61 protein-coding genes (2 of these 61 only partly in view) are annotated in these 115343 nt (G+C 40.5%); 40 read left to right on the forward strand and 21 right to left on the reverse strand.

Annotation, left to right across the window (positions count from 1 at the left end; genetic code table 11):
* The 15 genes from DXB58_RS00840 to DXB58_RS00910 all read left to right on the forward strand — a co-directional run.
* Positions 1-2670, forward strand: the 3' portion of a protein-coding gene (locus tag DXB58_RS00840; RefSeq protein WP_122135591.1) for a family 78 glycoside hydrolase catalytic domain. Its footprint begins 9 nt before the window's first position; 2670 of the gene's 2679 nt are visible here — the last part of the coding sequence; its start codon lies beyond the left edge, outside the window; its stop codon occupies positions 2668-2670.
* A gap of 582 nt (positions 2671-3252) precedes the next feature.
* Entirely contained in the window at positions 3253-6402 is a 3150-nt protein-coding gene (locus DXB58_RS00845; protein WP_122135688.1) for a glycosyl hydrolase, read from the forward strand.
* 172 nt (positions 6403-6574) lie between these two features.
* Entirely contained in the window at positions 6575-8431 is a 1857-nt protein-coding gene (locus DXB58_RS00850; protein WP_233527203.1) for a RagB/SusD family nutrient uptake outer membrane protein, read from the forward strand.
* Positions 8432-8447: 16 nt separating this feature from the next.
* The gene (locus DXB58_RS00855; protein WP_233527204.1) at positions 8448-8903 is read left to right on the forward strand and encodes a DUF5004 domain-containing protein; all 456 of its coding nucleotides are present in this window, start codon (positions 8448-8450) and stop codon (positions 8901-8903) included.
* A gap of 17 nt (positions 8904-8920) precedes the next feature.
* Positions 8921-9982 (forward strand): DUF4961 domain-containing protein, encoded by a 1062-nt coding sequence (locus tag DXB58_RS00860; protein WP_122135593.1) that lies wholly within the window; start codon positions 8921-8923, stop codon positions 9980-9982.
* A gap of 49 nt (positions 9983-10031) precedes the next feature.
* On the forward strand, positions 10032-13160 hold the full coding sequence (locus DXB58_RS00865; protein WP_122135690.1) for a SusC/RagA family TonB-linked outer membrane protein: 3129 nt from the start codon (positions 10032-10034) through the stop codon (positions 13158-13160).
* Positions 13161-13171: 11 nt separating this feature from the next.
* Positions 13172-14947, forward strand: a complete 1776-nt coding sequence (locus DXB58_RS00870; RefSeq protein ID WP_199487906.1) for a RagB/SusD family nutrient uptake outer membrane protein — start codon at positions 13172-13174, stop codon at positions 14945-14947.
* Between the two features lie 6 nt (positions 14948-14953).
* Positions 14954-18040 carry a TonB-dependent receptor gene (locus DXB58_RS00875; RefSeq protein ID WP_122135595.1) on the forward strand — a complete coding sequence of 1029 codons (3087 nt, stop codon included), beginning with the start codon at positions 14954-14956 and terminating at the stop codon, positions 18038-18040.
* Positions 18041-18064: 24 nt separating this feature from the next.
* Positions 18065-19381, forward strand: a complete 1317-nt coding sequence (locus DXB58_RS00880; RefSeq protein ID WP_233527205.1) for a DUF5005 domain-containing protein — start codon at positions 18065-18067, stop codon at positions 19379-19381.
* Positions 19382-19536: 155 nt separating this feature from the next.
* A complete protein-coding gene (locus DXB58_RS00885) occupies positions 19537-21525 on the forward strand; it encodes a sialate O-acetylesterase (RefSeq protein ID WP_122135597.1) in 1989 nt (662 codons plus the stop codon).
* A 49-nt stretch (positions 21526-21574) separates the two neighbouring features.
* Complete coding sequence (locus DXB58_RS00890; protein ID WP_122135598.1) at positions 21575-23848, forward strand: GH92 family glycosyl hydrolase; 2274 nt, start codon at positions 21575-21577, stop codon at positions 23846-23848.
* A gap of 17 nt (positions 23849-23865) precedes the next feature.
* The gene (locus DXB58_RS00895; protein ID WP_122135599.1) at positions 23866-26022 is read left to right on the forward strand and encodes a GH92 family glycosyl hydrolase; all 2157 of its coding nucleotides are present in this window, start codon (positions 23866-23868) and stop codon (positions 26020-26022) included.
* Between the two features lie 39 nt (positions 26023-26061).
* Entirely contained in the window at positions 26062-27195 is a 1134-nt protein-coding gene (locus DXB58_RS00900; protein ID WP_122135600.1) for a glycoside hydrolase family 130 protein, read from the forward strand.
* 11 nt (positions 27196-27206) lie between these two features.
* Positions 27207-28748 carry a family 43 glycosylhydrolase gene (locus DXB58_RS00905; RefSeq protein WP_122135691.1) on the forward strand — a complete coding sequence of 514 codons (1542 nt, stop codon included), beginning with the start codon at positions 27207-27209 and terminating at the stop codon, positions 28746-28748.
* Between the two features lie 89 nt (positions 28749-28837).
* A complete protein-coding gene (locus tag DXB58_RS00910; RefSeq protein ID WP_122135601.1) occupies positions 28838-30220 on the forward strand; it encodes an SGNH/GDSL hydrolase family protein in 1383 nt (460 codons plus the stop codon).
* Between the two features lie 370 nt (positions 30221-30590).
* On the opposite strand, the gene DXB58_RS00915 is transcribed toward DXB58_RS00910, so the two are convergent.
* From DXB58_RS00915 to dxs, 3 genes are all read right to left on the reverse strand, one after another.
* Positions 30591-32042 carry a TrkH family potassium uptake protein gene (locus DXB58_RS00915; RefSeq protein WP_122135602.1) on the reverse strand — a complete coding sequence of 484 codons (1452 nt, stop codon included), beginning with the start codon at positions 32040-32042 and terminating at the stop codon, positions 30591-30593.
* Positions 32043-32155: 113 nt separating this feature from the next.
* Positions 32156-33496 (reverse strand): Trk system potassium transporter TrkA, encoded by a 1341-nt coding sequence (gene trkA / locus DXB58_RS00920; RefSeq protein WP_009000401.1) that lies wholly within the window; start codon positions 33494-33496, stop codon positions 32156-32158.
* Between the two features lies 1 nt (position 33497).
* Positions 33498-35402, reverse strand: a complete 1905-nt coding sequence (gene dxs / locus DXB58_RS00925) for a 1-deoxy-D-xylulose-5-phosphate synthase (protein ID WP_009000402.1) — start codon at positions 35400-35402, stop codon at positions 33498-33500.
* 167 nt (positions 35403-35569) lie between these two features.
* On the opposite strand from dxs, the gene DXB58_RS00930 reads away from it, so the two are divergent.
* The 5 genes from DXB58_RS00930 (at position 35570) to DXB58_RS00950 (ending at position 43767) form a co-directional block, all read left to right on the forward strand.
* On the forward strand, positions 35570-36589 hold the full coding sequence (locus DXB58_RS00930; RefSeq protein WP_233527206.1) for a GSCFA domain-containing protein: 1020 nt from the start codon (positions 35570-35572) through the stop codon (positions 36587-36589).
* Entirely contained in the window at positions 36565-39105 is a 2541-nt protein-coding gene (locus DXB58_RS00935) for a bifunctional UDP-N-acetylmuramoyl-tripeptide:D-alanyl-D-alanine ligase/alanine racemase (protein WP_122135603.1), read from the forward strand. The genes DXB58_RS00930 and DXB58_RS00935 overlap by 25 nt, the downstream gene beginning before the upstream one ends.
* A gap of 135 nt (positions 39106-39240) precedes the next feature.
* Positions 39241-39459 (forward strand): twin-arginine translocase TatA/TatE family subunit, encoded by a 219-nt coding sequence (locus DXB58_RS00940; protein ID WP_117934729.1) that lies wholly within the window; start codon positions 39241-39243, stop codon positions 39457-39459.
* Between the two features lie 11 nt (positions 39460-39470).
* Complete coding sequence (gene tatC / locus DXB58_RS00945; protein ID WP_187343971.1) at positions 39471-40313, forward strand: twin-arginine translocase subunit TatC; 843 nt, start codon at positions 39471-39473, stop codon at positions 40311-40313.
* Positions 40276-43767 (forward strand): AAA domain-containing protein, encoded by a 3492-nt coding sequence (locus DXB58_RS00950; protein WP_122135604.1) that lies wholly within the window; start codon positions 40276-40278, stop codon positions 43765-43767. The genes tatC and DXB58_RS00950 overlap by 38 nt, the downstream gene beginning before the upstream one ends.
* A 394-nt stretch (positions 43768-44161) precedes the next feature.
* Here the strand turns inward: DXB58_RS00950 and DXB58_RS00955 are convergent, their stop codons facing one another.
* The 3 genes from DXB58_RS00955 to DXB58_RS00965 form a co-directional block, all read right to left on the reverse strand.
* The gene (locus DXB58_RS00955) at positions 44162-45679 is read right to left on the reverse strand and encodes an MFS transporter (protein ID WP_199487904.1); all 1518 of its coding nucleotides are present in this window, start codon (positions 45677-45679) and stop codon (positions 44162-44164) included.
* 266 nt (positions 45680-45945) lie between these two features.
* Complete coding sequence (gene kduI / locus DXB58_RS00960) at positions 45946-46866, reverse strand: 5-dehydro-4-deoxy-D-glucuronate isomerase (protein ID WP_122135694.1); 921 nt, start codon at positions 46864-46866, stop codon at positions 45946-45948.
* A gap of 24 nt (positions 46867-46890) precedes the next feature.
* On the reverse strand, positions 46891-48297 hold the full coding sequence (locus tag DXB58_RS00965; protein WP_122135605.1) for a PTS galactitol transporter subunit IIC: 1407 nt from the start codon (positions 48295-48297) through the stop codon (positions 46891-46893).
* Positions 48298-48598: 301 nt separating this feature from the next.
* Between DXB58_RS00965 and DXB58_RS00970 the strand changes: the two genes are divergently transcribed.
* The 4 genes from DXB58_RS00970 to DXB58_RS00985 all read left to right on the forward strand — a co-directional run bounded on the left by DXB58_RS00970 (position 48599) and on the right by DXB58_RS00985 (position 57308).
* Positions 48599-49798, forward strand: a complete 1200-nt coding sequence (locus DXB58_RS00970; RefSeq protein WP_122135606.1) for a glycoside hydrolase family 88 protein — start codon at positions 48599-48601, stop codon at positions 49796-49798.
* A 9-nt stretch (positions 49799-49807) separates the two neighbouring features.
* Positions 49808-50779: a pectinesterase family protein gene (locus DXB58_RS00975; RefSeq protein ID WP_122135607.1), complete on the forward strand. Its 972-nt coding sequence runs from the start codon at positions 49808-49810 to the stop codon at positions 50777-50779.
* A gap of 88 nt (positions 50780-50867) precedes the next feature.
* Positions 50868-52607 (forward strand): pectinesterase family protein, encoded by a 1740-nt coding sequence (locus DXB58_RS00980; RefSeq protein WP_199487903.1) that lies wholly within the window; start codon positions 50868-50870, stop codon positions 52605-52607.
* 165 nt (positions 52608-52772) lie between these two features.
* Positions 52773-57308, forward strand: coding sequence for a two-component regulator propeller domain-containing protein (locus tag DXB58_RS00985; RefSeq protein ID WP_122135608.1), 4536 nt, complete (start codon positions 52773-52775; stop codon positions 57306-57308).
* A 144-nt stretch (positions 57309-57452) separates the two neighbouring features.
* On the opposite strand, the gene DXB58_RS00995 is transcribed toward DXB58_RS00985, so the two are convergent.
* The 7 genes from DXB58_RS00995 to DXB58_RS01025 all read right to left on the reverse strand — a co-directional run bounded on the left by DXB58_RS00995 (position 57453) and on the right by DXB58_RS01025 (position 71145).
* The gene (locus DXB58_RS00995) at positions 57453-58949 is read right to left on the reverse strand and encodes a pectate lyase (protein ID WP_122135610.1); all 1497 of its coding nucleotides are present in this window, start codon (positions 58947-58949) and stop codon (positions 57453-57455) included.
* Between the two features lie 35 nt (positions 58950-58984).
* Positions 58985-60646 carry a pectate lyase gene (locus tag DXB58_RS01000; RefSeq protein WP_122135611.1) on the reverse strand — a complete coding sequence of 554 codons (1662 nt, stop codon included), beginning with the start codon at positions 60644-60646 and terminating at the stop codon, positions 58985-58987.
* Positions 60647-60677: 31 nt separating this feature from the next.
* Entirely contained in the window at positions 60678-62255 is a 1578-nt protein-coding gene (locus DXB58_RS01005) for a pectate lyase (protein ID WP_122135612.1), read from the reverse strand.
* A gap of 93 nt (positions 62256-62348) precedes the next feature.
* Complete coding sequence (locus tag DXB58_RS01010) at positions 62349-63977, reverse strand: pectinesterase family protein (protein ID WP_122135613.1); 1629 nt, start codon at positions 63975-63977, stop codon at positions 62349-62351.
* An 84-nt stretch (positions 63978-64061) separates the two neighbouring features.
* Positions 64062-65939, reverse strand: a complete 1878-nt coding sequence (locus tag DXB58_RS01015; RefSeq protein ID WP_122135614.1) for a DUF5123 domain-containing protein — start codon at positions 65937-65939, stop codon at positions 64062-64064.
* 15 nt (positions 65940-65954) lie between these two features.
* On the reverse strand, positions 65955-67862 hold the full coding sequence (locus tag DXB58_RS01020) for a RagB/SusD family nutrient uptake outer membrane protein (protein WP_117512691.1): 1908 nt from the start codon (positions 67860-67862) through the stop codon (positions 65955-65957).
* Positions 67863-67887: 25 nt separating this feature from the next.
* The gene (locus tag DXB58_RS01025) at positions 67888-71145 is read right to left on the reverse strand and encodes a TonB-dependent receptor (protein ID WP_122135615.1); all 3258 of its coding nucleotides are present in this window, start codon (positions 71143-71145) and stop codon (positions 67888-67890) included.
* Between the two features lie 346 nt (positions 71146-71491).
* Here DXB58_RS01025 and DXB58_RS01030 point away from each other — a divergent pair, with 346 nt between their 5' ends.
* The 12 genes from DXB58_RS01030 (at position 71492) to DXB58_RS01085 (ending at position 93123) form a co-directional block, all read left to right on the forward strand.
* Positions 71492-72286, forward strand: a complete 795-nt coding sequence (locus tag DXB58_RS01030; RefSeq protein WP_122135616.1) for a LiaF domain-containing protein — start codon at positions 71492-71494, stop codon at positions 72284-72286.
* A 3-nt stretch (positions 72287-72289) separates the two neighbouring features.
* On the forward strand, positions 72290-73108 hold the full coding sequence (locus DXB58_RS01035; RefSeq protein WP_122135617.1) for a LytTR family DNA-binding domain-containing protein: 819 nt from the start codon (positions 72290-72292) through the stop codon (positions 73106-73108).
* A gap of 118 nt (positions 73109-73226) precedes the next feature.
* Positions 73227-74756: a pectate lyase gene (locus DXB58_RS01040; protein WP_122135696.1), complete on the forward strand. Its 1530-nt coding sequence runs from the start codon at positions 73227-73229 to the stop codon at positions 74754-74756.
* 397 nt (positions 74757-75153) lie between these two features.
* A complete protein-coding gene (locus DXB58_RS01045; RefSeq protein WP_122135697.1) occupies positions 75154-76038 on the forward strand; it encodes a hypothetical protein in 885 nt (294 codons plus the stop codon).
* A 12-nt stretch (positions 76039-76050) separates the two neighbouring features.
* The gene (locus DXB58_RS01050; protein ID WP_122135618.1) at positions 76051-77895 is read left to right on the forward strand and encodes a DUF5123 domain-containing protein; all 1845 of its coding nucleotides are present in this window, start codon (positions 76051-76053) and stop codon (positions 77893-77895) included.
* Between the two features lie 29 nt (positions 77896-77924).
* Entirely contained in the window at positions 77925-80303 is a 2379-nt protein-coding gene (locus tag DXB58_RS01055) for a BACON domain-containing protein (protein WP_122135698.1), read from the forward strand.
* Positions 80304-80340: 37 nt separating this feature from the next.
* The gene (locus DXB58_RS01060) at positions 80341-83550 is read left to right on the forward strand and encodes a TonB-dependent receptor (protein WP_122135619.1); all 3210 of its coding nucleotides are present in this window, start codon (positions 80341-80343) and stop codon (positions 83548-83550) included.
* Between the two features lie 63 nt (positions 83551-83613).
* The gene (locus DXB58_RS01065; RefSeq protein ID WP_233527208.1) at positions 83614-85476 is read left to right on the forward strand and encodes a RagB/SusD family nutrient uptake outer membrane protein; all 1863 of its coding nucleotides are present in this window, start codon (positions 83614-83616) and stop codon (positions 85474-85476) included.
* 18 nt (positions 85477-85494) lie between these two features.
* Positions 85495-87129, forward strand: a complete 1635-nt coding sequence (locus tag DXB58_RS01070) for a DUF5123 domain-containing protein (RefSeq protein ID WP_122135699.1) — start codon at positions 85495-85497, stop codon at positions 87127-87129.
* A 112-nt stretch (positions 87130-87241) separates the two neighbouring features.
* Positions 87242-89059 (forward strand): fimbrillin family protein, encoded by a 1818-nt coding sequence (locus DXB58_RS01075; RefSeq protein WP_158571539.1) that lies wholly within the window; start codon positions 87242-87244, stop codon positions 89057-89059.
* 40 nt (positions 89060-89099) lie between these two features.
* Positions 89100-91481 (forward strand): pectinesterase family protein, encoded by a 2382-nt coding sequence (locus tag DXB58_RS01080; RefSeq protein ID WP_122135622.1) that lies wholly within the window; start codon positions 89100-89102, stop codon positions 91479-91481.
* Positions 91482-91545: 64 nt separating this feature from the next.
* Positions 91546-93123, forward strand: a complete 1578-nt coding sequence (locus DXB58_RS01085) for a glycoside hydrolase family 28 protein (RefSeq protein ID WP_122135623.1) — start codon at positions 91546-91548, stop codon at positions 93121-93123.
* Positions 93124-93821: 698 nt separating this feature from the next.
* On the opposite strand, the gene xyl3A is transcribed toward DXB58_RS01085, so the two are convergent.
* Positions 93822-96413 (reverse strand): xylan 1,4-beta-xylosidase, encoded by a 2592-nt coding sequence (xyl3A, locus tag DXB58_RS01090; RefSeq protein WP_122135624.1) that lies wholly within the window; start codon positions 96411-96413, stop codon positions 93822-93824.
* A 413-nt stretch (positions 96414-96826) separates the two neighbouring features.
* Here xyl3A and DXB58_RS01095 point away from each other — a divergent pair, with 413 nt between their 5' ends.
* On the forward strand, positions 96827-97594 hold the full coding sequence (locus DXB58_RS01095; RefSeq protein WP_122135625.1) for a class I SAM-dependent methyltransferase: 768 nt from the start codon (positions 96827-96829) through the stop codon (positions 97592-97594).
* Between the two features lie 133 nt (positions 97595-97727).
* On the opposite strand, the gene DXB58_RS01100 is transcribed toward DXB58_RS01095, so the two are convergent.
* A complete protein-coding gene (locus tag DXB58_RS01100) occupies positions 97728-102068 on the reverse strand; it encodes a hybrid sensor histidine kinase/response regulator transcription factor (RefSeq protein ID WP_122135626.1) in 4341 nt (1446 codons plus the stop codon).
* Between the two features lie 477 nt (positions 102069-102545).
* Between DXB58_RS01100 and DXB58_RS01105 the strand changes: the two genes are divergently transcribed.
* The 3 genes from DXB58_RS01105 to nagB are packed head-to-tail and all read left to right on the forward strand — an operon-like array spanning position 102546 to position 105638.
* Positions 102546-103523: a TIGR01212 family radical SAM protein gene (locus DXB58_RS01105; protein ID WP_199487902.1), complete on the forward strand. Its 978-nt coding sequence runs from the start codon at positions 102546-102548 to the stop codon at positions 103521-103523.
* A gap of 57 nt (positions 103524-103580) precedes the next feature.
* Positions 103581-104777 (forward strand): FprA family A-type flavoprotein, encoded by a 1197-nt coding sequence (locus DXB58_RS01110; protein WP_122135627.1) that lies wholly within the window; start codon positions 103581-103583, stop codon positions 104775-104777.
* A gap of 48 nt (positions 104778-104825) precedes the next feature.
* Positions 104826-105638, forward strand: coding sequence for a glucosamine-6-phosphate deaminase (gene nagB / locus DXB58_RS01115; RefSeq protein ID WP_004301540.1), 813 nt, complete (start codon positions 104826-104828; stop codon positions 105636-105638).
* A 102-nt stretch (positions 105639-105740) separates the two neighbouring features.
* Here the strand turns inward: nagB and DXB58_RS01120 are convergent, their stop codons facing one another.
* From DXB58_RS01120 to DXB58_RS01145, 6 genes are all read right to left on the reverse strand, one after another.
* Complete coding sequence (locus DXB58_RS01120) at positions 105741-107867, reverse strand: GDSL-type esterase/lipase family protein (RefSeq protein WP_122135628.1); 2127 nt, start codon at positions 107865-107867, stop codon at positions 105741-105743.
* Positions 107868-108012: 145 nt separating this feature from the next.
* Entirely contained in the window at positions 108013-108627 is a 615-nt protein-coding gene (locus DXB58_RS01125; protein ID WP_004301542.1) for an L-threonylcarbamoyladenylate synthase, read from the reverse strand.
* 19 nt (positions 108628-108646) lie between these two features.
* Entirely contained in the window at positions 108647-111175 is a 2529-nt protein-coding gene (locus DXB58_RS01130) for an AsmA-like C-terminal region-containing protein (protein WP_122135629.1), read from the reverse strand.
* Between the two features lie 341 nt (positions 111176-111516).
* On the reverse strand, positions 111517-113511 hold the full coding sequence (locus tag DXB58_RS01135; RefSeq protein ID WP_117934770.1) for a tetratricopeptide repeat protein: 1995 nt from the start codon (positions 113509-113511) through the stop codon (positions 111517-111519).
* A gap of 2 nt (positions 113512-113513) precedes the next feature.
* On the reverse strand, positions 113514-114299 hold the full coding sequence (locus DXB58_RS01140; protein ID WP_122135630.1) for a Cof-type HAD-IIB family hydrolase: 786 nt from the start codon (positions 114297-114299) through the stop codon (positions 113514-113516).
* An 87-nt stretch (positions 114300-114386) separates the two neighbouring features.
* Positions 114387-115343, reverse strand: the 3' portion of a protein-coding gene (locus tag DXB58_RS01145) for an HPP family protein (protein ID WP_199487901.1). Its footprint extends 72 nt past the window's final position; the window shows 957 of its 1029 coding nt (coding positions 73-1029); its start codon lies beyond the right edge, outside the window; the stop codon is at positions 114387-114389.

Here is a 115343-nt window from a genome sequence, read left to right on the forward strand (position 1 = left end):
ATGAAACGATTGTTGTGTTTAGTTTGCTGTTTCTGTTGTCTATCAGTGATAGTATATGGAAATAAAAAAACGCCGTCTTTTTATTTGGCGGAGTTAAAATGTGAAAATCTGATTGATCCTTTGGGGATCGATAATGTAACTCCTCACTTTAGTTGGAAATTAAAGGGTGATGGCTGGAAAGGTGGACAAACTTATTATGAAATTCAAGTAGCTTCGGACAGTGTTTTGTTGGCACAGGGTAAAGCTGATTTATGGAATACCGGGAAATTGAAATCTGACGCTTCTGTAATGGTTCCTTACCAAGGGAAAACGTTAACTTCTCGTTCTTTATGTTATTGGCGAGTGCGTGTTTGGGATTCTAAAAAACAAGTGTCACCATGGAGTCCTGTCGCTCGTTTTGGAGTTGGCATTTTGGATAAGTCGCAGATGCAGGGTGATTATATAGGGTCTTCTGCCGAAGGTGGCAAGATTTGTGCTCCAATTCTGCGTAAAAAAGTGAGATTGACCCGAGGAGAAATTGCTTTCTTGCATGTAAATACGTTGGGTTATCACGAAATCTATGTCAATGGAAGAAAGGTAGGTGAAGATGTACTTACGCCTGCTGTTTCACATCTGACCAAACGTTCATTGATTGTTACCTATGATATTACTCCTTATTTGAGAGAAGGAGAAAATGATTTGTTAATCTGGTTGGGACAAGGATGGTATAAGACAACTACTTTTGGAGCTGCTTATGAGGGGCCGTTGGTGAAAGCAGAATTAGATGTTTTGAAAAACGGTCGATGGGAAGCCGTGGCTAAAACAGACCATACATGGACTGGGCGTGAAAGTGGTTATTCGGATACGGGTACTTGGCGAGCATTGCAGTTTGGTGGTGAGAGGGTAGATGGCAGGATTCTTCTTCGGGATCTTTCATCAGAGGCTTTGGATAAGATGAAATGGACACCTGTGGTAATAGTGAAAGTTCCTGATCATATTACTTCACCTCAAATGTGTGAGGTGAATAAAATTCATCAGATACTACAGGCTGTTTCCGTGAAGAAATTAGGTGAAGGAATGTGGCTGGTAGATATGGGAAAGGTCCAGACAGGATGGTTTGAGATGCAGATGCCTATATTACCTTCAGGTCATGAGGTTACTATGGAGTATAGTGATAATCTGACGAAAGACGGTGAGTTTGACAAACAAGGTGAAAGTGATATTTATGTATCTGGTGGTACACAAGGCGAATATTTCAGAAATAAATTCAATCATCATGCTTTTCGATATGTGCGTATTTCTAATCTTCCGCAAAAACCGGAAACTGAATGGATGAAATCCTTGCAGATTTATGGAGACTATAAGCAGGCTACTACTTTTGAGTGTTCGGATGCCGACTTGAACGCTATTCATAATATGATCCAGTACACAATGAAATGCCTGACTTTTAGCGGCTATATGGTAGACTGTCCACATTTGGAACGTGCAGGATATGGTGGTGATGGAAATTCGTCTACTATGTCTTTGCAAACTATGTATGATGTAGCTCCAACGTTCGAAAACTGGATACAGACATGGGGAGATTCCATGCGTGAAGGAGGAAGTTTACCGCATGTTGGTCCTAATCCTGGTGCTGGTGGCGGTGGTCCATATTGGTGTGGATTCTTTGTACAGGCTCCTTGGAGAACGTATATCAACTACAACGATCCTCGACTGATTGAGAAATATTATTCTCAAATGAAAGAGTGGTTTAAATATGTTGATAAATATACGGTGGATGGTTTGTTGAAACGTTGGCCTGATACAAAATATCGTGACTGGTATTTAGGTGATTGGTTGGCACCAATGGGAGTGGATGCTGGTAATCAAGCTTCTGTGGATCTGGTAAGTAACTGTTTCATCAGTGAATGTCTGGGTACTATGTATAATACTGCTTTGAAATTAGGTAAAAAAGAAGAAGCGGAGGAATTTGCTTTACGTAGGGAAAAACTCAACAAACTGATTCATCTGACTTTCTATCGTGCGGATGAAGGTATTTATTCTACTGGTTCACAATTGGATATGTGTTATCCTATGTTGGTAGGTGTTGTTCCGGATTCTTTATATAACAAAGTGAAAGATAACATGATAGCTATCACCGAAGAAAAGCATAAAGGGCATATTGCAGTCGGTTTGGTGGGAGTTCCTATCCTGACAGAGTGGGCTATTCAGAATAAAAAAGTGGATTTTTTCTATCAAATGTTGAAAAAACGTGATTATCCGGGGTATTTGTATATGATTGACCACGGTGCAACGGCAACTTGGGAATACTGGAGTGGAGAGAGAAGTCGTGTACACAACTGTTATAATGGTATCGGTACTTGGTTCTATCAAGCGGTAGGAGGAATACGTCTTGATGAAGCTGAACCGGGTTATCGTCATTTCTATGTTGATCCTCAAATTCCAAATGGAGTGACTTGGTCGAAAGTGACAAAAGAGTCACCTTATGGAACGATTACCATTAATTGGAATTTGAAAGATGACCAGTTGCGTCTTCGATTAATAGTTCCTGTTGGAACAACTGCTACAGTTTGTATTCCCGATAATGCTGTTTCATGTAAAATGAATAAAAAGAAAGTAAGCGTTAAAAAGCAAACTGTTGCCATAGAAGCTGGAGATTACGATTTTGTTTTTGGTCTGAAGAAACTATAAATAAACTCATATTTGGGGAAGATTTCTATATCTTCCCTTCCATTATAAAATTAAATTTTTCTTTCATTTATTTTCGTTCCGAAACTTGCTTTGATCAGAATACAAAGATAATGTCGGGAGGAGGTAGGAACAATTTGTCTGTTTTATATCAGTCACTACTTAATTTGTAGATAAATAAGTTTTGTTTCATTAGAGATAAATATCTAATCTCCTGTTACCAAACTTCTTTTGGATTATTTGTAATCTATAATTGCAATTATAGTTTATACACAGGTAATGAGAACTTTACTTTTAGCGGACAGAAATTTTTGTATCTAGGAACAATAACTTTATAGTTAATAGATTAGATTCTTACTACCTCTATTCTTTTTTTTATGCGATATATTTTTTGTTTTCTTTTAGTGGTTTTACGCTTCTTAGGTGTTCTTAGTATAAGTTTCAATAGATAATAGATGTAGGTAAAAAGTTAGGATTGGCGTTTGAATTTCCACAATAATCCTCCGGCCTGTTTATTCTCTTTTTATCATTGGGTCAGAGGAGTTGTTGGGAATATTGTTTGATGAAAGTGAATATTTTAATGTCATGAGAAATGTTTTAGTAATAGTAGCGAGTGCCATGATTTGCTTGTTATCAGGGTGCTCGAATGGGAAAGATACCCCTTCTATAGTAGCTATAGAGAAAGGTTTCCGAGAAATTCCGGATAGTATCCGAGTAGGATGTTATTGGTATTGGATTTCAGATAATATTTCAAAAGAAGGAGTGGTTAAGGATTTGCATGCCATGAAAAAGGCAGGGATTACTCGTGCTTACATCGGAAATATTGATATAGGAGGAAATGCTTATGGAGACGTAAAGATCTTTACGCCAGATTGGTGGGATGCTGTACATGCAGCACTGAAAACTGCAACAGAATTGGATATAGAAATAGGAATGTTTAATAGTCCGGGATGGAGTCAGTCAGGGGGACCATGGGTGAAGCCAGAACAGAGTATGCGTTATTTAGCTGCTACTGATATGGAGGTAAAAGGTCCGCAGACACTTTCATATACGATACCTGAGTACTCGGACTCTATGCAATTGGTTCGTGTTATAGCTCATCCTACACAATGTGGCGTGTTTAAAAAAGAATGGAAAGTACAGCAGAAAGGATATGAACCTGTTGTTTTTGATATGCATATTGATGAAATACAGACTATTCGTAGTTTTACTTTTACAACAAACAATTATGTATGGACGAAAGCGGAACTACAAGCTAAAGTAGGTGATACTTATAAAACGATTCGGACATTTGAGATAGATCGTACCAATGGAATGCGTTCTGTTGGCTTTTTTACAAATGCTCCGATTGTTATTTCTCTTCCTGCAACGCAATCTGCTGATTTTCGTTTGTTGTTGGATAAACCTATTAATTCTTATGGAGACATTGAGGCTATTATCTCTCTTTCTTCTGCAAAAATGGTAGAACGGTATCCTGAACAATCTTTGGCAAAAATGTATCAGCGTCCTGATCCCAAATGGGATTCATATATGTGGCCTAACCAAGATTGGTATAATGATTCGGAGGGATTTGTGATACCGGAAGATAAAGTGATGGATTTAACAGCTTTTCTGTCGTCCGACGGAATGTTGACTTGGAATGTGCCTGAAGGAAATTGGATTATTTCTTGTTTAGAAATGAAAACGACAGGCGTGACAAATACACCTGCCACACCTGAAGCTACCGGGCTTGAGGTAGACAAGATGAGTAGAAAGCATATTAGTTCACATTTTGATGCTTATATGGGTGAAATCCTCCGTCGTATCCCCGAAGCTGATCGGAAGAGCTTGAAGATAGCTGTACAGGATAGTTATGAAACAGGTAGTCAGAATTGGACAGATGATATGCTGGAGCGTTTTAAGAAGGTTTATGGGTACGATCCGGTACCTTATTTACCAACTCTATATGGTAAGGTTGTTGGTAATGAGGATATATCTTCGCGTTTTCTTTGGGATTTACGTCGTTTGATTGCTGATGCTGTTTCATATGATTATGTAGGTGGATTGAGGGATATTTGTCATCAACATGGACTCACAACTTGGTTAGAAAATTATGGGCATTGGGGATTTCCGGGAGAGTTTTTGCAATATGGTGGCCAATCTGATGAGATTAGTGGTGAATTTTGGAGCTTTGGTGATTTGGGGTTAATTGAAAACCGTTGTGCTTCCTCTTGCGGACATATTTATGGAAAAAAGCGTATTTGGGCAGAATCGTGTACAAGTGGAGGACCAAATTTTACCCATTATCCGGGTAATATGAAAGCACGTATTGATCGTTTTTTCACAGAAGGTATCAATGCTTCATTACTCCATTTGTATATTCATCAACCATATGAAGATCGTAATCCCGGTGTGAGTGCTTGGTTTGGAAATGATTTTCATCGTAAAAACACTTGGTTTAGTCAGATGGATTTATTTACAGACTATTTGCGGAGATCGAACTTCCTTTTACAGCAAGGTACTTATGTGGCGGATGTTGCTTATTTCATCGGTGAAGATGCTCCAAAAATGACAGGTTCAATGGACCCCCAATTACCAAAAGGGTATTCTTTTGACTTTATTAATGCTGAAGTTCTTTTAACGAGAGCTGTCGTTAAGGATGGTTATTTAACCTTGCCTGATGGAATGAGGTATCGTTTATTGGTATTGCCAAATCAAAAATCAATGCGCCCCGAGGTACTGAAAAAGATTAGAGAATTGGTACGTAATGGCTTGGCTGTTTATGGTGATGCTCCTGAATATTCTCCAAGCCTATCTGGCTATCCTGAGGTAGATAAGGAAGTTTCACATATTGGTACAGAACTGTTTGCTAACGATCATTATGGAAAAGGACGACTATTCCAACGAGGACTTGCTTTACAAGATGTATTGGATACACTGAATATACGTCCTGATTTTATGTGTGAAAAGGATATGCCAGTTCTGTTTATACATCGAACTCTACCGGATGCGGAAATTTATTTTGTGTCCAATCAGCATAATGAGAAAGTGATTTTTAACGGAGAGTTTCGCGTATCTCAGGATTTCTCTCCGGAACTTTGGAATCCTGTAACGGGGGAGATCCGCTATTTACCAGATTTTAGAAGTGAAGAAGATAATATATCTTTACCGATTGAGTTGGAAGGAAATGAAAGTGCCTTTATTGTTTTTCGCAAGAATAATAAGGTAACAGAAAAGAAAGATAATTTTCCACAGAAAACAACTGTTTATAAGATAGATACCCCTTGGAAGATCACATTTGAAGCAGGTAAACGTGGACCGGAGGTACCGGTAATTTGGTCTCATTTGAAAGATTGGACAAATGCAGATGATAATAAAATTAAGTATTTCTCAGGACAAGCTGTCTATGAAACAGAATTTGTATTAAAAGAACTTCCACAGAAGAATTTGTATCTTGAATTGGGTAGTGTGATGGTAATGGCTAAAGTTACTTTGAATGGACACTATGTAGGCGGTGTGTGGACTTATCCATATCGTTTGAATGTGACAGATTATTTAAAGGAAGGTGAGAATAAATTAGAAATAACAGTTGTCAATAATTGGCAAAATCGTCTAATTGGTGACCAGTCTCTTCCAGAAGACCAACGTCCGACATGGACAACTATTAATCCGTGGAAAGCAGATTCTCCATTACAGTCCTCAGGTTTGCTTGGACCTGTAGAAATTCAGACAATTGATTATAAATTAGTAAATTAAATAATGTTAAACAAGAAAATATCGTTATGAAATTACTTCAAGGGGTTACTATAATTGAATTTTCATTATGAGACTATGATCAATCTTTTTAGTGGTATATATATGAATAATCGTCATAATATAAATATGTATTAAAGACTTATTAATAATTTCTAGTAATATGAAAAAAGTTGTGTTTTTGTGCTTATTTGTTACAGGTACATTTTCGCTTTCTTCTTGTACCTCCAATTTGGAACAAGTGGAAACGACAGATCTTGATCGGGAGACGGTATTCGCTGATAGTGCGTATACAGCAAGATTTCTTTCACAAATTTATACAGATGTGGGGTATGATGTTAAACCTAATCGCTACAAAACGGAGTATATGGGTTGGGTTACTCAGCATGGAGGCTTGCAAACGGCATGTGATGAGGCTGCATACAAAGTTGTTACCGATGTGACTAATGACGTAATGTTTGCTACGGGTACGATTAATCCGGTAAATGCAAAAGAGGATGATGTGTGGAAGATTGCCTATGTTAATATTCGTCGCGCAAATGTGTTTATGAAGTATGTTGATGGGAGTCCGATAACCGAATCTGTGAAACAACAGTATAAGGCGGAAGCTCGTTTTCTGCGGGCATGGTATTATGCTATGCTATTACGACATTATGGTGGAGTTCCTCTAATTGGTGATAATATATATGAGGTAGATGATGAGATGAAAACAAGTCGTGATACGTATGCTGACTGTGTAGAATATATTGTTAATGAATGTAAACAGGCCGCTCGCGATTTACCAAATAAATTTCGAGGAATAAATACTGGACGTGCTACTGCTGGTTCATGTAATGGGCTAATTTCACGTGTTCGTTTGTATGAAGCTAGTGAACTGTTCAATGGTAGTGATTTTGGAAATTCAGCAGGTTTTCCTAAAGAAATAATAGGCCACCCGGAATATAATAAAGAACGTTGGAAAAATGCTGTTGATGCTGCTCTTGATGTAATTAGGATGAATACTTTTGCAATTTATTCTAATCATATATGTAATGATGAGACAGATAGAAAAGGAAGTTCTGAACCGGGGTGGGGATTTTATGCAATTTTCCATAATAATGACTTCTATAAAGTTCCTGATGCGGGAAATGGAGTTACTTATCCTGATGGCACATATTGTGAAATGTTGTTTGAGTATAGACCTGCAGGGTCTAGCAATGAACGTGAGGCTTTGTTTGGAGCTCCAAGTTGTGGAGGAAATGGTAATGGTGGCTATGTTTATCATGATTTGGTTGAGCAATTTCCGATGAAAGACGGGAAAGCTATCAATGACCCTAGTAGTAAATATTCTTATAATCCGTTGAAGCCAGATGAGGGAAGAGATCCGCGTTTTGCTAATACAGTAGTATGGAATGGTTCAAAATTAACCAGTGGTGGTGATCTGAATCATATTGTTTATACTCATGTAGGTGCGGGAAGTACCTCTGATACTTTTGGTTCAGGTACACCGACAGGATATTATATTCGTAAATTTGGCCATCGTCAACTAGCTGGTAATCATTGGCTTGCAACTTCTCAAGCATTTGATTTGATTCGCTATGCTGAAATCTTATTAAATTATGCAGAAGCTGCTAATGAATATTATGGACCAGATCACGAAGATATTTTGGATGGGCATATTGTAAGTCCATATGAGGTGTTGAAGACACTTCGGGAACGTGCTGGAATTGAACCTGGAGATGATGGAATGTATGGACTGAAGAAAGGTATGGATTATAAAGAGATGCGGGAAGCTATTCGTTTAGAACGTCGTATTGAATTAGCTTTTGAAGGACATCGTTTTTTTGATGTACGTCGTTGGATGATCGCAGAAACAACACAGAATCAACAGATGTATGGATATAAAATCACGAGAAGTACTAATGGAGTTGAGAAAGGTGAAAAAATAGCAGTACGTAAGCATACTTTCCGTGAGGCTATGTATTTCTTTCCTATTCCTTATAAAGAGACTGTAAAGAGTGACGATTTGCTTCAGAATCCTTATTACGAATAATTAAAAAAATAGAAATATGAGACTAAATATGCATTTTGTAGTCGGCTCATTTCTAGCATTAACTGCCATGGTTAGTTCGTGTGATACGTTTAAAGATGAAATGACGCCTGAAAGTTATTCGGAGACGATTAAACATGTAGATGGTAATTGGCAATTATCTGCGGTTGTCCGAAATGGGATAGATATTACGAAGTATATGGATTTTACTCGTTTTCATATTGTATTGAATAAAGATAGTACATATGAAATAAGAAATTATTTACCATTCATTGTAGAAAATAATGGGACATGGAGTGTAGATGATCCACAGTTTCCGTTTCATCTTGTTTTTAGGGAAGAAGGGAAAAATGAAGAAGTAAAGACTGAAATAGGATTTTTGACAGTGGATGGGGAACGCCAGTTGACTATAAAGTTGAGTCCAGGATGTCATACTAATACATATGTTTATACTTTTAAACAAGTAATAGAATAACGCTTTAATGTAACCTTATGAGAACAAATAATAAACAAAAAAATAGAAGTTATGGTTTGGGAGCTCTTCTATTATTGATAACAATTATAATGGTCGGGTGTGTTTATCTTGACTATGTGAGCATCAATCAAGGTACGGAAGAAGAACCTGTTTATTGGGTGAAGGCTGGAGAAGTTGCCACTTTTACTGTGAAAGGGCACATTGAAGCTGCCGAGGATCAAACGAGGAGATTCCTTGTTGCTGTATTGGTTCCTAAAAGTTGGAATGCACGCGAAAATACTACGGTAACTTATATAGCTGATGGTGTAGAAGATGGAGTTACTCCATTACCAATGTCCCCCGTAGATACTAAATTGGTACCCAAAAATGCGACCGTACCTTGGGCAGATCTATTGATGGCAGAATATGGAGTTAGTACGAATGTGTTAAATGATATGGAATGGGTAGCTTTTCGTACAGATAAGTTGTATGCCATAAAAAATCATGATTATGCAAATATTACTATTACTTTGAAATGTAAAGCTGGGCCTAAAAATTTGCGTTTTAAACCAGCTTTCTTTATCAATTTTGCAGAAGATGATTTTCCTGGAGATGAGAAGTATAAAAAGTATAGTCCTGGTGATCAGTGTTTTGAAGTAGTAGAGGGAGATGGTGGAGTAGTTGATTTTTGTTCTTTCCATTTTAACAAAGTAGAGCCATTGGCTGCGTTACAAGATGATTATGTGACATTCTCTTTTTTAGGTGATATTTATGTTAATGAGCTTGTGAATGCTGATGCTATTTATATGGAAGCTACGGCATATACCAGTAGCGGTAATACTTATTCAGTAAATGAAAAGAGTGAAAAAACATTGATGATTAAAGAAGATCGTGCATTTAGTAATATTTACAACTTGACTATTTGGCCAACGGGATTTTTTGGTATTCCTGAGGGTGAGATTATCACACGGATTGAGTATATATTCACAAATGCAGATGGTACAATTAATATTACTAGTACCGATGATAAAATAGCTGCTGAAGGAGGTGAAGTAGAAGGAGAAGAAGAACCATTTTACAGCGAACTTATTTGTGAATAAAGCTGTCGGTACTTATGCTTTTTATTAATATTAAATGATAGTAAATTGTATGTATAATATGGCAATTAAAAAAAATGACCGGTTTTATTTCATGTTGCTTGCAGTGTGTATGCTTCTTGGAATGCTGAGTCCAAATGTGTCGGCACAAAAAACGAGTAAGTATGCTGATATAACTGGAAAGGTGGTCGACCAATATGGTAATCCGGTTTCGGATGTAACGGTAACGATGAAAAATAGTGATTTTAAAGTAATGACGGGTGTTGATGGTGTTTTTAAATTCCAACTAAAAAAGGGGGATGTATTGCGTTTATCGCATCCGGGATTTACTTATAAAGAAATAAAAGTAAATAAATTGAAGAACACTGAACGTATCTTTAAAGTGACATTGGATGAACACTTTATTAAGGATAAAGAGGTTATTAATGGTCCTTACGAGGAAAAAGACAAAAATAGTTTTTTAGGTTCAGCTTCTACTGTTTATACAGATAAACTGTCATCTATGATGGGAACGACTATTCTTCCAGCTTTAGAAGGGCGTTTGTCGGGCTTAAATATTACTCAATACAGAGGAGCACGTGTTCATCAAACTTCTGCTAATTCAACAAGTGATATTATAGGAAATGTTCCTGTGTTTGGAGAAGGATTTTATAGTGATAATACAGAGTTTAATGTTGGTTCACGTGGTATAGCTCCTGTGGTGGTTATTGATGGAATACAACGGGAGCTTTATTCAATAGACCCGGATGCAATAGAGTCTGTATCTATCCAGAAAGATGCTTTGTCATCAATGTTCTTAGGAATGCGTAGTTCGAGAGGGGCATTAGTAATTACTACTAAAGAACCAATAAAACAAGGTTTTCAATTGTCATTTACCGGACGTTTTGGTGTACAGAGTGCTCTTAAAACACCTAATCCTTTGTCTGCATATCAATATGCTTATTTGTTGAATGAGGCATTACAGAATGATGGCAAGGATCCGTTTTACACATATGATGATTTTGATAAGTTCCGTACACAATCAAGTCCGTACACGCATCCTAATGTAAATTGGTTTGATGAGATTTTAAATAAAACCTCTACTACCCAATCATATAACTTGAATGTGACTGGGGGAAACAAATTCGCACAATATTTTGTCAGTATAGGTTACATGGATGAAAATGGATTATTTTCTAATCCAACAGAAAGTGATGCACATGATACTAATTTATCTTATTCTCGTTATATGATTTCTTCAAAAGTTAATATCAATATAACTGATGATTTTACTGCTAAAGTTACATTGTTAGGACGCGTAGAAGATGGAAATCAGCCAGGAGTGAATTATAGTAATTTGCTAAATACAATTTATACGACTCCCAATAATGCGTATCCAATTAAAAACCCGAATGGAACGTGGGGTGGTAATGTGACTTTTGATAATAACTTGATGTCACAAGCTATCAATTCTGGTTACATTATGGATACTGCTCGTGATATGGTGGGAGGTATTAATTTGAAGTATAATTTTGATAAGTTAGTAAAAGGATTGTCGGCACGTTTGGTTGGAAATGTTTCTATTCAGAATCGTTCGTATACTGAACGTAGTAAACGTGCTCCGGTGTATTCTTATGGTTTTGATAAAGAAGGGAAAGAAACTTATACCCAGTATGGATCAAGTAATTCACAAATTAATAAATTTTATTCGGTGACTAGCTATCAACAAATGTATGGTCAGTTTGCTGTGGATTATAATCGTCGTTTTGGAGTACATGGAGTGAAAGCTACTTTAATGGGGGACACTCGTCATACTCTGGTAAATTATGATTTACCTCAATTACCTTCTAATATTATAACAGATGTAGCTTATGATTATGCAGAGAAATATTTTGTTCAAGCTGCTTTAAGTGAAAGTTATTACAATCGTTATGCTCCCGGTAAACGGTGGGGAACTTTTTATGCATTTGGTTTAGGATGGGATATCAGCAAAGAAAATTTTATGGAGAATGTTGATTGGTTGAATAAATTGAAAATACGTGGCGTGTTTGGTAAAACGGGTAATGGCATAGATAACTCCGGTTATTATATGTACCAGCAAACGTTCTCACATATTGGAACTGCAGGGTATCCGTTAGGAACGGAGATGTCAGCTATGGGAAATGTGACTATGGAAAACACCCCATTGGCAAATCCTTTCTTGACTTGGGAAAAGGCGTATAAGGTGAATGTAGGAGTTGATTTGGCTATGTTTAATAATCGTTTAAAGTTTACGGCAGATTATTATAATGATAAGTATTTTGATTTATTACAGAATAGAGGTAAGAGTATTGAGCTGATTGGGCAGTCTTATCCAATGGAAAATATTGGAAAAGTTCGTCGTTTTGGTGGAGATTTGTCTATTACCTATCAAGATCGTGTAAATGATTTTAATTATTATGTCTCAGCTAATTGGAGTTGTGAACAAAGTAAGTTACTTTATATGGATGAGCAAGAAGTTCCGGAAGAATATTTACGTCAGACAGGACGTCCTGCAGGGGCTATTTATGGATTGGTAGCTGATGGCTTTTTTACGACTAGAGAAGAAATTAATACGAGTCCAGTAATTGAAGGTTTTGAAAATATTCAGCCTGGTGATATTAAATATAAAGATCTGAATGGTGATAAAGTAATTAATGAATTTGATCGTACTGTTATTGGAGGTGATAAACCTTATTCTTATTTTGGTATTGATTTGGGATTTGAATGGCGAGGATTGGAATTCTCTATGTTCTGGCAAGGTGCCTATAATCGTGATCTTTATTTGCAGGATTGGACTTTACTTGAAGGGTTTCAAACGAATGGTCGTTATTATGGGCAAGCATATGAAAATATGCTAGGACGTTGGACGCCAGAGAGTGCTGAGACTGCAACATTTCCGAGATTAACTGCTGGTGGAAATGAGTATAATAGAGGTAATGGCTGGAATTCTTCATTTTGGTTACGTTCAGGAAACTTTATCCGTTTAAAAAATATCAGTTTAGGATATAGCTTACCCGATTCATTCTGTAATAACTACTTGGGGGGACTACGCTTAAAAATATTTGTTAATGGACAGAATCTGTTTACAAAATCTGCATGTGATCTAGTCGATCCGGAGGTCGGTTTTACCAGCTATCCATTGCAGCGTTGCATTAGTACAGGTATTAATATCAGATTTTAATGAATTATTGTATGATACGAAATAAATATTTAACATTTTTAGGAGTAGGCTTATTGTTTATGGCATCAGCTTGTAATGATGGCTATGAAAAAGAGCCGGTAGAACAATTTACGCTTGATTATTTGTTCTCAAAAGTTGATTCGGCAGGGATACAATCTCGATATTTTTTGAATAACATCTATTTAGAACATTTATATAGTGGATATAATCGTATAAATGGAGATTTTTTGGATGCTGCTTCAGATGATGCTATCTCTATTAATAATAATGAGCCGGAAGTCTATAAATTATTTATGGGACGTTATTCTGCGGTTTCTCGTTTAACAGATATGGAATGGGGAGAATATTATCAAGGAATTCGTAAAGCGAATATTTTGATTAATAACATAGATGTGGTACCCTTTAATTTAACATATGTCAATGCGTTAGGAGAAACAAAACCATTGAACTATACAATGAAGGCAGAGGCTCGTTTTTTAAGAGCACATTTCTATTTCGAGTTAGTGAAGCGTTATGGAGGTGTTCCTTTGGTGGGAGATAATGTATATGTTTTGGGGGATGACGTACAGCTTCCGCGAAATACATTTGCTCAATGCATTGATTATATTGTCCGTGAATTGGATGAAATAAAAGACGATCTTCGGTCGTTACCAATGTCAGATGCTACAGAATTTGCACATACGCCGACTAAAGAGGCTTGTTTGGCAATGAAAGCTAGAGTGTTATTATACGCGGCTAGTCCCTTATTTAATGAAAATCCTTTAGAAGTAGGAAATGAGTTGATAGGATACGCCTCTTATAATAGTGAACGTTGGAATTTAGCTGCTAAAGCTGCTAAAGATTTGATAGATCAATATGGACCGAATGGAAAAGGTACCTTAAACTTAGCACAGGACTATCGTAATATTTTTGTGAATTTTTATGGTGGAAATAATCCTGAATTAATATTTTTCCGTCCTGTGGGTAAAAATAAGAATGTAGAGACAGCTAATGGGCCTTTAGGGTTTTCAGGTAACTCTTTAGGTAATGGAAATACTAATCCTACGCAGAATTTAGTAGAATCTTTTTTAATGAAAGATGGTAAAAAACCTGGGGAAAGTACTAAGTATATTTATAATTCAGTAGATGACCCATTTAAGGATCGTGATCCTCGGTTGGATTTTACTGTATTGCATAATGGATCTAGATGGTTGAATACAAGTCTTGATACTCAAGTAGGTGGAACGCATAATCCTTCTGGGGCACAATATAGTCGAACATGCTATTATATTGCGAAATTTATGAAAGATTATCAAGCATCAAGTAATTATGATGATGATACTCATTTATGGGTGATGTATCGTTATGGTGAAGTTTTGCTAAATTATGCAGAGGCATTGAATGAAGTAGCTTTATCTGGTGGTACTATTGATAAAAATGAAGTGATCAATAGTCTTGCACAATTACGCAAAAGGGCGGGTATTGAACCGGGAGATGATAATAATTATGGATTGCCTACTCCTGAGAATTACGATGCAACTGAAATGCGTGATATCATTCGTAATGAGCGAAGAATTGAAATGGCTTTTGAAGAGCAACGTTATTGGGATATTCGACGCTGGAGAATTGCAGAAACTATTTTCAAAAAGCCTTTGAGAGGCTTGAGTATTCAAATTGTTGGTAATAAAACCAATTATTATGAAGTGGATGTGCTTTCTGCAGGATTTGATACGAAGCGTTACTTCTATCCAATTCCGTATTCAGAAGTGATAAAGAATGGAAATATGATTCAAAACCCGAATTGGTAATATGTTATGAAAAGAATATTTTTAATATTATTGAGTATAAACCTGTTTACGTTTGCTTTTGCACAATCGTTGACAGTAAAAGGAAAGGTCTCTTCCACTGATGGTGAATTGCTTCCAGGAGTAAATGTAAAGGTGAAAAATGCTACGATTGGTACAATTACGGATTTTGATGGTAATTATCAATTGAAAGTGAATAAAGGAGATATATTGGTATTTACCTATATAGGTTTTAAGAAATATGAACTGAAAATAGCTAATCAAACTTCTTGGAACATAGAGTTGGCACCCGATCAGACGGACCTTGATGAAGTGGTGGTGGTAGCATATGGTAAGGCAAAACGTATTACAATGACGGGAGCTGTTAGTGGGATACAGGCACGTGAAATTCGAAATGTACCTACTAGTAGTTTACAAAATGCTTTAACAGGAAAATTACCGGGATTTTTTAGTCAACAGTCCTCTGGACAGCCAGGTAAAGATGCTTCAGACTTCTTTATTCGTGGTGTGAGTTCTTTAAATGCTGATGGTAACAAACCTTTGATTATTGTAGATGATGTGCAGTATACATATGAACAATTGTCACAAATTAATGTAAATGAGATTGAAAGTATTTCAATTTTGAAAGATGCTTCAACAACTGCAATTTATGGTATTAAAGGTGCTAATGGTGTACTAGTTGTAAAAACAAGAAGAGGAAAAGAAGGAAAACCACAGATCAACGTACGATTAGAAGGAGGTATACAAACACCGGTGCGTACTCCTGACTTTTTAAATTCGTATAATACAGCTATCTTAGTAAATGAAGCATATGAGAATGATGGTATGCCTAGATTATTTTCTAAAAAAGATATAATGGCATTTAGAGATCATACTGATCCGTATGGTCATCCTGATGTCAATTGGTATGATGAGATCTTTAAGAAGAGCGCTTTCCAGGAAAATGTGAATGTGGATATTTCTGGAGGATCTAAGCGATTAAGATATTTTGTCTCTGCCGGTTATTTTACTCAAGATGGTATGGTAAAAGATTTTGGAACAAAAGGTAATGATGTAAATTCTAATTATTTTTATCGTCGTTTCAATTATCGTACTAATATCGATTTTGATGTAACAGATAATTTAAATATGCGTTTGGACGTATCTTCACGGTTTATGAATATCAATGAGCCGTGTAATATGAATGCAACGGGGGAGATATATGACTTTTCCAAAATGCATCCTTATTCTGCTCCGGTATTGAATCCTAATGGTTCTTATGCTTATCTGCGGGATACGGAGGGATATAAACCAACTTTGAATGCTCGTTTGGCAAACGAAGGTTATAAACGTACTCGTCGTAATGATAATAATATTTTGTATGGAGCCACTTGGAAGATGGATTTTTTAACACAAGGACTTGCTGCTAATTTTCGTTTGGCTTATTCGAGTGTAGATGAAAATTATCGTCAGGCGCATCGCGGAGATTATCCAACATACTATTATAATTCGTCATCTAATGAATATGAGATTAATCCTAATAAGAAATATGATTATGGAACATATTCAGTGACTAGTGGTACAGAACAGGCTACGAAAGACTTGAATATTCAAGCTTCGTTAAATTATGCACGTGTTTTTAATGGTGACCATGATGTGAATGCTATGTTCTTGTATAATCGTCAGAGTACGACAAATGAAAAGGATGCGGCTGTTCCTAACAATTTTGAAGGCTATACTTTAACAATGGGATATAAATATAAAAGTAAATATTTAATTGATCTCAATATGGCTTATAACGGAACTGACCGTTTCGGTAAAAATAATCGCTTTGGATTTTTCCCTGCTGTTGGTATAGGTTATGCTATTTCAGAAGAAGATTTCTTTAAGAATGTAGATTGGTTAGAAAAAAATGTTCAGTTATTGAAAATCAGAGCTTCCTATGGATTGGTAGGATCGGATGTAGCTGCTGGTAATCGCTATTTATATGAACAAGTATATCAAGAGAATGGAAATTATCCTTTTGGTGACTATCCTAGTGATACTCCAGTGATCAAGGAAGGTGATTTAGGGGCTCCTAGTGTAACTTGGGAGAAGGCTAAGAAATTTGATGTCGGTTTAGATATGAACTTATTTAATAAGGTATCGTTTACTCTTGACTATTTCTTGGATAAACGATATGATCAATTGGTAACAAGAGCTGATGTTCCTCTAATAATAGGTATAGGATATGCTCCGAGTAATGTAGCAAGAACTACTAATCAAGGATTTGACGGACAGATTGGTTATCAGGATCGTTTTGGAGAATTTGACTTTAATACAAGTTTAGTATTTTCTTATGCAAAGAATAAAGTTGATTTTAAAGCAGAAGCTCAACAGAAATATCCATGGTTGGCAGAAACTGGGAAACCGTTAAATCAACCATTTGGATATAAATGGATAGGTTATTATACTCCAGAAGATATTGAATTGATCAATGCAGCAAAGACTGATCCTACTATTAAGGCACCGGCTGTGCCTTATACAGATATTCCAGTTCAGGCTGGTGACTTGAAATATGCTGATTTAAATGGTGATGGTTCTATTGATGATTTTGATAAAGGAGCTATTGGTAAGCCTAATTTGCCTACGACTACTTTAGGATGGTCAATTGGAGGATATTGGAAAGGATTTAGTTTTAATGTGTTATTTCAAGGTTCATTTGATTATAGTTTCGCTATCAATGGTACTGGTATAGAATCATTTAAAAGCCAGTTTCAACCTATTCATACTGGACGTTGGACATTAGAACGTTATCAAAATGGAGAAGAAATTACTTTCCCTCGTTTGACGACCAATCCTTCTACTATAAATAGTGCTAGTACTTATATGTCTGATTTTTGGTTAATAAATGCTTGGTATATTCGTTTGAAAACTATAGATTTAGGGTATCAACTTCCTAAGAAGGTATTGCCGAAATATGTGGATAATATTCGTTTCTATGTGAATGCTTATAATTTACTGACATTTACAGGTTATGATAAGTACCAACAAGATCCCGAAATCAAAACAAACACAGCAGGTGATGCTTATATGAACCAGCGTGTAGTGAATCTTGGTGTACAATTAACATTCTAGTTTAATGATTAAATGGAAATAAATATGAATAGATATAAAAGTAGAAGGATTTTTTCACTTCTTTTGATGTGTGGAATATTCGGAGCTTGCGATAAATTTGAAGCAATTCCTTTGGAGTATAAAAGTACTCCATTAGAGGAGGCGCAAGAAGCGGTTTTGAATGGTATTGATCCTGCATGGGAATTAGAATTGATGGAAACTAATGGCTATGTGATGGCTTTTAAGGATAAAAAGTATGATAAGCTGTTTACTCGAACTTTAGGTTGGAATGGCGGAGACGGTGTGTTGACGACTTTGCTACCTGATGGAAATGCATTTTGGTCATTTAATGATAGCTTTTATGGAGTAGTGGATGGAGAAACTCGTGCACGTGGAGATTGTAGCTTTCCACGTAATACTATAATGGTACAAACACCTGGAGATGAAGAGGAAAATCTTGTATGGTTAGCTGATTTTGTACAGACTACTGATCCTGATGCCCCTCGTTATTATCAGGCTCGTACTCATATTCGTCATCCGAAAGCAAGCTTAACTGAGGACAAGATTCAGGAAGGAGAGATTGATCAAGATTGGTTATATTGGGCAGGTGATGCTACTGTGTGTAACAATCAGTTACAGGTACTCTGGAATGGGGTTGATAATACAAATTCAGAAGCTTTGATGAGACATGAAGGAATTTGCTTAGCAACTTATAGTTTGGAAGGAACCCCGGGAGATGATAGTTACATGAAGCTGATTAGTGCTGATCATCATTTTAATGATGTTGATATATATGGATATGGTTCTACCTTATGGGAAGACGAGGATGGGCATATTTATTTATATGGTTCATATAATAATTATGATATGTTGGTAGCTCGTACGGCCAGACATGATCTTACCAGTCCATGGGAGTATTATGTAGGTGATGAGCAAGGTAATTTTTCTTGGCAGAGTACTTATCCTACAGAGGAAGAGGTTAAGCGTTCTAGAATCCAGGAAACAGATTGTAGTATGCCATGGGTATTTAAAAAAGGAGATACTTATTATATGTTAGCACAAGCTAAATGGTTTGGACGAGAAATGTATATTTTCCGCAGTGATAAGCCATATGGACCTTTTGTCGATTGTAAGAGATTATTTGGATTTTCGGATTTTTTGGATAAGCTAGGTGATCAAACTTATCAGAATTTATATATGATAAACTTACATCCGCATTTATCACGTAATGGTGAATTGGTCTTTTCTACAAATACAGATCCTAAAAGTTTTTGGGATAATTTCAATGCTGTAGGTAGTGCAGATTATTATCGTCCTTTTTTCTACCGTGTATATAATTGGGAAAAAGTTTATGAAGAATAACTCTTATTGATTTAGAAAAGAAAATAAAAGAACCATTTTTTATAAATATAAGAAATGGTTCTTTTTTTGATTATTTAAAGCTGATATTTGGTTGATTAATTAATGGTAAATAAAGTTTTGTTCGTCATATGTCATATAATTAATGAAGAATGGAAATGAAAAAAGTTTTAGTCTGTGTTTTATGGTATCTATTGTTTGTTACTAATGTTTATGCACAAGTAAAATTATCACCATTATTTTCTAATAATATGGTGTTACAACAGAAATCTGAAGCTCCTATATGGGGAAAGTCTAAACCTAATAAGAAAGTAGAAATTACTACCTCATGGGATCAGAGAAAGTATGTTACCCAAGCTGATGTACAAGGAGGCTGGAAAATAAAAGTGGATACTCCAGTAGCTGGAGGACCATATACGATAACTATTTCTGACGGGAAACCTGTAAAGTTGAATAATGTGATGATTGGAGAGGTATGGGTATGTTCCGGCCAATCCAATATGGAAATGCAGGTAGAAGGTTGGGGTAAAGTAATGAACTATCAACAAGAAAAAGAGGAAGCGAACAATTATCCGAATATTCGTTTCTTGTTGGTAGAGAAAGCAACAAGTCCGTTACCAATAAATGACATTAAAGCAGCTGGTAATGGTTGGCAGGTTTGTTCTTCAAAAAGTGTGGCAGACTTTTCCGCAGCCGGTTATTTTTTCGGACGTGATTTGCATAAGTATCAAAATGTGCCAATCGGACTGATAGATACTTCCTGGGGAGGTACCTATATTGAAACATGGACGAGTAAAGAGGCTTTGGCAACCATGCCGGATATGCAGAAGAAACTGGAGGTACTGGAAGGACTTCCGATTTCTTCCGAAGATCGTGAAAAGAAATTCCATTCAGATGTGGAAGACTGGAAGAAAGAAATTGAAAAGATTGACAAAGGTTTTGTGAATGGTAGGGCCGTATGGGCAGTCACGGATTTTGAAGATAGTGCATGGAAAACAATGAGAGTGCCGGGGTTAATGCAAGACCAAGGTTTGAAAGGCTTTAATGGTATTGTTTGGTTTAGAAAAACAATAGATATTCCGGCAAAATGGGAAGGTAAAGAACTGACGTTGAATGTTGGGGTAATTGATGATAATGATTTCACCTATTTTAATGGCGTACAAGTAGGACATACCGAGGGATGGATGGCCCCTAGAAGCTATAAGATACCCAAAGAGTTAGTGAAAAGCGGTAAAGCTGTGATTGCCGTGCGTGTGATGGATACTGGAGGCACAGGTGGTATAAATGGAAGCCCTGAAAGTATCTCGCTTCATCGTTCTCAATCAGATATTATGCAGTTGGCTGGTGATTGGAAATATCAGGTTTCTTTGAATATAAAGGATATTCCACAAATGCCTGTAAATACAGCTCATGAACCGAATATTCCCGGTTTCTTATTTAATGCAATGCTGCATCCGTTGATTCCTTATAGTATAAAGGGAGCCATCTGGTATCAAGGAGAGGCCAATACCGGACAAGCATATCAATATCGTGAGTTGATGCCACTGATGATTACTGACTGGCGGAATCGTTGGGGATATGATTTTCCTTTTTATATGGTACAACTTGCCAGCTTTACAGCTCAACAGACAGTCCCTGTGGATGCTACCTGGGCTGAATTGAGAGAGGCTCAAACACGTACATTGAATCTTGAAAATACAGGAATGGCTGTGACCATTGATATAGGTGATGCTTTTGATATTCATCCGAAGAATAAGCAGGAAGTCGGCAGACGTTTGGCATTGGCTGCACGGGCGCAGACTTATGGTGAGAAAATACCATATTCCGGTCCAATGTATGATACTTATCAGATTGAAGGTAATAAAATTCGTATCTATTTCAAACATACAGATGGTGGGTTGAAGACTGCAAATAATGAAGTAATTAAAGGGTTTACTATTGCTGGTGTTGATCATAAATTTTATTGGGCAGATGCTGTGATTGAGGGTAATACCATTGTTGTATCTTCACCGGAAGTTACTTTTCCGATAGCAGTTAGATATGCATGGGCCGATAATCCGATCTGTAATTTGTATAATGGAGCTAATCTTCCGGCATCTCCTTTCCGTACCGATGATTGGCCGGGAATTACTTTTGGTAATAAATGATTTATTTGATTTATCAGTAAAATACTAAGTCACACATTAAAGAATAGTCATGAGAAAACTAATCAATCTAGTAATTTTTCTTTTTATTTCGACAGGAATATATGCCCAAGCGAAAGATTTAGTGCAATATGTCAATACGTTGCAGGGCACTGATTCCCATTTCGGGTTAAGCTACGGAAATACCTACCCTACTACCGGTATGCCTTATGCTATGCATACGTGGTCGGCACAAACCGGAAAAAATGGAGAAGGATGGAAGTATCAGTATGCGGTAGATGCTATCAGAGGATTCTGCCAGTCACATCAATGTAGCCCGTGGATGAGTGATTATGCAGTATATTCCTTTATGCCGATGGTGGGAGAATTGGTTGTTAATCAAGATAAACGGGCTACGAAATTTAGTCATGACAATGAAATCGCTAAGCCACACTATTACAAAGTAACATTGAATAATGGCATTACCACCGAAATGGCACCGACTACCCGTGGCGTACATCTTCGTTTTTCTTATCCTTCTACTGGAGATGCTTATTTAGTGATCGACGGATATACAGATATGAGTGAGATCAAAATAGATCCTGCAAAGAGACAAATATCCGGCTGGGTGAACAATCAGCGTTTTGTGAATAATTCCAAGACATTCCGCAGCTACTTCGTTGTACAATTCGATAAAGCATTTGAAGATTATGGCGTATGGGAAAATCAGAAGGATGAAATATTTGCTAAAAAGCAGGAGGGAGCGGGTAAAGGTTATGGTGCTTATATCAAATTTAAAAAGGGTTCTAAAGTACAAGCAAAGGCAGCTTCTTCCTATATCAGTGCGGAACAAGCCGTGGTTACTTTGAACAATGAACTTGGTAAAGATTCTAATCTGGAAGCTACTAAAGCTCGTGGACAAAAGACTTGGAATGAGTTGTTGAACAGAATTCAAGTGGAGGGTGGCACAGAAGAACAAATGAAGACTTTTTATTCTTGCCTGTTCCGTGCCAACCTTTTCTCACGCAAATTCTACGAACGTAAAGTGAACGGAGAGCCTTATTATTATAGTCCTTATGATGGTAAAGTATATGACGGATATATGTATACGGATAATGGATTTTGGGATACTTTCCGCTCTCAATTCCCACTGACCAATATTCTCCATCCTACTATGCAGGGGCGTTATATGAATGCTTTACTTGCTGCACAGGAACAGTGTGGATGGTTGCCATCTTGGTCGGCTCCCGGAGAAACGGGAGGTATGTTGGGTAACCATTCTATTTCTTTGTTGGCAGACGCATGGGCAAAAGGTATCCGCACTTTCGATCCTGAAAAAGCATTAAAAGCATACGCACACGAAGCGATGAATAAAGGTCCCTGGGGAGGAGCCAACGGACGCGGCTTCTGGAAAGAATATTTTGAACTGGGATATGTTCCTTATCCGGAATCGATGGGCTCGAGTGCCCAGACCATGGAATATGCTTATGATGATTTCTGTGGTTATCAGCTGGCTAAGATGGTCGGAAACAAACATTATCAGGAAGTGTTTGCCCGTCAGATGTACAACTATAAGAATGTATTTGATCCGTCTATCGGTTTTATGCGTGGAAAAGGAGTCGATGGCAAATGGCAGGAACCGTTTGATCCGCTGGAATGGGGTGGACCTTTCTGTGAGGGTAATGCTTGGCATTATACCTGGTCAGTGTTCCATGATGTAGAGGGATTGATAGGTCTGTTTGGAAGTGATGAGAAGTTTACTACAAAAATAGATTCGGTGTTTACTCTGCCTAGTACTATTAAACCGGGAACTTACGGAGGAGTAATCCATGAAATGAAAGAAATGGAGATTGCAGGTATGGGACAGTATGCACATGGTAATCAGCCGATTCAGCACATGCCTTATTTGTATAGCTATGCTGGTCAGCCATGGAAAACTCAGTATTGGGTACGTCAGATTGTTGAAAGACTCTATAACTCAACTGAAAGAGGATATCCCGGTGATGAAGATCAAGGTGGTATGTCATCTTGGTATATATTAAGTTCATTAGGTATTTATGCAGTTTGTCCGGGTACAGATGAATATGTGATTGGTAGCCCGTTGTTTAAGAAGGCCACTATAACACTGGAAAATGGCAATAAGTTTGTGATTGAGGCAAACAATAACAGTAAAAAGAATGTCTATATTCAGTCTGCCACTTTGAATGGACGTGTTTTGGATAAGAATTTCATCAAATATGATGATATAGCAGACGGTGGCACACTTCGTTTTGAAATGGGAGGACAACCGAATAAAGAGAGATGCACGTCAAAGCATGCTGCTCCTTTCTCTCTGTCGAAAGAATAAAAATAACGAAATATAATATGAAAAATAAAGTTTTAATAGGTTTATTATTGGTTTTGATTGGAGGATGGGGAAACCTCTTGGCACAAAAAGCTGGGGAGAGTTATGCCCGTCAGGTAAATACGCTGATTGGGACAAAAGGTGTTGGGCTGACTTCGGGGTATCTTTATCCCGGAGCCACCTATCCTTATGGAATGGTACAGTTTACTCCTTCTTACTTTTCTAAACGTTCCGGATTTGTTATCAATCAGTTGAGTGGTGGCGGCTGTGAACATATGGGTAACTTTCCGACTTTTCCGGTAAAAGGTAAATTGAAGATGTCTCCGGATAACATACTCAATTATCGTATCAATATTTCTGAAGAAAAAGGACACGCAGGTTATTATGAGGCAATGGTGCAGGAAGATATCAAGGCCAAACTGACAGTGACTGAGAGAACTGGTATGGCAAGTTATGAATATCCGGCAGACCAACAATATGGTACAGTTATTATTGGTGGTGGTATTTCTGCTACCCCGATTGAGCAGGCAGCTGTCGTAATTACTGCACCAAATAAATGTGAGGGATATGCGGAAGGTGGTAATTTCTGTGGTTTGCGTACACCGTATAAAGTTTATTTCGTAGCTGAGTTTGATACCGATGCTCTCGAATTGGGGACTTGGAAGAGAGACGACCTGAAACCAAATACAACTTTTGCTGAAGGAGAGTATTCCGGAGTTTATTTTACTTTTGATGTCAGCAAAAAGAAGAATATACAGTATAAGATTGGTGTCTCTTATGTTTCTGTTGAAAATGCACGTGAAAATCTGAAAGCAGAGAATGCCGGATGGGATTTCTTACAGATTCAGAATCAGGCAGAATCCAAATGGAATCATTACTTGGGCAAGATTGAAGTAGAAGGTTCTAATCCGGACCGTACCACTCAATTTTATACTCATTTGTATCGCTCATTTATCCATCCGAATGTATGCAGTGATGTGAACGGAGAGTATATGGGAGCTGATTTCAAAGTACATAAGTCACGTTCGAAACACTACACCTCTTTCAGCAACTGGGACACTTATCGCACGCAGATTCAGTTATTAGCGATGCTTGATCCGGAAGTCGCTTCTGATATTGTGATTTCCCACCAACTCTTTGCTGAAGAAGCCGGCGGTGCTTATCCACGTTGGGTAATGGCTAATATTGAAACGGGAGTGATGCAAGGAGATCCAACTCCTATCTTGATCTCCAATGCTTATGCTTTTGGTGCCCGTAATTATGATCCGAAGCCGATTTTCAAAATAATGAGAAAGGGAGCTGAAGAACCGGGAGCAATGTCGCAGGATGTGGAGGCTCGTCCGGGATTGAAACAGTATTTGGATAAAGGTTATTATAATGCTTCTATCCAATTGGAATATACGTCTGCTGATTTTGCTATCGGACAGTTTGCATTACATGCGGTAGGGGATGAGTTTGCGAGTTGGCGTTATTTCCATTTTGCACGTTCATGGAAGAATTTGTATAATCCGGAAACCGGTTGGTTGCAATCGCGTAATCCGGATGGATCGTGGAAACCGCTGACTGAAGATTTTCGTGAATCAACATATAAGAATTATTTCTGGATGGTACCTTACGACATTGCCGGTTTGATTGATATAATTGGTGGAAAAGAGGCTGCAGAGAAACGTCTGGATGAGTTTTTCACTCGCCTGGATGCAGGTTACAATGATGCTTGGTTTGCGTCCGGCAATGAACCGAGTTTCCATATCCCTTGGATATACAATTGGGTGGGAACTCCCTATAAAACACAGGAAATTATTAACCGTGTATTGAATGAACAGTACTCAAGTAAAATTGACGGTCTGCCGGGTAATGATGATTTAGGTACGATGGGTGCCTGGTATGTGTTTGCTTGTATCGGCCTTTATCCTGAAATACCGGGAATAGGCGGCTTTACGGTCAATACGCCGATTTTCTCATCAGTGAAAGTTCATTTGAAGAAAGGAGATATAGTGATCAAAGGCGGTTCCGAGAAGAATATCTATATCAAATCTATGAAGTTGAACGGCAAACCGTATGATAGTACATGGATAGACTGGGAGCAACTTAATAACGGTGGTACTATTGATTTTGCTACTTCGGCCAAGCCTGATATGAAATGGGGAACTAAAGTGGTACCTCCTTCTTTCCCTTAAATACAAATTAAGTCGGAACAACTAATATCAAATGTAAAAATGAAAAGAAAACTACAAAACATAGCTTATCTACTGATGGCTGCTGCATTCGTTACTTCATGCGGCGAGAAGAAACAAACATCCGAATTTCCTGATTGGGCTTGGGTGGATTTCCAGCGTCCGGAGGGTATTAATCCAATTATCTCACCTGATACTACTACTATTTTCTATTGTCCGATGAGGCAGGATTCAGTGGCATGGGAGGCAAGTGATACATTCAATCCGGCTGCTACTGTTTATGATGGAAAAGTTGTAGTGCTTTACCGGGCTGAAGACAACTCGGCAATTGGTATTGGAACACGTACTTCTCGTTTGGGATATGCTTCTTCTTCTGACGGAATCCATTTTACACGAATGTCTGTTCCTGTATTTTATCCGTCGAATGATAGTCAAAAAGAACTTGAAAATCCGGGCGGTTGTGAAGATCCACGTGTTGCCGTAACAGAAGACGGACTTTATGTAATGCATTACACACAATGGAACCGTAAACAGGCACGTTTGGCAGTAGCCACCTCACGTGATCTCCAAACTTGGGAAAAGCATGGGCCGGCTTTTGCCAAAGCTTATGATGGAAGATTCGTGGATGAATTTTCAAAGTCTGCATCTATCCTGACTAAATTAGTTGATGGCAAACAAGTGATTGCCAAAGTAGATGGGAAATATTGGATGTACTGGGGAGAAAAGTTTGTGAATGTAGCTACTTCCACAGACCTCATCAATTGGGAACCGATGTTGGATGAAAATGGTGAATTCTTGAAAGTCATACTACCCCGTCCGGGTAAATTTGATAGTGATCTGACCGAATGTGGTCCTCCCGCTATTCTGACAGATAAAGGAATCCTGTTGTTTTATAACGGTAAGAACAAATCGGGTGTAGAGGGGGATACGCTTTATACTGCAAATTCTTATTGTGCGGGGCAAGCTCTATTTGATAGCAAAGATCCTACCAAACTGATTGATCGCTTGGATAAACCGTTCTATGTTCCTGAATCAGATTTTGAGAAAAGTGGACAATATCCTGCCGGAACAGTCTTTATTGAGGGGCTGGTGTTCCACAATCAGAAGTGGTTTCTCTATTATGGGTGTGCAGATTCTCGCGTAGCGGTCGCTATATACGATCCTTTCAAAAAATAAAGAAAATGTTCATGAAGAAGATGATAAACTTTCTGTTGGGTATGTGTCTTGCGCTGCAACTTGCAGCGCAAGAACAACAATACTTTATGAATCCGGTTATCCGGGGTGATATACCCGATCCGTCTATGATCCGGATAGATGATATATATTATGCTACAGGAACATCTTCCGAGTGGGCTCCTTTTTATCCGGTATTCACGTCCAAAGATATGGTTAATTGGAAACAGGTGGGACATATTTTTTCCAAACAACCCTCCTGGACTTCAAACTCATTCTGGGCACCGGAGTTGTATTATCACAATAATAAAGTCTATTGCTACTATACTGCCCGTCAGAAAAGTACCGGTGTTTCTTATATTGGAGTAGCTACCTCGGATTCTCCTTTACATGAGTTTACCGATCATGGTCCCATAGTAATCTATGGAACAGAGGCTATTGATGCGTTTATCTATGATGACAATGGACAGTTGTATATTAGTTGGAAGGCGTATGGATTGGACAAACGTCCGACAGAACTGCTGGGAAGTAAACTTTCTGCCGACGGATTACGTTTGGAGGGTGAACCTTTTTCTCTGTTGGTAGATGAGGAAGAGATAGGCATGGAGGGGCAGTATCATTTCAAACAAGGCGATTATTATTACATCGTCTATTCGGCTCACGGTTGCTGTGGTCCCTCTAGTAACTACGATGTATATGTGGCACGTTCCAAAAACTTCTGTGGACCGTATGAAAAATATGCCGGAAATCCCATTTTGCATGGGGGTGAGGGGGATTATATTTCATGTGGGCATGGTACAGCGGTAAAAACTCCTGATGGGAGAATGTTTTATTTGTGCCATGCCTATTTAAAGGGAGAAAACTTCTATAACGGACGCCAACCTGTTTTACAGGAAATGGAGGTGACAGCAGATCATTGGGTGCGTTTTAAAACGGGTAATATTGCCGTTGTTAAGCAGCCCATACCTTTTAAAACAACTCGGCAGAAACCTCTTGCAGACTTTGAAGATCGCTTTCAAGATAGTAAATTAAAAATTGACTGGACGTGGAACTATCCTTATTCGGATGTAAATATTGCATTAAAGAAAGGAAAACTTTCCCTGTCCGGCACTCCGAAAAAAGACAATAAACAGGGTACTGCATTATGCTTACGTCCACAATCTTCACACTATAGTTGTGAAACAAAAGTGATTCGTACGAATGAAAGTTTGCAGGGGTTAACTTTGTATGGCGATGATAAGAATTTGCTAACTTGGGGAGTCAAAGGAAATAAATTGCAGTTGAAAATGCTGAAAGACAATTCAGAATCAATACTTCATGAATCCAGTGTCACTACTGATAAAGACATTTATCTGAAGATGGAGGTAGAACAGGGTTGTATTTTTAACTTCTACGAAAGTAAGGATGGAAAAACATGGAAAGCGATATTGGATACTCCTTTGAAAGGAGAATTTCTGACGCGTTGGGATAGAGTACAACGTCCGGGATTATTTCATTGTGGTGCAGAAAGTATTCCAGCAGAATTTGCTTATTTCAAAATGAGAAACTTGAAATGAATAATAGGAAGATGAATGAGTAAGTCAGATGAAGGTGAATGAAACAATGTATATTAACTTATAGTATTTGTAAAAAAAGATATCAAGACATGAAAAAGTTTTTTGTATTGATTGCAGCAGTTTGTATGACATATACTGCTACATTTGCTCAAACTGTGAAACCTTTTAAAGAGGGTGAAAGAGCTGTATTTTTAGGAAATAGTATCACGGATGGTGGTCATTATCATTCCTACATTTGGTTGTATTATATGACTCGTTTCCCGGATATGCCTATCCGTATACTTAATGGTGGTATCGGCGGTGATACGGCATACGATATGAACAAGCGATTAGATGGTGACATTTTCCCAATGAGGCCTTCTGTATTGATGGTTACTTTTGGTATGAATGACTCCGGATATTTTGAATACAATGGCGATAATCCAAAAGAATTCGGCGAACAAAAATATCAGGAAAGTATTAAGAACTACCAGCAAATGGAGAAACGTTTCAAAGAGCTTCCTAATACTCGCATTGTGATGGTTGGAACTTCACCTTATGATGAAACTGCACAACTGAAAGAAAATGCACCGTTTAAAACAAAGAATGAAACCATCAAACGTATCGTTGAGTACCAGAAAGAATCTGCAGCAAGAAATAATTGGGAGTTTACCGATTTAAATGCTCCTATGGTTGCTCTGAATCAACAGAACCAACAGAAAGACCCGGCATTTACTCTTTGTGGTAATGACCGTATTCATCCTGATAATGATGGTCACATGGTGATGGCGTATCTTTTCTTGAAAGCACAGGGATTTGTGGGTAAAGAAGTAGCAGATATGGAGATTAATGCTAATAAAAAACAGGCTGTTAAAGCAGAGAATTGTACAATCTCAAATATTAAGAAAAACGGAAAAGATTTGAGTTTTGATTATTTGGCAAAAGCACTTCCTTATCCTCTGGATACTATTGCTCGTGGATGGGGACAGAAAAAGGGACAGGCAGAAGCTATGAAAGTTATTCCTTTTATGGATGAAATGAATCGTGAAGTTTTGAAAGTTACAGGTCTGAAAGGCGATTATAAACTGTTGATAGATGATGAGGAAATCGGAACATGGAGTGGAGATGATTTGGCAAAAGGTATCAATTTAGCTGCTGAATCAAAAACACCCCAATATCAGCAGGCATTGACAGTGATGCATTTGAATGAATATCGTTGGGAAATTGAAAGAACATTTAGAGAATATGCATGGACTCAATTTGCTTTTTTCCAACAAAAAGGCTTACTTTTTGCCAATGACAGACAAGCTATTAAGGTTATGGATGAGAATTTGGATAAAAATGGCTGGCTGAAAGGACACCGGGATGGCTATACCAAAATGATGTTTGATGCTGTTCGTGATGCTCGTGAACAGGAAATGGATGTTCTTATCAATAAGATTTATGAGGTTAATAAACCTGTAGTGAGAAAGATTCTGCTAAGAAAGATTTAAAACAAAAGCAATGATGCTAATGACTGTAATCATTATCAGGGAACAGCGATTATCATCAGGTTATTCGGATAACCATTAGCAGGGAAGTACACAGGGAAGTATATGCTCATCATAATGAGAAATTATTCTCATTATGATGAGCATTTTTTCTCATACCTTTGAGAAAAAGTTCTCATAGCGATGAGAAAAAATTCTCAAAGGCATGAGAATAGTTGAGAAATATAAGTTGATAAGTTGTTGTTAGGTAATGGATTATAATAAGGTAATACCTTTTAATAGTTTGATAATGCTCATACCTTCTCTTTCTTATCTCCGGATGCAGCCAATTATCTTCCTATTTTCTAACGAAAGCTGCCTCTCTTCCTCTTCTTTAACTCTTCTTCCAGAAATCGGAAGTGAAAAGCAATAATACTGTAAACAATTCCAAGCGTCCCAAGAGCATTAAAAAAGAAAGCAGCCATTTGGCAGCATCGGGCAATGTACTCCATGAGAAAGCCGGGCCACATGTGCCGAGGCCTGGTCCCATATTACCTATGCTTGAGATTACGGTTCCTATTGATTCCAGAAAACCGACTCCTAAGCCCATCATGACAAGCACGCTGATGATAACAATAACTACATACAAAAAGGTGAAAGCCAATACAGTAGACTGAATGGAAGGGGAAATAACTTGCTTATTTACCCGCACCGGGAGTATGGCGTTAGGGTGAAGAATATGTTTGAATTCATTTTTCACTACTTGAAACAGAATAACCATACGAATACACTTGATACCTCCTGTTGTACTGCCGGCACAAGCTCCGATAATCATCACAATGATGAGGCAGCCCCAGAGGATAGAAGGCCAGAGCATATAGTCAGCTGTGACGAATCCCGTAGAAGTTTGCAATGAAATCACTTGGAAAAGCGATTTCCGGAATGCCTCCTCTACTCCCATAGAAGAAGTCTGATGGAGCCAGATAGCAATGAATAGAGTGAAGAATGAAACACAAATAAAGTAGAACTTCAGTTCCGCATCATGTAGGAACTTCTTAATCTTCCCATTAAACATCAACAGCAGCAATGTGAAGTTAATTCCTGAAAGGAACATGAAAATGGAAATTACATAGTCTATGTAAGGTGAATGGTAATATTCAATGCTGGCCTGTTTCGTGGAGAACCCACCGGTACTGGTCGTTGCAAAAGCATGACATATACTATCGAATATACTCATGCCACCACCTATTAATAAAATAATCAGTGTTCCTGTCATTCCGGCATAAATACCCCAAATCCATTTAGCAGTGATGCCAATGCGGGGATGCACTTTATCATGAGTAGGTCCGCTGGCTTCTGCTGCGAACACCTGAATTCCGCCCACACCGAAAATCGGCAGAACAGCAATGGTGAAGAATACAATACCCAAACCACCTATCCATTGCGTCATAGCCCGCCAGAAAAGTATTCCGTGGGGCATCGACTCTATATTGTTCAGAATAGTGGCACCTGTACTGCTAAATCCGGACATCGTTTCAAAAAATGCATCCGCAACATTGGGAATATATCCTCCTATATAATAAGGTAACATTCCGAAAAGGGAAAAGGTAACCCATGCTGCGCTGACGATGACATATCCATCGCGGCGATTCAGGGATTTCACTGCGTCTTTCCCGATGGCAAGCAGCAGAAAGCCAATACAGGCTGTGACAGCAGATGAAATCAGGAAACTCTGCAAGTCATTCTCCTTATAAAAAAGAGAGACCGCTCCACAACATAACAGCATCGCTGTTTCTATCAGAAGCAGAAAGCCCAGAATCCGGAATATCATCTTTGAATTAATCATAAACTAGTATTAAGTATCAGGTATTAAGTATCAGGTATTAAGTATCAGGTATTAAGTATTAACCGTAGCAACTCGTTTTCACCGACTAATACTTAATACCTGATACTTAATACTTAATTAAAGAACTTCTCAATCTTTTTAATCATCATACTCAGACAGAATACGACTACATGGTCGCCGGGACGGATTTGTGTATCACCCGTCACCAAGATACCTTCTCCGTTGCGGATCATTCCTCCGATGGTAGTACCCTTTGGGAGTCCCAGGTCTTTAATCAGGTGTTTGGTGATTTTAGCACCTTCCGGTACAGTGAATTCAGCAACGTCCGCATTGGCAAAAGTAAGACATTTCACATTAGACACGTCGGCATCCAACATCATTTGGTAGATATGGCTGGCAGCAATCATTTTTTTATTGATAACAGTACCGATGTCAAGACTTTCCGCCATACCGATATAGTCGATATTCTCCACTTCTGCCACCGTCTTTTCCACTCCCATACGTTTAGCGGCGAGACAGGCTAGAATATTTGTTTCCGAGTTACCGGTCAGAGCAACAAATGCTTCGGTATTCTTTAGTCCCTCTTCGATGAGCAAATCCATGTCGCGACCATCTCCGTTGATAATCATTGTCTTATCATCCAGTAACTCTGTCAGGCGGTTACAACGGTTCAGGTCATTATCAACTATTTTCACCTGCATATAGTCCGGCACATATTGTGCGGTACGGACTGCGATACGGCTTCCCCCCATAATCATCACATTGCGTACGTCGGCATAATCTTCCTTGCCGGCTATCTTACGAATATAAGGAATATACTTGCGGGTAGTGGTGAAATAAACAATATCATGCAATTTAACGACATCGTCTCCGCGGGGAATAATCGTCTCCGTTCCGCGTTTGATGGCTACTACGTGATAAGGTATGTTAGGACCGCCTAGCTGATGCAGCGGTATATTCAGGATTTCAGCCTTTTCGCGCATCTTCGTACCAATCAGAACCAGAGAACCTCCACAAAACTCCCACCATTGGCGTACCCAGCTCATACGCATGGAAGATACGATTTCTTTCGCAGCCAGCATTTCCGGGTAAATCAGAGAATCGACTCCCAGCTTCTGGAAAAACTCTTTATTTTTGGGCAGAAGATATTCGTAATTGTCGATACGTGCCACTGTCTTTTTAGCTCCCAGATTGGTAGCCAGCATACAGGCAGTCATGTTACGGCTTTCGTCCGGTGTGACTGCGATAAACAGGTCGGCTTCTTTGACGCCCACTTCTTTCAATCCGGAGATGGAAGAAGGAGAAGCGGCAACAGTCAGCAAGTCAAAATTGGCACTAAGAGCACTTAGTTTCTCTTCGTCATCATCCATCAAGATGATATCTTGCTTCTCGCGCGATAACAGCTTGGCCAAATGGGTGCCTACGTTGCCGGCACCGGCAATAATAATCTTCATGTCAATTGATAAATTCTTTTATTTTAGTCAGAATCCCTTCTTCATCCATGCCGCACAGTTGATACAGTTCGGCAACTGATCCATGCTCTACAAATAGGTTGGGGATACCGATACGCTTCACGGTTGGTTTGTATTCGTTGTCTGCCATAAATTCAAGGATAGCACTACCCATCCCGCCTTTGATAATCCCGTCTTCGATAGTCAGGACACGTTGGAATTTGCGTCCTACCTCATGTAACAGCTCTTCGTCCAGCGGTTTCAGGAAACGCAAATCGTAATGGGCGATCGACAGACCGAAATCAGCTTCTGCCCGGGTGATGGCACGGGCAGCTATGTTTCCTATAGGTCCGATAGTGATAACCGCAAGGTCGTTGCCCTCTTTCAGTTTTCGTCCTTTTCCCACCGGAATCTCTTCCAATGGACACTTCCAGTCTACTAATACACCTCGTCCACGAGGGTAACGAATCACGAACGGGCCCTTGTCCGGTAATTGTGCCGTATACATCAAGCGACGTAATTCATGTTCGTCCATGGGCGAACTGATCGTCAGATTGGGGATTGGACGCAAACATGCCATATCAAAAGCTCCGTGATGAGTGGGACCGTCTTCGCCAACCAAGCCGGCACGGTCAAGGCACAAAACAACAGGGAGATTCTGAATCGCTACGTCATGAATGATATTATCATGCGCGCGTTGCATAAAAGAAGAATAGATATTGCAGAATGGTTGCAGTCCGTCTTTTGCCATTCCACCGGAGAAAGTAACCGCATGTCCTTCGGCAATGCCTACATCAAACGCGCGTTTGGGCATTTTCTCCATCAGTATATTCATCGAACAACCGCTAGGCATGGCAGGAGTGACACCGACAATCTTCGGATTGGCTTCGGCAAGCTCTACCAATGTATTTCCGAATACATCCTGGAAAAGCGGAGGCATTCCTTCAGTGTTAGCAATGAAACGTTCGCCGGTGACCGGATCGAATTTGCCGGGAGCATGCCATTCGGTAGCGTGCTTTTCTGCCGGTCCGAATCCTTTTCCTTTGATAGTATGCAGATGCAGGATTTTAGGTCCTTGCATATCTTTGATGTCGCGCAATACTCTTGCCAGATTCTTTACGTCGTGTCCGTCTATCGGACCGAAGTAACGGATATTCATCCCTTCGAAAATATTCTGTTGCTGTGCAGCCATTGATTTCAGGCTGTTCCCGAAACGTATGAGCGCTTTGCGGCGTTCTTCGTTTAGGATGCCGAGCTTGAACAACATGCGCGAGAGCTTGAAACGTAGCTGATTATAGCGGTTGGAAGTTGTCAGGTTGACGAGATACTGCTTCATACCTCCTACACTCCGGTCAATGGCCATGTCATTGTCATTCAGGATAATGAGCAGGTTGTTCGACGTGGCAGATGCATTGTTCAGTCCTTCAAAAGCCAGTCCGCCACTCATGGAACCGTCGCCGATGATGGCTACTACATGGCGTTTGGCATCTCCTTTCCTGGCGGCTGCGACAGCCATACCGAGAGCTGCAGAAATAGAATTGGAAGCATGTCCGCACGTGAAAGTATCATATTCGCTTTCTTCCGGAGACGGGAAAGGACGGATTCCTCCGAGTTTCCTGTTCGTAGAAAAGGCTTCACGGCGTCCTGTCAGTATTTTGTGACCGTATGCCTGATGTCCCACGTCCCATACAATACGGTCATAAGGTGTATTGTAGACGTAGTGTAAAGCTACGGTCAGCTCCACTGTTCCCAGACTGGCAGCAAAATGCCCCGGGTTGCAGCAGAGTTCTTTAATAATGTCTTGCCTTAATTCACTACATACCTCCGGCAGTTGCTCTACGTCTAGTCTTCGCAGGTCGTCAGGATAATTGATAGTGTTTAGCAAGTTATATATCGGTTCATTCTTCATGATTCGAGGAAATTTAGTGCAAAAATACGAAAAGAAAGTATATTCGCCCCCCTTTTTTTTATAAAATCTTATTCGGCATAGGGACGTATCTGTTTTTCCATACTCCCTAAGATTATTGAATCGTGAGGAAAAAGAGGTAGGAAATTGTTTTTTGATTACTTTTGCACATGAAACGTAATGAAATGATGGAAAATCGTATGAACTTTCAAACATCTGTAGAATTGCCTGCCGGGATGCCACCTGTCAGTCATGCAGATCGTATTCTTCTGATGGGCTCCTGTTTTGCAGAAAATATCGGGAGACAATTAATGGACGCTGGGTTTCAGCTGGATCTGAATCCTTTTGGTATCCTTTATAATCCTTTGTCCGTCTCATCCGCTTTGAGAGAGATTATGGGAAATAAAGAATATACCAGCCAGGATTTGTTTGCCTACAAAGACTTATGGCATAGTCCGATGCATCACGGCTCTTTTTCAGCTTTTATGCCCGAAGAAACGTTGCATACCATAAATGCCCGTCTTCATCACGCCCATCAAAGACTGCCGGAGTTGAACTGGCTAATGGTAACTTTGGGCACCGCTTATGTTTATAAACAAAAAGAGAGTGGGCAAGTGGTAGCCAACTGCCATCAACTGCCGGAAAACCATTTCTTACGTTACCGGCTTACTGTTGAAGAAATTGTAGAAGATTATACAGCGCTCATCACCGGAATGGCAGCCTGCAATCCGGAATTAAAATGGCTGTTTACAGTCAGCCCGATCCGTCATATACGCGACGGAATGCACGCCAATCAATTAAGTAAATCTACGTTGTTACTGGCCATCGACCGGTTGCAGCAATTGTTCCCGGAACGAGTGTTCTACTTCCCCTCTTATGAAATCATATTAGACGAATTGCGTGATTATCGCTTCTATGCTGACGATATGCTGCATCCGTCTCCTCTGGCGATTCGTTACCTGTGGGAACGCTTCTCCGAAACCTTCTTTTCCGCTGAAACAAAGCAGGTTATCATGGCAGTGCAGGACATCCGCCGGGACTTGGCACATAAACCCTTTCACCCCGAGTCAGAGGCGTATCAACGCTTTTTAGGACAAATAGTGTTAAAAATAGAACGACTTATCGGAAAATACCCGTACTTAGATTTTCAAAAAGAAACAGAACTATGTCATATGCGATTGAATCCATAGCCAAAAGTATCGGTGCCCGCCGTATGGGCAAACATAAAGCGACTATTGATTGGCTGTTAACAGACAGCCGCTCTTTGAGTTTTCCGGAAGAAACTCTCTTTTTTGCTTTAACTACCAAACGAAATAGCGGAGTCCGTTATATCCCCGAATTATACGACCGGGGCGTACGCAATTTTGTAATAACAGAAGAAGACTTTAAATTAATTGAGAATGGAGAATTGAAAATGGAGAAATCTGGGCAGGATGATGATGCGCAGCCAATTCTCAATTCTCAACTCTCAACTCTCAATTTCCTTATCGTTCCCAATCCTCTGAAGGCTTTGCAGAAGCTTGCCGAAGCGCATCGTGATAAATTTAAAATCCCTGTTATCGGTATTACCGGAAGCAATGGAAAAACCATTGTGAAAGAGTGGTTGCATCAGTTACTTAGTCCGGATCGTTGTATCGTCCGTTCTCCGCGTAGCTATAATTCGCAGATCGGAGTTCCTCTTTCTGTATGGCAACTTTCAGAAGAAGCAGAACTGGGCATCTTCGAAGCCGGCATCTCCGAAATGGGAGAGATGGGAGCCTTGAAACGAATGATAAAGCCTACCATTGGTATTCTGACCAATATCGGCGGTGCCCATCAGGAAAATTTCTTCTCATTGCAAGAGAAATGCATGGAGAAGCTGACGCTTTTCAAAGATTGCGATGTAGTGATTTACAACGGCGATAACGAATTAATCAGTAATTGTGTCGCAAAATCAATGCTGACTGCACGTGAAATAGCCTGGAGCCGTAGGGATATTGAACGTCCGTTGTATATCAGCCGTGTAATCAAGAAAGAAGATCATACCGTTATATCCTATCGTTATCTGGAAATGGATAATACATTCTGTATTCCTTTCATCGATGACGCTTCCATTGAAAATGTGCTGAATTGCCTGGCGGCTTGTCTTTACCTGATGACACCTGCCGACCAGATCACCGAACGGATGGCCCGTCTCGAACCGATTGCCATGCGTCTGGAAGTGAAAGAAGGAAAGAATAACTGCGTATTGATTAATGATAGTTATAATTCAGACCTGGCATCGTTGGATATTGCACTCGACTTTCTGGTACGTCGTTCGGAAAAGAAAGGCTTGAAACGGACACTGATCCTGTCGGATATACTGGAAACCGGACAAAGTACCGCTACGCTTTATCGACGTGTAGCACAGTTGGTGCAGAGTAAAGGAATAAATAAACTGATTGGTGTAGGGCAGGAAATATCCTCCTGTTCCGCTCGTTTTGATGACGATCTCGAACGTTACTTCTTTCCTAACACAGAAGCACTTCTAACATCCGGCATACTCAAATCACTTCATTCGGAAGTAATTCTGGTAAAAGGTTCGCGCGTGTTCAACTTTGATTTGGTATCCGAAGAACTTGAATTGAAGGTGCATGAAACCATCCTTGAAGTAAACCTCGGAGCGATGGTCGCCAATCTGAACCATTACCGTTCCATGCTTCGCCATCCGGAAACAAAGGTGATCTGTATGGTGAAAGCATCCGCTTACGGAGCCGGTTCGTACGAAATAGCCAAGAGCTTGCAGGAACACCATGTCGATTATCTGGCTGTGGCCGTGGCTGACGAAGGTTCCGAACTTCGTAAAGCAGGTATTACCACCTCTATTATAATCATGGATCCGGAGCTTACGGCATTCAAAACCATGTTCGATTATAAGCTGGAACCGGAAGTCTATAATTTTCATCTGCTCGATGCGCTCATCAAAGCGGCAGAAAAAGAAGGAATCACCAACTTCCCGATTCATGTGAAACTGGATACAGGTATGCACCGTCTGGGCTTTGCGGTAGAAGATATACCATTGCTCATTCGTCGTCTGAAGAATCAGAGTGCGGTGATCCCCCGTTCGGTATTCTCTCATTTTGTAGGAAGTGATTCGCCGCAGTTCGACGCTTTCACCCGTGAACAGATTGAATTGTTCGAGAAAGGTTCGCAGGAATTGCAGGCCGCTTTCTCTCACAAGATTCTGCGCCATATTTGCAATACGGCAGGAATCGAACGTTTCCCCGATGCACAGTTTGATATGGTACGTTTGGGAATCGGACTTTATGGCGTTAGCCCGATAGACAATTCGATTATACATAATGTGAGTACGCTCAAAACTACCATTCTTCAGATTAGGGATGTTCCCCAGGAAGATACGGTGGGATATAGCCGGATGGGACATCTGGTACGCCCTTCGCGTATTGCAGCTATTCCTATCGGCTATGCGGATGGATTAAACCGTCATTTGGGACGTGGCAATGCTTATTGCCTGGTGAACGGAAAGAAAGCTCCTTATGTGGGTAATATCTGCATGGATGTGTGCATGATAGATGTAACGGACATCGACTGCCGGGAAGGCGATCAGGCCATCATTTTCGGTGATGATCTTCCGATTACGGTTTTGTCCGATACGCTGGATACAATCCCTTACGAAGTGTTGACAAGTATATCGACACGGGTGAAGCGGGTATATTATCAGGATTAATTCACTCCGGAGTGGCATGGAGCCTCACAGAGCAAACGAAATAAAAATAAAAAACTCTGTGGAACTCTGCGTTACTCTGTGGTGAAAGTATTATATTTGCAGCAACTATTAAAAACCTCTTTATCAAATAAACTTATGACAAACTTATTATTGTTAGGCTTTTTGCCTAGTGGGTCCGAATGGATTATTATCGCTTTGGTTATCCTTCTTCTTTTTGGTGGAAAGAAAATACCTGAACTGATGCGCGGATTAGGCAAAGGCGTGAAGAGCTTCAAAGACGGTGTGAACGAAGCAAAAGATGAAATAAACAAGGCAAAAGAAGATCTGGATAAACCTGCTGACACAGGTAAGTAAAGCAAGTACGGATGGCAGAAATGACCTTTTGGGATCATTTGGATGAACTGCGTAAGGTACTTTTTCGGGTGATTGGAATTTGGTTTGTATTGGCGATAGGCTACTTCATTGCTATGCCCTATCTTTTCGATCATGTGATACTGGCACCTTGCCACAATGATTTCATATTCTACGATTTATTACGGCATATCGGGAAGACATTTGATTTGACCGATGATTTTTTTACGCAAAAATTTTACGTGAAGCTAGTCAATATTAACTTGGCTGCTCCATTCTTTATTCACATGTCGACAGCTTTTTGGATGTCGGTTGTGACAGCTATGCCTTATCTCTTCTTTGAAATATGGCGTTTCATCAATCCCGCTCTTTATCCGAATGAGAGAAAAGGAGTACGTAAAGCATTGACTATCGGAACAGTGATGTTCTTCATCGGTGTCCTGTTAGGTTACTTTATGGTATATCCATTGACGCTCCGTTTCCTGTCTACCTATCAGTTGAGCTCGGAAGTGGAGAACATCTTGTCGCTCAATTCCTATATAGATAATTTTATGATGCTGGTTCTCTGCATGGGATTGGCTTTTGAACTTCCATTGGTTACATGGCTGCTTTCTTTACTGGGAGTAGTGAACAAGTCTTTCTTGCGGAAATACCGCCGTCATGCGGTGGTTGTCATCGTGATAGCAGCTGCTATTATTACTCCGACAGGCGACCCCTTCACATTGAGTGTCGTAGCTATTCCACTTTATCTGTTGTACGAGATGAGTATTTTGATGATAAAAGACAAGAAGAAAACCGAAGAGGAAGAGGAAGTAGAAGATGAAGCTGGAGATGAAGTTGCCCTGTCCGAAGAGTGAAGCGATAGAATCTTATGAATTACTTTTAGCAGTTTGCCGGGCAGAAGATGCCTATCTTGCCGTAGGATATAAGCAAATGCGCGACTTGCTGGAACGCATTTGTCGCGCGCAAATGCAAAACGAAAGTTTACAGATGACCGACCTTTCCGCACGAATTAGTTTTGTGTCGGCTAAGGTGGGTCTTTCTGTTGCAGAGCAGAACCGGCTGCATACCTTCCGGTTAACTTCAAATGCTATCCTGAACCGTCAACAAGAGCCCAACCGGGAACAACTCTTGCGGGATGCGAAAACCCTAGCTTTCTTTATCCGTAAACTTTTGGATGAAGATATTCCTCTGGAACTATATCGACTACTTCCGCGTGCGGATGCTACCTATTTGGTTGCGCCTCCTGCCCGCGAACGGGTACAGCGGATGCGTGTCTGTTTCCAGTATGCCGATGAACAATATCTGTATGTGACTCCCTTGGATGAAGTTTCGGAGCAACCATACCTTGTCCGTTATAATGTTCCCCAAATCAATGAAGAGTTTGCAGAAACGTGCAAGCAGCTTTGGCGTCATGCGCAAGTTAACTTATTGGATGTAGCCATCGATGAAGCAGGAATCCTGACCCCTTCTTTTATCGTACTCGAACCGGATTACTTGCTCGACATCAGTTCCCTTGCCGAGTGTTTCCGTGACTACGGACACCATCCGGCCAACTATTTTCTTTCCCGTCTTCAACCAATCGAAAATGCCCGTCCTTTATTACTGGGAAATATAGCCAACCTTTTTCTGGACGAATGGATTCATGCAAAGAGCGAAGAGATAGACTATCGTACCTGTATGCAGAAAGCCTTCCGGCGTTATCCTATTGAACTGGCCGCCTGTTCTGATTTGCGAGACAAGGAGAAAGAACGCCAATTCTTTGAAGACTGCAAATTGCACTTCGATCATATTCGTGAAACAGTAAATGACACCTTTCATGCAGCCGGCTATGAGCTTGACAAAACAGATGCCGTGCTCGAACCATCTTATATTTGCGAGGCACTCGGACTTCAGGGACGTCTTGACTATATGCAGCGGGATATGTCTTCTTTCATCGAAATGAAATCCGGTAAAGCGGATGAGTATGCTATCCGGGGCAAGGTAGAACCGAAAGAGAATAATAAGGTACAGATGTTGCTTTATCAGGCGGTATTGCAATATTCGATGGGAATGGATCACCGGAAAGTGAAAGCCTATTTGCTTTATACCCGCTATCCGCTTCTTTACCCTTCCCGTCCTTCGTGGGCGATGGTACGCCGGGTAATTGATTTGCGTAACCGGATTGTAGCTGATGAATATGGCATCCAATTACGAAACAGCCTCGAATATACGTCGCAAAAACTGGAAGAAATCAATGCTTCCACCTTGAATGAACGAGGATTGAAAGGGCGTTTCTGGGAAACATACCTGCGTCCTTCTATTGATAACTTTCAATCGAAACTGAAAGCTCTTTCCGCATTGGAAAAGAATTACTTCTATGCGGTGTACAACTTTATAACAAAGGAACTTTATACCTCAAAATCCGGTGACGTGGATTATGAGGGACGTACAGGGGCAGCTTCTTTGTGGCTCTCTACATTGGCCGAGAAATGTGAGGCCGGAGAAATCATTTATGATCTGAAAATAAAGGAGAACCATGCTGCTGATGAACATAAAGCCGGACTTACTTTTACTTTCTTTCAAAGGGAAAAGGTTGGGGATGCTTTGGGAAATAAGATAACCGTAGATAAAACTACCAGAAATAACATTACTGAAAATGAAACCTCTGAAAGTAAGACTATCAGTAGTGAAGCTCTTGAAACTGAAACTTTTCTCCCTAATTTCCGTCAAGGAGACGCCATCATCCTTTATGAGCGGAATTGCGATACAGATAATGTCACCAATAAAATGGTTTTCAAGGGCAATATAGAGTACCTGACGGAAAACGAAATAGGTATTCGCTTGCGTTCTACCCAGCAGAATCCATCCGTACTTCCTGCCGAAAGTCTCTATGCGATAGAACATGATACGATGGATACGACATTCCGCTCCATGTATCAGGGCTTGTACACCTACCTTTCCGCTACACAGGAACGCCGGGACTTGTTGTTATCACAGCGTCCTCCGAGGTTTGATGAATCATTGGATTCTCTCATTTCCTGTTCGAAGGATGATTTTACACGAGTTGCCTTGAAAGCAAAAGCCGCACAGGATTATTTCCTTCTTATCGGACCTCCGGGAACGGGCAAGACTTCGTGTGCCTTAAAGAAAATGGTAGAAACTTTTCATGCAGACAAGGATGCACAGATTCTTTTGCTTTCCTATACCAACCGGGCGGTTGATGAGATATGCAAGTCGTTGGCTTCCATTGCTCCTGCAGTTGATTTTATCCGGGTAGGAAATGAATTATCTTGCGATGAAGCCTATCGGGAGCATCTGATTGAAAATGAGTTATCTTCCTGCAACCGTCGTTCAGAGGTCTACGAGCGTATCCGGAATTGCCGGATTATTGTGGGAACGGTAGCGGCTATTTCCGGTAAACCCGAACTATTCCGTCTGAAGCATTTTGATGTGGCTATCATTGATGAGGCTACTCAAATATTGGAGCCGCAGTTACTAGGTATTCTCTGTGCCCGTGGAGAAGATGGGAAAAATGCAATTGATAAGTTTGTATTGATCGGAGATCATAAGCAACTGCCTGCTGTTGTGCAGCAAAATACCGAACAGTCGGCAATCTATGATGAATCATTACTGTCTATCGGGTTGAGCAATCTGAAAGATTCTTTGTTCGAACGTCTTTATCGGAACTGTACGGCAGCCTGTTCATCGTCCGCTATTCATCGTTCCTATGATATGCTTTGTCGTCAGGGACGCATGCATCCGGAAGTTGCCTTATTCGCCAATCGTGCTTTTTACGGAGGTCGTCTGATTCCTGTCGGACTACCTCATCAAATAGAGGACTCTGACACGATTCGCCGTTTGGCCTTTTATCCGTCTGTGCCGGAGAAAGCGGGTGCATCTGCCAAAATCAACTATTCGGAAGCACGTATCGTTGCAGATTTGGCCGTTCGCATTTATGAACGCCATCAGTCGGATTTTGACGAATCCCGTACTTTAGGAATCATTACTCCTTACCGAAGTCAGATAGCATTGATTAAAAAAGAAATAGAATCAGTTGGCATTCCGGCTCTGAATCGCATTCTGGTTGACACCGTGGAACGGTTCCAGGGAAGCGAGCGTGATGTAATAATCTATTCCTTCTGTGTCAACTACCCTTATCAATTAAAATTTCTATCCAATCTGACGGAAGAAGAGGGTGTTTTGATTGACCGGAAACTGAATGTTGCCTTGACCCGTGCAAGGAAACAGATGTTCATCACAGGAGTTCCCGAACTCCTGGAACGTAATCCACTCTATAAAAGTTTATTAAATTTAATAGAAGGCTTCTGAAAAATTGCATCATTTTGCAGATGTTAGTTTTTATTCTCTCTTTATGCAATTCATTAACACCTCTATATAGAACAAACGCCTATATTTGCAACACGTTTTTTTCATAGAGATTTAGATTTAAGGTTAGAAGAATTGTGGAAGTCGTGAGACTTCCCTTTTTTTCATCTTAACGTTTACTATACTTCATTATAGGAATGCAAAAACACTGTTTTTAGTGTTACGTTTAAATATTTTGCAGGAGGATGATGCAGGATAAGTAAACCTAAAAAGCCTTCTTCGTGAGAAGAGGCTTTTTTATTTTTTCATTTTTTTGAATAATTGGTTAAAAAACAAAAGAGTAATCCGGCGCCGGATTACTCTTTTGTTTTTATTGATAGTATCTATTGAAATGGAATTAATCCAATACGATAGGTTTGTATTTCGGAACTAATGCTTTCATGATGATCCAGCCAATCAGATAAGCTACTGCACATACGCAGAAGATAATGAAATATCCGGCCGGTTTACCCTCAAAGCCCATGAATGTCATGGCAGGGTGTACAAATTGCGCTCCCTGTTCCAGCAACTCTTTCGTCATTTCCACTTCTTTGCCGTCAACCATCGTTGTTCCGGAAGCATATACGAATAAGTTACCTGCCACTTTCTGAAGAATCATGGAGCCGAAACCACCTGCCATACCACCGATACCAGTGATACTTGCGATAGCAGTTCTTGGGAACATATCACCTACGGTAGAGAAGATGTTAGCCGACCAGGACTGGTGAGCGGCCCCACCGATGCCGATCAAAATAACCGGGAACCATGGAGAAACCGTACCTAACGGCTGTGCCAACAATACAACCAATGGGAAGAAGGCGAAGATCAACATCGCTTTCATACGGGCTGCATACGGATTCATACCTGTTTTGTTGATAAAGATAGTAGGCAATTTACCACCGTAGATAGACAACATCGTCACTGCATAAAGCGTAAAGATCAATGCCATACCCAGCGGATCGGAAGTTTTGATACCGAATTGAGTATTCAGGTAAGACGGAGTCCAGAAAAGGAAGAACCACCATACACCGTCGGTGGTGAACTTACCAAAGATGAAAGCCCATGTCTGCTTGTAGCTGAAACATTGCCAGAATTTCATTCTCTTTTCATCCTTCTCGTCTGCCATCGGAGCGCTACCTGCTTCACGCTGGTCTTGCTCGATATAATCAAGCTCTGCCTGGTTAACATGTTTGCTTTTCGACGGAGCATCATACATGAATACCCAGAATCCCATCCAGATGAAACCAAGTCCACCAATTACGATAAATGCCATTTCCCAACCGAACATTTTTGCCAGGATAGGAATGGTAAGAGGAGCGATCAATGCACCGATAGAAGCACCGGCGTTGAAGATAGAAGTAGCGTAAGCACGGTCTTTCTTAGGGAAATACTCTGCAGTTACTTTAATTGCAGCGGGGAAGTTACCGGCTTCTCCTAAAGCAAGGATACAGCGGGCAGCGAGGAAACAGTACATACTGACAGTAGCAATGGTCACCACCACATCTCCTGTGGCACCTGCCAGTTCTGCTGCACTATGCAGACCTACCTGTGCTTCTGTAACGATACCGCAAACGGCATGAAGACAAGCACCTGCCGACCATACACCGATGGCCCATAAAAATCCTTTTTTAGTTCCCATCCAATCGACAAAGCGACCGGCAAACAGCATACATATAGCGTATACAATGGAGAAAACAGAAGTAATAGTACCGTAGTGAGATTCATCCCAGTGGAATTCCGGTTTGATAAACTCGTCCCACGTCAATGAGAGAACCTGACGGTCGAGATAGTTAACTGTAGTAGCAAAAAATAGCATAGCACAGATGGTCCATCTGTAGTTTGTCATCTTTTCGCCTGTTTTTTGAAATGCATTCATGATAATGGATTTAAATAGATTTTGTTTCGTTGACAAAGGTCGGTATTTCGACTGAATTTTATTTGTAAAAATTGGTCAAAATCATGTATTATTCGTTGCATTATATATGGATTTTGTTACATCTTATATATAATAGGTAACGAGGTGTTTGTTCTTTGGGGGAAGAATATGTAAAATCCGGAAAACTTCATCCCTTTCTCCCGTAAGAGAAAAGAATGAAGTTTTTCGGATCATTGATTATATATATGAGTAGGAATACGCAACGGTTAGCGCATTTCTGTATATTTGATCTTGTCCATGTCTCCGTAGTCGAGGTTTTCACCTGCCATACCCCAGATAAACATATAGTTGCTTGTTCCGGCAGCAGCGTGGATAGACCATTCCGGTGACATGATAGCCTGCTCGTTTTGCATCCATACGATACGCTCTTCTTGAGGTTCGCCCATGAAGTGGCAGATAGCATTGCCTGCCGGTACATTGAAATAGAAGTATGCTTCCACACGACGAGAGTGAGTGTGTGCCGGCATCGTATTCCATACACTACCCGGTTTCAATTCTGTCAATCCCATCTGCAATTGGCAAGGACCTTCTTCAAGCACATTGTTAACAATCAACTGGTTGATAACGCGATCGTTGCTTTCTTCCATCTTTCCGGCAGCAAATGAGTTCGCTTTCAGCGAGCCTTTGCGTCCGTCGATAGTAATCAATTGAGTTTTGTATTCTTTGTGGGCAGTAGCCGAGTTGATGTAGAACTTGGCGGGATTGTTGGAGTCTTTACTCTTGAAAGTCACTTTCTGCTTGCCTCTACCTACATACAAAGCATCTTTGAATTTCAGCACGTATTCTTTACCGTCTACAGTTACGATACCTTCGCCACCCACATTGATGACACCCAGTTCGCGACGTTCGAGGAAGAATTTAGCTTTCAGCGGGTCGATTGTTTCAAGTACCAGCTCTTTAGTTGCAGGTACTGCGCCACCGAAGATCAGGCGGTCGTACATTGAATAAGTGACATTGATTTCGTTTGGAACCATCACTTTTTCCATCAGGAAGCTACTACGCAAGCGGTTAGTATCATACGTTTTCACGTCTTGCGGATTGCAAGCCACTTGCATCTTGTAATTCACCTGGGCAGAAGCAGACATCGCTGCGATACCCAACATCATTGCAATTGCTAATTTTTTCATCATCTTTTCTTTATAGTATTTATATTATTCTTTATTATTCATTGCTGCATTTTTTGCGTCATTCCGGGTCATGCGGATACGGTTGTAGATAGCCATTCCGAGTGCCAGTGCCACAAGGATGGCAGGACCGATAATCTTCAGACTATAAGTCAGGTGGAAGATACCCCAGCAGAAGAGGCTGGAAGCGAAGTCGAGTGCTCCACCTTCAAAACCGGCGGGGATATTTACTGTCGGGTCGCCTGTTGCAGCATATACATCTTTAGCAGCCATTGTGAAGAAGCCTGCCAGTTCGGTTACGAAATACAGACCTACGATCAAAGCTACCAGACCGATAATGAATGATTTCACTACGTTACCTTTTGTAATAGGCAGAATCATCGGGAACAGATAGAACATACCTGCCAGAGAGGCCAAAGGTAAGAAACGGTTGCCCGGAAGGATAACAGCCAGGAAGATTGTAACAGGAATCAAAAGCAGGGATACCACCAACGTAGTCGGGTGACCGATAACCAGTGCAGGGCTCATGCCGATGCTCAAACCGGTGTTACTCTTATATTTTTTAGCGATCAACTCACGGGTAGCGTCAGAAATCGGTTTCAAACCTTCGATGAAAAGGCTGGTGATACGTGGAATCAATTCCATTACTGCACCCATCTTGATACCTAATCCTAAAATACCCGGAATACCATCCAATACTTCTTTCCAGCTGGCACAACCCAATGCTCCGATACCACAACCGATGACAATACCCAGGAACAACGGTTCACCCATCAGTCCGAATTTCTTTTTCATACCTTCGGAGTCGATATTCAGTTTGTCGAATCCCGGAATTTTATCAAGTAGTTTATTGATTACAATAGCAAACGGAACAAAACTTTGGCAGAAGGGTTGTGGAATAGAGATACCCTCCATTTTATCATAGAACTTTTGAAAAGCGGGAGCAGTCATATCCGCCATTACCAATGTAATGATGTAGCAGATGATTGCTGCGAAGAATCCCCAGAAGATATTGTCGGAAGCAAAATAAACGATCGCTCCGATAAAGGCGAAATGCCAGTAGTTCCAAAGGTCGATGTTGACAGTGCGGGTTGTTTTGGTAAGCAACATCAGCAAGTTAACGCCCAGACAAACCGGGATAATAAAAGCACCGACAGAGGTGTTGTAGGCAACTGCTGCTGCAGAAGGCCATCCCATGTCGAAAATTCCCAGTTCCAATCCGTAGATTTCTACCATTTTACTTAATGCAGGGCCCAGGCTGCTGGTAAGCAACGCTGTCACTACCGATAAACCAACGAAACCGACACCTACCAATAAACCGCTTTTCAGCGCTTTAGAGAATTTAATACCGATACATACTCCTAAGATTGTGAAAATGACCGGCATCATCACTGCCGCTCCAAGACCGATAATGTACTTGAATACTTCTTCCATTCTGTTCTATTTTTTCTCTGTTTTAATGATAAATTTCCAGTGTTTCCCCAGAGGGTATTAGTTGTAAACCGTGCCAAAAGTAAGACCTTTTTTGCTTTCTTCCAAAACGAAACTCTTAATTTATTAGATATTGCATCAAAAATGGACATTTTTGACGTTTGCGTGCACAAAATTAGTCGTTTCCGTGCACGAAAAACAAAAAATGCACCTACTTGACTAAAAATTCCTACCGGGTTTGGAGGAAAAGCACTACTTTCGTAGCGTGAAAAAAGACTATGTTGAATCCTTAAAATAACAAACCATGAGACAAACTCCTTTTTATAATTTTTTTATATTGGCTTTATTGGTTACAATGACTGTTTCGGTATCAGCGCAGCAGGTCGACAGCAAGTTGCCCTGGTCTGTACGATTGACTGAATCGGAAATGATCCGTTACCCGCAATCCTGGCAGCTCGATTTTCAACCGAAATTGAAGTGGGACTATTGCCACGGACTTGAATTGGGAGCCATGCTCGATGTTTACGACACTTATGGCGACAAGAAAATTCGCGATTACGCCATCGCATACGCAGATACAATGGTGCACGACGACGGAAGCATTACAGCTTATAAACTAACTGATTATAGTCTCGACCGTATCAACTCCGGAAAAATTCTTTTCCGTATCTATGAGCAAACGAAGAATCCTAAATATAAAAAAGCGCTCGATCTGCTTTATAGCCAGTTTGAAGGACAGCCGCGCAATGAAGACGGTGGTTTCTGGCACAAAAAGATTTATCCTCATCAGATGTGGCTGGACGGGATTTACATGGGAGCTCCTTTTTATGCTGAATATGCTTTCCGTAATAATCTTCCGCAGGATTATGCAGATGTAATCAACCAATTTATCACCTGTGCGCGCCATACGTATGACCCTAAGAACGGTCTTTATCGCCATGCGTGCGATGTAAGTCGTACCGAACGTTGGGCAGATCCGGTGACCGGACAGTCGAAACATACTTGGGGACGTGCTATGGGATGGTATGCGATGGCATTGGTAGATGTACTTGAATTTATTCCGCTGCATGAAGCCGGAAGAGATTCCCTGCTGGATATCCTTAATAATGTGGCTGTGCAGGTGAAGAAACTTCAAGACCCGAAGACAGGAGGGTGGTATCAGGTAATGGACAGGAGTGGGGACAAGGGAAATTATGTGGAATCTTCCTGCTCTGCTATGTTTATTTATTCGCTCTTTAAGGCAGTCCGTCTGGGATATATTGATAAATCTTATTTGGATGTAGCGCTGAAAGGTTATAAGGGATTTCTCGATAATTTTATCGAAGTGGACAAAAACGGATTGGTAACCATCACCAAAGCTTGTGCAGTGGCAGGATTGGGAGGAAAGGTGTACCGTTCCGGTGATTATGATTATTATATAAATGAAACTATCCGCAATAATGATCCTAAAGCCGTAGGACCTTTTATTATGGCTAGCTTGGAATATGAACGTTTACAAAAGTAATTTCCAGCGATGAAAAGGACTATTTTGAAAGGAATGATGTGTTTGCTTCTGCTTGGCGTGGGAGCAACATCTGTTTATTCACAGCAACAGCAACGCAAAGACACAATCATTGTGACACGTGACGGGACGGGAGACTATCGTAATATTCAGGAAGCAGTGGAAGCTGTCCGCACTTTTATGGATTATACGGTAACTATATTTATCAAGAATGGTGTCTATAAAGAAAAACTGGTCATCCCTTCTTGGGTAAAGAATGTTCAACTGGTGGGCGAAAGTGCAGAGAAAACGATTATCACTTATGACGATCATGCCAACATCAATAAGATGGGGACATTTCGTACCTATACAGTAAAAGTAGAGGGAAATGACATTACTTTTAAGGATCTGACGATTGAGAATAATGCGGCTCCATTGGGACAGGCGGTAGCCCTTCATACCGAAGGTGACAGGCTCATGTTTGTCAACTGCCGTTTCCTGGGAAATCAGGATACTATTTATACAGGTTCTGAAGGAACACGGCTCTTATTTACCAATTGTTATATCGAGGGGACTACCGATTTTATTTTTGGTCCCTCCACTGCTCTATTCGAATATTGTGAGCTTCATAGCAAACGTGATTCATATATCACGGCCGCTTCAACCCCACAAAGTGAAGAATTCGGATATGTCTTCAAGAACTGCAAGTTGACAGCTGCTCCGGACGTGAAAAAAGTATATCTGGGTCGTCCGTGGCGTCCTTATGCCGCAACGGTCTTTATTAATTGTGAGTTTGGTAATCACATCCGCCCCGAAGGATGGCACAACTGGAAGAATCCGGAGAACGAAAAAACAGCTCGTTATGCCGAATTTGGAAATACTGGTGCAGGTGCTGATACGACAGGACGTGTAACATGGGCCAAACAACTGACGAAGAAGGAAGTAGCGAAGTATACTCCGGAAAACATCTTTAAAGAAAGTAGTAACTGGTATCCTTATAAATGAGAGAAGCAAGGCGAATGATTGCCAGCCCGCTTGTGATTATCAGTTTCAAGCCTTGAAACTATTAGTTGTATTATAATTATAGATAAATATGAAGACACAAAGACATAAAATGTGGGGGCTGCTGGCAGTAGTTTTCATTCTTTTTTCTGCATTTCGTGCGGACAAACCGGTTATCACTATCTTCATGATAGGCGATTCGACCATGGCTAACAAGAAAATAGATGGAGGAAACCCCGAACGTGGTTGGGGAATGGTGCTTCCCGGATTCTTTTCTGAAGATATACGGATAGACAACCATGCTGCTAACGGACGCAGTTCCAAGAGCTTTATCAGTGAAGGACGTTGGGAAAAAGTGATTTCCAAAGTGAAAAAAGGAGATTATGTCTTTATTCAGTTCGGCCATAACGATGAGAAAGCAGACTCTACCCGTCACACTGATCCGGGGACAACTTTTGATGAGATTCTTCGCCGCTATGTAAATGAAACCCGCGCCAAGGGTGGAATACCGGTATTGTTTAACTCTATCGTCCGTCGTAACTTTGTACAACCAAAGGATGACGTCATTGCAAAAGATGTTCGTCGTACACCGGGAGAAAAGGAACAACCGAAAGAGGGAACCGTTTTATTCGATACACATGGTGCTTATCTGGATGCTCCCCGCAATGTGGCAAAAGAATTGGGAGTGACTTTCATTGATATGAATAAAATCACTCACGACCTGGTGCAAGGACTTGGACCCATAGAATCTAAGAAATTATTTATGTTTGTCGAGCCCAATCAGGTGCCTGCCTTCCCGAAAGGCCGTGAAGACAATACTCACTTGAATGTATACGGAGCACGAACCATTGCCGGATTGGCGGTGGATGCCATCGGCAAGGAAATTCCGGAACTGGCGAAATATATCCGTCATAACGATTATGTAGTGGCTCAAGATGGTAGCGGTGATTTCTTTACTGTGCAGGAAGCAATCAATGCAGTTCCTGATTTCCGCAAAGAAGTGCGTACCACGATTCTGGTTCGTAAGGGTACCTATAAAGAAAAACTGATTATCCCTGAATCCAAAATCAATATTTCTCTGATTGGAGAAGAAGGTGCGGTATTGACTTATGATGGTTTTGCCAACAAGAAAAATGTATTCGGTGAGAACATGGGAACTTCCGGTTCGTCCAGCTGTTACATCTATGCTCCCGATTTTTATGCAGAAAACATCACCTTCGAGAATTCATCAGGTCCCGTAGGACAGGCAGTTGCCTGCTTTGTGTCTGCCGATCGTGCCTATTTTAAGAACTGTCGTTTCCTGGGCTTTCAAGATACTCTCTACACATACGGTAAGCAAAGTCGTCAATATTACGAAGATTGCTACATTGAAGGAACAGTCGATTTTATTTTCGGATGGTCTACCGCTGTTTTCAATCGCTGCCACATTCATAGCAAGCGCGACGGTTATGTCACTGCTCCCTCTACCGATAAAGGGAAAAAGTACGGCTATGTCTTCTACGATTGCCGGTTGACGGCTGATGCGGAAGCTACAAAGGTCTATTTGTCACGTCCCTGGCGTCCGTATGCACAGGCTGTATTTATTCGCTGCGAACTGGGGAAACATATTCTTCCTGTTGGCTGGAATAATTGGGGTAAGAAAGAGAACGAAAAGACAGTCTTCTATGCCGAATATGAGAGCCGGGGCGAAGGAGCCAATCCGAAAGTGCGTGCCGCTTTCTCCCAACAACTGAAAAACCTCCAAGGATACGAGATCACGACTGTACTGGTAGGCGAAGATGGATGGAATCCGGTAGCGTACGGAAACAAACTGATAACGGTGAAACGTTGACTTCACGAATTTGTAAAGAAATGAATTACTAAGCAAAAAACAATGGATATATAAAAGACAATAGATCACTTGTCCTATAGAATGGCTCGATTCTGTTAAATAGCCGCTAAAGATTGCATAAAACTACAACTATTTTTCTATCTTTACGGCACAGAACCGAGTTATATGATGAAGAAAACCTTAATTTCAGTAATTCTTTTGCTAGCTATTGTGTTCTCGACACATGCGCAGCAGCACTGTTTTTTCACCCACTATTCTACTGAAGATGGATTGTCCCAAAATACGGTGATGAACATCTTGCAAGATCACAAAGACAACCTTTGGTTTGCCACTTGGGATGGAATCAACCGTTTCAACGGTTATACCTTTAAAACATATAAGGCCCGTCAGGGAAACTACATCAGTCTGACCAATAATCGCGTAGACCGTATCTATGAAGACCGTTACGGTTTTTTGTGGCTACTGACTTATGATAATCGTGTTCATCGTTTCGACCCGAAGACGGAGACTTTCGAACAAGTTCCTGCTGCCGGAGAGGAGGGGAGTGCTTTCAATGTACATACCATTGAGGTGATGCCGAACGGAACCGTCTGGCTGCTGACAGAAAATGACGGAGCCATCCGCATCCTGACTCATCCGAATGAGAATAATCGTCTGACATGGGATATTTATTCCAGTAAGACGGAACTGTTTCCCTCTTTGCATGTATTCAAAGTACATCAGGATAAAGCAGGCAATGACTGGCTGTTGACGGATAACGGCCTCGGCATGATCCGCCCCGGCAAGAAAGAACCGGATTCCTATTTTACGGAGACAAAAGGGAAGTTTGGCGGCATGAACCAAGCCTTCTATGCAGTACAGGAGCGGGATAAGGACATCTGCTTTGCCTCGGATCATGGACGTATCTGGTCTTATCAGAAAGATAGCGGAGAATTTACGTTGCTCGAGCTTCCTACAAAAGGGCAGATCACTTCCATTCACCCCGTTGCACCGGACGTTTCTGTAATTACTACCGATTCGGATGGTTTCTTTACTTATAACCTGCGGACCAAAACAAATGTGCATTACTCATTTTTGACTTGTAAGGCTTTACCCGCAAAACCAATCCTTTCTGCTTATGTAGACCGTTCTTCGGAAGTGTGGTTTGAGCAGGAAGAACCGGGTGTTGTAGCCCATTTTAATCCCTCGACTGGAGTGGTAACCCGTGAACAGATTCTTATTGAATACAGTAATCCCGAACGTTCCCGTCCGGCCTTCCATATCCATGAAGATGTAAACGGGTATCTTTGGGTACACCCTTACGGAGGAGGTTTCTCTTACTTCGATCCTCAAAAAAAACGGTTGGTTCCTTTCTATAACGGACTGGGTAGCCGTGACTGGCGTTTTTCCAATAAGATTCATTCGGCTTTCTCCGACAAACAAGGTAATTTATGGCTTTGCACCCACTCCAAAGGATTGGAGAAGGTGACTTATCGGAATGTTCCTTTTGCGATGATGACTCCCATGCCGCATGAACATGAATCATTGCATAATGAGGTGCGTGCCCTGTGCGAAGACAAACTGGGTAATCTGTGGGTTGGTTTGAAAGATGGTATGCTTCGTATGTATGATGCCGACAAAACTTATAAAGGGTATCTGACCGAAAACGGTACTGTTTCTACTACTGGTACTCCCATGTTGGGAACTGTTTATTTTGTTATTCAGGATTCGAAAGGAATAATCTGGATTGCAACAAAAGGAGACGGACTTGTCCGTGCCGAGCCGACTTCTTCCAACGGAATGTCTTATAAACTGACCCGTTATCTTCATCATGAAGAGGATATGTACAGTTTGAGCGATAATAATGTGTATTGTATCTATGAAGATCATTATGGTCGTATTTGGGTAGCTACTTTTGCCGGAGGTATCAATTATATCACGGAGAATGAAGCAGGAAAGACATTGTTTATCAATCACCGGAACAATCTGAAAGGGTATCCGATTGATCCTTGCTACAAAGCGCGTTTCATTACTTCCGATCATAATGGACGCCTGTGGGTAGGTACAACTACGGGAGCTGTTGCTTTTGATGAGAACTTTAAGAAACCGGAGGATGTGCAGTTCTATCATTTCTCCCGTATGCCGAACGATACGCAAAGTCTGAGTAATAATGATGTTCATTGGATTATTTCCACTAAGAAAAAGGAACTGTATCTGGCTACTTTCGGCGGGGGACTCAACAAACTGGTATCTATCAGTAAGGACGGCCACGGAGAGTTCAAATCATATTCCGTACTGGACGGTCTTCCTTCCGACGTCTTGCTTTCTGTCCGCGAAGATAGTAAGGAGAATTTATGGATTAGTACGGAGAATGGAATTTGTAAGTTTATCCCGTCTGAAGAACGTTTTGAAAGTTACGACGAACGTAGTATTACTTTCCCGGTGCGCTTTAGTGAAGCGGCTTCTACATTGACGGCTAAAGGAAGTATGCTTTTCGGTGCCAGTGGGGGAGTCTTTATATTTAATCCCGACTCTATTCGTAAGAGTAGCTATATCCCACCTATCGTATTCTCCAAACTGATGGTGACTAATGAGGATATTACACCCGGAGATAACTCCTTGTTGAAGGTGGATATTGACGATACCGACCCATTGGTGCTCTCACATAAAGAGAATATTTTCTCCGTTCACTTTGCGGCACTTGATTATACCAATCCGCAGAATATACAGTATGCTTATATTCTCGACGGATTTGAGAAACAGTGGACTTTTGCCGACAAGCAGCGTAGTGTGACTTATACGAATCTTCCGAAAGGAGAGTATGTGCTCCGTGTTCGTTCAACGAATAGTGATGGTGTGTGGGTGGATAATGAACGTATACTGAACATTGTTATTCTGCCTTCTTTCTGGGAGACGCCGGTAGCTTATGTGCTTTATGTTCTTTTTATTCTGATTATTATTCTCGTAGCCGTTTATATCCTGTTTACTATTTATCGGTTGAAGCATGAAGTTTCGGTCGAACAGCAGATTTCAGATATAAAACTGCGTTTCTTTACTAATATATCGCATGAGTTGCGTACTCCGCTTACGTTGATAGCTGGTCCGGTGGAGCAGGTCTTGAAGAATGATAAATTGCCGGCTGATGCTCGCGAACAGTTAGTGGTGGTTGAACGGAACACCAATCGGATGCTCCGTCTTGTCAATCAGATTCTGGACTTCCGCAAGATTCAGAATAAGAAGATGAAGATGCAGGTGCAGCGGGTGGATATTGTACCTTTCGTCCGTAAGGTGATGGATAATTTTGAAGCTGTGGCCGAAGAACATCGGATTGATTTCCTGTTCCAGACCGAAAAGGAACATCTTTATCTTTGGGTGGATGCCGATAAGCTGGAAAAGATTGTATTCAATTTGCTTTCCAATGCATTTAAATATACGCCGAATGGCAAGATGATTACGATGTTTATCCGGGAAGATGAAAAGACGGTTTCTATCGGTGTGCAAGATCAGGGTATCGGTATCGCGGAAAACAAAAAGAAGTCACTGTTTGTCCGTTTTGAGAATCTGGTAGATAAGAATCTTTTCAATCAGGCTAGTACGGGTATCGGACTTTCATTGGTGAAAGAGTTGGTGGAAATGCATAAAGCGACTATTTCCGTTGATAGTCATTTGGGAGAAGGGAGTTGCTTCAAAGTCGATTTCCTCAAGGGAAAAGAACATTATGATAAGGAAGCCGAGTTTATTCTGGAAGATGCGGATGCTCCGGCAAGAATGGGACAGGTAGTGGATATAGCCAATTCTTCCATTCAGTCTGAAACGTTGGTAAGTGATGATTCGGAGAAGATTGAAGATGTGTATGGGGAAGAATTTGCGAAAGAAGAAAACTCCAAAGAATTGATGCTGTTAGTCGAAGATAATCAGGAGTTACGTGAATTCTTGCGCAGTATATTTTCTCCGATGTACCGGGTGGTGGAAGCTGCTGACGGTAAGGAGGGGGCAAACAAGGCTTTGAAGTACCTGCCGGATATTATCATCAGTGACGTGATGATGCCTGAAAAAGACGGTCTCGAAATGACGCGTGAACTGCGTGCTGATATGACGACCAGCCATATACCTATTATCTTGCTTACTGCCAAAACTACGATTGAAAGCAAACTGGAGGGATTGGAATATGGTGCGGATGATTATATAACGAAGCCTTTCAGTGCTACCTATCTGCAAGCACGTGTGGAAAATCTGTTGATGCAGCGTAAGAAACTGCAAAGTTTCTACCGGGATAGTCTGATGCATATCAATATTTCTACCGGTCAGGAGGAAGTGCCTGTGGCTACGGATATGCCGTCTGCTGAAGAAGATGCGTCCGAAACTCCACCTACAACTCTCGAAATGTCTCCCAACGACCGTAAGTTTATGGATAAATTGGTTGAATTGATGGAGCAGAACATGGATAATGGAGAACTGGTGGTAGATGATCTTGTTCGGGAACTGGCTGTCAGCCGTTCTGTCTTCTTCAAGAAGCTAAAAACACTTACCGGATTGGCTCCGATTGAATTTATCAAAGAAATGCGTATCAAACGGGCTACACAATTAATAGAAACTGGAGAATTTAATATGACCCAGATTTCGTATATGGTAGGCATTAATGATCCGCGTTATTTCAGTAAATGCTTTAAAGCACAGGTTGGAATGACGCCTACAGAGTATCGGGATAGAGTGGGGAGATAATAATGGGAAAGGAAAGATATAGAAAGGTGGATGTTCAAAGCTCCCCTTTTATCGAAATCACCCTCGCTACAACTATCTGTGGCGAGGGTGATTTTTTGTTTATGAGAGTTTCGATACATTTACCCTCATCTTGGTTATCCGAATTTATTTTTTAGGGTATAGATGATTCACAAGGCTGTTCATATACATTTCCAGGTTTGTATATTCCGGGCTTAATGTATATTTGGCTCCGTCTGAAGGATCATTGGGATTAAGGTTGTGTTTCTTTTCCCATTCATCGGGAATACCATCACCATCTGTATCAACAAGTGCTGTTTCTGATTTATATTCCGGCCATCCTCCTACATCAGACGGTTGGTCAATCATTCCATTCGTGCTTCCGTGAGAACCTTCGTAAGTATAAGTGCCTTTGAGAGTTTCATCTACGATGCGTTGGTCTATGGCGTCACGGCGATATGAAGCACCGGCAAACTCGAGAACATCTTTGTAGGCTTTCTTGGCAGGTTGCAAAGAAGTATGTTCGGCTATGTCAAATGCTTTTTTAGACAGTACTTCCTTTTCTGTGGCAAAGTCTTTTTTGATAACCAGTCCGTAAGAGTTATCCATATTCACTTTATAAAGAGCCTCTTTCTGCTTATCGGTCAGTTTGGGACAGGTAGGATCCATATAGTTACCTTTGAAATAGAATACACCATGAACACCTGCTTTATTGTTGTTTTTGCCATCATCGGCATACGCTGTAAACAAGCGTTTGAAAGAACCTTTTGTCGCACTGAAAGGTCCCGGTTTATAGTAGTTATTTATAAAGTTGTAGGAACCTCCTTCACCGGCATAAGCACCATCACTGCCATAATTATAAATCACATTATTGAATAATTCCACTTTTTCATCTTCCGGACGACCCGTATAACGGCTTCCGCAAAGACGGGGTGTGCGGTTAGTGTGATGGGCGAGTAAGTTATGGTGAAAAGTAGCAGGCTGTCCACCCCAGATACCTCCATAACCATGCGCTCCCTTTTCGTGGATAGAATTGGCGAGACTTTCACTGATGATGCACCATTGAAGAGTGAAATTACGGTTATCATAGAATGTGGCACATTCGTCCGTACACCAACTCATGGAGCAGTGGTCTATGATAATGTTTTGGTGCGCTTTAGTACCATTCATTGCGTCGTCACCTTTTTGTTTGATGTCGACTCCCATACGGGAACGGATGAAACGGACGATAACGTTGTCTGCCTGAATAGAGAATGTATAGTTTTTCAGGCAAATGCCATCACCCGGAGCTGTCTGTCCTGCAATGGTCACATCACCATTGCTGAGTTTTAATGCTTTTTGTAATTCAATAATTCCGCTAACCGCAAAGACAATGGTGCGGGGACCTTTCTTGCTGATAGCCCAGCGAAGTGTCCCTTCCGAACCGTCGTCTGCCAGGGAAGTAACAGTGTATACAGCACCTCCGGCACCACCGGTGGTATATTTTCCTGCTCCGTCGGCACCGGGGAAGGCGAGAACTTTGGAACGATCCGGGGTAGGATAGTCCTTTGATGTTTTTTCAACCGAAATGGCAGGTTGCATGGCTTGTCCCACTAGAGGAAAAGCCAATATCAAACTACAGATTGCTAATATATTCTTTTTCATTACTAATTTATCATTTGGGTTCGAATTTACTAAAATTATTCTATAACACTGCCACCTGTCGCACCATTTACCATGATTTCGTGCACCAGACTATTGAGATACATTTCCAGATTAGTGTACTTCCCGTTTTTGTCAATAGTCGTTTCTTTTCCATCAGCAGATTTCTTGGGATTCAAACCATATTCTTCTTCCCAGTAGTCGGGAATACCGTCACCGTCCGTATCTTTCACGTTTGCATTGGTTACAGATTTCAGAACATCGTAGGGATCATTTACTCCTAAGGCTCTGCAGACATCTTTCGGGTCGTTGATATATCCACTTTTGTTTTGTGAGTAGCCGGAAAGACCTTCCCATTTGCTGGCATCTCCCGTGCAACTTGCTTTTCTGTTTTTAACGTCGCTAATTATCAACTCGTCGACTTTATCACGATAGTTGCTGGCTCCTGCATAGCTCATCACACGTTCATAAGCCTCATCCGGCGTATGAGTTCTTACATTTCCTGCCTTAACTACCGGTGAACTTGATTTTATCTGGGTATGTTGGTTCCAAAGCTCCGTAGTTGCACAGTTTTTACCGTCCATTTGGTCAAATACACCTTTTGTCCAGTTATCATTGCTAACAGTCGTATTGCCTACTACTTTATTTCCGTCGATATAAAACTTTCCCCAAGTTTGAAGCCATTTTTTGTAGGCTTCGCCAGAGTAATTTTCCGGATATACATCTGGCTTCGCGATACGGTATGCACGGTCTGCTTTACCGCTTTCATCGGTTCCGGGGCCTGGCTTGTAGTAGTTGTTAACGATATTCACGTGTTGCGCTTCACCACCGTAGCAGCCTTCGCCTCCCCAATTGTAGTAAACATTGTTGCGCATATCCACTCGCTCTCCATCGTTGTTGTTCAGTGCTAATGTAGTATATCGGGGACCAAGGCGTGGAACACGGCTTTCGCAATGGGCTATCAGGTTATGGTGGTAAGAGGCATAGTTTCCTCCCCAGTTACCGCCATATCCGTGAGAAGCGAATTTGCCTGTGGCAGCATTGATCTTTACATCAGTCACACGTAAGGCTTGATAAGCTAAACACCATTGTACGGTAGAATTTTGCATACCATAGACAGAAAGACATTCATCGCTTCCCCAGCTTACTGAACAATGGTCGATGATTACATTTTGTTTGTCACAACCTCCTAATCCGTCGCAGTCTACGTTAGAGTTTCCGGGGCGGAAACGGATGAAACGAATGATGATATTGCTGGAATTAATCGTAAATGGATAATTGGCAATACAGATACCGCCCGGTGATGTCTGTCCGGCAATGGTCAGATCATCTTTCTGGGTTTTTAATTCCGATTTCAAATAGATGGTACCCGACACATCAAATACAATCGTTTTAGGACCGTCTTGTTGCATAGCCCAGCGCAGACTTCCGCTGATACTTCCACTGGCGTCGTCTTCAAGGCTAGTCACATGATAAACTTTTCCCCCGCGTCCTCCGGTGGTATTGCGACCGTGCCCTTCGGCGTATGGGAAAGCAAGAAGTTCTCCATAATCCAGTTGCTTGACATCAGAAGATGTCCCACCTGAATTATTTGTTCCTCCACCTGTATCATCTACAGGATCGTCTGAAGAGCATGAGGTACATAATCCTGCGATGCTGAATGCAATAGCTATATAAAATAGAGATATTTTCTGCTTCATTATCTTTTAACTGTTTAGGGATATAGACGATTTATTTGTTGGGATACAACTTCTCTACCAGACTGTTGAGGTAAACTTCCAGATTGGTATACGTTTTACTTAGAGTATATTTGGCACCGTCGGCTTTACTTTTGGGGTTCAAACCGTTGGCAGTCTCCCATTCATCAGGGATGCCGTCGCCGTCGGTGTCTTTCGGACCGGTTTCCTTTTTATATTCCGGCCAGCCACCTACATCGCTGGCTTTATCAATAAGTCCCTTTTCACTGCCATTACTGCCGTCTGCCGTATAATCTCCGTTGCGAACGTTGGCTATGATGCGTTTATCGACATCATCATATTTTAAGGAAGCACCGGCATACTTTAATACTGATTCATAAGCTTCTTTTGCCGATTGAGTGAATTCGGATGCATCTTCGGAAATGGTAAATTCGTTACTTGACTGAAGTGCTTTTTCTCCTCCATCGGGTAAAGGAACGGCTTCTGTTGCATTGGGGTGTAACCCTTGCCAGTTGTCATTGTTTACAGAAGTAAGCAGAGATTGATATTCGGCTTTCAATTCAGGACATGTGCCGTCAAAATAGTTTCCTTTCAGATAAAAAGTACCCCATATACCTTTGGTGTTTTTATTTGTACCGTCATCACCGTTAGGTTGGAAGATACGGTTTACAATATTTTTCTTGGTATTGGTAACTGGTCCGGGCTTGTAGTAGTTGTTCACGAAATTATAGCTTCCTCCTTCTCCTGCATAGCCGCCATTGGTCGGTCCCCAGTTATAGAAAACATTATTTCGTAAATCGACTTTTTCATTTTCCGGTTTCCCTGTATAGCGGCTACCGCATAGACGTGGTGTACGGCTGCTGTGGTGGGCTAATAAATTGTGGTGGAATGTAGCGGGTGATCCTCCCCATATTCCTCCGTAACCGTGATTACCTTTGGTGTGTACCGAACGATTCAAACTTTCGCTGATGATGCACCATTGCATGGTAAAATTAGTGTTATCGTAGAAAGAAGCACATTCATCAGTGCTCCAACTCATCGAACAATGGTCAATGATAATATTTTTATGTTGCTTTCCCCACAATGCATCACCACTGTCGGCTTCTGCTTCTGTTGTAAAGTTGTCCGATCCCATGCGGAAACGCATGAAACGGATGATTACGTTGTCTGCCTGTACGGATACGGGATGTCCTTTCAGGCAAATACCGTCACCCGGTGCACTCTGGCCGGCAATCGTTACATCTCCGTTGGTTATCTTCAAGGGGCTTTTCAGTTCTATCAATCCACTTACTGCAAATACGATCGTGCGCTTTCCCGTACGATTTAATGCGTAGCGTAGTGTCCCTTGTGTTGTGTTATCTTCAAGCGAAGTTACTGTATACACTTCTCCGCCTGCTCCGCCGGTAGTATAACAACCTGCACCGTAAGCGCCCGGAAAGGCATAACGCGTTTCGGCAGGTGTCTCTTCTTCACCACCTTCGTTCTCATTACCACCGTTACCGGTATTCTGTCCCGGTGTTTCATCAGTGATACTTGGGTCTTCGCTGCTGCAAGCAACCGATAGGTTGATTACACAGAAGCACAATAATCCCATTTTAATAGATTTGAGCATACAAATTATCTTTTAAAAAAATAGAGTTCTTTGTCTCATACATTATATTTGCTGATGATGTGACAAAGAACTCTTTATTAAATCTTATTGGTTTTATTCGCTTACTGTACCGTACTGGCTTACAGTTTTCACTGTATAAATATTGCTTTCGTCAGTGTTGGTCAGTGTAACGGTAGTGTCTGTAGTTTGCCCTGCATAGTTACCATTCATAAAGATGAGGTAACCGGCAGCACCGGATACTGCATCCCATGTCAGAGTGTTTCCCGACAGATTGACATTGGTAGGTGCTGCAAGGGGAGTTTCCATATACTCTTTCGGGTTCCAGCTGTCAATAGTTATTATATTCTCATATGTATATTTAGCAGCTTCGGATGCTGTTAGCACTGAGCTAGTGAAGGAAACGTTTCCGGAGGTGATTGTTTTACTTTCCGCAATCATATTTCCATTCTTGTCGATAGTGTTATATTCAGCATATAGTGTAGGTATTTGTCCACCATATCCCCAGTGTGAATCTATAATATCCATTTTCAACTTGGTGTTGATCCAGACAGTTTTCGTGGTTGTTGCTTGGGAACGTCCGAATGAGAATTTTGTATCATCACCGTTTACCGTACAATCTTTTATAACATATCCGTATTTATCGCTTTCACTGGTACGCGAAGCAGTTATAACGCTACCACCGTCATTGCCTGTATTATAGAATGTACTGTTTTCGATAAGTACATCGCCACTTCCCCAGATATAATCTGTATGGCCTTCAATCCATGAGTTATAAACGTATGCACGATGAGGGGTTGTATTGTTCCAATAACGGGTCCACCATGTATCCTGATAGGAGACAAGCAAACAATTATTCAAAGCAAAGCGGTCTTCACGGTTTATCAAGGCTTCTGCCTGTCCGTTTTTACCTAAACCACCCGTGTGACGATTTGAGAATGCACCATAAAGATTGATGATTGAAATGTTTTCAGCATAAAAATCTGTGGCTTCAATCAACACTACTGTGTTTTGGTCTTCACTATATCCGGCTTTGCGGGCTGGTGAGTTTTCGTTGAAAATAGAATAAGGCCATGAGGTAGCATTACTTGAATCATCTACACGGTTTACTGCAAACTGGATTTTAACACCATCGCGGCTCTCACCGATTAAATGAACAAATGGTTTATTCTTATTGATCCGGACACATTCATTATAAGTTCCGTTGGCTATGAAGATTTTATAAGGACTGGTCGGTGGAGTAGTGATGGCGTTGATTGCTGTCTGGAGAGTAGTGTAATCGCCATTCCCTTTTGAATCAACAATTGCATCGAATACTTTTCCACCACCCGAAATTTCAGATTTGGCAGTAAAGCTTAAAAAGAAGTCTTCGTCGTAAGCTCTTCCCTGCATATCCGTTAATGCTCCGGCAGGAACTTCGAAAGTACATTCTTTGTTTTCCATACCAGAGAAGGTATAACGTACTTTTTCGTAGTTGATGGATACACGCACTACTCCTCCGTTGAAATAGATTTCTGTGTCTGGAGCCTGACGCATAGCTTTGCTGAAAGTCAGTTCTACATATCCGCTCGGACCTACTACATCACCATCATTGATATTCTGTGAAATCAGAACAGGGATGCTTGTATCTTCTGCATCATCGTTGTCATTACAGGAAGCACCTGTAAGAATCAACAAGAACAGAAGTAAGTATTTACTTATTGTATTGATTGAATTTGTATTCATAATATCTGTTGCTTTTTAGAGAAGATTCTCCGTCAAGTAAATGCAAATTCCAGACTTGACGGAAAACCTTGTAGTTTTATTTAGTTATTTGTTCCAACGTTGGTCACCGACTCTGTATTCTTCAGGAACATCTGCTCCAAAAGTCAAATCTTCACTTGAACCATTAGGGAATAGCTGATCGGAAGTCAGAGGAAGACTAGTATAGTCTTTTCCCCAGTCGGGTGTAACAAATGAAAAGTCAGAAGCCTTATACAAGCCGTTTACGTTCAGGGTTGTAGCTACGGAACTTGTGTTGTAGAAAGGTTTAACTCCACCTTTGGCAAACAGGGTGTTTGATATAGTTATTGTCATGTCTTTTGTATCTCTGCAGAAAGCATCACTTGCTGACATATCATAGAATGTACAATCTTTGATTGTTATTGTACCGGGTTGTCCTGACTTGTGTCTTATGAATTGAGACGCAGAAGCTCCCTTGGATACAATAATAGAAGTGTTGGAAACCACTAAATTGAGAGTTGTTAATGTTACCTTGTCAGAAAGAAGTAATCCATAATGATTGGATGTTGCTGCTCTTCCCAATCCTTTGATGATACAGTCGTCAATAGTAACAGACATAGCATTACTTGTACTTGCATTCATACGAACGATACCACGGATATTGGTAATTGTACACGAGGTAACTTCTATTTCTTTGATGCAACCTGAAGTACCGTTTTGATAAATAAGGGTTGTATTTCCTTCATCGGTAATATTCAGATTATGGAATTCTACTTTATCACATATTCCGCTGGCACCTATGCCCTTTTTAATAGTCATATTAACCTGTCCGTCTTGACTGTCACCCCAGAAAATAAGGTGAGTCACGCCAGCAGCAATGCTTTCTTTTTCTTGTGCAAATCCTTCTGTTCCGGAAACATTGATTAATACTTTTCCTGAAAGATTATCCCAGTTGGCAAGGGCATCTTCCCATGTCATTTCAGTATACCCCGTCGGTTTACCTTTCTTAGTTGTAAAGGTGATACGAGAACATATAGAGCCGTTTGCGAAAGCATAAGCCGTATATTCCGTACTGGAAGCCAAACCTGTGATTGCCACCTTATGTGCAGCAATATCTGCTGGTGATAATTGGGTTCCTGATTCAGGTACTCCTTCGGTAGAAAGAACACAAGCATATTCATCTACATCCACCGTTTCTTCCCATGAGAATACAGCTGAATTTGCTGTTATATCACTGATGGTAGATTCGATTTCCAAACCAGGGATGGTAACAGTCTGTGAACCACGCGGATTATTTCCATTATAAATAGTAATCGTGTATTCAGTGAATGACTTCAAATTTTCAACCCATGCTTCACCTGCGGCAGCTTCTGTTGACGAAATAACACGTGAAGCTACTTCTGTGGCACCCGTTTCCATGATTTCGAAATGATCGACTGCTAATCCGGCTTCCCATGACATGCGTACTTTTCCTTGACCTTCAGGTAAGTCTTCAGTAGTTGGAATATTCAGGATAGCTTCTTCCTTAACTGAAGCAAAAGTCTTTTTATAATTTACCCAACGAGATTCCTTCTCTCCGGAAATAGATTTGATACGCATATAATAAGTCGTATTTACAGCCAGATTATCCATTGTGTAAGGTGACTGCTTGATCCGGTTGGCAGGATCATTTCCATAAACGATATTTCCATTTTCTTCTGATCCCATTGGAGTCTCGTCAGTCATCTCGTTAGGACTAATCTCGATAATGTAATAGTCGGTATTGGATGTTGAGCTCCAAGTTACTACCGCTCTGGCTACTTTACTGTCTGTTTCTACACTGATTCCGTTTTCATCAGTTCCGAAAGGACGGCTATAGGAAGAGTCAATATCCCAATCACTTTTCTCTGTACACGAAGATACAGCCAAAGAGGCCAGGAGCATGAAAGCTCCCATTCCCAATATATTTTTTATATTCTTCATCATTTTACGATTTTAAGATTAATCCGAATAACCATAAGAGTTATATAATTTACCGTTTGAGGTAGAGATGGTTGTAGAAGCTATCGGCAATAAATAACGATTCTTCACAGCCTTGTTCAATCCGCCAGAAATACTAGGCAAGTTTACTTTCAGATTCTTTTGCTCCTTGTCACTGGTTTCAGCTCCGAAGAAGCTCTTGTTTTCATATTCTCCACCTACTTTAGCTCCAAATACGAGAGAAGTCATATCGATATACATCGGATTGTCCGTGCGATATTTATAGTTCACATACTGTGGATATGTACCATTATACACTGCATTTGTATATTCGTTTTTGAACTCGTCTATTTTTTCGCTCAACAGGTTCCAACGGATTAGGTCGAACTTACGAACACCTTCTCCTGCCAGTTCCCATGCATTTTCGTCAACAATTGCATCGAAGAAGTCTTTTCCCATTAGAGCAGTCCATGCAGCATCACGTTTGGTTGCATCGGTGAAAGCACGGTCGTGTACTTCTTTCAGGGCTGCTGTGGCTGTTAATGTACAACCTTCGGCTGTTGCACCCTTACCATAAAGTTCGTTCACAACTTCGGCATACATCAGCAATACTTGCGGATAACGCATTTTCACTACGTTGATACCGGAACAAACTTTCTGATCGCTGGCCAATACAGCTGCGTACCATTCAGAGTTTTCCATCATCTTACGATAATCCCATTTTCCACAATAAAGACCGAAAGGAGCATTTCCTAACATATATTCTTTAAATACTTTGGTGTTTTTGTCTGTAGAAAGTTGTGAAATAGCACAAGTCAGATCGCGGCGGATATCTCCTTCGCCAAATGACAGATAATAAGGAGCAGTCAGTTTCAACTTACCGGATGAGTTACCTTTCGGACCGAATAGGGAACTGGCACCGTTTATACGATATCCGATAGTATATCCTAGCTCACCACTTTTGTTTAGTCCCATTGGAATCTCGAACAGGTTTTCTTGATAAGTCTGATCTAGTTGTCCGATATTTATTAAACGCCAGTATTCTTCTACAGAAGGATTCAGTTTATGTTTTCCTGAACTGACAACAGCTGCCAGATGTTTTTCGGCCAATTCGAATAGTTCTCTACGTTTGGTATCGCTGCAACGTTGAGTAGGATAAGTAGCGTCACTGTTATCTCCGGTGATATATCCGTCTTTAGCTTGTTCGCGGATAGCATATCCGGCACGTGTCATTGCAATGTTAGCCAAGAGAGCGTGAGCATAGCCTTTGCTTACATGTTCGGTTGTATAACCGTCTTCACCAGCCCAAGGTAAATATCCGATAGCTTCCTCGAGTTCAATTATCAATTCATCCATGATATCGTCACGATCTGCCTTTCCAATGTAAACATTAGACAGGTCGCTGTTGGAAGATTCTGTTTTGAAAGGAATATCACCGAACAAGCGGATCAGATCGAAATAAATCATCGCACGCAATGTCATCGCTTCTGCACGGAATCTCATCATGCTGGTACGGGTTGCTCCTGCTTGTTGTATCAGTTGGCTATTGTTTATACCATCTACTACCAGATTCGCATTCTCGATTACTCCGTACATGGCATCCCATACTTTGGAAAGTTGTGACCATCCCGGATTAGCGTTGTAGTTCATATTACCACGTTCGCTGGACGTGTTGCTTGCATCCGTACCCAAACCGTCAATCAGTTCACAGTCGGTATTGGTTCCGGCAATGATAGGTAGGAAGTTAGAATAAGTCTGGTCTTGCGTCAGGCTGCCGTAAACTTTATTAAGTGCCAATTCTGTATAATAGGCATTATTAAAAGTTGATTCATTATCCAATTCAGACGGTGAGGTCTGATTCAGGAAGTCCGAACAGGAAGACAGGGCAATTAACCCCAGCCCCAGGAATAATGTCTTATATATTTTCATACGATCAATCTGTTTAATGTTTTAATTAGAATGTAACGTTAATACCACCCACAAATGTGCGGCTCTTAGGATAAGCGGCGTAATCTATACCCGGAGTCATCGCATTTTTCTTACTGCTTGTATCGACTTCAGGGTCTGCTCCGCTGTAGTTAGTCCAACAGAACAGGTTATATCCTGTCAGATAGATTCTCACATTCTGCATAAACGCTCTCCTTACAATTGTTTTCGGAAGAGAGTATCCGATAGTAATGTTATTCAAACGCAGGAATGAGGCTTTTTCTACTGCATAATCAGTCAGCTGCATGGTAGTAGCGCTGGCCGGATTGTACATATTGGCGTTAGCGTTTATTTCATTCAGACGTAATCCTGCTGTTGTCATGTCTCCATAGGTATTGAGGACATCTGTAGAGCTGGACGACAGGTTCAAACCAGTTTCCGGATCAATCCATGTGTAACGGTTAGACAATCTGAAATCATTGTTTAAGTTATAACCGGTTCTTGAACCTGAACGGAAAGAAGCTGCCAGTTTTGTTCCATTGACAATTACATTTCCGAGAGAGTAGTTGAAGAATACATTGAAGTCGAAATTACCTACGCGACCATCGAATCCAAAACCTCCGGTTGTAGGAGCGATAGTGTTACCCAAACGTTGTTTGAGAGGGTTACCATCTTTATCACATTCCAGTTTCAAACCACCCGGATAGTATTTACCACCGGTGATAGTAGGACTGTTATCTTGCATTCCGTCTTTTAATCCCCATTCGCTACCTGCCCAAACCAGTTCGCCGGTAGGGTTGGTGACAGGATCATATACAGTATAATAACCGTTTGTCTTATATCCCCAAACTTCACCCAAACGTCCGCCTTTCTCTACGCGGAAGTCTTCGTATTTGGCCATTGTACTACCTGACCAGTTACTACTTTGCCAGGGAGAGTCTGTATTCAGTTTATCAATGTGGTTGCGGTTGTAAGCAATGTTGGCATTGAAGTTCAAAGAGAAATTCTTTTTATCAAATAAAACAGCACTAACAGACAATTCTACACCTTTATTGGATGTCTGTCCGAAGTTCTTGTACTGATAGTTATATCCGGAGAGAGAAGGAATTTCAGTACGCATCAATAAGTCTCTGGTTGTATTCCAGTAAAAGTCGATAGCACCGGAGATACGATTGTTCCAGAATCCATAGTCAATACCGATGTTACGGGTAACTGTTGTTTCCCACTTCAAATCGGGGTTGTATAAGTTCGTTCCATGTTCCAACATGGTAGTGCTTTCTCCGTTGAAGAAAGGATTACGTGCATCATTACCTCCCAAAGAGTAAGTGGTGGAAAGCAAACCGGAATTGATACGGTTGTTACCGGCAGTACCGAAGCTTAAACGTAGTTTCAAAGCTGACAGCCAGTCTTGAGTGTTACTCATGAAAGCCTCGTCAGAGATACGCCATGCCAAAGCTGCTGACGGGAAAACACCCCAACGATTTCCGGAACCGAACTTGCTCGAACCGTCTGCACGTACTGTAACAGCAAGCAAGTATTTATCCATCATAGTATAGTTCACACGACCAAAGAATGATAATATGTTTTCTTTTGCAGCAATGGTAGATTGGTTGGCTAAAGCTTTGCCCGAACCCATATTTGCTTTCATATCATCGAAATTCATAGTAACAGGGAAAGCTACAGATACATTTTCTATTGATTTCCTTTGGCTGCTGCTTACTTCATGTCCTATCAATACATTGAGTTTATCACGACCTTTGAATAGTTTTTTGTTATCATAGGTCAATGTGTTGGCATTACGCCAGCTCATCGTCTTTTCTCTCAATAGGTAGGCTTGTGGCTGACCGTTATATCCATATTTAGAATTAGATACTGCATCTACTCCCCAATACTGTTCTGTATCGTCAAACTTCCATCCATATCCGAATTCGGAACGGAATGTCCAGTTCTTGAATGGTTTCCAGTTTAAACCTACATTGTAGTTCTGGTTGAAAGTATTGCGGGTTTTATCTGTTGCAAGCAGACGTTCCAATGGAGATTTCTGTTGTGCCGAACTGTTTTCTTCGTCGTCATCACTGTATTTAAGTGAATCAACCGGACGGAATACGGTAGCATTAGCCACAGTTGAATTGGCAGCATTGGATTCATTGGTATCAGCACCACCACCTAAACCGTCAATGGTAGAGTAACTTAACCGGGCGTTAAAGTCCAGTGTCATCCATTTATTCAGTTCTGATTTAATTTTTGCATTTACATTGTCTTTTTTGAAGCCGGAATTAAGCATGATACTTTTTTCTTCATTATGGGCATAGCTGACACTATAAGTCATTTGCTTGGTTCCGCCACTTACATTAATGTTATATTGTTGCTGGTTTCCAGTACGTCCGAACATCTCGTCTTGGTAATCGGTACCATCAATAGAACGCCAGATATCCATATCGGCAAAGTTTCCATAATCCAGAGAACCGATTTCACGCTGATAAGCAACGAAATCGTAAGGACTCAAGACTTCAGTCAGTTTGGTTACCTGTTTAAAACCGAAAGAAGCACCGAAGTCTACTTGCGTTTTACCTTCTTTTCCGCTCTTGGTAGTAATGATGATTACACCATTTGCACCACGGGCACCATAAATGGCTGTGGAAGAAGCATCTTTCAATACGTCGATGCTTTGAATTTCCGAGGGAGCGATATCACTAATGCTTGAAACAGGGAAACCATCTACAATATATAAAGGAGAGTTATCCTGTGATAGTGAACCACCACCGCGAACACGGATCTTTATATCTGCATCGGGAGAACCTTCAGTAGTAGTAACACTAACTCCGGCAAGTTTACCGGTAAGGGCTTCAGATGCACTTGCTACTGGTATAGCAGCTAAGTCTTTGGCACTAACAGAGGCTACAGAACCGGTTAAATCTCTTTTATTGACCGTACCGTAACCAATTACTACGACTTCGTCCAAAGCTTTCGAGTCGTCGACCATTTGTACATTAATTGTTTTTCTACCTTGAACGGCTACTTCTTGAGTTTTCATACCTATGTATGAAATAACCAATGTTTTTTTGCCATCAACTTTAATAGAAAAATTACCATCTAAATCTGTAATCGTACCATTGGTAGTATTACCTTTTTCTACAACAGAGGCTCCAATAACAGGCTCTCCGCTGGTGTCTTTCACGTTACCTTTTACGGTAATCGTTTGCGCAGATACGCTAAGCGATATTGCTGAAAATAGTATTAGCAATAAGGAGCGCATGTTTTTCACTTTGTTAGACATTCTTTGCATGTTTATTAATTAATGGTTGTTGTTTGATATTTCATAAAAATCCCGATGAGAGTTCATTCATCGCTACAAAAGTATGAGAATGAAGATATAGTGATGTGCAATATTTGTTTTTCACCTCGTATTTTTTGTTTTTTAGTTTGTTGCGAGGTGTAGTTATTAGCTTTGAAGGGTGTTATTTGTGTTCTAAAGGCCGGCAAATATACGAATCAGAGATTTATAAATTGATTTTTTCACCGGTTTTTATCCGGCATTCATCGGAATTTATACCGTAAATCAACTGAAAAGCCTGTGGAAGCATAGGGAAATGATGTATCTTTGAACCATTAATCAATTAATAATAGAAACAATGGAAGAGAAACAAAATTTTCCCCGTGCTACAGGCTTTTTCGGTAAAATACTGATAGCTCTGCTTTTTATCCTTTCCGGGATTCTACTGTTTGCCCGTAATATGGGATGGATAACTTCAGAAGTATTTGATTTGATCGTATCTTGGCATTCACTCCTTATATTATTAGGTATATATGCAATGATTCGCCGCCATTTCATCGGTGGAATCATCCTTTTTCTGGCGGGTGTCTATTTTCTGATAGGAGGACTTTCCTGGTTGCCGGAAAATTCACAGGCAATGGTGTGGCCCCTTGCTCTGATAATAGCAGGTGTTTTATTTATCTTCAAACCCGGCAGAAATAAGAGGGCGCAATGGGCTCGTCAGCATACAATGGAACATCGTCGGCAATGGATGAAGATGCATCAGGGTAGACCCGGCATGAACTTTGAGAGTGAGCAACAACAATCGGAATCAGTAGATGGCTTTTTGCGTTCGGAGAATGTCTGGGGAGCTGCACGTCACGTAGTACTTGATGAGTTGTTTAAAGGAGCTATGATTCGTACCTCTTTTGGGGGGACGACTATTGATCTTCGCCATACCCATATTGCACCGGGAGAAACCTATATTGATTTGGATTGCAGTTGGGGAGGAGTCGAGATTTATGTCCCGTCGGATTGGACAGTCGTGTTCAAATGCAATGCTTTCTTTGGAGGATGTGATGACAAACGCTGGCAAAATGGGAATGTAAACAAGGAGAATATATTGGTCATTCGTGGAACGCTTTCTTTCGGAGGCTTGGAAGTTAAAGACTAGCGTATGAAACCACATCCGATAATAGATTATCCATTCCGCTGGATTCCGATGCTGGTGCTGGCGTTGATTCTGGTTGCGACACAGGTGGCTTTAGTCTGTGGATATACCGGAAACGACTATCTTCCTGCTCTGGTAGATGGAGTGGCAACAATTGGTTGGCTGGCAGCCATAGCCTATTTGGCCTGGTTTGTGGTCGGTCTTGTTTCGTTGTTCCAGACGGATATAATCATGATAATCGTTGGAAGCCTGTTATGGCTGGCGGGTAGTTTTATGATCTGTGATATCATGGTGAGGATTGTAGGCGTATCCTATATTCCTTTTGCGCAGACAATACCTTTCCGGTTATTGTTCGGACTGCCAACCTTGATTGCCATTACTTTATGGTATCGCCTGATCGTAACTAAAGAAGAAGTACAGAATCAGGAACTGGATAAAGAATTGGCTGCACATCAGCTAACTGTGACCGAACAACAAGGAGAACCACAGACAGAATTAATAGATCGCATTACGGTGAAAGACGGTTCCCGCATTCATCTGGTAAAGACAGACGAACTGATCTACATACAAGCCTGTGGAGATTATGTAATGTTGATAACCCCTACCGGAGAATATCTGAAAGAACAAACTATGAAATATTTTGAGACCCATCTGTCTCCTGATACTTTTGTGCGTGTGCATCGTTCTACGATTGTCAACGTAACACAAATTTCGCGGGTCGAGCTTTTTGGAAAAGAAACTTATCAGTTGTTATTGAAGACTGGCGTGAAACTAAAAGTGAGTCTTTCCGGTTACCGGTTATTAAAAGAGCGATTGGGGATCTAAAATTTGTTCAATCTTATCATAAAAACTGATTTTTCCCCCATATCGGTCAAAAAATGAATGTCAGAATGAAAAGCTTCCACTACTTTTGTTTCCATCATCTAATAATGTGAATAAGGAAATGAAAAGAAAATTAGTTTATGTTTGTCTGCTGGCAATGATTGCGGGAGGGATGATGTCCTTTTCCTATGACATACCCGAAAAACAGGAGACAGGCGGCCGGGAAGATCGAGTGATTTCTTTTCCCGGAGCTGAAGGACACGGTAGATACACGACAGGCGGCCGTGGTGGTAAAGTGTATCATGTGACTTCTTTGGAAGACGATGGTTCGCAGGGGACTTTACGTTGGGCTTTGAAACAAAATGGACCTAAAACAATTGTCTTTGATGTGGCAGGTACGATTCATCTGAAATCGGAATTACGAACAGGGAAAGATCATCTCACCATTGCAGGACAGACTTCTCCCGGAGGAATCTGTCTGGCTGATTATGGCTTTTCTATTAATTCTAATAATGTAATTATCCGTTTTCTTCGTTTCCGCCCCGGAGAAGCCAGTGGGAAAGAACCCGATGGGTTGGGCGGCTGTGATAAAAAGGATATTATGGTAGATCATTGCTCTGTCAGTTGGAGTGTGGATGAATGTCTTTCCGTTTATGGTATGGAAAACTCTACGGTACAATGGTGTATTGGCTCTGAAGCATTAAGAAAAGCGACTCATGTAAAAGGAGCACATGGATATGGAGGCAATTGGGGAGGACATAAAGCTTCTTATCACCATAACCTGATCGCTCACTGTGAGAGTCGCGTGCCTCGTCTGGGCCCTCGTCCTTCTACATTAGCTCTTGGCGAATGTGTTGATATCCGGAATAATGTTTTCTACAACTGGGCTGGAAACGGCTGCTATGGCGGGGAAGATCAGCATGTCAATATCGTCAATAACTATTATAAACCGGGACCGGCAACAAAACAGGCTTCCAAACAGGTGCAATATCGTATCGCCAAAGTCGGAGTTTATCCACAAGCTTATGTTTACGTTGATGGAGAACCCAAAAAGAACTTAGCTTTTCAACCTTACCTGCAGAAATGGGGAACTTTCTATATTGATGGAAATAAGATAGAAGGTAACAACAAAGTTACTGCCGATAACTGGACGGACGGAGTCTATGCCCAGTTGAAGAATGATGAAAAAGTAGATTTCCTCTGGACAGAAGATGCCAAAGAATCTATCCGTCTGAAAGAACCTCTTGATTTTGGAGTAATCACTACTTATTCGGCTGACAAAGCTTATGAACAGGTAATGAACTATGCAGGTTGCTGTAATTATCGTGATGAAGTAGACAAACGTATCATCTCCGACACCCGGAAAGGAACGGCAACTTTCACCGGAGAAGGAAATAAACCCGGATTCATCAATAGCCCCAAAGACACAGGCGATTCTCCTTGGCCGGAATTATCAATAGCAGGTCTTTCGGCACCGGTAGATTCGGACGGTGATGGCATACCTGATGAATGGGAAATAAAAAACGGACTTGATCCGAATAATCCTGCAGATGGAAATACAAAAACGAAAGATCCGAATGGACAATATACGAATCTTGAGGTATATTTGAATAGTTTGGTGCAACATATAGTCGATGCACAGAACAAATAGCTAATCAGCAATTCCCCGTTCAATGCGGTGAATTTAGATGATATGCCCTTCAGGTGTTTTATGATAACACTTGAAGGGCATATCTTTTTTGTGCATGGCTATACCAGAGGGGCACTTTTTTACCCCAGTCCGTTTTTTACTCCTTTTCTACTAAATCTTACTCTATCTTCTCTTGCTTAATCCTCAATTTTGCACTGGTGAAAGAACAAAAAAATCACTCTAGCGAAAAACATCATTAATATACAATGAAAATCTAAACAAATGAGAAACATGAAGCCAGCACTTATAATAATCAACCCGCCTTAAGAGGTTTAATTCACTTTTAAAGAAAAAAAAATGCAGAATAATTTGTGCTTTTTGATAATTGCATATCTTTAAACTATATAAACTAATATTTATGAAACATTTTGTAAGATTATTTTTTATGTCGTTTCTGTTTTGTTGTTCTTGTTCGCAACAAATGGATGATGAGTGGAAACCGAATGAACAATTTCCCAATGAGCCTGAAATGCATCCTGTTGGTATTGCCTTGAGTAGGGCTAGCCTTGAAACTTTTACAGAGCAAGGAGTCACAGAGATTGGAATCTATGTGTATTTGAAAGATTCTATGGTATATGGAAAGAATCTTCCTTTAAATGGGGGGAAATTACAAGTAGAACTTCCTTTAGGAGAAAATCTTCAAACTTTTGCTGTTGCGAATGCAGACCATTTAGTTGATGCAGACAGTCTGTCCAAGGTTATAATTTATATGAGTACTGATGCGCAAAAACAGGTTTATTTATCAGATGTCGTAGATTTTATATCAGATAAATCGGTTAACAATTTGAATTTAGAATTGAAACGTTTGGTAGGACAGGCTGTGTTTCAACCCAAAGAACATGAGGATAAAATAAATTCTATTACTCAATTTGATAAATTGGATGTAGCTTTTACTAATGTAGGGATAGCTTATAAAGTGAAAACGGGCGAATGTATCCAAAAAGATGTTGTTGTTAGTACTGACCAAACTGCTGGGTACATAGCATCCGTTTATTCTTTTCCAACAATGAATGGCGCTTCGAGAACATCGGTTGATGTCACTTATATAAAGAATGGAGAAGAAGTGAATCGAACGAATAGCCCACTTGATACAGGCATTGCTTTTGAATCTTCTAAACGTTCTATTGTTCATATGTATATTTTGGAAGAAGCATATCTGCAAAATCCATGGAATTATACTCGCACATTGAAGAATAAATATCGATTGAGTATGCCTTTTACAATTGAAGAATCTGAATTTTAAAACAGAAATTTTATGAGAAATAGTATTTTATATTCTTTGGCGGGACTTGTTTTTCTGCTAGCTACGTATGCTTGCTCTGATAATGAAAAGTATTCGACATCAGTAGTAAGGCAGATTGAAATATTTTTAGATGACGAACCGTGGATGGCAAATATAGGATCATTCAAATCTCTTTATATTTATAATGATAAGGGGGAATATTTGGCTAATTATTCTTCTCTTTATCGGTTTCAGTTATCTAATGGAAATTATAAAATAGTATCGGTTGCTTTGAAGAATATGACTGATGCGACAGTCACAATGCCTTATCCGGCTAATTTGAATGACATTGTTATTCAACAAGACCCGGAAGCTATTAAAAAGTTTGCAGTTTCAGCACCGATAGAGTACAGTTCGCCATTTAATGAACCATTGAGTTGTCGTGTGTATAGTCGGACTGGTGTACTCCGTCTGAAATCAACTGATAAAAAAGCTGATAAGAGTTATTCTGTGGTACGTGCTGTAGTTTCTACTCCAATTTCAGCATATAAAGTGGCAAATGCCCAATATATAGAAACGCCAATAGAAGTAACTCATGATAAGGCGTCTACTAGTGGCGGTGTGAATTATACAGACGATCTTGTGCTTTTTGAAACAGAAACTATAGGTAAGGATGTGACTATTCGGATTGACTATTTGGATCAGAATAATGTTGTAGTGCAATCAAAGATGTTAGATGGCTCATTTCCGGTACTGCCAGATGATACTACCCAGATTGCATTTGCTTTAAATAATGTGGATGAGCCGATAATTCAGGACTATACAGTCACAATTGCATCCGAGGGATGGAATGAAGAAGAACTTAATCCGGAAGCACCAATGAGAATCCCGGAAGGGTATAGATATGTAAGTCCCGAGGAAGATATAAATGCGATATACGGACAACTGAAAAATGATTCTGAAGTGAACGATATTAAATTATTCTTGAAAGCAGGTGCAACTTATACCCTTACCAGTAAGACTTTGAATGATGCGTCTAAGAGTGTCTATATTATGGGTGAAGAGCCGAAAACTGGGCAAGATGCAACAAACTTGATAATGGAAGGTGTTATGAGCCTTGGCAATAGTAACGTAAAAACAGTATTTGACGCTGTCCATTTTGAAAACTTGAAAATAAAAACGAATGATCATTTCTTTAATTTTAAAAATCAATTATTTGAAATAGATAAGATTTTATTTAAAAACTGTGATTTGGAACTACCAAAGGATAAAACCATGTGGTATCAGATTGCTAGTGGTGATTATACGCAAATTGTGAATAATTTTATAGTGGAGAATTGTCGTTTTTATAATATAGGTTTATATAAGAGTGCTTTTTTAGGTCTGGGTAATAAGCAAATTCTTCCAATGTATAATATAGTATTCAGAAATTCTACATTACATGTAACAAAAATAAATAGAGCTGCATTGATAAACAATTTGAATAGGATACCAGATAATTTATCTGTAACAATAGAGAATTGTACCTTTGTAAATCTCAATGTTGAGGGGACAGATATGACATTCTTTGATCTGGATGGTTCAGGAGCTACCAACTTTATATTAACTGTTAAAAATAATTTATTTAGTGGTGTGCTTACTACTACTGGGACGTGGTTGAGGCTGAAAGGAGTTACTAATCGTACAATCGTTGATAATTATTATACTAAAGGTTTTGCTTTGACAGATTGGGGAGTTGAAGGCAATGAAATTCCTGTTGCGACAATTTTGACGATGGACGAGCTATTCCAAAATCCAACTGAAGGTGATTTGACTATAAAGGATAAGAATTCGGAAGTATATACAAAGAGAATAGGTGACCCGCATTGGATTAAATAATAATGTATAAACGAATAATGAATGTAAATATGAGAACATTTTTGATCATATTATTAATAGGGTTATTGGGGGCATGTAGCTCGGATGATGACCAGAATGGGGTGATATTAGCTGATAAATTGGAATTATCCAAGCAAGAAGTTAAACTAACCAATACAGAGGGATCTTTTACCATCAATGTTACAGCTTCTGGAGATTGGACAGCAGAGGTGGTAGGTACTGATAATGAGTGGTTGACTTTATCAAAAAATATAGGAACGGGAAATGGCGATCTTCGTCTATTTTTTACAGAGAATACAAATGATGCGAAGCGGGAAGGTAAGGTAAAGATTACATTGTCGAATGCAAATACTAAATTAGAACAGGAAATTTCAGTGGAACAATTGGGTACTGATCCGGACATTCTGCTTGAATATTCTAAGGAGATTATTCCTTTCTCTGGGTCAATTCTGGTATGTAGAATTGTTTCAAATGTAGAATGGAAGGTGGAAATTAGTGAACAATATGATTGGATAGAAGAAATTGATCAAGTAATGCCGACTGCCCATGCATTTGTTTCAGATGAACTCCTGTTTAAAATAGAGGCTAATGTCGCTGAAGAAAGAAAAGGAGAAATTGTAATAAAAAAACTTGGCGATGATTATGTGTTAAGTAGAATTGTCGAATTTACTCAAGAAGGTGTTAAAACTACTTTGGAAGTAGAACAAGATGAATATATAATCCCTTACAAATGTAAAACTTTGACAATTCCCATAACTCAAGAATATCCGATAGAATATGAGGTTGTCTCGACAGAATCTTGGATAAAATTGGATACAGAAATGTCTGATGAAAAGAATATTGTATTGAAGATAGAGGATAATTCAGCTATTTTTCCTCGTATATCTTCTGTCGAAGTGAAGAATGTTGTAAAAAATCAGACTGTAAAAATCTTCCAATATGGAAAGCCAGATACTAGTATCGGTGATGATGCATCAGCAGGACAGCTTCTTGCTTTCCCGGGAGCGGAAGGTGGAGGCCGGTTTACTACAGGCGGTCGCAATGGTGAAATTTATCGGGTAACAAATTTAGATGATTATGGAAAGAATGACCCCCCAATAGAGGGTAGTTTGCGTTATGGGATAGAAAAATCAGATCAGCCTAGGACTATTATATTCGATGTATCAGGAATTATCGAGTTGAAAAGAGCCTTGTTTTTAGTTGATCATCCTAATATTAGTATTATTGGGCAAACAGCTCCAGGCGATGGTATCACATTGAAAAATTATAATTTCTCATTTAATTTGTCACGAGATAGTAAAGAAATGAATGCCATTATTCGTTTTTTACGTTGCCGCCCAGGTGATAAATATGCAGATTATGGGGAAGATGGTATTGGCGGACGATATTTCACGAATGCTATTGTTGACCATGTTACTGCTAGTTGGAGTGTAGATGAAACATTTTCGTTTTATGGATGTCAAAATTTTACAGCACAATGGTGTATGGCTACAGAAAGTCTGAATAATTCAAATCATGCAAAAGGTGCTCATGGATATGGCGGTATGTTTAGTGGTGATAACGCTTCTTTCCATCATATCTTGATGGCTCATCATGGTAGTCGTTGCCCTAGAATTTCAGACTTAAGTGAACCGGGAACAGAAGGTGCTGGAGATCATGTTGGATTCTTCGACGTGCGAAATAATGTTTATTATAATTGGAGTGAAGCTGGTTTTGGATGCTATGGAGGCAGGTATGCGACGTTTAATCTAGTGAATTGCTATTATAAAGCAGGACCGGCTACTGGTACAGGTGGTATGGCTTGGCGAGTTCTTTCAAGTGACCCCACTGCGAGAGCTTTCATTGAAGGTAATTATGTCAATGGTTATCCAAATGTAACAAGTGATAACTGGACAGAAGGCATCTGGAGTCAATTTTGGCGTGATTTAGATCCTACAGAGGAGGAAATGAGAGCAATGAAGATGGAAGCTTATCAACCTTTTAGTAAAGTTACTACTCATAAAGCAGATTTGGCTTATGAAAAGGTTTTAGAATATGCTGGGGCTTCTTTACGTAGAGATGTAATTGATAAACGTATTGTTGATGAAGTGAGAAATAAAACCTCACATTGGACAGGCTCGAAGGATGAGAACCCGCGACCGGGTATCATTGATACAGTTGGTGATACAGAAGGATATCCTGATATTAAATCACTAAAACCATGGCGTGATTCAGATGGAGACGGGATTCCTGATATTTGGGAAGAGGCTTATGGATTGGATCCAAATGATCCGGCTGATGCTGCAAAGATAAGTGTATCAGTGGACCCGAATGGACGTTACTCTAACTTGGAAGTTTATTTTCATAATTTGGTTCAACATATCGTTTACTACCAGAATGAGGGTGGCGAAAGCATTGAGAAGAAGTAAGTAGATGTATGTCTTTTAATAAAAAAATATATATATAATGAATAAGTTAATCATAAGTATACTCACTTTATTACTGGTAACAGCCAGCGGTTTTGCACAAACTGTCACTGGTACGGTGACAGATAATTACGGACCAGTGATTGGTGCCGCAGTAATGGTACAAGGTACAAAAATAGGTGCTTCTACTGATATGAATGGAAATTTCACATTGAAAAATGTTCCTGATGTGAATAAGGCAGTACTGGTAGTTCGTTATGTCGGTATGAATGAAATAAAGGAACCTCTGAAAGGGCGTGTTTCTGGTATTCAGATTCGGATGACAGAAGCTGTCGATCAATTGGATGATGTTGTGATTATAGGCTATGGCACGCAGAAAAGAGGGAATCTGACAGGTTCAATAGCCAGTGTGTCAGGGAAGGTGCTTGAAAAAGTACCAACAGCATCTGTGGCCGAAGCTATCGTAGGTAAGTTACCGGGTGTTCAGGTTACAGCAGTTGATGGTTCGCCAGATGCTGAAATTAAGATCTTAGTGCGTGGTGGAGGTTCCATTACGCAGGATAATAGTCCGTTGATTTTGGTCGATGGGTTCGAAGTGAATAGCTTGAATGATATTCCACCAACAGATGTAGAATCGATTGAAGTGTTGAAGGATGCTGCTTCTACAGCTATCTATGGTGCCCGTGGTGCAAATGGGGTCATTCTAGTAACAACTAAACAACCGACTGAAGGTCGTGTTTCCATTAGTTTAAATACATATTTGCAAACTAGTACTTTGTCTAACAAATTGGATGTAATGGATCCATATGAATATGTTTTAATGCAGTACGAAAATGCTCGTAATAAAAGTTCCAATCCAACAGGTTTTTATAATAAGTATGGTTCGGCATATGAATATTATATTTATCAAGGAGATGAAGGTACAGATTGGCAAGATGAGGTATTTGGTACAAACCCAATAACTAAGTATGTCGATTTAAGTATTAATGGTGGTACAGAGCAAACTAAATATAAGATTGCTTTTATTCATCAGGATCGTCCTAGCGTGATGGTTGGTAATGGGATGAAACAGAATAATTTGAACGTAACATTAAATACAAAGTTATTTAAATTCCTGACATTTGAATATCGTACCCGTTTGCTTCATAAAGAAGTAGATGGCTCAGGTACAGAAGGTGTTAGTCTGTTGTATGCTCTTCGTGAAGCACCTACTGAAGGATTGGATGAATATATGAAGAAGCCGGAAGATGATACATATTATGATCCTGATTTATTGGAAGAAGTATCTCGTTTTAATCCGAAAGAGGAATCGGAAAAAAATTATAGAAAGAGGATTAATAAGTTTCTCAATACTATGGGGGCATTGACTTGGAATATAGTGAAAGGGATGACATTCCGTACAGAGTTTGGCTTTGAAAGTAATACACAAGAATCACGTCGTTTTTGGGCGGCCGATACTAATACAGGTAAAAATAATAATAATAAACCTGTAGCTGAATGGGGAATGTCTCAAGGTTCGAAATGGCAATTATCAAATGTATTGAACTATAATTTCATGCTGAATGATGAACATGATTTTCGATTGATGATAGGACAAGAAATAAAGAGTTCTAAATCAAGCAGTAAATCTTATACTACTCGTTATTTCCCGGAAAATACAACAGCAGAAAAAGCTTTTGACAATTTGTCATTGGGTACAGCTTATCAGAATTCATCTTCGGCTGGTTCACCTTCACGAATATCCTCTTTCTTTGGGCGTATTAATTATGGATATAAAGATAGATATTTAGCGACATTAACACTACGTGCTGATGGATCGTCTAAGTTTGCCTCTGGGAATCGCTGGGGATTTTTCCCTGCTGCTGCCATAGCATGGCGTATGTCTAATGAAGATTTCCTGAAAGATAATCCGGTTGTTTCTAACTTGAAATTGAGACTGAGTTTTGGTACTTCGGGTAATGATCGCATCGGTTCAGATCTTTATCATAAACTTTATGGAATTAGTAGTACTCGTCCTGCTGGTTGGGAGGAAACAAGTCGCTATTATTATAAGTTCTATAATACAGATTATCTATATAATCCGGATGTAAAATGGGAAACAACTATTACTCGTAATCTTGGTTTTGATTTTGGTTTCTTTAAAGAACGCCTGAGCGGGTCGGTGGATCTATATTGGAATACAGTTAAGGACTTGTTAGTACCTTCGGATATTCCGGGATATACAGGATATACGAAAATAATGAAGAATGTAGGACAGACGTCTAATCGCGGTATTGAATTATCATTAACTGGTTATATAATTGATCGTCCAGACTTTACATTGAATGCTACATTCAATATAGGACATAATAAAAATAAAATAGATAAATTAGCAAGTGGTGAAAAAGAGTGGATATTATCTTCCGGATGGGCTGGTAACGAATTATTAAATACAGATGATTATCGGGCTTATGTTGGTGGTACGAGTGGGTTGATTTATGGGTTTATAAATGACGGTTTTTATACAGTAGATGATTTTGAATATTTTGATTCTGCTTCTAGAACCTGGCATCTGAAAAAAGGAGTTGTTGACTCCAGCCCATTGTCTGGTATACCATCACCCGGTTCTGCCAAATTTAAGAAACTTACTCCTGTAGATGAAGATAGCTCTAACCCATATTTATTGACAAGCGATGACCGTACTGTTATTGGTAAGACTACTCCTAAGTTTTCTGGTGGTTTTGGCTTGAATGCTACTTATAAGGGATTTGATTTAGGATTGTTCTTTAACTTTATGTATGGCTTTGATGTTTTCAATGCCAATAAAATTAATTTAACTACATTTTATCGTAATAATTATAATAATTTTGGGATGGAGGTTGCTTCTACAAAACGCTGGCGTAATTATGATGATATGGGAAATGATCTAAGGTATGATCCGGAAGCTCTTGCCCATTTTAATAAAAATGCGACAATATGGAATCCAACTTGTATGGGGCGTCCTGTTAGTATGTCATATGCTGTAGAAGATGGTTCGTTCCTGCGTTTGAATACAGCCACTATCGGATATACATTGCCACGTGTTTGGACGAAAAAAGTAGGTTTAAACAAAGTACGTTTCTATGTGTCTGGGTATAACCTATTTACAATAACCGGATATAGCGGTTATGATCCAGAAGTAAATATCGCTACTGGCTTAACTCCGAATATAGACAATGACAGATATCCGAGAAGCCGTACTTATACCTTTGGTGCTCAATTGACCTTTTGATAAAATGACTAAAATGATAACATTATGAGTAAAAAAATATTGTATTTAATTTTGTCTTGCGCAATGCTTTCTTTTGCGTCCTGCGATGATTTTTTGGATGTAAATCCCCCTTCGGGCTTCACTCCTGAATATGTCTTTTCTTCAGAAAATGAGATTAAATCTTTTATGACTCAGATTTACTCTGCAATGACTGGTGATGGATTGTATGGAAATAATTTGGCTAATGGTTTGGATACAAATACAGATGTAGAGTTTAAATCTTTATCTAATAATACAGTGGCTTCAGGAGGAAATGATATTGCTTGTTTTGATGCGAGGCCCTATTGGTCTATATTGAATGATACATGGAATAATATGTATTCTGTTATTAATTATACAAATGATTTTTTGCAAGAATTAGAATCGTCTGATTTATATTCTGAGGAGATAGCTAAAGAAGGACCGACTGAGGTGCAGCAGATGTATGGCGAAGTTAAAGCACTTCGTGCGATGCTGTATCTGGATTTAGTTCGTACTTGGGGAGATGTGGTATTTGTAACAGAGCCTTCAGTATCAACAGATGATTTCTTTGCTTTGGGGGTGGTTGATCGTAATGAAATCTTGGAATATTTGATTGATGATTTGATCGCAGTAGAGCCGATGATGAAGTATGCAGCCGATTTGGATTATGGTGTAGAGCGTGCTTCAAGAGAATATTGTCAAGCGCTCATTGGACAGTTGGCATTGTATCGTGGTGGTTGGACATTACGTCCTGATAAAGATAGCCAGACAAATATTGGGTATATGGAACGTGGTGATAATTTTGAGCATTATTATGATATAGCTATTACTTATCTAGGCAAAGTTATAAAAGAAAATAAACATGATTTGGGGTTAAGTTTCGAAAAATTATGGTATAATGAATGTAATTGGAATACGGCTAATAATGATGATATTCTTTTTGCTATTCCTATGTTAAAAGGTACAACAAGTCGTTATGGTTATAATATCGGTGTGACAATTGATGGTGGTAAACATGCTTATGGAAGTGCTAAAAACTATTGTCAATTTAATGCCACTTACCTATACTCATTTGATAAAGATGATTTGCGTAGAGACATAACATGCGTACCTTATAAATACGATAAGGATCTGAATCAGGTAATTGACATGGGATTTTCTGCAAATGGAGTAGGCAAATGGTCGAAACTGAAAATGGAATCTCCATTAGGGGCTTCCAGTGGATCCAATACTGGTATTAATAGTGTTCGTATGAGATTTGCCGATGTATTATTGATGTATGCCGAAGCGGTGAATGAACGTTTCGGACCGCGTGATGATGCTAAAGAGGCGTTGAAAAGAGTAAGGCGGCGTGCTTTTGAGCCTTCTTTATGGGCTAACAAGGTGGAATCGTATGTAGAAAGTTTGAATAGTGAAGAGGAGTTTTTTAGAGCAATTATGAATGAGCGAAAATGGGAATTTGGTGGTGAAAGTATCCGTAAGTATGATTTAGCTCGTTGGAATAAATATAATGAAGTGATTTACAATCTTTATTATGAAATGATTAATTGGGGGCTAGTTGCTACTGGAACCTATGTACCTGGCATAGAAAAGGTTCCTGAACGTATCTTTTATAAAGCAATACCTGATCCAGAGCATCCGGATAGAACTATTTTGGACATTATTGGGATTGACGAATATGGCGCTGGCACCGGTAAACCGGAAGGATATACAACATTGAATTATGCTTGTGATTGGAGAGTGCTGGATCAGGAGACACAACAATGGAAAACGATGGATGGTATTTCATGGAGTTTTAGAGGATTTATAAATGTAGGTAATGATAAAACGGTGAGACCAACGGACCCGTTACGTTATTTATGTCCCTATCCTTCAAAAGTAATCACTGACCATCGGGGGCTGATTCGGAACTATTATGGATATTAATTTGCAAAAATGAATGTTATGATGAAGTTATTATATAGATTAACAATGGTTATATTATCAGCTTTGTTGTGTGGAATTGTTTTCACTGGCTGCGAAGAAGATAAATATAATAAGATAGACGATTTGTTCAAACCTAGATTTGTATTGGAGGAACCAAAGGTAGAAGGTAATTCTGTCACTTTAGTATGGTATGAAGTGAATGATGCAGTTTCGTATACAGTGGAGTTACATCAGGATAATTATTTTTCCAGTTTGTTTATGTCAATAGAGACTACCAACCCATATGTGTTTATTGAAGATATACCTTATGGGACAACTTTCAATATTCGGGTAAGATGTAATGCAAATAATTCTGCTAATAATTCGCAATGGAGTACCACGAGTGCTACTACGGAACCCCGGCCAGAATATGCCAAACTATTAGAGGATGTTTCGAAAACAGAAATTACGGAGAACTCGGCTATTATTCGTTGGAAAGTTGATGCTCAAAATCCGGTAGATAGTATTAGTGTAATGCCAATGATGGATAAAACTTTATCAAGTGCATATCGTTATTTAACAGAGAATGAAAAGACACAAGGCTATGCGGAGATAGTCGGATTGGATAAAAATACACTGTATGCTGTTAATATTTATGATACTAGCAAACCTCATAAGTACGATAAGCCTTATAATCAGGTAACATTCCGTACTGCCGGCCCATCGGCTGGTTCAATTCAGGTAGGTTGGGATGATGATTTAACTGAAATTTTAAAGGCGAACGATGCTAATCCAGAAATTCCTGAAGGTACAGAATATTTCTTGCCTGCAGGTGCTCAATATACTTTGACTCCATTCTCGATCAAAAAAGGATTCCGTTTGGTAGGTAGTACAGAAGGAGCAAAGCCTGTGGTGATAATGTCTACTTGGTGGGATATAGCTTCAGGAGCTTATATCTCTAATTGGAATTTTGAAAATATAGAGTTTAGACAAGAAATTATCAATCAGTATTTTATAAATGCTTCGCAATCATTTACTATAGAAAATGTCAGCTTTGTAAATTGTGATTTTATTAAATTTGGCCGTGGGTTCTGGCGTCATAAAGATGCTAATGCCAAATATGTGATGAATTTAGAGATGGAAGGCTGTCGATTTGACCAATGTGGCTGGCAAGGAGGTGTATATGGTACATTCGCTTTAGGATCAGGTGAAGGCTATGATCGTATGGATAGAGCTGTATTCCGTAATTGCACATTCAGTAGGGATGATGATGGAACTGGACAATATGCAGGATGGGGTAATTTGTTCTATGCTCCGAGTATGAATAAACCTATTCATTTGGAATACAAGAATGTAACTGTCTATTATTTCTGTCGCAACAGCCGAATGATTAATATTGAATCTGCTGTTGGTTCGGAACTAATAATAGAAGGAATGGTACTTGCTTCTCCGTGTGGTAATATTTATGTTGCTGGTGCCAACACTACAACATCGTTTTCTAATAACTATACAACTAAGGAGTATGTGTTGGGAGGTAAAGATTTGAAAGCAACAGAACTAGATATTACTGCAACAGATTTGTTTGCAGCTCCAGAGGATGGAGATCTTACCATAAAGGATGCGACATCTCCGATTGTGACGAATCGTGCAGGTGATACTCGCTGGATTCCTTGATGTAATTTATATAAACCATTTTCTTGTAGAGACGGTAATGCTCCGCCTTACTACTTGCACTAGCTGTGTGGAAGTGTGTCTTGTCTCTACAAGAAACTTAAAATTTAATATTATGAATTTGAAATATCTATTTGGTCTGGCTACTTTAGGTATAGTAGCTGTTGCTTGTAATGATATTAATGATAACATCCCCGTGAATATTTCGACCGATATATTATCTGTTCAGTCAGAAGGAAATCAATTTGCAACACGCTTTGACGGCTTGGCAAATAAATGGCAGAAGGGAGATGCTATTGGTGTTTTTATGTTGAATAATGACAATTCGCAGATTCTGAACGATGCTGCAAACATACAATATATTACAGATCAAAATGCAGAAAGTGTAAGTTTTAAATCATCTGTTGGAATTCCTATAGCTAGTGAAAATGTGAATTTTTATGCTTATTATCCTTTCAATGCTTCCGTGTTGCAAGATGAATATATCTATTCTGTTAATTTGGGAGATCAGGATCAAGGGTATTCATCTTATGACTTGATGTGGGCCAAAAAAACAGGAGTGACGCCAGAAGATGTTAAAAGTTCAGGGTTATCATTGACTTTTTCTCATCAATTGGCTATGATAAAGGTGAATGTTACACTCGCTGCAGGGCTTTCTGAACTCAAGAATGTGGTTGTTAGTGGGTTAAATACTTCAGCAAAGTTTAACTTGATTGATGGTACATTGGCCTGTGGCGACGTGCTGAAGACTGTCAAATTGTATAAATCAGCTGAAAAGACTTTTGTGGGAATATTACTTCCGACAAAAACACCACAGAATATGACATTAACTTTCTATGTAGATGATAGCAAGTATCAATATACGATGTCACCTTCTAGCAATATTAAAGAGCTTAAGGCAGGCTATCAATACGTGTTTAATATTGGTTTAGGTGAATCGGTAGAGGGCAATTTGACAGAGATTCAGGGAAATAATACACCATGGGGTAATGAAGAAGGTGGAGAAAACGGTTCGGCTGTTGAAGTACCTGATAATTTAGAAATTCCTGTTGATTATGCTCAAGTGGCTGTAACAGAGAATACTGATCTTAATATTGCACTGCAAGGAACTAACGGCAAAATAGCATTAGTTTTTAATTCACAATTGACTTATCCGACAATAGAGAATATTATGGTTCCTGAAACTGTAACAGAGCTACTACTTATAAACGGGAATGAAAAACGGGTGAAGTTAAATATTCAAGGAATGACATTGAATGAAGGATTGCAAAGGTTGGCATTCAATAATTTGGAGATAGAAGGAACTTCAGGAAAGAGTCTGATATCCAATAAAGCAGATTCTGAATTACCAAATGACGCTATTGTGGAATTTAAGAATTGTAAGCTTTATGGTATGAAGTCTGTTTGTGCTTGGGATGCAGATGGTGGAGCTAATAATAGTTTAGCTTCTTTTATCGTTGATAATTGTCAGATCAGTGATATGGATGCCTTATTTAATTTTTATCGTACAAAAGAAATTAAAATAACGAATTCTACTATATCTAAAATGACTCAGCGGGCAATTTATATAAATACATATGGAGTTCCAGAACCTATTATCCATGTAGAGAATTGTACTTTAGTTGATTTGAATGCTACTCCTTTGGAATGTCCATCTACCTATGGTAAGTTAATATATAAGAATAATATCTCGGATTGCAGAAATCAGTATAAGAATCTTGCTTATAAAATGTATATTATCGAGTTTTCGGGCAATTATGCTGCAGCTGCTGAAGATGCTGCAATATTAGTTCATAATCAGAAGGTTACAAATGAAGATGCTTGGGTAGATACAGAAATGGAAAGAAATACTTTATTTAAGGATGCAGACGATGGAGATTTTACAACAACAGTTGTGGCGGGTGATCCTCGTTGGAGAACTGTACAACCATGATATTCCATATTTGTATGATGATATTAAAATATAGTTTTATATGAGATTAGTTCCTTTATTATATTCTATCTTGAGTATTCTCCTTTTGCCTTCTTGCTCCGATGATGATAAGGAGGGAGGAATAAACGAATGTGTATCGGATAGAAACATTATCTTTAGTATAAATATTGCTGATTTTTCGACTCGTGTATCCCAGGATGGTACTCAATGGAGTGGAAAAGATAAAATAGGCGCGTTTATGTATGACGCTGATACGTTTGAACCTTTGAATAATTCAATTAATGTACCTTACATCTGTGATAGCGAAGGATATACAACCACTTTTACTTCCTCTATGCCGCTTTCATTTCCTGAGGATAATAGAGATGTTGGTTTTATGGCCTACTATCCGTATAATGATTATGTATATAATTATTTGTATCCTATACAATTGGTAAATCAGGAACGAGGAAGTGCGGCATATGATTTGATGGTTGGTAGTTCTGAAAGAGAATTAACTTATAATAGTGAGGGGAGTGCCCGGGTGGCACTTGCATTTTCTCATCAATTGGCTAAAGTTATTTTCAAGTTTGTTGATCAGGACAATAACTTTTTGGAATCAACTCAAGCTGTTGTTGTAAAGGGGATGCAGACGATGGGAACCTTTGATTTGCAAACAAGCAGATTGATTCCGAAAGATAATTCGTTAACTAATATTACAACTTATCATAATACGGCTACTAGGAGTTATGAAGCGGTGATCCTTCCTTCTACAATTATGAATACATATATTGTATCCTTTGCGATAGATGGTAATCCATGTGAGTGGGTATTTACTGATACGGATATTAATTTGCCGGAGTTACAAAAAGGATATAAGTATACTTTTACTATTCCAGTGGATGAAGGAAAGATTTCGGGACCGGCTAAGGTGGAGAAGATTAATAGTGGAAACTCATCCTCTCCTTGGACTGATGGAGACCCAGCTTCAGGTATGGCTTCTGCTGTTAATTATGATCTTTTTCCGGAAAACTCCGGGGCATTTGCTGATACCGAATTAAAAATAACCTTTGCTGGAACAGCTCCATTATTGGGGACTAAAGGATATATTCGTATCTATAGGGCTGATGATAATACGTTGGTTGATATGATTGATATGTCAGAACGAAAAGTACCTATCATAGATGGAGTAACAAAACTGAATACATGGATGGATATTGTTGGAGTGACTCCAAAAGCTTCGACTGTAAGCAGGAGAGTCGTGAATTATGAGCCGGTTAGGGTAGAAGATAACATGGTAATTATAAAACCGCATTCACAACGACTTCAATATAATACTCTCTATTATGTGACGGTTGATAAAGCTGCTATAAAGCAAGAACAATTTAATGGTATTTATGCTCGTAAATGGCTTTTTGCAACTAAAAAGAAACCGGAATTTTCTGCGACTGATGCTTATACAGTAACTGTGAGCCATACGAATGCTAATGCTGATTTCTATACATTGCAAGGAGCTATTGATTATTTTGCAATGAATGTGGAACGTAATGTGCCCAAAACTATAAAACTTGAAAACGGGATTTATAAAGAGATTATTTATCTGCGTGATCAGGACAATATAACCGTAAAAGGAGAGGATCGTAATAAAGTGAGTCTTCAATATGATAATCGGAACATGTGGAATGGTGGAATTGGAGAGGGAATGAATATCGATCAGTTTGCCCCGTTGGGCACTCCTGTTAATTCTGGTAATCGTTCGGTAATTACTATTGGTGGAAATTCTGATAAGATACGCTTTGAGAATATGACAATAGAAAATACAGCTGGAAATAATGGGCAAGCCGAAGCAATTGTCATTAGGAATAATGGAGGGGCAACAGCTTTTATTGATTGTAATTTCTATGGCTATCAAGATACTGTACTTTCGGGAGGAGGATATAATTGGTTTTATAATTGTCTGATAACAGGTGCTACAGATTTCATATGGGGGTGTGGTGACATATCATTATTCGAGAAATGTGAAATTAGAGCAATTAATAATGGTCGTGCATTACAGGCACGTGTTCCAAAAGGGAAAATCGGATATGTATTTTCCAATTGCCGTTTTACTGTTGGTGAAGGGATAGTAGGAAAGACACTTTTGATTTCGTCTTATGCTCCGGATAATATTACTTTCCTGAATACCACCTTCTCTGATGTCTTTATAAATAATTATATAGAAAATGGAGTAAAGGTAGAGCCGGTGAATCCCACGGTACAAGAAGGTTGTAAGATGTATAATTGTACGAATGAATCCGGCAGTAGTGTGTTCGATCTTATTCCGGAAGATAAAGGTGTAAATTCCATTTATAACCTTAATAAGACAGAGTATGATTTGTATTTTGGTAGTAGAAATATTTTGTTGAATGGATATGATAATACTGGTGGAATGTGGTTCAAATAAGAGTATGTTCCTGTAGAGGTGGAGCTATCTTCACTTTTGTGAAAAATAAAAAAATAAAATAAGAATGAAACTAATTTTTAGAAAGGATTTAACTGCAATATTAATAGTCTTTTCGTTGACTATATTGGGACAAGGCTGTTCAACCCCAGAGAATAAGATAGTAGAATTGGGAAATGTATATAGAGATCTTCCGTTCTCAATGCCTGAGATAGAACTTCCGTCTTTCCCCGATTACCAAGTTAATATTTGTGATTTTGGTGCCCAAAGTGATGGAGTGACTTTGAATACTGAAGCTATAAATAACGCTATTAAGGCAGTGCATGATAAAGGGGGAGGGAAAGTTGTTATTCCGGAAGGATTATGGTTGACTGGTCCTGTTACACTACTAAGTAACGTTAATTTGCATACAGAGAAGAATGCACTTGTTGTATTTAGCAGTGATACATCTTTGTATCCGATTATTGAAACTCTGTTTGAAGGATTGAATACACGTCGTTGTCAGTCACCCATTTCGGCTGTGAATGCCGAGAATATTGCTATCACTGGTTATGGCGTTTTTGATGGAGCGGGAGACAGATGGCGTCCTGTGAAGAAGGATAAAATGACGGACAGACAGTGGAAGAATCTGGTGAACTCCGGTGGTAATGTGGATGAGAACGGCAAGGTGTGGTATCCCAATGAAGGGGCATTGAAAGCATCTGTTCTCATGTCTGGCCAGGGGGATCAACAGGCTGAAATTACGAGTGAAGAATGGGAGGAAATGAAAAGTTGGCTGCGCCCTGTACTGCTAAGTATTGTGAAGAGTAAAAAGGTGCTTCTGGAAGGCGTGACCTTCAAAAACTCTCCGAGCTGGTGTCTTCATCCGCTTTCGTGCGAATCTTTGATATTGAATGATGTAAAGGTGTTCAATCCCTGGTATTCGCAGAACGGAGACGCGCTCGATGTGGAATCATGCAAGAATGTGTTGATTGCCAACTGTTTCTTTGATGCGGGAGATGATGCAATCTGCCTGAAGTCTGGTAAAGACGAAGATGGCCGTCGCAGAGGTGAACCTTGTGAGAATGTGATTGTGAGAAACAATACCGTTTTGCATGGTCATGGCGGATTCGTAATTGGTAGTGAGATGTCCGGAGGAGTGAAGAATGTGTATGTGTCCGAATGTTCTTTTATCGGCACGGATGTCGGGTTGCGGTTTAAAAGTGCCCGTGGACGTGGTGGCGTCGTGGAGAATATTTATATCAATAATATAAATATGATTGATATTCCTAATGATGCTTTGATTGCCGATTTATATTATGCGGTCAAAAGTGCTCCCGGTGAACCGATTCCGAGTGTGAGTGAAGAGACTCCTGCTTTCAGGAACATCTATATCTCGGATGTGTTTTGCAGGGGAGCAGGACGGGCGGCGTATCTGAACGGACTTCCCGAAATGCCGATTGAGAATATTTCCATCAAGAATATGGTGGTTACTGGTGCTAAAGAGGGGATTGTAGTGAATAAAGTGGCAAAGCTCAACATCGAGAATGTTGAAATTGACACTCCTGACCAATCTATGATACAGATCGAAAATACGACGGATATCACCATTAACGGAAAAGATCTGGGAACGATTTCAGAGAAACGGTTACTGACCAAGAACTAACTATACTATCTGTTTTTATACTGTTTCTATTGTCAATCTGTCAGGATGGCAGTTAAAGAAGTGAATTACAGTATAATACATGCTGACAATAGAAGCTGACAATAGGCTGACAATAAGAATTAAGAGTTCTATTGTCAGCCTGTTTTTTATTGTATAGTTATGCTGACATCTTGGAATTGTTGTTTCAAGGTTCTGATGTAGTTGCATTCACATGCCTGTACAGTTGACTAGGTATGCCTGTATAGTTTGGTTAGTGTGCCGGTATAGTTGGGCGAAGGTGCCGCTATCTTTACCTTCCCACGGTCGTGGTAGCTTCTTCTCACGGCCGTGGTGAGATACTACCACAGCCGTGGAGAGATCTCGTCACGGCCGTGAAGAACTAACAATATCGATACTTTAGCAGAACGATAACGGCACCTTAGTTGAACAATGACGGTGTCTTAGCGGAATAATGCAGGCTTGGTAAGTAAGGGATAATAGCTGCATAGTGCAGTTTAAACAATAATAGGCTGACAATAAAAGACGGAAATCTTTATTGTCAGCCTATTGTCAGCTTCTATTGTCAGTGGGTAATAGCTTGAAAACAATCACTTTATGAAGCCATAACTCTTGGCCTGACAATAAAAGCCATTTTTTATAAATTCTCAATGTAGCATAGGTTCATCAACCTAGCCTCAAATTGTATGTAATGGCATTACCTATTGAATCTGAATACTGCACGTTTGCAAGTCTTTTTCATTTGAACTGTTTCCGTAAAGTATCTTATATGTTCCGTTTAAAGGACGTATAGTATTGGTCGCTGCATCAAACCATTCGAAAGAATCGTACGGAAGCTCTATCTGGACGTTCTGTGTTTTACCCTTAGCAATGTTAACCCGTTGGAAACCACGAAGAGTTTTTTGCGGACCTTCTTTGTCGTCAGGACGGCAGATGTACACTTGAACCACTTCTTCACCGTCTCTCTGTCCGACATTACTTACCGGGATAGTAAGGATTGCTTTTTCGCCTTTGGTCAGCTTCGATTGGTTCAGGGTAGCTTTTCCATAAGAAAAACGGGTATAACTTAAACCGTAGCCGAATGGATAAAGGGGTGTTTCTGTCATGAAACGGTAGGTACGTCCTTTCATCGAGTAATCTTCATAATCCGGTAATTGTTGCATGCTTTTATAGAAAGTGATAGGCAGACGTCCGGCAGGATTGTAATCTCCGAAAAGAACATCAGCAACGGCTGTTCCACCTGCCTGTCCGGGATACCATGCTTGCAGGATAGCATCGCAATTCTGCGTTTCAGGCACGATGGCCATTGCCGAACCGGAGAAGTTGACGAATACTGTTTTCTTTCCATTCTTCTTTAGAAGAGCAAGAACTTCGCGCTGGATGGCGGGCAATTCGATTTCTGTACGGTCGCCGCCTTTGAATCCGGGGTCGGATACCCGCATGGATTCTCCTTCCAATAGGGGGGAGATGCCTCCGGCAAAGATAACTACATCTGCGCTTTGCAACTTGTTCAGGATTTCACGGGCATCCATTGGAGTTTGTTTTGCCAAGTCGAAGTTCAGTGCAGGGTTATCTTTAACCTGAATAAAACGCAACTCGATGTCGTAACTCTTTCCTGCTTCGTAGTTGAAAGAATACAGATTGGTATGATTCTTGATGTTGGTGGCTTCTGCTATTTGCTTACCGTTGAGGAATAAAGTAATTCCTCCGTTAGTCATTACGCGAAAAGTGGCGGCACCGGAATCTGTTGGGCGGAAAGTGGAACGATAGATGGCGGTGAAGTTTTTCAATCCTACGCCGGGAGCAAATACGATAGCACCTTCTGCACTGAAATGGAAAGGAGTGGTCAGACGGTCGGTTGCGGCAATTTTGCCTTTATATTCGCGGTTATTCCAGTAGGTGGCGTTGAATCCGGCTTCTCCGTCGATGCTGCACTGATTGAATAGGCTGTGCAGGGTGGTGTCGTTTGTATATCCGCATACAGGTTCGTAGATGATTTGTGCGTCAGGTAGTTTGGCGCGTATCCCTTCCAGTAAGGTAACGGTATGTGAAGGAAAGCCGTTGTAGTTACCCCATTGCATTACCGAGTCGTTGGCGTTGGGGCCGATGACTGCGACTTTCATCTGACGGTTTAATGGAAGGAGGTTGTTATTGTTTTGAAGTAATACCAGACTTTCATGTGCCATTTTCAGTGCCAGTTCTTTGTGTTTGGGACAGTCGATAACGGAAAATGGAATATTACTCCAGGGATGAGTTGGATTCATTTCTCCCAGTTCAAAGCGGGCTTTCAACAATCTTTTGACCGATGTGTTGATTTTCTCTTCCGAAATCAGGCCTTTTTTCACAGCATCGGTGATACTTTTGAAGTTACTACCACATTCGAGGTCCGTTCCGTTTAAAACTGCGTCGGCAGAAGCATGGGCTGCATCAGGATGCGTTCCATGTTTTGTGCGTTGGAAGAAGTCACTGATTGCTCCGCAATCGGTGACTACGATTCCTTTGAATCCCCAGTCGTTGCGGAGAATTTGGGTTAACAGACGGTTGTTGCCGCAGCAGGGATCACCTTCAAAACGATTGTAAGCGCACATCACTTCTTTGACTCCAGCTTTTTGTACCAGTTCCTTGAAAGCAGGCAGGTAGGTTTCCCATAAATCTCTGGGTGCAATGTTTTCTGCATTGAAGCTGTGACGGTTCCATTCGGGACCCGAGTGTACGGCAAAGTGTTTGGCGCAGGCATGAAGTTTGTCATATTCGGCATCTTCCGGTCCTTGCAAACCTCTGACTGCAGCCATTCCCATACGTCCACTTAAATAAGGGTCTTCGCCGTATGTTTCCTGTCCACGTCCCCAGCGAGGGTCGCGGAAGATATTGACATTGGGAGTCCACATGGTCAGTCCCTGATAGCGTTTATACTTTCCTCTTTCATTGAATTGGCGGTTCTTGGCGCGTGCTTCATCGGATACGGCATCAAAGACTTTGTATAATAGTTTGTCGTTGAAAGAAGCGGCCATACCTATGGCTTGCGGAAAGACAGTAGCCAGTCCGGCGCGGGCAACGCCATGAAGGGCCTCGTTCCACCATTCATAAGGCTTAATGCCAAGCCGGGGAATAGCTGGTGAATTGTTTTGCATCAACGCAACTTTTTCTTCTAATGTGAGGCGTTGAAGTAAATCGTCCGCTCGTTGTTCCGCAGTCAGTTTTGTGTCCTGATAGGGATACTTGTTGGGTTGTTGTGCCTGTACATTTACTCCTTGAATTCCGATAAGACAGGCAATGATCCATTGCTTTTTCATTTTCTAATTTTTTTTGGTTTTTAGATTTGAGACTGCAATAGTACGCGCTTTTCATTATTTTTGTGGGGAATATCCGGTAGAAAAGGAGGATTTCCTATGCACGACTTATTTGGAGCCGATAAATTCATAGACCTGTTCAAAGATAAAACATTTTGTTGAATATGGTATAAGTTTTACAATGTAAACAGAATGACACCGAAATGTTGGTTTGATACTTATATCAGGGATATGTCTTGTTGAAATTTGAGTTTTTAAGAGATAATCATAGCTGGCTTATAGATATTTACTACATTTGCGAACGACCGGTAATACTTCCGGTTATTTATAGAATATCCTTTTTGGTACATTGTACGTTGGGGATATTCTTGTTTGTATAAGAAATAATAGTAAATAATGGATATTGGAGGAGGCAAATGAATAGTGATTATAAAGTTGGCGATTTAATTTATGATGCAAATATTTATGATGGAATGAATACCAGCATGGATGATTTGCAATTTTATAAGCGGTGGTTACCTAAAAACAAGGATGCCCGAATACTTGAGCTTTGCTGTGGAACTGGCAGACTTACTCTTCCTATTGCAAAGGATGGATATGATATAAGTGGGGTTGATTACACTGCTTCAATGCTCCATCAGGCTAAGATGAAAGCTTCCGAGGCTGGACTAAAAATCAATTTCATTCAGGCGGATATCAGGACGCTGGATTTACAGGAGAAGTACGACCTTATTTTTATTCCATTTAATTCGATCCATCATTTATATGAGAATGAAGATTTATTAAAGGTACTTCATGTCGTTAAAAATCACCTCAAAGACGGAGGCTTGTTTCTGTTGGATTGTTTTAATCCGAATATTCGGTATATAGTTGAAGGTGAGAAAGAGCAGCAGGAAATAGCCACGTATACAACTGATGATGGAAGAGAAGTCTCGATAAAGCAGACAATGCGATATGAAAATAAAACCCAGATTAATCGGATCGAATGGCATTATTTTATCAATGGTGAATTCAATTCTATTCAAAATCTGGATATGAGAATGTTTTTCCCTCAAGAGTTGGATTCATATTTGGAATGGAATGGTTTTAGTATTATTCATAAATATGGAGGATTTGAAGAAGAAGTATTTAATGATGATTCGGAAAAACAGGTGTTTGTTTGTCAATGTAAGTTTGGATATTGATGTGTTGTTGACAGGCAAATCTCTTCATCTTATATGAAAAGTCCCTTTATATCAGTTTGCTCTATCGAACTTTGATTGATCGAATAATGAGACAACCGGGTATAAAGGGACTTTTTATATTCTTATCAAAGAGTTATTTTTTTCTCTCTTTGTATTCTGACGGGGTAATTCCTATCACTTTCTTGAAGCACTTGCTGAAATATTTCGGATCGTTGAATCCCGTCATATATGCTACCTGGGAGAAGTTATATTCGTCGCTGTCAATCAGTTGTACGGCACGTTTGATACGTATTTCCCGTATAAAGTCAACAGGTGTCAGTCCGACGATTGATTTTAATTTCCGGTAGAAGATCGTACGGCTAAGCAGCAACTGTTCTGCAAATTCGTCAATCGTTAGTTCGGCATTGTCCATCTGTTCTTCCATGTATGCCATTACTTTTTCCATAAATTGCTCGTCGTATGGGGTAATCTGTGGTTGTGAAGGAGTCAGAGGATCGGGAGAAGAGGTATTCTTTCCTTCCATCAGTCTATTCATATAGAGCTCTTGCAATGCTTTGCGTTGTCGTAACAAGGAGGCTACACGGGTCTTTAGATAAGTAGCACTGAAAGGTTTGGTGATATAATCGTCAATGCCTTGTTCCAATCCGGCGATACGGTCGTCCAGAGAGGCTTTGGCTGATAATACAATGATGGGGATATGGCAAATATTGTTGTTCTCTTTGATTTGCCTAATCATTTCTAAACCGTCCATCACCGGCATCATAACATCGCTGATAATAAGATCGGGCAGGTCGTCAACAGCATGTTGCAATCCCTCTTCACCATTGGAAGCTGTGATTACCGTATAATTCTCCGACAAAATACTTTTCAGAAAGGCCTTTAACTCTTCATTATCTTCTACCACCAATATGGAGAAACCATCCGAATTAGTCTCAAGGTCTTCTTTTTCTTCCACCTCTTCCGGTGCTTTCATGCTATCGACGGGATGAGGCGCTGAACTCTGACTATCATTCAGGATAAATTCGACCTGTACATCCTCTTCGAAAATTTCCCGTTGTAAAGGCAAGCTTACTGTAAAACGGCTGCCTACTCCGGGTTGACTATTTACTGTAATAGTGCCATGATGCATTTCCACCATCTCTTTCACGAGAGACAGTCCGATGCCGGAAGATGGTTGCAGAATATTCTGTTTTACCAATGACTCGAAACGTTGGAACAAGGAATGTTGCTTTTCTACTGCAATTCCGATTCCTTCGTCTGCAACCTCTATCTCTACCGTCTTCTCTTTCGTTGTGATATTGACTGTAATCGACTTGTCGGCAGGTGTATATTTGAATGCATTGGAAAGCAGATTGAAGAATATCTTTTCAAACTTATCTCTATCCACCCAGCTATATACCGATTGGATGGTAGAAGTCAGCTGATAGTTTATGTTCTTTTCTTCAGCTATCAGTTTGAAGCTACTCATCACCTTTTGCAAAAGTGGGATCAAATCGGTCTCTTCAATCAGTAGTTTCATTTTCTGATTCTGAATCTTGCGGAAATCCAAAATCTGATTCATCAGTCGGAGCATGCGCTCTGTGTTCTGATGTACCAAAGTCAAATGCTCACGGGCGGAAGGAGAAAGCGGCTCCTTCTCTAATACCTCTGTCACAGGGCTACTGATTAAAGTTAGCGGAGTACGTAATTCATGAGATATGTCAGTAAAGAATCGCAGTTTGATATTTGCTAATTGTTGTTCCATATCCACTCTGTGACGTAACCGGTAGATGTAAAATAATACATATACGATGCTTGCCGTAAAGAGTATGAATAGAATGAAATAGAGCAGCCATGCCCAGTAGGTTTCCCAAAAGGTGGGGAGTACATGTATAGATAGAGTCCGTACATTGTCCACCCAGACCCCGTCACTGTTTGTTGACTTTATCTGCAACTGATATTTGCCTGCAGGTAAGTTGATGTAGCTAGCGGAACGGTTATTATCTGCTTCATTCCATTCTTCTTCTAGTCCTTGCAGGCGATAGGCATATAAAATCCCTTTTGGATTGACATAATCAAGTGCAGCAAACTGGAAAGTTACATTCCTTTGAGACGGCTCCAGTTCCAATTCTTCCAGATTGTCAATGGAGTGATCGGTAAGGTGTCCTTGAATCTTGAGTCCTGTAAACACAATAGGAGGAACATAGCTACTCTTCCGCATCTTCTCCGGAGAAACTTCCAGAAAGCCTTTATCAGTTCCTAAGATAATCTGGTTGCGGGCATTAATAATAGGAAGAGCTTCGGAGAAATTGAACTCCTGATAGATGGAACTTAATTCATAGTTCTCAAAAGTTTCTTTGGCAGGATCGAATTTGGAGAGCGCAATCTCCGAAACAACCCATAGTTGGTTCTGTGTATCTTCAATCATTGATAGTGCCAGATCGGAAGCCAGCCCGTTGTTCTTGTCGTAGTTTTTGAATTGGATATTCTCGTTCAGCAGATTGGGAGATATCACTTTATTTACGCCTCCGGTGAAACTGATGATATAAGTGATTTTATTCTTGTCTGTATAGATATGCATGATATCGTTGGCACTAAGACTGTTTTTATCTCCCGGTCTACGGATATTCCGGTAGAATTTAATCTCTTCCAGGCGTTCGAAGTTGTTCGAGAATGTCAGCAGTCCGTTAGTCGTTCCCACTAAAATCACTCCTCCCGGAGCTTCTGCAATATTGCGTACTTTCATACCGTAAGCTATGGGATAGTTTCTTAACTCATTATTACTATGAATAAATGAAACTTTTCCATCTTTAGCTTGTGTCAGCAGATTTAATCCACCCCCATAACATCCTATCCAAATATTATTACGACTGTCCTGAAAGATAGCATAAATGCTATTACTGCTTAAACTATAAGGATCATTTGTCTGGTGTTCAAAATGGTGAATAGAGTAATGATTTGCTCCTGTCTTTTTAAGTTGGAAAAGTCCGATATCCCTTGTTCCCAGCCAGATATTCCCATCTTTATCTTCCAGAATGGAATATACCCCATTAAAGAAAGCCTGTTTTTCTTTGATGATATTTCCTTGTTTGGATAAGTATCCCACCAAGCTACCATCCGGTGCGAATATCTGGATATAATTTGACTTGGATGCCGTCCATAGACGTTTGTTGCTGTCTTGCAGGAATGCTCGTGTTTCAGCCTCGTAATCAGTCTGGTTAAATTGATAACTCTGTGGAAAGAAGCATAGTTTCTCTACACCGCGTGCCGTTGCAAACCAACAGTTTCCCTGATTATCCAATGTATAAGACCTGACTAACGGACTGAAAATAGACTTGGGATTATTGATATCCGTAAGAAGGGGTTTGAGAGTTCTTTCTTTCCGGTCATAGTAGCAAAAGTTTCCTTCCGTGGGGAGTAACCATAGGTTTTTCGCATTATCTTCAAAAATAAGTTTGCGACTTTTGCGCCCATGCTTGATAATCTCATCTTTGGGGGTGAACAGATGTTCTTTTTCATTGGTCGCGAGGTTAAGATGGACAATGCCCGGATCTTTTGAAAAAATCCAGATATCTCCCAAGTGGTCTTGATAGACAGATTCTACATCGTTGGAAGTTTGGGTAGCTGTACGGATGTCTATTTGCTGGAAACTGTTCTTCGGGATAGAATACAAAATCACTCCATTATCCGTTCCCAATGCCAGCATATCTTTTCCTATGGTAGTGACATTGTTTATCTTATGATGCGGATAAGGAATATCTACGAATTTCAGTTTTTTAGTGTGGAAGTCATATCTGGCTAACTTATCATTTTCTGCAATCAGATAGATCGTTTCCTTTATTTGGGTGATGAACTGGAAAGGAAAGTCAGTATCCAGTGTTTTCTTTCCTATGATGGAAACACCTTTATCCGTCAATATCCATTCATCTTCTTCAGAGTCTTGATAAATGTTAAATATTTGATTTCCTTTCAGGTTGTGGTTGGAAGCTGAATAAAGTGTGATGCCTTCTCCTTTTTTGCATAATTGTTCGTCCACTCTGAATGCATATCCGCTTTCACAGAGAATCCAGGCAATCCCTTTCTCCAGCGAATAAATGCGTGTAACATTGTTAGTTTGTTTCGTGGAAAGTTCAATAGGTTGGAGAACATCAATAAACTTCTCGGTTTCCACATCAAAAAGACAGGCTTGTCCATCGTAAGTGGGACACCATATATCTCCGTATTTGCTTTCTGAAATAGTTCCCATGCGATTGCTGCCGAATGCATATTTACTCTCTTGCGAAGTTTTATATGTCTTAAAAGTGTATCCGTCAAACTTGTTAAGCCCATTCCAGGTACTAAACCAAACAAGCCCTTTCTGATCCTGTAAAATGCTCATTACATTACCTTGAGCGAGACCGTCACTCACGGAGAAATGTTTAACTTGGCAGATAGGTTGAGCAGCTATATCGATCGCTATTGTTAGAAGAAGAAATAAAGTATGGAGCTGTTTCATAGTAGTTACTTTAATGTTTATAGCAAAAATAAACAAAACAATGCAGAATGGAAAGTCCGATAAGTGGTTTGAACGAATAATACTCGTTTTTGCTTATTTTTTCCTCTTCATCTTATATAACATTGATCTCTATGTTGTGTTTTGAACAAAAATAAGAGAGTAATATTAGTTAAAAAAATCCTCTTTATAATCTGAATTAAGATTATAAAGAGGATAATTTTATTGACAAGAGTTGCATGGGGTATGGTGAGATGAAATCATAATTGGGGAATAAATTGCACAAGACTTTCACAAGTATCCTCCTGCCAATGCCTAAAATCATAGCAAAGCTAACTAAATAGTTTTTCGAATTGCAATATTTATTAATTTATCTTATGGTATTTATGAAATTTTTAATATATTGAAGATATTTTGTGTCAACTTTCCGTAACTCGTTGATTTTGCTTATGTTTGTAGGTAAAATAAAGAATGAAGTGAATGAATATGTCTACACAGCTATTATATAATGATTTTCCTACTTTTTTGCGGAAATATTTTCCTTACAAAGTACAAAAGATTTCATTGAATGCAGGTTTCACTTGCCCCAATCGTGATGGTACAAAAGGGTGGGGTGGATGTACTTATTGCAATAACCAGACTTTTAATCCGGATTATTGCCGGACAGAGAAATCTATTGCTATTCAATTGGAAGAAGGCAAATGCTTTTTTGCCCATAAATATCCGGAAATGAAATATTTGGCCTATTTTCAGGCCTATACCAATACATATGCGGAGTTGGAAGGCTTGAAGCGTAAGTATGAGGAAGCATTGGCGGTGGATGGGGTAGTCGGGCTGGTGATTGGTACGCGTCCCGATTGTATGCCGGAAAACTTGTTGCGTTATCTGGAAGATTTGAACAAACATACGTTTCTCATGGTAGAATATGGGATCGAAAGCACTTGTGATGAAACCTTAAAACGCATCAATCGGGGGCATACTTATGCAGATACAGTAGAAGCTGTGTGTCAGACAGCGGCCTGTGGTATCCTGACAGGTGGACATATCATCCTCGGACTTCCGGGAGAAACACATGATACAATGGTGGCACAAGCGGAAATTCTTTCCGATCTGCCTTTAGCTACACTTAAAATCCATCAGTTACAGTTGATCCGTGGTACGCGAATGGCACATGAGTATGACGTAACTCCTGCTGGCTTTCATTTGTTTAACGAGGTTGAGGAATATATTGATTTGGTGATTGATTATGTAGAACATCTCCGTCCCGATATGGTTGTGGAGCGTTTTGTTTCCCAATCTCCTAAAGATTTATTAATAGCTCCGGACTGGGGATTGAAAAATTATGAATTTGTAGCTCGTTTACAAAAAAGAATGAAAGAAAGAGGTGCTTATCAAGGTAAGAAGTATAGGGATTCGGAAAAAAGGATTATTTTTGCAAACGATAAACTTACCACTTAATAAATAGCTGTTTTGCAGTGTATGGGATGGTGGAAGAAATATTTAATGGATTGAAAGATGGAAAGTAAAACAAGAATTAAAGGAAATGTCCACTATGTGGGAGTAAATGACCGTAATAAGCATAGATTTGAAGCGATGTGGCCATTGCCCTATGGAGTTTCATATAACTCTTATCTGATTGATGATGAAATGGTGGCGTTAGTGGATACGGTAGATATCTGTTATTTCGAAATCTACTTGCGTAAAATCAAGCAGGTGATTGGAGAACGTCCCATTAATTATTTGATTATAAATCACATGGAACCGGATCATTCGGGATCTATCCGATTGATTAAACAACATTATCCGGAAATTATTATCGTGGGTAATAAGCAAACATTCGGTATGATTGAAGGTTTCTATGGGGTAACCGGTGAACAATATCTGGTAAAGGACGGTGATTTCCTCGCTTTAGGACGTCACAAACTGCGTTTTTATATGACTCCAATGGTGCATTGGCCGGAAACGATGATGACTTTTGATGAAACGGATGGAGTTCTTTTCTCCGGTGACGGATTCGGATGTTTTGGTACTGTAGATGGCGGATTCCTGGATACCCGGATCAATGTCGATAAGTACTGGGGAGAAATGGTTCGTTACTACTCTAATATCGTTGGTAAATACGGAAGCCCCGTGCAAAAGGCTCTGCAGAAATTAGGTGGACTTCCCATTTCTGCCATTTGTTCTACTCACGGACCTGTATGGACAGAGAATATTGCAAAGGTGATCGGCATATATGATCGTTTGAGTCGTTATGATGCGGATGAAGGTGTTGTTATTGCCTACGGAAGCATGTATGGAAATACGGAGCAGATGGCGGAAGCTATTGCTGAAGAGCTTTCTGCACAGGGAGTTAAGAATATCGTTATGCATAACGTAACAAAGAGTCATCCTTCTTATATCATAGCGGATATTTTCCGTTATAAGGGATTGATTATCGGTTCTCCTACGTATAGTAATCAGATATTTCCGGAGGTGGAAGCGTTACTTTCAAAGATTCTGCTGCGTGAGGTGAAGGGACGCTATTTAGGTTACTTCGGTTCTTTTGCATGGGCAGGTGCTGCGGTGAAACGTCTGGCGGAGTTTGCTGAAAAGAGTAAATTCGAATTGATCGGTGATCCGGTGGAGATGAAGCAGGCTATGAAAGACCTGACTTATACCCAGTGCGAAAATCTGGCACGTGCCATGGCGGACCGTTTGAAGAAAGATCGTTAAAACAGTGAATGAGATAATTTATTAACTAACCTATAAAATAATCGACTTATGAGACTTATTATTCAGCCGGACTACCAGTCCGTATCTCTGTGGGCTGCACATTACGTTGCCGCTAAAATAAAAGCTGCCAATCCAACCCCCGAAAAACCATTTGTATTGGGCTGTCCCACCGGATCATCTCCGCTGGGCATGTATAAAGCTTTGATCGACCTGAATAAGAAAGGAATCGTTTCCTTCCAGAATGTGGTAACATTCAACATGGACGAATATGTAGGATTGCCGAAAGAACATCCGGAAAGCTATTATTCTTTCATGTGGAATAACTTTTTCGGTCATATCGACATTAAACCCGAGAATACTAATATTCTGAATGGTAACGCTCCGGATCTGGATGCAGAATGTGCACGTTACGAAGAAAAGATCAAGTCATACGGCGGCATCGACCTGTTCATGGGTGGTATTGGTCCTGACGGACATATTGCATTCAACGAACCGGGATCTTCATTGACTTCACGCACTCGTCAGAAAACGTTAACAATGGATACCATCATTGCTAACTCCCGTTTCTTTGATAATGACATCAACAAAGTTCCTAAGACTTCTTTGACAGTGGGAGTGGGTACTGTGCTTTCTGCAAAAGAAGTGATGATTATTGTAAATGGTCATAACAAAGCTCGTGCTTTGTATCATGCTGTAGAAGGTGCTATCACACAGATGTGGACAATCAGTGCATTGCAAATGCATGAAAAGGGTATTATCGTTTGTGATGATGCTGCTACAGCTGAATTGAAAGTGGGTACTTACCGTTACTTCAAAGATATCGAATCTGCTCATTTGGATCCGGAATCATTGATTAAGTAATTTGTGATGAAATAATAGAAATAAGGGCTGCGCACTGAAAATGTGACGCAGCCCTTATTATTTCTGATACTATTATGTGAAGATTAGATTTTGGAGGATTATCTAACGAGCAAGTATTCTGGCTATTTCTGTTGCTGCTACTTTATATCCTTCACCAGTGAAATGAATGTAATCATTTCCATAAAGTCCGTCTTTCATAGTTCCGTCCGCTTCGGTGAACCATTTGGTGGGATTGATATATTCAACTTTCTCGAATCGGTGATGTTGTAATATGTCATGAATCTTATCACATTGTGTGCGCACTTTACTCTGTTGTTCCTTACCGGATGGAAACAGACCTAAAAGAATGATACGTGATTCGGGGAATTGCTTCCGTACTTCATTGGCTACTGCGATAATTCCTTCAGCCGTGTTTTCAGGACTGTCTTTTCCACTTATCAGATTATTAATTCCAATGGCAATCACTATGTTTTCAGGGTGGCAACTATTGTAGTTATCATAACGGACACGCCAAAGCAGGTTTTGCGTGCGGTCGCCGGATATGCCGGCACTTTCCCAATTATCCTTTCCTATGGCATTGTCCATAGCCTCTTTGCCGGGCTTGTAAGTCACTTCTTTTCTGTTACCTCCCCAACCTTGTGTGATGGAATTCCCCAATAACAACAGTTTTAAATGTTTCCCATTGAGAGTGGCGGTTATGTCTTTTGCTACGCTGTTCCAGTCCGAGTTTTGGGTCCATCCGGCTGCCGAACGGAATTCATTTCCCGGTACAGGATGCACACACATGTTTTCCGCCCTGTTCGTAGCTTTGAGGATGAACTGCACAATAGGCTCGGGATTGTTGAGGGAGTGCGGGTGATGATCCACTCCAGGCTTATGAATAATAGTAATTGGTGCATGCAATTCCTCCATACGTTGTTCGAAAATGGCTGTGTTTTCAACAACCGGCACCACTTGGTCAGCATCACCTACCACGTGCAGGATGGGGATTCCGGCTTTTGCCATTGTCGGTGCACAGTCTATCGGATTCTTTTTCCAGTTCAACGCTTCAGCTTCGTTTTTAAAACCGTAAGCATTGAGAAGTTGTTTCGTATCCATGGTGGAACCGGCAGATTTACCTTGTCCCATAGGCCAACTTTTGAAGTCCATTACGGGGGCATCTGCATAAATACATGCCACTTTTTCCGGGTTTTGTGCCGCCCAGTTATAGACAATCAGCCCGCCACGACTCATCCCTTCAAGTGCCACTTTCTTGTTGAATCCGACTTTCACCATTCGCTTGTAAAAACTATTCCAGCGTTGAACAGCTTTATCCGAGCCATATAAGTCGGCTACATCACAGTAAACAATATGAAAGCCATGTTCCAATAATGCTATGTCAGTCTGTGGCTCATGCCCCCAAAAGCGTGCACGAATCATCCAGGGTTTTCCTATGGCTTCTTTTGCGGGCTCTACTACCAGGCATTTTACTCCCTCATTCTCAAATTCATACCCTTGGTGTCCATGGAAGTTGAATCGTTTGGCATCTTGTATTCCCAGTGATGTCTGCAGCTTTGTTGGAGAAGCTGTTGTTTTTACAGCGAGATATTCATATATCTTTTGGGCCATGACTCCTGCTCCGATAGAAGAGGGGTGCAGTTTGTCCGGTAGCATAACCGAATCCCACTGGTCGCCGAAGAGATTAAACAGATTGATAATTTCCAGTTGATTTTTCCAAGCCAATTCTTCCACCGTGGGGCGTACCTCGTTTTCTATCAGTTGTGCATTGATTTCCGAACCCTCCGGCAGGAAACAACGGATAGGAGTCAGGAGAATAATACGTGGATGTGATTTCAGATTCCGGTATGTGTCAATTAATGTCTGGTAATTGTCTTTGAATTCGTCTTTGTATTTCCAGTTTTGCGGTTTGGTATCGTTAGTACCTAATTTGATTAATACAATATCGGGCTGATATTCCAGAGATGCTTTGTAGGTATCTGTTTCGGAATATGGGTAATCTCCTTTAGACAATATAGTTCGACCAGAGGCTCCGAAGTTTTTAACCTCATACCCATCTCCCAGATAAGCTTGAAGTTGTGCCGGATAGCAGTTCATTTCCCGGTTGGGGATGAATGCTCCATAAGTAATACTGTTTCCTATGCACGCTACCCGTATGGGCTCACTTGCAAATGATTGGATAGTAATGAATAGACATACAAGAAAGATGCCGATGTGATTTAATTTTTTCATGATGAATATGATGATTTTGGTTTGTTGGGGGGATAACCAATCGTTGTTTTGCTGTGTATAAACGAACTGGCATGCTACTAATAATAAAACTTATTTATTCACGTTCCTATCATATAGCATACCAGTTCGATTCATTTTTCGGTTTTTATACCTCTTCCAGCCAGCCTTTCCCTTGCCGGATGATTTCCAGTTCGTCGTCGGTACATTTCACTACGGTGGAAGGTTCTATACCTCCGATACCTCCGTCAATGACCAGATCGACGATGTCACCGAACTTCTCATCTATCAGTTCGGGATCTGTCATATATTCCAAGTCCTCATGCTCTTCGTAGGGCAGAGTGGTCGTCATAATGGGAGCATCCAGCAGGCGTGCGATTTCGCGGATGATATTATTATCCGGCATACGGATACCCACTTCTTTCCGGTTGCGGAAGATTTTGGGTAACCGGTTGGTTCCGTTCAAAATAAAGGTGAATGGCCCCGGAAGATTATGCTTCATCAGCTTGAATATATTATTGTCTACTTTCGCATATTCGCTGATGCTACTCAAGTCGTAACAGATGATAGACAGATTGTTCTTTCTGGGGTCTATCTCTTTGATCCGGCATATCCGTTCTATAGCACGTTCCTTCAAACCATGACAACCGATGGCGTACATCGTATCAGTGGGGTAGATAATCAGTCCGCCGTCATTCAGGATGTCGATGATTCGTTGTAAATCCTGCGGGTTATTATTTTTGTCATATAGCTTCAGAAGCATAATTCATTCTCCTTCTCTCTTATTTGAGTTTCTTTTTTAAGAAATCCAGTGCCTTTTCTGCAGCTTTCTCTGTCACCTTTTGTTTGATTGAATCCTTATTGGCGGTAGCGGCAGAGTCCAGTCCCAGTTTCTGTCCGAGTTTGCTGATAGCTTCATCGGCTACAGCCTCGACAGCTTGGTTGGCCATGCTTTTAGTATCGACGCTGACTTTCGGAGAGGTAAATGAACCTCCGATCTTCAAGTCAAGAGTCATTAGTTTAGAGATATTGCCTACGGATGCCGGCAACTTCACTTTTCCGGAGTAGTCGATGGTTTGATCGAGGCCTGTGCTACCGGAAAGATTCAATGTGTAGTCTCCCATCTTGATATCGAACGGTTTGGTTTCTACGCGTCCGTCTTTGATGGTGAAATCCAGTGTCATATCTTTCACCTTCATGTCTTTCAGACTTGGCTGTTTAACGGCATCGGCTATTTCGTCGATTGCTTTCACTCCGCTTAAACTAAGATCACGGGTGGAAAGGCTGCCATCACCTTGCATTGTATTCAGTACAGGGCTCATGGTTGCATCCAAATCTGTCAGTACATTAATACTTCCGGAGAAATTACCTTTCAGGTTTTCGAAGATAGGAGCCATCTTCTGCACCATGTCCAATTCTTTGTAAGCTTGTGCGAAACCGATATTGGAGAGTTTGAATCCGGCTTTCATTTCCGGCTTCTTTACGTTGGCAGTAGAGTAGTAGCCGTTCATGACCACGTTGCCACCCATGGTATTCATGGAGAGGTTTTTCATATCCACTTTGCCATCTTTTATCACAAGCTTGCCGTTCATATTATTGAAAGACATCTTATCGAATAACACCTGTTTCAGGTTAGCGTCCATTTGGAAGTCGATGTTGCGGGGAACTTCCATAATACCCGTGGCAGCTGTAGCTACGGAGTCGGTAGACGCAGTTTCTGATGCAGTCGCTTCATCCGCAGAAGCGGCCATGAAGTCGTTCAGATTGAAATAGTTGGAACGAATATTCAGGTTTCCTCTCAATGTAGTACCCTTCAATGCATAACCGATATAGTTTTCAAACCGACTGTCGGCTGTGATATCATTCTTTCCGATGTTGACGGTTGTCTCGCTCAACTGGAGGTATTTCGGGGTGAAAGTGAAGAGAGACTTCTTGATTTCTACGTCAGGCATATCTTTCATTTTGAGTTTCATACCCGTCAGTCCGATAGTGCCTGAGGCTTGCATACGTTCATATTCCTCTTTTTCGATATAGGAAAGGCGTCCTGACATTTGCATATCGGCGTCAATGGTACCGTTCAACTCCATATCTCCAAGTGGATAGACTTGTTTTATCATACCTAAATTGAGAATCCCTTTAGCTTCAGCTTTAAAGTCCGGATCGCTGATCGGTGTTTTTACATTAGCCGTCAGGCTAAACGGATTTCCGGCAAGACGGAAACTGAAAGGATTGATATTGACCGTCGTCAGGTCGATATTTCCTCCCGGGTTCTGGACGTTGGCACTGATATTGATTTGATCCACTCCTGCCGGTAAAGCCGGATAGCGGAACATGGCATTCTTGACTTGCATATCAATGTTGAATGCAGGAACGGTGTCGCCTTGCAGGATGCCTTTGGCCGTTGCAGTAAGCGTAGCGGTTCCGTCTGTTTTCAGACTGGAGAATTCCGTTGCATAAATGGCTGGAATCAGTGACAAGATTTCCTTAAACCCGATATCGTTCGTGTTAAGTTTCAAGTCCATGTCGATAGCCGGATCTTTCAAGGCTACCCAACCGTCGATACCTGCCTGAATGGCGTTGAGGCGGATGGTGTTGTCTTTTAATGTGTATTTGTTATTGGCAAGGTCGGCATCCACATCCATTGTTGCGGAGATATTGGCATTGGCCAGGAAAGGGATTCCATTCATCTTGTAAGTAAGTGATTTGGTTTCCGCTTCCAACTTCAGAGTAGTGCGGTCACTTCCTAAGTCTCCGGCGCAGATTGCGTTAAAGTCGCGGATATCAGCATACATCTTTCCTTGTTGATCGTCATAAATCAGGTTCATGTTTTTGATAACAAAGCGTTGTAGCTTCACTTTGAAAGGAGAAGATGCTTCTTCTTCTGAAACAGGAGCTTCGGCTGTTGCTGTTGTATCCGGTTTCATAATATCCCAGTTGGCACGTCCGTCCGGCAATACAATGGCATGTAAACGTGTATCTTCAATAAATATTTTAGAAATATCGTAACCGCTATCTCCAAAAAGAGAGAATAAGTTGACTGCGGCAGTAACTTCTCCGGCCTGTACAAGGGTGTCGTTGGCAAATTCACCAGTACCTTTTAACCAGAAATCCTCGAGAGTGACAGAAGCCTGTGGAAAGTTACGGAACAGGCTAATGTTAAGGTTCTTAAAGTCAAATTGTGCATTAAGCATCTTGTTGCCTTCTGTTTTTACAATGTCGGCTATCTTTCCCTGGAAGGCGAAAGGAAGAAGGAACATCAGAATGATGATGACTCCTACTGTGATAGCTGCGATTTTCAAACCTTTTTTCATTTGCTTCTATTTTAAGAGTTTGAGATATTACAAAGAGCAAAACTAATAAAAGTTTTTGATATAGAGGGAGAATCAGTTCTTTTTCTTTCGTCTTGATACGAAAGAAAAGGAAGCAAAAAGAAAGAATCAAGGCTGCGTTTTTCCGACTACTCCGGTGTTTCCTCCGGCTAAAGGGCAGAAACTCGCTACGCTCAAACAGTCTGCCCTTTTTAACGCCGGAGAAACCACCTGCGCTTGACGTCGGAAAAACGAGGCCGGGAGGCCGTGCGGGGGCACTGTTTGATGGAGATGTTGTGTGTAGATGACAAAGATGAATAGGTGCGGAGGTCGGGAAGAATAGGCTATTTTTTCTTTCTAAGTTCTTCTGCAATTCTCCATTGTAAGGCGGCTTCTCCTTCTTTCCCGACTTTCAACAGAGCGTCTCCGAAGAGTTCGTGTGCACCGGCATGTTCCGGTTTCAGGCTGGTGGCCTTGTCCAGGTCGGCAATGGCACCTTCTGTGTTTTCTGTTTTTAGTCGGAGCTTTCCGCGGTTATAGACAGCTTTAAAGTTTGCCGGATAGAGGGTGACTGCAGTGTTGAAGCAGTTTTCAGCATCGAAATACTCTTTGTTGTTGAAGAGAGTGATTCCTTTGCGTATCCAGGCATCCACATAATTAGGGTCGAGACTAAGTGCCTTGTCGTAGTTGGCGAGGGCGGCACGTGAGTCGTGTGCCTGGGTGATACATTCGTTACCCATTAATAGATATTCATGAGCATATTGGCGGAGGCGTTCCTGCTGTTCGCGCATTTGCTCTTTGAGTTTCTTATTCTGCTCTTTCAAGGTGTTTATGACACCGAGTTTACGTCGGATAAAACGGCGGGGAACAGGTTTCTCAATATCATAGCGGGAATGAATGGCGCGGAAAAACTGTTCCAGACATTCTTCCATGTCTCCTTTGTCGAAAGCGCGTGAAGCAGCAGCGTATTGCACGTCGGCCTGCGCTTGTTTCAGAGCTTTGTCGATAGCCTGCCGGTCGTTGAAACGTCCGGCAAAGTTTACGATTTCGGGGCGGACGAAGACGTCAGCACGGTTAATAGGCTTTTTGAGCTGAATACCGTCCAGTGAGGTACAGCGGCTTAGTGCCACGTATGCTTGTCCACCTGCAAATACACCACCTGTGAAGTCGATGACTACACGGCTGAAAGTCAGTCCCTGACTCTTGTGCACAGTGATGGCCCAAGCTAACCGGATGGGATATTGTGTGAAGCTACCTAAGACTTCTTCTTCTATTTCTTTTGTCTTTTCGTTGTAGCGATAACGGATATTGCGCCATGATTCACGCTTTACGTCACATTCTTTTCCATCGTCGGTGATAACGTAGATGGTTTCTTCTTCCTCATCAATTCCGGCAATGACACCAATGGTACCGTTTACCCACCTGCGGTCGAAATCATTTTTAATAAAGATGATTTGTGCACCGGGTTTCAGTACGAGCTCTTGTGAGGTGGGTAGACTGCTTTCGGGGAAATCTCCTTCGATGACTCCTTCAAAAGTAATTGGGTCTCCGGGAAGTTCTGCCAGTTTCTTTTCGTTGATAGAGTCTACCGTGTCTCTACGGGTGGCCAGAGTGATATACATATCAGCTTCCGATTCTTCTATCTGACTTCCATAACGGGTGTTCAGTAGTTGCAGATCAGCCGCTCCGGCTGTATTGTTCCGGATATGGTCGAGGACGCCGACAAAAACGGGGTCTGTTTGGCGGTATACCTTTTGAAGTTCGATGGATACCAGGTCTATCTGGCCGAATACTCTGGCAGAGAAAAAATAGGGTGTAGGATAGAAGCGGTTCAATATTTCCCGTTCGTCGTTTTTTACGACGGGCTCCAGTTGGAATACGTCGCCTACCAATAACAGTTGTTTTCCTCCGAAAGGTTCGCGCAGATTGTGAGAGTATACACGTAGGATTCGGTCGATGGCATCAATGATATCCGCCCTTACCATTGAAATTTCGTCGATGATGACCAGTTCTATTTGTTCCAACAGCTTCCGGTGCGGCTTGGTGTATTTGAAAAATTCATGGATACGACCACGCTGGAGACTCAAGTTCGGGTCATCCGGCAGCAGCGTATAGAAAGGGAGTTTGAAGAAACTATGCATCGTACTTCCTCCGGCATTGATAGCAGCGATGCCTGTCGGGGCGAGTACAACATGTTTCTTTTTGGTGTTTTCGCAGACGTAACGCAGGAATGTAGATTTCCCTGTACCCGCTTTCCCGGTCAGGAAAACCGATTGACGCGTATATTGAATCAGGTTCAGGGCGTCCTGAAACGCTGCGTTATTGGTGTCTACGCTCATAATCAGATAATACCAAAATGCTTCATTGCCTTGCTGATGCCATCTTCGTCGATGGGAGCTGTCACATAATCGGCAGCGGCTTTCACATCCTCTTTGGCTTGTCCCATGGCTACTCCGATGGCTGCATGGCGGAGCATGCTGATGTCATTTCCTCCGTCTCCGAAAGCCATGGTATCTTCGAGTTTAATATCAAAATAGCGGATTATTTCATCAATGCCCTTTTGCTTGGTGTCTCCTTTGGCGGTCACATCGGCAAATGCAGGATACCACCGGCCTATCTCGCAGGTAGGAATAGACGGACGGATTTCTTTTTCTTCCTCTTCCGTGATAAAGGGTGTCATTTGGATGACTTCCTTGCTGGTTGCCTCCTCGAAAGATACAGTCGGAATCACATTCACGTGCAGGAAATCATAGAATATCTTTTTCACCATGTCATTGGGCTGGCAAACGGAAATGTTGTGTTCCTTTACAAAGATACAGGGAACGCCTTTTTTCTCGCAGAAATCTCCCATCGCTTTTACTTCGTCCTGGGGGATGGCACTTTTATAGATTACCTGTTCCCCGACAAAGCAGTAAGCCCCGTTCATGGTGATATATCCATCAATCAGATTCCGGTCTTGCAATTCGGAGAGGTTGTTGATAATGGCTTTCGGACGTCCCGTAGCGATAAATATCTTCAGTCCTTTTGCACGGGCGGCTTCCAGTGCCTCAATGGTAGACGACGGGATGCGGTGAGTTTCAAAACTGACCAATGTTCCGTCTATATCAAAAAATAATGCTTTCGTCATAAATTCTTTTTTGAATGGAGTACAAAAGTACTATTTTTCTATGTAAATAGCAATTAGGAGATTTCTCTTATGCTTTTTTTAAAGTCTCTACTCTTTCTTATTTTGTTTCAACCGGCTTAGTAAGTAGTGAGGAATCAGGCAATAGATCAACTGTGCTTGCGTCCATTTGTAGCATTGTTGAAAAAAGATCATTCCTATGCCAATGAACAATGTCGCGCCAATGAACACTTGAAAAGGTAAACTGAACAAAGCCTCTTTGGGAAGCAGCATTGGTATAAGTGCCATTGCTCCTACCGGTGCAAAGAATTTGCCAAGCCATTCAAATAGAGTGAATAGTATAATGAAAATGAAAAGTGCTACTACAGTTTCGGGCAGTCCCAGAAAATAATAACCGATCCATTGAAAAAGGCTCCCGACTAGCGAACCGCTAACCAATAGTAATATGGTAAGTACGGGACGATTTCGAAATCCGGCTTTTGAGTTGACAAACTCGACATACATGACAATTAATGGTGGAATGATAAAATAAAAGTTGGAAGTATATACTGCTAAACAGGCTACTGCAATTACGCTCATCAGCAGACTGGACCATCGTAGGCTATCTGCAGACCAGTTTCTTTCCACTGGTTCATAGACGATCGGTTCTCGAATGCCCCGATGTACCATCCATCGTTGTACAACAATGATAATCAGGGTCATCACAAACACGGATAATGGATAAATCCAACTCTCCGTTCTTAATAATACAGGAAGTACACAGGCAGAGATTAGTGGAAACAGTGAAGCACGGGTAAGTAAAAGGCCGATGGCAGCACCCAAAAAAGCAATAGCGACATTTATGATTAAAGAGAATGGAGAATAGAGGACTATTAATACTCCGGCACAAGCACCTAGAGTCATCAATAATAGCATTTGCCAGTATTTCACACGCCACACCCGTTTATTGACAATCCACATGCCTATAGTCAAAGCTGCCATTTCGGGAAAAATGATTTCCTTTTCGTTAAATAGTTCTGCTACTTCAATCATCAATAATATCATGAC

It is taken from the genome of Bacteroides sp. OM05-10AA (genome assembly GCF_003439055.1).
In the GTDB taxonomy this organism is placed as follows: Bacteria; Bacteroidota; Bacteroidia; order Bacteroidales; family Bacteroidaceae; genus Bacteroides; species Bacteroides intestinigallinarum.

Excerpts from the sequence above, each read along its gene's own strand:
- DXB58_RS00845 (WP_122135688.1), top strand. The coding sequence starts at position 3,253 with ATGAGAAATGTTTTAGTAATAGTAGCGAGTGCCATGATTTGCTTGTTA.
- DXB58_RS00855 (WP_233527204.1), top strand. The coding sequence starts at position 8,448 with ATGAGACTAAATATGCATTTTGTAGTCGGCTCATTTCTAGCATTAACT.
- DXB58_RS00860 (WP_122135593.1), top strand. The coding sequence starts at position 8,921 with ATGAGAACAAATAATAAACAAAAAAATAGAAGTTATGGTTTGGGAGCT.
- DXB58_RS00865 (WP_122135690.1), top strand. The coding sequence starts at position 10,032 with ATGTATAATATGGCAATTAAAAAAAATGACCGGTTTTATTTCATGTTG.
- DXB58_RS00870 (WP_199487906.1), top strand. The coding sequence starts at position 13,172 with ATGATACGAAATAAATATTTAACATTTTTAGGAGTAGGCTTATTGTTT.
- DXB58_RS00875 (WP_122135595.1), top strand. The coding sequence starts at position 14,954 with ATGAAAAGAATATTTTTAATATTATTGAGTATAAACCTGTTTACGTTT.
- DXB58_RS00880 (WP_233527205.1), top strand. The coding sequence starts at position 18,065 with ATGAATAGATATAAAAGTAGAAGGATTTTTTCACTTCTTTTGATGTGT.
- DXB58_RS00885 (WP_122135597.1), top strand. The coding sequence starts at position 19,537 with ATGAAAAAAGTTTTAGTCTGTGTTTTATGGTATCTATTGTTTGTTACT.
- DXB58_RS00890 (WP_122135598.1), top strand. The coding sequence starts at position 21,575 with ATGAGAAAACTAATCAATCTAGTAATTTTTCTTTTTATTTCGACAGGA.
- DXB58_RS00895 (WP_122135599.1), top strand. The coding sequence starts at position 23,866 with ATGAAAAATAAAGTTTTAATAGGTTTATTATTGGTTTTGATTGGAGGA.
- DXB58_RS00900 (WP_122135600.1), top strand. The coding sequence starts at position 26,062 with ATGAAAAGAAAACTACAAAACATAGCTTATCTACTGATGGCTGCTGCA.
- DXB58_RS00905 (WP_122135691.1), top strand. The coding sequence starts at position 27,207 with ATGAAGAAGATGATAAACTTTCTGTTGGGTATGTGTCTTGCGCTGCAA.
- DXB58_RS00910 (WP_122135601.1), top strand. The coding sequence starts at position 28,838 with ATGAAAAAGTTTTTTGTATTGATTGCAGCAGTTTGTATGACATATACT.
- DXB58_RS00915 (WP_122135602.1), bottom strand. The coding sequence starts at position 32,042 with ATGATTAATTCAAAGATGATATTCCGGATTCTGGGCTTTCTGCTTCTG.
- trkA (WP_009000401.1), bottom strand. The coding sequence starts at position 33,496 with ATGAAGATTATTATTGCCGGTGCCGGCAACGTAGGCACCCATTTGGCC.
- dxs (WP_009000402.1), bottom strand. The coding sequence starts at position 35,402 with ATGAAGAATGAACCGATATATAACTTGCTAAACACTATCAATTATCCT.
- DXB58_RS00930 (WP_233527206.1), top strand. The coding sequence starts at position 35,570 with ATGAAACGTAATGAAATGATGGAAAATCGTATGAACTTTCAAACATCT.
- DXB58_RS00935 (WP_122135603.1), top strand. The coding sequence starts at position 36,565 with ATGTCATATGCGATTGAATCCATAGCCAAAAGTATCGGTGCCCGCCGT.
- DXB58_RS00940 (WP_117934729.1), top strand. The coding sequence starts at position 39,241 with ATGACAAACTTATTATTGTTAGGCTTTTTGCCTAGTGGGTCCGAATGG.
- tatC (WP_187343971.1), top strand. The coding sequence starts at position 39,471 with ATGGCAGAAATGACCTTTTGGGATCATTTGGATGAACTGCGTAAGGTA.
- DXB58_RS00950 (WP_122135604.1), top strand. The coding sequence starts at position 40,276 with ATGAAGCTGGAGATGAAGTTGCCCTGTCCGAAGAGTGAAGCGATAGAA.
- DXB58_RS00955 (WP_199487904.1), bottom strand. The coding sequence starts at position 45,679 with ATGAATGCATTTCAAAAAACAGGCGAAAAGATGACAAACTACAGATGG.
- kduI (WP_122135694.1), bottom strand. The coding sequence starts at position 46,866 with ATGAAAAAATTAGCAATTGCAATGATGTTGGGTATCGCAGCGATGTCT.
- DXB58_RS00965 (WP_122135605.1), bottom strand. The coding sequence starts at position 48,297 with ATGGAAGAAGTATTCAAGTACATTATCGGTCTTGGAGCGGCAGTGATG.
- DXB58_RS00970 (WP_122135606.1), top strand. The coding sequence starts at position 48,599 with ATGAGACAAACTCCTTTTTATAATTTTTTTATATTGGCTTTATTGGTT.
- DXB58_RS00975 (WP_122135607.1), top strand. The coding sequence starts at position 49,808 with ATGAAAAGGACTATTTTGAAAGGAATGATGTGTTTGCTTCTGCTTGGC.
- DXB58_RS00980 (WP_199487903.1), top strand. The coding sequence starts at position 50,868 with ATGAAGACACAAAGACATAAAATGTGGGGGCTGCTGGCAGTAGTTTTC.
- DXB58_RS00985 (WP_122135608.1), top strand. The coding sequence starts at position 52,773 with ATGATGAAGAAAACCTTAATTTCAGTAATTCTTTTGCTAGCTATTGTG.
- DXB58_RS00995 (WP_122135610.1), bottom strand. The coding sequence starts at position 58,949 with ATGAAAAAGAATATATTAGCAATCTGTAGTTTGATATTGGCTTTTCCT.
- DXB58_RS01000 (WP_122135611.1), bottom strand. The coding sequence starts at position 60,646 with ATGAAGCAGAAAATATCTCTATTTTATATAGCTATTGCATTCAGCATC.
- DXB58_RS01005 (WP_122135612.1), bottom strand. The coding sequence starts at position 62,255 with ATGCTCAAATCTATTAAAATGGGATTATTGTGCTTCTGTGTAATCAAC.
- DXB58_RS01010 (WP_122135613.1), bottom strand. The coding sequence starts at position 63,977 with ATGAATACAAATTCAATCAATACAATAAGTAAATACTTACTTCTGTTC.
- DXB58_RS01015 (WP_122135614.1), bottom strand. The coding sequence starts at position 65,939 with ATGATGAAGAATATAAAAAATATATTGGGAATGGGAGCTTTCATGCTC.
- DXB58_RS01020 (WP_117512691.1), bottom strand. The coding sequence starts at position 67,862 with ATGAAAATATATAAGACATTATTCCTGGGGCTGGGGTTAATTGCCCTG.
- DXB58_RS01025 (WP_122135615.1), bottom strand. The coding sequence starts at position 71,145 with ATGCAAAGAATGTCTAACAAAGTGAAAAACATGCGCTCCTTATTGCTA.
- DXB58_RS01030 (WP_122135616.1), top strand. The coding sequence starts at position 71,492 with ATGGAAGAGAAACAAAATTTTCCCCGTGCTACAGGCTTTTTCGGTAAA.
- DXB58_RS01035 (WP_122135617.1), top strand. The coding sequence starts at position 72,290 with ATGAAACCACATCCGATAATAGATTATCCATTCCGCTGGATTCCGATG.
- DXB58_RS01040 (WP_122135696.1), top strand. The coding sequence starts at position 73,227 with ATGAAAAGAAAATTAGTTTATGTTTGTCTGCTGGCAATGATTGCGGGA.
- DXB58_RS01045 (WP_122135697.1), top strand. The coding sequence starts at position 75,154 with ATGAAACATTTTGTAAGATTATTTTTTATGTCGTTTCTGTTTTGTTGT.
- DXB58_RS01050 (WP_122135618.1), top strand. The coding sequence starts at position 76,051 with ATGAGAAATAGTATTTTATATTCTTTGGCGGGACTTGTTTTTCTGCTA.
- DXB58_RS01055 (WP_122135698.1), top strand. The coding sequence starts at position 77,925 with ATGAGAACATTTTTGATCATATTATTAATAGGGTTATTGGGGGCATGT.
- DXB58_RS01060 (WP_122135619.1), top strand. The coding sequence starts at position 80,341 with ATGAATAAGTTAATCATAAGTATACTCACTTTATTACTGGTAACAGCC.
- DXB58_RS01065 (WP_233527208.1), top strand. The coding sequence starts at position 83,614 with ATGCTTTCTTTTGCGTCCTGCGATGATTTTTTGGATGTAAATCCCCCT.
- DXB58_RS01070 (WP_122135699.1), top strand. The coding sequence starts at position 85,495 with ATGATGAAGTTATTATATAGATTAACAATGGTTATATTATCAGCTTTG.
- DXB58_RS01075 (WP_158571539.1), top strand. The coding sequence starts at position 87,242 with ATGAATTTGAAATATCTATTTGGTCTGGCTACTTTAGGTATAGTAGCT.
- DXB58_RS01080 (WP_122135622.1), top strand. The coding sequence starts at position 89,100 with ATGAGATTAGTTCCTTTATTATATTCTATCTTGAGTATTCTCCTTTTG.
- DXB58_RS01085 (WP_122135623.1), top strand. The coding sequence starts at position 91,546 with ATGAAACTAATTTTTAGAAAGGATTTAACTGCAATATTAATAGTCTTT.
- xyl3A (WP_122135624.1), bottom strand. The coding sequence starts at position 96,413 with ATGAAAAAGCAATGGATCATTGCCTGTCTTATCGGAATTCAAGGAGTA.
- DXB58_RS01095 (WP_122135625.1), top strand. The coding sequence starts at position 96,827 with ATGAATAGTGATTATAAAGTTGGCGATTTAATTTATGATGCAAATATT.
- DXB58_RS01100 (WP_122135626.1), bottom strand. The coding sequence starts at position 102,068 with ATGAAACAGCTCCATACTTTATTTCTTCTTCTAACAATAGCGATCGAT.
- DXB58_RS01105 (WP_199487902.1), top strand. The coding sequence starts at position 102,546 with ATGAATATGTCTACACAGCTATTATATAATGATTTTCCTACTTTTTTG.
- DXB58_RS01110 (WP_122135627.1), top strand. The coding sequence starts at position 103,581 with ATGGAAAGTAAAACAAGAATTAAAGGAAATGTCCACTATGTGGGAGTA.
- nagB (WP_004301540.1), top strand. The coding sequence starts at position 104,826 with ATGAGACTTATTATTCAGCCGGACTACCAGTCCGTATCTCTGTGGGCT.
- DXB58_RS01120 (WP_122135628.1), bottom strand. The coding sequence starts at position 107,867 with ATGAAAAAATTAAATCACATCGGCATCTTTCTTGTATGTCTATTCATT.
- DXB58_RS01125 (WP_004301542.1), bottom strand. The coding sequence starts at position 108,627 with ATGCTTCTGAAGCTATATGACAAAAATAATAACCCGCAGGATTTACAA.
- DXB58_RS01130 (WP_122135629.1), bottom strand. The coding sequence starts at position 111,175 with ATGAAAAAAGGTTTGAAAATCGCAGCTATCACAGTAGGAGTCATCATC.
- DXB58_RS01135 (WP_117934770.1), bottom strand. The coding sequence starts at position 113,511 with ATGAGCGTAGACACCAATAACGCAGCGTTTCAGGACGCCCTGAACCTG.
- DXB58_RS01140 (WP_122135630.1), bottom strand. The coding sequence starts at position 114,299 with ATGACGAAAGCATTATTTTTTGATATAGACGGAACATTGGTCAGTTTT.